Below are 83,903 nucleotides of genomic sequence, written 5' to 3' on the forward strand. Positions count from 1 at the left end.
TTTCCGAGTGCGTATTTTTTATTCTTTACGTTTATTTTAACGACGCTTTGTTGGTTAATTGGGCTATTTCTCGCGCAAAACTCGCAACCTGTTCCCAATCGGTATAGACCACTTCTTTATTCGTATCCGTTTCGCCACCGGACATCTTCATAATCAGTTGGATCATGACGCGGTCATACCAACGATAGCGAGGATAAAGCAGTGCGCCAGCGATCACCGCGCTACGATCGGGTCGCCACGGCGAGCTCATCAGAAACTTGCGCGCATAGCTGTTGGTTTGCGGGGTACGTTTTTCCGGCTTACGGGCGACTAGATTAACGGAGTAGAACGCACTCGGCATCGCGTTCAGCCGCGTAGCGTGCTTCTTCACAAACGTCTGAAAAGCAGAATGGTAGTGACCGTAGCGAATCGAGGCACCGATCACCACGCTGTCATAGTGCTGCCAGTCAGGCTCTTCGGTGCGGTGCAGATTCATAACATCCGCCCAGACGCCCAGCTCTTTGAGCTCGGAAGCTAGATACTCAGCGATTTCGCGCGTTTGCCCATCCCGGGAAGAAAAAAGAATCAGTGTTTTCACGCGTTACTCCATTATTCACGCCAGAAGGTAGGGGTAAAGAGTACCAGCAGAGTAAAGACCTCCAGACGACCAAACAGCATATTGGCAATCAGGATCCATTTCGCCACCGGATTCATACTGGCAAAGTTGTCGGCAACCACGCCCAGCCCAGGCCCCAGGTTATTCAGCGTCGCGACAACGGAAGCAAATGCAGAGAAGTCATCCACACCGGTCGCGATAATCGCCAGCATACTGATAATAAAGACCAACGCATAGGCCGAGAAAAATCCCCACACCGCTTCGAGGATACGTTCCGGCAATGCACGGTGACCCAGTTTAATACTGTAAACCGCATTCGGGTGGACCAGGCGCTTCAGTTCACGGTTACCTTGCTTGAACAGCAGCAGGATACGGATCACCTTCAAGCCACCGCCCGTTGACCCGGCACAACCACCAATAAAGGCAGAACACAGCAGCAGCACGGGCAGGAACAGCGGCCAGCGGGCAATGCTGTCCGTGGTGAACCCCGCTGTGGTCGCCATTGATACCACCTGGAAAAAGGCCTGATTGATTGTCGTTAGCGCCGAACCATAGGTGTTGTGGATCCACAACACCAGCGTACAGATAGCCACCAGCGTCAACTGTACCCCAATGAACATGCGAAATTCCGGGTCGCGCCAATAGACCTTCAGACTACGCCCACTTAATAAAGAGAAGTGCAGACCATAGTTACACCCGGAGATCAGCAGGAAGATAGCAATAATCGTGTTGATAGTCGGGCTGTCAAAATAGCCCACGCTGGCGTCATGCGTTGAAAAGCCGCCGATAGCAATGGTCGCAAAGCTGTGGCCGATAGCGTCAAACGCAGGCATGCCGGCAAACCACAGCGCCAGCGCACAGGCCACTGTCAGCAATACATAGATAAGCCACAGGGTTTTCGCCGTTTCGGCAATACGCGGACGCATTTTATTGTCTTTCAGCGGCCCTGGCATTTCTGCCCGGTAAAGCTGCATACCGCCAACGCCAAGAATGGGCAGAATAGCCACCGCCAGCACGATGATCCCCATCCCGCCAAACCATTGCAGCATTTGACGATAAAAGAGAATCGCGTGAGGTAATGAATCCAGCCCCACCAACGTGGTTGCGCCCGTCGTGGTTAAACCGGAGAAGGATTCGAAAAACGCATCGGTGATCGTGAGGTTCGGACTTTCAGAAAAGATAAACGGTAGTGCACCCACGCTGCCCAGCACGGTCCAGAACAAGACCACGATAAGAAACCCTTCGCGGGATTTCAGTTCGCCCTTTTCTTTACGGTTCGGCCACCACAACATGGAACCAATCGCCAGCGCGACAAAGAAAGTTTGCGTAAATGCACGACCCGCCCCATCACGGTAGATGAGCGCTACCAGTCCGGGGATAATCATTGTCCCCGAGAATAAGATAACCAGTAGTCCTACGATTCGGGTAATGGCGCGAAAATGCATCTCTGCCGCTTCCTTAGTTCTTTAAAATGAGGTGGGGATTATTCTTCAATCGCTAACAATTGCAATGAACCTCGACTAAAATCCGCCAGCCTTGCTGAAAATTCATTCACTTTCGTGTAAGGAAGCGCTACCCGTAGCTGAACGAATGCCTGGAAATCACTGGCTATGATTTTACCGTCGAACTGCCCCAACAGTGCTTCAATACCTGCCAGTTGGCCGTACTCACACTGCAAAGTATATTCGGTAAGCGGCGTCTTGCGCTGCGTTGTTAATTGCCGCAATGCCTGGCTCACCCCACCACCGTAGGCTTTTACCAACCCACCGGTACCGAGAAGAATACCGCCGTAGTAGCGCACCACCACCGCGGTAATCTCACCGACGCCACTGCCCATCAGCTGCGCAAGCATCGGTTTCCCTGCCGTCCCCGCCGGTTCGCCATCATCCGAAAAGCCTAGCTGTTGCGAGTCATCCGGCGCACCCGCTACCCACGCCACGCAATGGTGGCGGGCGTCCGGATGCTCTGCTCTGACTGACTCAACAAACGCTTTTGCCGCCTCTACGCCGTCCGTATGGGCGAGCAACGTAATGAAGCGGCTTTTTTTGATTTCTTCAACGGCGCTAACCGGCGCCGCAGGGATTAACCAACTGTCCATTACGCCAGTTTCAAATCCCGAGTCATATTTTCGATATGATTCTCATGGACGACCACGTTGTCTTCAATACGTATACCGCCGAACGGTTTCAGGGCATCAATTTTCTGCCAGTTGAAGTGTTTACTGAACTGCCCTTCACGCCACGGTGCCAGCAGCGATTCAATAAAGTAAATGCCCGGCTCGATGGTCAGGACCATGCCCGGCTGCAGCACGCGAGTGCAGCGCAGATACGGATACTTCGACGGTGCGGCCAGATGCGTACCGCTGTCATCCTGCATAAAACCAGCGACATCATGGACCTGCAGGCCCAGCGGGTGACCAATACCGTGCGGCATAAACGGCCCGGTAAGATCGTTTTCCACTATTGCCTCTTCACTCATGTCGGTGATGATTTGATGTTTACGCAGCAGCTTCGCAATACGCTGATGGAACTGAATGTGATAGTCCACATAGCTGACGCCCGCTTTCATGGTTGCAATCAGCGCCAATTCTTCTTCATTAACGTCTTTCACCAACTGTGCATAGTCGTTGTCGCTTTTAGCCGACCAGGTCCGCGTCAGGTCTGCCGCATAGCCGTTATATTCCGCCCCGGCGTCCAACAGGAAGCTGCGGATTTCTGACGGTGGCTGATGATCCAGCTTGGTGTAATGCAGCACGGAGGCATGTTCATTGAGCGCGACAATATTGCTGTAAGGCACGTCGGTATCGCGATGCCCCGTGGCAGTCAGGTACGCAAGGTTGATGTCGAACTCGCTCATCCCTGAACGGAATGCTTCTTCGGCTGCACGGTGTCCACTTACCGCCATTTTCTGCGCTTCGCGCATGCAGGCCAGCTCGTAATCGGTTTTATACGCACGGTAATAGTGAAGATAGTCGATCACCCCTTTCGGGTTGATGTTGCTGGCAGCAATGTCCAGCTGCAACGCACGTTCCGGTACCGGGCCGATGTACCCGATATTGCCGCGGGCAGCTGGCAACTGGCTACCAATACCGTCGGCTTTTGGCAACGCAATGATTTCAACTTCTTCGGTCCAGAAAGAGGTAGGTAGCGGCTCAACGTTGTGCCAGTAATCCACCGGCAGGTAAAACCACAACTTAGGCTTATTAACGCCATCCACCAGCAACCAGCAGTTGGGAACCTGCGTGACGGGTACCCAGGCTTTAAACTGCGGATTGACCTTGAACGGATACGGATGGTCGTCGAGAAAAACGTTAACCAGCTCACCGGAGTGAATAAGTAACGCATCCAGCTTAAAACGCGCCAGCGCATCGCGGGTCCGTTCCTGTAAGGTAACAATATGATTTTTATAGAGTGCGGCCAGTGATTCCATTATTTACCCTTCTGTTTTTTTGACCTCAAGTCTCCGCATCTTAGCACATCGTCCTGTGACTGCGTGATTTCTGCCGAGCGTGATCGGCCCGTCATTTCTTTAATCATTCATTTGCATTTTATTAACACAAAATACACACTTCGATTCATCTGGTATGACCAGATCACCTTGCGGATTCAGGAGACTGACATGCTTTACAAAGGCGACACCCTGTACCTCGACTGGCTGGAAGATGGCATCGCCGAACTGGTGTTCGATGCCCCTGGCTCGGTCAATAAACTCGACACGGCAACCGTAGCCAGCCTTGGCCATGCGCTGGATGTGCTGGAGAAACAACATGATTTAAAAGGGCTGCTGCTGCGTTCTAACAAAGCAGCCTTTATTGTCGGTGCCGATATCACCGAATTCCTTTCACTGTTCCTTGTTCCTGAAGAACAGCTAAGCCAGTGGCTGCACTTTGCCAACAGCGTCTTTAATCGCCTGGAAGATCTGCCTGTCCCAACGCTGTCTGCAGTCAACGGCTATGCGCTGGGTGGCGGCTGCGAGTGCGTCCTGGCGACCGACTACCGTCTGGCAACCCCGGACCTGCGCATCGGTCTACCGGAAACCAAGCTGGGCATCATGCCGGGCTTTGGCGGTTCCGTGCGTATGCCACGCATGCTGGGTGCAGACAGCGCGCTGGAAATCATTGCCGCAGGTAAAGACGTCGGTGCCGAGCAGGCACTGAAAATCGGTCTGGTTGATGGCATTGTGAAGCAGGAAAAACTGCTCGAGGGCGCAATGGCGGTACTGCGTCAGGCAATCAACGGCGACCTCGACTGGCGGACCAAACGCCAACCAAAACTGGAGCCGCTGAAACTCAGCAAAATTGAAGCGGCCATGAGCTTTACCATCGCCAAAGGCATGGTTGCGCAGACGGCAGGGAAACATTACCCAGCCCCGATCACCGCCGTGAAAACGATTGAAGCTGCCGCCCGCTTTGGTCGTGAAGAAGCGCTGAATCTGGAAAACAAAAGTTTTGTTCCGCTGGCGCACACCAACGAGGCACGTGCGCTGGTCGGTATCTTCCTCAACGATCAGTTTGTCAAAGCGAAAGCGAAAAAACTGACGAAGGATATTGAGACACCGAAGCAAGCCGCAGTTCTGGGCGCAGGCATTATGGGTGGCGGTATAGCCTACCAGGCTGCCTGGAAAGGCGTGCCGGTTATCATGAAAGATATCAACGACAAATCGCTGACGCTGGGCATGACCGAAGCCGCCAAGCTGCTGAATAAGCAACTCGAGCGCGGCAAGATCGACGGCCTGAAGATGGCAGGTGTGATTTCCACTATCCAGCCAACCCTCGACTACACCGGCTTTGATCGCGTGGACGTGGTGGTGGAAGCGGTTGTTGAAAATCCAAAAGTGAAAAAAGCGGTGCTGGCAGAGACCGAAGATAAAGTGCGCCCGGATACCGTGCTGGCGTCGAACACGTCGACCATTCCGATTAGCGAACTGGCCAGCGTCCTGAAGCGCCCGGAAAACTTCTGTGGCATGCACTTCTTTAACCCGGTGCACCGGATGCCGCTGGTTGAAATTATTCGCGGCGAGAAAAGCTCGGATGAAACCATCGCCAAAGTCGTCGCCTGGGCAAGCTTGATGGGCAAGACGCCGATTGTGGTCAACGACTGCCCTGGCTTCTTTGTAAACCGCGTGCTGTTCCCCTACTTCGCCGGTTTCAGCCAGTTACTGCGCGACGGCGCGGACTTCCGCAAAGTCGATAAGGTGATGGAGAAACAGTTCGGTTGGCCAATGGGCCCGGCATATTTACTGGACGTAGTCGGTATTGATACCGCACATCACGCGCAGGCAGTGATGTCCGCAGGCTTCCCGCAGCGGATGCAGAAAGATTATCGCGACGCGATCGATGCACTGTTCGATGCCAGCCGCTTTGGACAGAAAAATGGTCTCGGGTTCTGGCGTTATAAAGAAGACAGCAAAGGCAAGCCGAAGAAAGAAGAGGATGCTGCGGTCGATGGCCTGCTGGCAGACGTCAGCCAGCCGAAACGCGACTTCAGCGATGATGAGATTATCGCCCGCATGATGATCCCAATGGTCAACGAAGTGGTGCGCTGCCTGGAAGAAGGCATCATTGCCAGCCCGGCGGAAGCCGATATGGCACTGGTTTACGGTCTCGGCTTCCCTCCGTTCCACGGCGGTGCGTTCCGCTGGCTGGATACACTCGGCAGCGCCAAATACCTCGATATGGCGCAGCAATACCAGCACCTCAGCCCACTGTATGAGGTGCCGGAAGGATTGCGTAATAAAGCGCGTCATAACGAACCGTACTATCCCTCGGTTGAGCCTGCCCGCCCGGTTGGCGACCTGAAAACGGCTTAAGGAGTCACAATGGAACAGGTTGTAATTGTTGATGCGATCCGTACCCCGATGGGCCGTTCGAAAGGGGGCGCGTTCCGTCACGTGCGGGCAGAAGATCTCTCCGCACATTTAATGCGTAGCCTGCTGGCGCGGAATCCAGCGCTTGAGCCAGCGACTCTCGATGACATTTACTGGGGTTGCGTACAGCAGACGCTGGAGCAAGGGTTCAATATCGCCCGTAACGCCGCACTGCTAGCGGAAGTCCCACACTCCGTCCCGGCTGTCACCGTCAACCGCTTGTGCGGTTCATCCATGCAGGCCCTGCACGATGCGGCGCGCATGATTATGACCGGCGATGCTCAGGCTTGCCTGATTGGCGGCGTGGAGCATATGGGTCACGTGCCAATGAGCCACGGCGTAGATTTTCATCCGGGTATGAGCCGCAACGTGGCAAAAGCCGCGGGGATGATGGGCCTGACGGCAGAAATGCTCTCTCGTATGCACGGTATCAGCCGTGAAATGCAGGATGCCTTCGCCGCACGTTCACACGCTCGCGCCTGGGCTGCCACCCAGTCTGGCGCATTTAAAAATGAAATCATCCCGACTGGCGGTCACGATGCCGACGGCGTGTTGAAACAGTTTAACTACGACGAAGTGATCCGCCCGGAAACCACCATCGAGGCGCTGTCTACCCTGCGCCCGGCGTTTGATCCAGTTAGCGGTACGGTCACTGCCGGTACCTCTTCCGCACTTTCCGACGGCGCCGCTGCTATGTTGATAATGAGCGAGAGCCGTGCCCGCGAACTGGGCCTGACGCCACGCGCGCGCATTCGCTCAATGGCGGTGGTCGGCTGCGATCCATCAATCATGGGTTACGGCCCGGTTCCAGCCTCAAAGTTGGCGCTGAAAAAAGCCGGGCTTTCCGTCAGTGACATCGGTTTGTTTGAGATGAACGAAGCCTTTGCTGCGCAGATCCTGCCGTGCATTAAAGATCTGGGTTTGATGGAGCAGATTGACGAGAAGATCAACCTCAACGGCGGGGCGATCGCCCTGGGCCACCCGCTGGGATGTTCTGGTGCGCGTATCAGCACCACCCTGCTGAACCTGATGGAGCGCAAAGACGTGCAGTTTGGTCTGGCGACGATGTGTATTGGGTTGGGTCAAGGTATCGCCACGGTATTTGAAAGAGTGTAATCACAGAGTGCCACATCTTGTAGGCCAGGCAAGCGAAGCGCCCCGGGCAACAATGCCGGATGGCGACGTAAAAACGTCTTATCCGGCCTACAAAATGTTATCTCAAAGCCATTGGAGCCAGAACAAGACGGCAAGCGAATGACAAATTCGTCAGGAACGAATTTGAACAGCCGAAGGCTGCTTTCAGTGAGGGACACGGATGTCCCTCATTCATCCCGATGAGCTTACTTCAAGTAAGTGATTCGGGTGAATGATCGCAGCCAACGCAGTTATGGTGCCAATGGCGAAGAGAGAAGGTTTAGTTGCCGTTCTTCCCGCCTGTCAGGGGCGGGTTTTTTATTTTTAAATAAACGCGAACGCATCACCAAACAGGCGATCTTCACGTGCCTGACGCTCATTACAGAACAGGTCACGTGCGATTTTTGCCATCTCAAAACGCCCGGCAATGTAGATATCATGCTCAGCCAGCGTGCCGTGATCCTGCAATACTGCCGTTAATACGGTCCCCGTACGGCCACGCCAGCCAGCTTCAGGCTGTTCCACCACAGGCTCAACACGCAGATTAGGGTGAGTAACAGACAGAGCTTCCAGTTCGCCGAGATCGTAGAGATGCTTCTCTTCACGCCCGCCCCAGTAAATGGTCACGTCACGGTTTGGATTACGCGCCAGCGCTGTCAACAGAATCGAGCGCGCGTAAGAGAAGCCAGTGCCGCCTGCAATCAGGATCAGCGGACGGTCTTCATCGTCACGCAGCCAGGCTTCGCCGTGCGGGATATCCACGTTGATTTCTCGATCCTGGAGAATGCGATCCATGACGGCCATGGCATACAGGTTAAGCTCAGAGGCACCCACGTGCAGCTCAATGAACCCGTGCTCATCCGGCGTTGATGCCATAGAGAACGGACGCTTATCCCGTTCGTCCATCACGACCATTAAATACTGACCAGCACGAAAGGAAAACGCCGCGTCTGGCACTAAACGGACGCGATATACGGTGTCAGTAATAGCTTCTACCGAGGTCACTTTACAGCTTAAGGTTGTCATGCGCTCTCTCTGTCGGATCAATAGGCAAAACGATCGCGCCTCAGGCGCTTTTGCCGTCATTAAAGATGGCTAATTCATCCCAAATTGCGTCAATGCGCGCGGTCACTTCGGGATCTTTTTTAATCGGACGTCCCCATTCACGTTGGGTCTCACCCGGCCATTTATTGGTGGCATCCAGGCCCATTTTTGAACCAAGGCCGGAGACCGGCGAGGCAAAATCCAGGTAATCAATCGGTGTATTCTCTACCAACACCGTATCCCGGGCCGGGTCCATACGGGTGGTAATCGCCCAAATCACATCATTCCAGTCACGTGCGTTGACATCATCATCGCAGACAATAACAAATTTGGTGTACATAAACTGACGTAAAAACGACCAAACGCCCATCATGACGCGTTTGGCATGACCGGCGTACTGTTTTTTGATCGTGACAACCGCCAGTCGATACGAACAGCCTTCTGGCGGCAGGTAAAAATCGACGATTTCCGGGAACTGCTTTTGCAGAATCGGCACGAATACTTCGTTCAGCGCCACGCCCAGCACGGCAGGTTCATCAGGCGGACGCCCGGTGTAGGTGGAGTGATAAATAGCATCTTCTCGCTGGGTAACATGCGTGACAGTGAAGACTGGGAAGCTATCCACCTCATTGTAGTAACCTGTATGGTCGCCATACGGGCCTTCCGGTGCCAACTCCCCCGGTTCAATATACCCTTCCAGCACAATCTCCGCACTGGCAGGGACTTCGAGATCGTTGGAAATACATTTAACTACTTCGGTCTTGGTTCCGCGTAGCAGTCCGGCAAACGCATATTCCGATAACGTGTCAGGTACCGGCGTCACCGCCCCTAAAATCGTTGCCGGATCGGCCCCCAGCGCTACCGCAACCGAAAAACGCTCACCAGGATGCGCAGCACACCACTCCTGATAATCAAGCGCGCCACCACGATGGGAAAGCCAGCGCATAATGAGCTTGTTTTTACCGATCAGCTGCTGACGGTAGATGCCCAGATTCTGCCGCTCTTTATGCGGGCCACGCGTCACAGTGAGTCCCCAGGTGATCAGCGGGGCGGCATCTTCAGGCCAGCAGGTCATGATGGGAATACGGTTAAGATCAACGTCATCGCCTGATGCGATTTTTTGCTGACAAGGCGCACCGCGCAGCCGTTTAGTCGGCATATTCAAAACTTGCTTGAACTGCGGCAGCTTATCAAACAGATCGCGGAACCCTTTTGGCGGCTCCGGCTCTTTCAAAAACGCCAACAGCTTACCCACTTCCCGCAGCGCAGAGACATCTTCTTGCCCCATCCCCATCGCAACACGCTTTGGCGTGCCAAACAGGTTGCACAGCACCGGCATCGAATAGCCTTTAGGGTTCTCAAACAACAGCGCAGGCCCGCCCGCACGCAGCGTGCGATCGGCAATTTCAGTAATTTCCAGATGAGGGTCCACTGGAAGCGTAATGCGTTTGAGCTCACCCTGCTGTTCAAGCAGCGTCAGGAAGTCGCGTAAATCGTTATATTTCATGGCGTCCATTGTGGCCTCTTCGTAAGCGCCTCATTATACGGCGTTCATCATTGTGATGCTGTATTTTTGTTAAATTAGCGTGAACTCTGGTGGTATATGAAAGCACTGGGATTATATACCTAATAGGTTTAGGGAGGCGTTGAGGCGGGTATAATTAACTTAGCGCATGGCTTTTGTTATGCTTGCGCTCAGAACAAGCGGATAAGAGTTATTATGCAAGCCTGGTATTTACTGTACTGCAAACGCGGGCAACTTCAGCGTGCCCAGGAACACCTGGAAAGACAGGCGGTGAACTGCCTGACGCCCTTGATCACCCTGGAAAAAATGGTGCGTGGAAAACGTACTACAGTCAGTGAGCCACTTTTCCCTAACTACATGTTTGTCGAATTCGACCCGGAAGTGATCCACACCACCACCATCAATGCCACGCGTGGCGTCAGCCATTTCGTCCGCTTTGGCGCAACGCCGGCAACAGTTCCGTCTTCCGTTATTCACCAGCTTTCCATCTACAAGCCGGAGGGGATTGTTGACCCGGAAACCCCGTATCCAGGAGATAGCGTGATTATCACCGAAGGTGCATTTGAAGGGTTGAAAGCAATTTTCACCGAACCGGATGGCGAGGCACGTTCCATGCTGCTGCTCAACCTGCTGAATAAAGAGGTTAAGCAGAGCGTGAAAAACACCGGTTTTCGAAAAATCTAAATCCGCCTCAGAAGGTGACTTCGAAGAGTGTTCTGACGTTGGCGTCGATGGCGGCAGCCAGGCGCAGAGGGTCCTCCCCGCGCCAGTGTGCAATATGCTCAAGAATATGCGGCAGGTGCGCAGGTTCATTACGCCGTGAAGCCGGTTTCGGTGTTAAATCGCGGGGGAGTAAATAAGGAGCATCGGTTTCGATCAACAGCCTTTCCACCGGGATAAACGGCAACAGTTCCCGAAGTTCCATGCCCCGACGCTCATCGCAGACCCATCCGGTGATGCCAATATACAGCCCTCTGTCTACGCAGGCCTGCATCTCCTGACGTGAACCGGTAAAGCAGTGCAACACTGCGCCTGGAAGGCTGTCCAGCCAGGGTTCGAGCAGTGTTAGGAAACGGTCGTGCGCGTCGCGGCAATGCATGAACACCGGCATCTGCAGCTCGGCAGCGATGCGCAGTTGTGCCTCAAATGCACGCTCCTGCTCCTGCGGCGTGGAGAAATTGCGATTGAAATCCAGACCACATTCACCAATGGCGACCACTTCAGACTGGTTTGCCAGCGCCACAATCGCCTCTTCAGTTGAGGATTGCCATTGACTACTGTCATGCGGGTGAACACCAGCCGTGGACCAGCAATGTGGATAATGCTGTGCCAGTTTTAACGCCTGCTGGCTTTCGTGCAGGTTAGTCCCGGTCAAAAGCATGCCATTTACGCCGGCAGCAAAGGCGCGCGCGACAACCTCATCCCTGTCTTTTGCAAATTGCGTACTGGTTAGATTAACGCCAATATCAAACATGCTTCCTCCCATATGACAACCGCCCTTACGGGCGGTTGAATTTATTCTTCGGTTTTATCGGCGGCTTCAGCTTTTTCGTTCTCCGCCTCATTATCTTCGTCTCGTGTACGTCGCTTACCGACATAGAAACGGGAGAAGAAAACGCCGACTTCAAACAGGCAGTACATCGGTATTGCCAACAGCGTTTGTGAGAAGACATCTGGCGGGGTCAACAACATCCCCACGACAAATGCGCCGACAACGACATAAGGACGTTTTTTACGTAATTCGTCAGGCGTCGTAATGCCCATCCAGCACAGCAGCACAATGGCAACGGGAACCTCGAAAGAGACCCCAAAGGCCATAAATAGCGCCATTACAAAGCTGAGATAGCTGGCAATATCCGTCGAAACCTGTACGCCCTGCGGGGCCGTATTGGCAAGGAAACCAAACGCCAGCGGGAAGACGACAAAGTAGGCAAACGCCATGCCGATATAGAACAGCAGCGAACTTGAAACCAGTAGCGGCACCACAAGCCGGCGTTCATGCTTATATAAAGCTGGCGCAATAAATGCCCATACCTGGTATAGGATCACTGGTGCTGACAGGATCAGCGACACCATGAAAGTGAGCTTTATCGGGGTAAAGAACGGCGAGGCCACATCTGTGGCGATCATCGTCGCACCCTGCGGCATCTGTTTAATCAACGGCGCCGCGACCATATGGTAAATGTCGTTGGCAAAGTAAACCAACGCCAGAAAGATCACGATTACCGCAATGATGCAGTTCAGGAGTCGCTTACGCAGCTCAATCAGATGCGTAATGAGCGGTTGGGTATCTTCTACAGCCATGTTTACGGTTTATCACTCGACGAGGGGGAGGATTCGACAACAGGTGCGGCAGCTTTCTTTTCTGCAACCGTCAACGTAGCGGAAGCGGCTTCCGTCAGCTCCGGCGTGTTAACACCCGTGGATTGCGGTTTTTGCTCTGGCGAGCTGGCCTGCGCTTCAGCGGTAGCCGGGGTAACCCCCTCGTGCTGTGCTTCGCTGTCTTTCACCACCGGATTATGGATAGTGTGCGCTTCATCGCTCGCTTTTTCAGCGTCGTTAGCACTGTAAGAACGCTTCATTGACTCCGCAGCTTCACGCAGTTCATCCATCGATGCTTTCAGCTCCGGCGTCAGATTTGTCAGGCTCGCTTTCTCAACCTTCTTCAGGCTGTCCTGAAACTCCTGAAGCTTAAGCTCCTGGGTCAGTTCATTCTGAACCGTAGTTGCAAGGGAACGCAACGCGCGAACCCAACCCGCGACCGTTTTTACCGCTACCGGCAGTCGTTGTGGCCCCAGGACAATGAGGCCAATCACGAACACCAATAACAGTTCGCTAAAACCGATATCAAACACGGATTATACCTGCTCTTTATCGTGGCTTTTGGCGTCTTCTTTTTTCACTTCGCCCTGCTTATCGGTGATGGATTTAGCAGTAAAATCAGCGTCCTGGCTGGTTTTATCTTGCTTGGGTTCATCATCACCCATCGCTTTTTTGAAGCCTTTGATAGACGCGCCAAGGTCGGAACCGATGGAGCCGAGTTTCTTGGTGCCAAATAGCAGTACAACGATGACGGCAATGATCAACAACTGCCAGATACTGATACCACCCATACATGTTCCTCTGTCATAGATGATGAATTAATAAGGTCGTAGTATACGTTACACGACCTGTCTTGAGCGATGAAAAATTCAGCGCATTTTGCGCCAGCCTATCAGCCAGGCAACGACACCACCAGCCATTAGCCAGCCAGGCATCAAACCCCAATCAGGACGGCTTACTAGCAGGAATGTCCCACTTAGCAGCAGCGTTGCGCCAATACCCAATAAATAACGGGATTGTCCCTGACGAACATGATTCGCCTGAAGCTCGCGCGCAATCTTATCAACACTGTGTTGTAAATGTTTGCCCTGGCGCAAACTGTCATACACAAGTTCAGGTATTTCTGGCATTTTTTCGACCCAGAACGGTGCTTTTTCTTTAAAAGCCCTGACAAGCGCAGGAATACCAACCTGATCTTTAATCCACGACTCCAGAAATGGTTTGGCTGTTTTCCATAAATCTAACTGTGGATACAGCTGTCGTCCGACACCCTCGACATACAGCAATGTCTTCTGTAACAGCACCAGTTGCGGCTGGACTTCCATATTAAATCGACGTGCGGTGTTAAACAGGTTCAACAGCACGTGACCGAATGAAATCTCCGACAGCGGTTTTTCAAATATCGGCTCGCACACGGTACGAATAGCAAATTCAAACTCTTCGACGTTGGTGTCCGGCGGAACCCAGCCTGAATCCACGTGCAGCTCGGCAACCTTGCGGTAGTCACGATTAAAGAAAGCGATAAAGTTTTCCGCCAGGTAACGCTTATCTTCTTTATTTAGCGAACCAACAATCCCGCAATCAATGCCAATATATTTCGGGTTCTCAGGGTGTTCATAGCTAACAAAAATATTCCCGGGGTGCATGTCCGCATGGAAAAAGCTGTCGCGGAATACCTGAGTAAAGAAGACCTGAACGCCACGCTCTGCCAACAGCTGCATATTGGTGCCGTTCTTCTCAAGCGCTGCAACATCTGAAACCGGGATACCGTAAATACGCTCCATCACCATCATGCTCTGACTGCAATAGTCGGAATACACTTCCGGGATGTACAGCATCGGGCTGTCTTCGAAATTACGCCGCAGCTGAATCGCGTTCGCCGATTCGCGCAGCAGATTCAGCTCATCGATCAGCGTTTTTTCATATTCACGCACCACTTCCGTTGGCCGCAGGCGGCGACCATCCGGCAGCAAGCGAGGCACCCAGCGAGCAAGGCGATAGATCAGTTTTAAATCGGCTCTGATGACCGGCAGAATATCCGGGCGAATGACCTTGATCACCACCTCTTTACCGTTCGATTTCAGCCGCGCTGTGTGTACCTGTGCAATAGACGCAGATGCCAGCGGTGTGATGTCAAAATCATCAAACCATTCTTCAACAGGGAGTCCGCCCATTGCTTCTTCGATTTGTTGTTTTGCACGTTGTCCATCGAATGGGGCTACCCGGTCCTGCAGCAGTGCAAGCTGATCGGCGATTTGCGGAGGGAAAAGGTCACGACGTGTGGAAAGCATTTGACCAAATTTGATCCACACTGGTCCCAGCTCCTGCAAAGCCAGCCTCAGTCTCTCACCCAGCGGTTTTTCTTTATGTCGGTTGGGCATCCAGAACAACGTGTAGCGCCACAATCGAAGCGGCAGCGTAATACGCATTTTGGGGATGAGTTCATCAAGACCGTAGCTTAAGAAAGTGCGAATGATGAAATAAAGGCGCCGTACTTCTCCTGGCGTCATTTGGCCTCCAGTTTTTCCAGCCGTTTGGCCAGAGATTCGGCCGCACGCGCAACGGCTGCGGTTTCTTCCGCAAACCATGCAACCTCAAGCGGGCCCGGAGCCATACGCCACTCTTCGGTGATCGCTTCGGCAACGTAACGTTGCTGACGTTGAATGGTGTGGCATAAAAACGTAGCTCCACCACGCAGGGTCTTGCTGATCCCTTCTGCAACGATATCGCCGGTATAAGGGGCAAGCAGTTCTGCGGGATCGAACTCCGCCAGGTCAGCCAGCGCGACAACATTCTGCACCACCTGAATATCGCCCTGCACTTCCAGCTCACCGCTACGAATAAGCGCCGTGAGCTGCTGGCGGTCGCGCAATTTCGGTAACACGCTGGCATGCGTGATCACGGTGCAATCAGCTTCGCCTTCCCATGCCCCCAGTACATCAACCTGGCGCTCACTAAACACCAGGACTAGCGGGGTCGAAAATCCTTTGAGATCTACACGCAGCACCTTGCCTTGCAAACGCGTTCTGGCTGACTTCAGTGCCGGTGAACGATACAGAAAGGTGTTGAGCAGATTTTCAACGCCTGCGGTCACTAAGGGTTTAAAAGGCATCCCCGATCTCCTGTCAGAACTTGTAACCACGATGCAGCGCAACAACACCTGCCGTCAGGTTGTAGTAATCAACGCTTTCAAACCCGGCATCTTGCATCATAGCTTTTAACGTGTCCTGATCGGGATGCATGCGAATGGACTCTGCCAGATAGCGGTAACTATCTGCATCGCTTGCCACCATTGAACCAATACGCGGCAGAATATGGAAAGAGTATGCGTCATACGCTTTGCTCAGCGGCTCGATAATCGGCTTGGAAAATTCCAGCACCAATAAACGTCCACCAGGTTTCAACACGCGATACATGGAACGCAGTGCTTTGTCTTTATCCGTGACGTTACGCAGGCCGAACGAAATGGTAATACAGTCAAAGGTATTGTCAGGGAATGGTAATGCTTCCGCATTCGCCTGGACGTACTCAACATTGCCAATCACGCCAATGTTGCGCAGCTTTTCGCGACCCATTTTGAGCATTGAGTCATTGATGTCCGCCAGAACAACTTTCCCGGTTTCACCGACCATGCGAGAAAATTTTGCTGTCAGATCGCCCGTTCCACCGGCCAAATCCAGGACAGTCTGTCCGCGGCGCACGCCACTGCAATCAATGGTGAAGCGCTTCCACAAACGATGAATGCCAAATGACATTAAGTCATTCATAACGTCATATTTAGACGCCACAGAATGAAAAACGTGGGCCACCATGTCAGCTTTCTGCTCTTTAGCGACGGTCTGAAAGCCAAAGTGCGTCGTTTCTTGTGAATTATCCACCATCTCAGTGCCTGCTCATCCAAAAAATGTTCGAGAAGTGTAACAGATTGGGCCAATTTGCCCTACCCTTCTGCCAGGTTCCACTACCCCAAACGGGCTAGTTTGATTGCTGATTTACCGCCTTTTCATCGGGGTAAGTCTCGTCTTGCTGCGCCTCCGGGACCGAACGTAAGCGGTACTCTTCATCCTGGGTCGTGGCTTGTTCAGCCAGTTCAGGATTAATTTCGCGCTTAATCTCTACGCCTAACCCACGAAACGCTTCCGCCTGAGCCAGAACGTTTCCGCGCCCCGAAGACAGCTTTTTCATCGCCTGACGGTAGTTATCTTGCGCCTTGTCCAGGCTCTGGCCAATCGCCGACATATCATCGACAAACAGCCGCATTTTGTCATAAAGCTTGCTGGCCCTGTCCGCGATCTGCTGCGCATTACGGCTCTGATGCTCATACCGCCACAGGTTAGCGATGGTGCGTAATGCTACCAACAGCGTGGTGGGACTCACCAGCATAATGTTATTTCTGAGCGCTTCGGTAATCAGTTCGGGCTGTCTGTCCAGTGCCAGCAGAAAAGCAGGCTCAACGGGGATAAACATCAGAACATAGTCAAGCGTACGTAAACCCGGAAGCTGTTGGTAGTCTTTACGGCCCAGCAGGCGAATATGGTTGCGCACGGAGGCAATGTGCTCCTGTAACGCACTTTCACGGGTGTAGTCATCTTCTGCATTAAAGTAGCGTTCATAGGCAACCAGCGTCATTTTCGCATCGATCACCACGTCTTTGCCCTGCGGCAATCGGACAATAACATCCGGCTGCATCCGCGAACGCGCGTCATTTTCTATGCTGACCTGGGTTTCATACTCATAGCCTTCACGCAGACCGGACGCCTCCAGTACCCGCGTGAGGACGACTTCTCCCCAGTTGCCCTGGGTTTTGTTATCACCTTTCAGCGCCCGCGTCAGGTTAACCGCTTCCTGCGCCATCTGCGCGTTCAGCTGCTGGAGGTTACGAATTTCGTGCGCCAGGGTATGACGCTCTTGCGCCTCTTTGCCAAAGCTATCCTGCACCTGACGGCGAAAACCGTCCAGCTGTTCACGCAATGGTGTAAGCAGGTTGTTCAGGCTTTGGCGATTTTGCTCATCGACGCGACGATTGCTGTGTTCAAAAATACGATTCGCCAGATTTTCAAACTGTTCGCTCAGGCGTTGTTCGCTGTTGACCATCTGACGAATTTTATCTTCCGCATGTTGTTGCGTGGCTTCCAACCGGGTAGTGACTTCCCGGAGATCGGCTTCGAGGGAGGTATTAATACTGTGCAGGCTGCGGAGTTCGTTGTTGAGCAGCTCGCACTCGTCACGCCAGTGGGCTTCCTGTGCCAGCTGTTGACGCGCAACGCTTAGCGCAATATCCAGTTCACGCAGTTCTTCGATAAGATCTGCGCGGACTTGGTCGGCACGCGCTTTGGTCGCCAGCCAGCCCACAAGCAGCCCTGCAGCTAACGCCACGACGGCACTTATCATTATCGAAATATCCACTACGCCCCCTTACAGCAACGACTTACCCGCACAAAATAGAATTGTGCTGTATAAACGTCCAGTTTAAAAGGAATTTCCTGCGAGGTACTACGCAAAATAAAAAGGCCGAACGCGTCGGCCTTTTCAGAAAGGAGAGAAAATTACAGCAGGCGACGCGCAGCTTCTACCACGATTTTCACCGCGTGGCTTTCCGTCTGCTTCATGGTTTCAGCATTCGGGATCTCTTGCTGTGTACGGTTAACGATAACACCCGCAACCATACCGGCACGCAGACCCTGGCTTGCGCACATGGTCAGCAGCGTCGCAGATTCCATTTCGTAGTTCATGACGCCCATGGACTGCCACTCTTCCATCGAGCCTTTGAAACGGCTCACCACGCGACCAGAGAAGGTGTCATAACGCTCCTGGCCTGGGTAGAAGGTATCAGAAGACGCAGTAACGCCGACGTGGGTAGTCGCGCCAATAGATTTCGCGGCTTCCACCAGCGCAGTGGTGCATTCGAAATCGGCAACAGCCGGGAATTCCATCGGTGCGAAGTGCAGGCTCGCCCCATCCAGACGGACAGACGCGGTGGTAACCAGCACGTCACCCACGTTGATATGCGGCTGAATAGCGCCGGTCGTACCGATACGCAGGAAGGTACGAATGCCCAGCTGCGCCAGTTCTTCTACAGCGATAGAGGTCGACGGGCCGCCAATACCGGTAGAGCAGACGATCACTGCTTTCCCATCCAGCTCTGCACGCCAGGTAGTGAACTCGCGATGAGATGCCAGCTTAACCGGCTTGTCCATCAGCGCGGCGATCTTTTCCACACGCTCAGGGTCGCCAGGGACGATAGCAAGCGTAGCCCCTTGTAAATCGTTCTTGGTGAGGCCGAGATGAAAAACATCAGACTTAGACATAAAAACTCCTCTGTGAATCGGTTTTGTCAGAAGAAGCAAAAACACACTTTACCGAAGGCATAAACATATTTTCGTGACAGTCATCACTATGATGCAAAACAGTTGCATTTCATTACCATGAAATAGTGATGAACATCACATTAACCACTCGATACAGGCAAGCCTTGCACAAAAGATAGACCGTTTAAGGCAATGTGGTTCATTGCACGCGTCTATAGTTAATGATGCGCTATTTGGCTAAATACTTAAGGGTACGGAGAATACCATGGCAACAACACGACAATCTGGCTTTGCACCTGCAGTATCCCCACCCGCTGCAACGGCGGTTCACACCCCGGATAACGAAATCATCGCGGGAATAACGTCGATTCCGTCTCAAGGTGATGATATGCCTGCGTATCATGCACGCCCGAAGCACAGCGAAGGTCCGCTACCGGTCGTTATCGTCGTGCAGGAAATTTTTGGCGTTCATGAACACATCCGTGATATTTGTCGCCGCCTGGCGCTGGAAGGGTATCTGGCTGTCGCACCAGAGCTTTACTTTCGCGAGGGCGATCCGAATGATTTTGCCGATATTTCCACGCTGTTAAGCGGCCTGGTGGCCAAAGTCCCGGACTCTCAGGTGCTGGCCGATCTGGACCACGTCGCCAGTTGGGCCTCACGCAACGGCGGTGACGCACACCAACTGATGATCACTGGTTTTTGCTGGGGTGGACGCATCACCTGGCTGTATGCTGCACACAACCCACAGTTAAAAGCGGCAGTGGCATGGTATGGCAAACTGGTCGGCGACAAAACGCTGAACTCGCCCAGGCATCCCGTCGATATCGCTACCGATCTTAACGCCCCCGTGTTGGGACTTTATGGCGCGCAGGACACCAGCATTTCACAAGATAGCGTGGAAACCATGCGTCAGGCATTGCGCGCGGCGAATGCCAAAGCAGAAATCGTGGTGTATCCCGATGCCGGGCATGCTTTTAACGCGGATTATCGCCCGAGCTATCACGAAGAGTCCGCCAATGACGGCTGGCAAAGAATGCTGGCGTGGTTTGCGCAGTATGGTGGGAAGAAATAAATGTTAATCGCCCGGTGGCGGCTACGCCTTACCGGGCTTACAACGACTTGCACGTTCCTGTTGGCCGGGTCAGCGTTAACGCCCCCGGCGATCGGGCACCGAATTAAGCCTGACGCAGGTTCTGCGCCGCTTTCACCATATTCGCCAGCGCCGCGCGGGTTTCCGGCCAGCCGCGAGTCTTCAGACCGCAGTCCGGGTTCACCCACAGACGCTCAGCCGGGATACGCTGTTCCGCTTTCTTCAGCAGGGCTTCAATCCATTCCACGCTTGGGACGTTCGGCGAGTGAATATCGTACACGCCCGGCCCGATTTCGTTCGGGTAGTCGAACTCTTCGAACGACTCCAGTAGCTCCATGTCGGAACGCGAGGTTTCAATGGTGATCACATCGGCATCAAGCGCAGCGATGGAATCCATGATGTCGTTGAACTCGCAGTAACACATGTGGGTGTGGATCTGCGTTTCGTCCTTCGCCACCGCGGCGTTGATGCGGAAGGCCTCAACACCCCATTCCAGATACGCCGCCCAGTCGCTACGACGCAGAGGCAGACCTTCACGTAGTGCCGGTTCATCAATCTGGATGATGCCAATACCGGCGGCTTCCAGATCGGCGACTTCGTCACGCAGTGCCAGCGCAATCTGCTTAGCGATGGTTTCGCGAGTCACATCTTCGCGTGGGAATGACCAGCAGAGAATGGTCACCGGGCCTGTCAGCATGCCTTTGACCGGTTTGTCAGTCAGCGACTGGGCGTATTTTGCCCACTCAACGGTAATCGCTTCCGGACGACTCACGTCACCAATCACTACCGGCGGCTTCACGCAGCGGGAGCCGTAGCTCTGTACCCAACCATTCTGAGTAAAGACAAAGCCGTCCAGATGCTCGCCAAAGTATTCAACCATGTCGTTACGCTCGGCTTCGCCGTGTACCAGTACGTCCAGGCCTAAACGTTCCTGCTCAGCGATCGCCTGTTTGATATGCTCGGCGATACCGGTACGGTAGTTGCCCGCATCCAGGTTACCCTTTTTAAAATCCAGACGCAGGCCGCGGATTTCCGTGGTTTGCGGGAAAGATCCGATCGTCGTGGTCGGCCACGCTGGCAGGTTAAAGCGCGCACGCTGAGCTTCGGCACGTACCGGGTAAGCGTGAGAACGTTGACTGTCCTGCGCGGTGATTGCCGCCAGACGTTTTTCGACTGCCGCATTGTGGACGCGGGTTGACTGACGACGCGCCTGAATTGGCGCACTCCACTCAACCAACGCTGCGGTATCGCCGCTGTTCAGCGCATCACGCAGCAGCGCCAGTTCACCGCACTTTTGCAGGGCGAAGGCAAACCAGCTTTTCACTTCGGTATCAAGGCGGGTTTCGACGCTCAGATCAATTGGGCTATGCAGAAGAGAACAAGAAGAGGCCACCCAAAGCGGACGTTTGCCGACAATGTCTTTAATCTGTGCATATTTCTCGGTCAGATCGGCACGCCAGACGTTACGGCCGTTAATCAGGCCTGCAGAGAGCAGCCAGTTTGCGGGCAAATGCGAGTGCAACTCGGCTACGTCATCTTTACCATGAACCAGATCCACATGCAGACCCTGTACCGACAGCGAGGTGATGGTATCCAGATTCGGCGTCACACCCTCGAAATAGGTAGTCAGCAGCAGCTTCACCTGCCCGGTCAGCGCATCGTACGCCGGTTTAAAGGCGTTCAGCCATTCCTGGGACAACTCCAGCACCAGCGCTGGTTCATCAATCTGCACCCACTCAATACCGCGTTTTGCCAGCTCAGCTAGCACCTGCTGGTAAACCGGCAGGATGTCGTTCAACAGACTCAGGCGGTCAAACTGTTCACCCTTCACTTTGCCCAGCCACAGATAGGTTACCGGCCCCAGCAGGACGGGCTTCACTTTGTGGCCCAGCGCCAGCGCTTCGTCCACTTCATCCAGCAGCTGAGTCCAGGTCAGTTTGAACTGCTGGCCTTTGGTGAACTCAGGCACCATGTAGTGATAGTTGGTATTAAACCATTTGGTCATTTCTGCCGCCGCCGCCGGTTCACCAGTCGGTGCGCGACCACGGCCAATACGGAATAAGGTGTCGATATCAACAGATCCATCTTTGTTCTGATGGCGGGCCGGAACGTTACCCAGCAGCAGGCTGGTGGTCAGCACATGATCGTACCAGGCAAAATCGCCCACTGGCAGCAGGTCAACGCCAGCTTGCTTTTGTTGATCCCAGTGACGAGCACGCAGTTCGCGACCCGTTGCCAGCAATTCTTCACGAGAGGCGTTACCCGCCCAGTAGCTTTCTTGCGCTTTTTTCAACTCGCGACGCAGGCCAACGCGAGGGAAACCGAGGGTGTGATTAAGTATTGTCATTTTTTCTTCCTCTAATTATATGTAAATCCTATGGATTTTGAATTTAGGGAAGGCGGCAAGTTTGTTCATCCCCGGGAGCTTACTGAAGTAAGTGACCAGGGTGGAAAAACGCAGCCAACGCACCATAAATTTAAAAGACGAAGGATTTTAGCCGTCCAGATGTTTACACATCCATATTTGCCAGTTACTGTATATTCCTCAAGCGCAATTTATTCATGCCGAAGTGAAGGACTTTCATGATCGAGATTAAACATCTGAAAACGCTACAGGCGTTGCGGAACAGTGGTTCACTGGCAGGCGCAGCAGCGACATTGCATCAGACCCAATCCGCCCTGTCTCACCAGTTCAGCGATCTGGAACAACGCCTCGGCTTTCGGCTATTTGTGCGTAAAAGCCAGCCGCTACGTTTTACGCCACAGGGTGAGATTTTGTTGCAGCTGGCTAATCAGGTATTGCCACAAATCGGTCGCGCGCTTCAGGCATGCAATGAACCGCAGCAAACCCGGCTGCGCATCGCCATTGAATGCCACAGTTGTATTCAGTGGCTGACGCCCGCCCTGGAGAATTTCCGTGCTAACTGGCCACAGGTAGAGATGGATTTTAAATCCGGCGTGACGTTCGATCCGCAACCGGCTCTGCAGCAGGATGAGCTGGACCTGGTGATGACATCTGACATTCTGCCGCGCAGTGGCCTGCACTATTCACCGATGTTTGATTTTGAAGTCCGTCTGATTCTGGCACCCGATCACCCACTGGCCAGCAAAACGCAGATAACACCGGAAGATTTAGCCAGCGAAACCCTGTTGATATATCCGGTACAGCGCAGCCGACTGGATGTCTGGCGGCATTTCCTGCAGCCTGCGGGCGTTAGTCCGTCGCTGAAGAGCGTGGATAACACCCTGCTGTTGATCCAGATGGTAGCCGCCAGAATGGGCATTGCAGCTCTGCCGCACTGGGTAGTGGAGAGTTTTGAACGCCAGGGCCTGGTGGTGACCAAAACCCTGGGAGATGGATTGTGGAGCCGACTGTACGCCGCTGTGCGCGATGGCGAGCAGCGTCAGCCGGTCACCGAAGCATTTATTCGCTCAGCGCGGAATCACGCCTGCGATCACCTGCCGTTTGTACGGAGTGCGGAGCGACCCACTTTCGATGTACCCACAGTGAGGCCACTATCACCGCCGCACCAATGATGAAGCTTGGCCAGTGAGGCTGCTGGTGCCAGATGGCCAGGTTAACCAACAGCCCCGCAGGCACATGCATATTGTTCATGATACCCAGCGTACCTGCATCTACCTGCGTCGCGCCGTAGTTCCACATAAAGTAACCGATGCCCGATGCCGCCACGCCAAGGAACACCAGAATCCCCCACTGCAGCGAGGTTTCAGGCATTTTTTGCGCATTCCCCACTATCAACCAGGCAATGACCGCCACCAGCAATGCCCCCATATAAAACCAGGCAAACGCGTTGTGCTGCGGCATGGGACGGGTTTCCATCAGACGCTTATAGCCCACCATGCCGATGGCAAAGCTGATGTTGGAAAGCTGTACCAGCAGCAGGCCGGTCCAGAAATGACTGGTCACCTGATCGTAACGAATGATCCCCGCCCCAATCACCGCCAACAGCGCGCTAAACGCGTAGCTCCAGCGTAAACGGCGTCGGCTCATCAGATCATAAATCAGCGTGATATAGAGCGGCGTCAGGACGGTAAATAACAGTAACTCGGAAACCGTCAGGTACAAATAAGCGCGGAAACTCAGCATATACATGATGCCAAGCTGCATGGCACCCACCAGCATGTACAGACCAATTGTTTTTACGCTGTGTCCGCGGGTACGCAGAAATGGCAGGAACACCAACGCCGCCAGTCCGACCCGTACCAGCACTGCAAAATAGCTATCGACATGACCAGCAAGGTACTCGCCAAACAGGCTAAAGGAAAAGGCCCACAGAATAGTGGTAATGATGAGTAGCGCCACAATAGATGTCTCTGAACAAAAGATACACCCATTGTAGCGAAGTTCACGGTTGACAACTGACTAACTAATGAGCGGTTCCGTTACTGTAAAAACAGTTCTCGCAGATAATGCGGCACGGCATCGTCGGCATTAAGCCCGATCACGTCCAGCTCCGGGTGCAGATCCTTCAGGCGCTGATGCGCATTGCCCATAATGCAGCCTTTTCCTGCCATCGAGAGCATCTCCGCGTCGTTCATGCCGTCACCGAAAGCAATACAGTCTTTCAGGCTGAAGCCCATCGCTTTTGCCACCGCTTCCAGTGCATGGCCTTTTGATACGCCACCGGCCATCACTTCCAGGCAGGTCAGCGTAGAGAAACTGACGTTCACACGGTCACCCCAACGGGCGTTAATCGCCTGCTCCAGCGGCAGCAGGATTTCATGAGAGTCGGTGGTGAAAAACACTTTACTGACGCCTTCCGGCTCCAGCAACGCGGGTTCGAACAGCGAATAGTTAAATACTGCTTCTTTGAAGAAACGCATTTCATCCGGGCGATGGCGGTTCATAAACCACTCATCATCGCGATACACGTTGGTCACGATATCCGGGTTCGCATTCACCACACCAAACAGGTCGCTGGCAATGTCGCGATCCAGGTTATGCGAGAACACAAGATTCCCGTCAGTATCATGTACGCGCGCACCGTTGGAGGTGATCATGTAGGACTTAATGCCAAGGTTGTCGCGAATTTGCCCCACATCAATATGATGACGGCCGGTCGCGAACACAAAATTCACGCCACGAGCAGTCAGCAGTTTCAGCGTCTCTTTGGCATACGGGGACAGGGTATGGTCGGGGGAAAGCAGCGTACCGTCTAAATCAGATGCAACTACCTGATACATAAAAAATTAAACCTCTAAGCAAAGCGGTGTCCGCTGGATGAGTTATGCCTGTCGAAAAATTCAACAATGGCGTTGAGCGCGACTGAGCGCATTGCGTCCTTTTCAAAAAGGATCTCATGGTATGCGCCTTTTATGACCAGCGGTTGACCTCCTTCTACAGGATGGCCCGCTGCGGCGCGGAGTTCACAAAAACGATAGTGCATGCGGTTATCCACCACACGCTCTTCTTCAGCCTGAATAAGCAATGTTGGGGTCGCATCATCCCCGGCCCCGGCCAGTACCTGCTCGCCCGCCAGAATGCCTTCACGCACCCAGTGATAGGTCGGGCCACCCACCCGCAGCTGCGGATCATCAGCATAGAAGCGCAGGTTACGCCGATAGCGCTGCCGGCTGTGGGTGAGCGCATTCATCCCAAACGGCAACGCCCGCCAGCGACCGGTTCCCATCGCATAGCCTTCACGGATGCGCGGATGCCCTTCTGCCCAGTCAAGAATATGGCGCACCATCCAGTCGGGAAAGCGCATCACAATCCCAAACATCGGGGCGCTGAGGGCAATAGCATCACACTGATTAGGGTGGCGCTGCAGGAACAGCGTGGCAATTGCCCCACCCATGGAATGCGCCAGTATATAGCGTTTTCTCCATGGACCTGGCTGCACTTCCTGCTGCCAGAAGGCGGTCAAATCGTCGACGTAGTCATTAAAGTTATCCACATGACCACGGTGCGGATCCGAGAGCATCCGCCCGGAACGCCCCTGGCCACGATGGTCGATAATGAGGACGTCAAAACCAGCATAAAACAGGTCATACGCCAGTTCAGCGTATTTTACGTAGCTTTCTATGCGCCCGGGACAGACGACGATGACGCGATCGTTTTTGTCTGCACGAAAGCGAACAAAGCGTACGGGAACATTATCTACGCCGGTAAATTCCGCTTCCTCCCGCTGACGCCAGAAATCTGTCAGTGGCCCCATGGAAAAAGCGGCAAACGCGTTTTCTCTTGTTTCCCAGTCTTTTTGCTGCTGAAACATCGGGTATCCAGCCTCGTTGACCAAGTAAAATCGTTTTTTTTGCCGGGTCTGTTACAACGCATCGGCAGTAGCGTATTGTGGCATAAAAATAGACAAGTCGGGAGTTTCTCATGACCTTTGAATGGTGGTTCGCCTACCTGCTGACGTCCATTGTTTTGAGCTTGTCGCCAGGATCAGGGGCGATCAACACCATGACAACCGCCATCAGCCATGGTTATCGCGGAGCAACGGCGTCAATTGCCGGTTTGCAGACCGGACTGGGCATTCATATTGTGCTGGTCGGTATTGGGCTGGGAACGCTATTCTCACGGTCAGTGATCGCCTTTGAGGTGCTGAAGTGGGCGGGGGCAGCCTATCTGATCTGGCTGGGCATTCAGCAATGGCGCGCGGCGGGAGCCATTGACCTGAACACCATGGCCAATACGCAATCGCGCAGTCGCCTGTTCAAGCGCGCCGTCTTCGTCAACCTGACCAACCCAAAGAGCATTGTATTTCTCGCCGCCCTGTTCCCACAGTTCATCATGCCGCAGGTGCCTCAACTGATGCAGTATGTTGTACTGGGCGTGACCACCATTGTGGTCGATATTATTGTGATGATCGGTTACGCGACGCTGGCCACCCGCATTGCGGGCTGGATAAAAGGCCCCAAGCAGATGAAGGCGCTAAACAAAGTGTTTGGCTCGTTGTTTATGCTGATAGGCGCCCTGCTGGCGTCAGCACGGCATGCCTAGATAACTGGAATAGTGCTCGCAATGAAATGCGAACGATCTGAACATCGCTATATGACTTCGCGAAACTCGCTGCAAAGGGAGAAACATCTTTTATTCTGTGCTGTCAGGTGTTGAGTGCTAATGCCAGAATGCCACCATATTCACCACTCAGGGATGATGAACAATGGCGGAAGCAACCACACCTCATGACGCAGTATTTAAGACCTTCCTCTCCCGTGTAGAAACCGCCCGGGACTTTATCGAACTCCATCTTCCGCCCTCGTTACTCAAAATCTGCAAACTGGAAACGCTACATCTGGAATCAGGCAGCTTTGTGGAGGACGATTTACGTCCCTATTTAAGTGACGTACTTTATTCACTCGAAACGACCAGCGGCTGCGGCTATGTACATGTGCTCATTGAGCACCAAAGCTCACCAGACAAACATATGTCGTTCAGACTGATGCGCTATGCTATCGCTGCCATGCAACGTCACCTTGAAGCGGGACACGACCGTCTGCCGCTGGTCATTCCTGTGCTTTTTTACCATGGGAAGCAAAGCCCCTGGCAGGGTTCAATGAGCTGGCTGGATCACTTTGAGGATCCGGCTACCGCCGGTCAGCTTTACAGCACACCGTTTCCGTTGGTGGATGTGACGGTTATTCCAGATGATGAGATCATGCAACATCGCAGTATGGCGGCACTGACGTTAGTACAAAAACATATTCGCCAGCGCGACATGGCACAGTTGCTGGATAAACTTACCCGCCTGTTTACGCTGGAGAAGATGAGCGGACAACAAGTAACCGTACTGGTAAACTACATGGTGCAAGCAGGGAATACACAAGATGTTCAGACATTATTGTATAAGCTGGCACAACGTGTGCCGCAGCATGGAGATAAATTGATGACAATGGCGGATCAACTAAAGCAAATAGGCCGCGAAGAGGGCAAGCGCATTGCTCTGACAGATGTCGCAAAAGCGATGCTCAAGCGGGGTCTTGATACCAACACAATTATGGAAATGACCGGTCTTTCGAAGGACGAATTACAAAAGCTTGCGCAATAAACCGTATTCCGCCTGGGCCCCCCAGGCGGGTAACAAAGTTAGCGCGAAATTATCAGATGAATACCGAAGCCCGCGAATAACGCGCCGGCAAAGCCGTCAATCCACTTCGCCAGACGCTGATAGCCACGACGCATTTTCGGCAGCGCAAACAGGCTGGCGACCACGGTAAACCACGCCAGCGTCTCGACGATAATCAGCGCAAAAATACCCCAACGGGCAGCGGTACCGACGTTGTCGCCGACAAACAGCGAAAAGACGGAGCCAAAATAGATAATGGCTTTGGGATTCGCCAGGTTGGTCAGCAGACCTTTTAAAAAACTGCGTCCGCTCTGCGCCAGCTCAACCTGCGGCGCAGGTGCCGCAACGTCCTGTTTTTTAAACGCGCCGCGCAGCATCTGATACCCCATCCAGCACAGATACAGACCACCGCCGACCATAATAATCGTGTGCAGCCAGGCCATTTTTTCGATGATCAGATGCAGACCGAGCAGTGCCACGCCCGCCCAGACCATGACGCCGCAGGTAATACCCAGCACGCCCATCATCGCCTCTTTGCGCGAGCGGCTAACGGCCGTTTGCGAAACAAAGAAAAAATCGGGGCCAGGACTCATCAGCGCTACGATGTGTACCAACGCAACGGTAAAAAATAGCGTTAACATAAAAATGACTCGCGGGGGAATAGTTCAGAGAGTCACCATCCTGGCACTTTTTTGCCTGGCTGACTACTCTTCGTCGTCACCATCAACATGCGCACGGATAAGTGCCATAAACTCTTTGCCAAAACGCTCAAGTTTACGCATTCCCACGCCGTTGACGCTCAGCATTTCGCTCGGTGACACCGGCATTTGCTCGGCCATTTCAATCAGCGTGGCGTCGTTGAAGACCACATACGGCGGGATATTCTCTTCATCGGCAATAGCTTTACGCAGCTTACGCAGTTTGGCAAACAGCTTACGATCGTAGTTACCGCCAAAGGATTTCTGCATTGCGCGCGGTTTAAGCGCCACAATACGCGGCACGGCAAGCTGTAACGGCACAACGCCGCGCAGTACCGGACGCGCAGCTTCGGTTAACTGCAACGCGGAGTGGTGGGCAATATTCTGCGTCACTAGTCCGAGGTGAATCAGCTGGCGAATGACGCTCACCCAATGTTCGTGGCTCTGTTCACGACCAATGCCGTAGACCGGCAGCTTGTCATGCGCCATCTCACGAATGCGCTGGTTATTTGCCCCGCGCAGAACCTCGACGACATAGCCCATACCAAAACGTTGGTTAACGCGGTAGATCGTCGACAGCGCTTTACGCGCATCCATTAAGCCGTCGTACTGTTTAGGCGGATCGAGACAAATATCGCAGTTGCCGCACGGCTCCTGACGCCCTTCGCCAAAATAGTTCAGCAGCACCAGACGACGACAGGTTTGCGCCTCGGCAAAGGCCCCCATCGCATTGAGCTTGTGACGCTCGATATCCAGCAGTTGTCCGGCGGGTTTCTCTTCGAGACAACGGCGGAGCCACGCCATATCGGCCGGATCGTAAAACAGCATCGCTTCTGCGGGCAGGCCATCACGCCCGGCACGCCCGGTTTCCTGATAGTAGGACTCGATATTACGCGGGATATCGAAATGCACCACGAAGCGCACGTTGGGTTTGTTAATGCCCATGCCAAACGCCACGGTCGCGACAACGATTTGCAGGTCGTCGCGCTGGAATTTCTCCTGCACGTCGGCGCGTACGCTGTTTTCCAGCCCGGCATGATAGGCCCCGGCGCTGATCCCGCGGCTTTGCAGGCGCGCCGCGGTGTCTTCAACCTTCGCGCGGCTGTTACAGTAAATAATGCCGGACTTTCCGCGTTGCTCCTGCACGTAGCGCATTAGCTGATCGAGCGGCTTAAACTTCTCCATCAGCATGTAGCGGATATTTGGACGGTCGAAGCTGCTGATCTGAATGAGGGGATCGTTAAGCCCGAGCAGACGCACAATATCCAGCCGGGTGGTGTCATCGGCGGTGGCCGTGAGCGCTACAAAAGGAAGCGCAGGGAAACGCTGACGCAGCTGACCCAGCGCGGCATATTCCGGCCGGAAATCATGCCCCCACTGGGAAATACAGTGCGCTTCATCTACCGCCAGCAGTACCGGATTCCAGTGAGCCAGATTATCAAGGAAGTTATCCAGCATCAGGCGCTCGGGCGCAATGTACAGCAGGCGGATTTGCCCGCTGCGACAGCCTGCCATCACCTCTTGCTGCTGTTCACGGCTCTGGGTGGAGTTCAGGCATGCCGCCGCCACACCGTTTGCCAGCAGCTGATCGACCTGGTCTTTCATCAGGGAAATCAGCGGCGAAACCACAACGGTGAGGCCATTCAGCAATAATGCGGGAATTTGATAACAGAGGGATTTACCGCCACCGGTTGGCATAACGACCAGGCAATCGCGGCCAGAGAGCACGGTGTCGATGATTTCTTCCTGACCAGGGCGAAACTGTTGGTAGCCAAAGGTTTCCTGCAAAACCTGTTTAGCGCCCATTTCCAGATTCAACACTTCCGCCTGCGCCACATTAACCCCGTTAACCTTAAATAAAAACAGGCGCTATTTTCAGCGCCTGAGAGAGAAACTGCAATGATTAAAATACTCTCAATGCCGATCAGAAGATATCGTTGAGCATTACACCCACGCCAACGCGCGTCTGATTAAAGTTATAGTCAATCAGCGACTCGCCATAACCACTGTAGACCTGGGTATAAAGACGAACATGTTTGGTGATGGGGTAGCTGACGCCCAGCTCAGCCCCGCCGTAGCCGGTATTCCAGTTGTACTGACCTTTCGCACTTAAAACGGCGTCACCGAGGTGGTAACCCAGTTTGAGCTGATAGTAGCCCATATATTTAGTGATATCAGGGTTATCGTCAGTGCTGCCGATGACGTACCACGGCTTCACTTCCACCAGCCAGTTACCGTGTTCTGCCATCAGGCGGGTATACAGGCGGTTCCAGCTGCGCGAGGTTGGATCGGAACGACCGTTAGAGTCATGGTTGTATCCCATTTCTACATCGCGCAATGTCCAGCCGGCAACGCGATAATCGGTGGCAAAACCGAGGAACAGCTGTGGTTCGTAGTTAGTTTCGCGAAACGGTGCCGATTCTTCGCTATTGGAAAGCTGCCACCAGGATTTCTGGGTATAGGAGCCACCCAGCACAGAGTTCGGACCTAAAATCCCGCGCCACAACGGAAACGCCAGGCTCAGTTGAAACTTCACTTCATCTTTACGCGCATTTTCGGACCAACTGTAGCTGCTGATGGCCTCTTTATTCATATCGCTGGTATTGGTGTAGATGAGATAGTTAGTGTCATAAGGGTAAAGCGTGAAAGGATTGTCATGTTCTTGCAGCATATTGGCAATAATACTGCCGCGTACTGCAGGTGCATCATGAATCTCTTTCACTGTCGCTTCCTGCGCATACGCCGTCAACGGCAGCATGACTGCTGGTAATAACCAACCCAGAATCGCCCGCATCGGTAGTATTCTCCTGAATGTATTATTGATGAATTGTAAGATTTTATTGATAGCATTTTACATACTTAGTGCGTTCCTCGTTAGTTATCCCGTCCTAAAGTAGAAAACAACAACTAAGAAGCATAATATCAACACTTCATTAACCATTGAGAGTTAGGGATTGTATGTCTGCTGTACTGACTGCTGAGCAAGCGCTGAAATTAGTGGGCGAAATGTTTGTCTACCATATGCCATTTAACCGGGCGCTAGGGCTGGAGCTGGAACGCTACGAGAAAGAGTTTGCCCAACTGGCCTTTAACAACCAACCAATGATGGTCGGTAACTGGGCGCAAAGCATCCTGCACGGCGGCGTGATCGCCTCGGCACTGGACGTGGCAGCCGGGCTGGTGTGCGTGGGAAGTACGCTGACGCGCCACGAAACCATCAGCGAGGACGAACTGCGCCAGCGGATGTCGCGCATGGGAACCATCGATCTCCGCGTTGATTACCTACGCCCGGGGAGAGGGAATCGCTTCACGGCTACCAGCAGTCTACTGCGGGCGGGTAATAAAGTTGCCGTTGCGCGCGTGGAACTGCATAACGAAGAGCAGCTTTATATCGCCAGCGCCACCGCCACTTATATGGTGGGGTAAGCGCCTGAAACAAGGTAAACTGCTGTTACATTTCTGAAATGAGTTTTCCCGATGGATGCTAAGCAAACGCGGCAAGGCGTATTACTCGCTCTTGCTGCCTATTTTATTTGGGGCATTGCACCCGCGTACTTCAAGCTGATTTACTACGTCCCCGCAGACGAAATCCTGACGCACCGTGTGATCTGGTCGTTTTTCTTTATGGTGGTGTTGATGAGTATCAGCCGCCAATGGTCAGGGGTCAAAACTCTGCTGCAAACGCCAAAGAAGGTTTTCCTGCTGGCGCTTTCCGCGGTGCTCATCGGCGGCAACTGGTTGCTATTCATTTGGGCGGTCAACAATCACCATATGCTGGAAGCCAGCCTCGGCTACTTTATTAACCCGCTGGTGAATATTGTGCTGGGCATGATTTTCCTCGGCGAGCGCTTTCGCCGCATGCAGTGGCTGGCCGTGCTGCTCGCCGCCTGCGGCGTACTGGTACAGTTGTGGACGTTCGGCTCGCTGCCAATCATTGCGCTGGGACTGGCCTTCAGTTTTGCTTTTTATGGCCTGGTGCGTAAGAAGATCGCCGTCGAGGCGCAAACCGGCATGCTGATCGAAACCTTGTGGCTGTTACCGATTGCGGCAATCTATCTGTTTGGTATTGCCGATAGCCCAACCAGCCATATGGGACAGAACCCCATGTCGCTCAATCTGTTGCTGATTGCAGCAGGGGTCGTGACCACCATTCCACTGCTGTGCTTTACCGGTGCAGCGACCCGTCTGCGTCTGTCCACGCTGGGCTTTTTCCAGTATATCGGGCCGACGCTGATGTTCCTGCTGGCGGTGACATTCTACGGTGAAGTACCGGGCGCAGATAAGATGGTGACGTTCGCCTTTATCTGGGTCGCGCTGGCGATATTCGTGATGGATGCGATTTATACCCTACGCAGAACGCGAAGGGGGCTGTGATTGTGCCTGATGGCACTGATTTTGTAGGCCGGATAAGACGGTTACGTTGCCATCCGGCATCTTTCTGCCTGATGGCGCTGCGCTTATCAGGCCTACGGGAGCGTTAATAACTCTCTGCTACAGCCAGTTCTTGCGCTTAAAGTACAAATATGGCGCCAGGCCCGCGAGCATCATAAAGACAATCGCGCCTGGGTAACCGAAGCTCCAGTGCAGTTCTGGCATGAACTCAAAGTTCATGCCGTAGCTGGACGCCACCAGTGTCGGCGGCAGGAACACAACGGAGACCACCGAGAAGATCTTGATAATGCGGTTCTGTTCGATGTTGATAAAGCCCATCGCCGCCTGCATCAGGAAGTTAACCTTCTGGAACAGGGATTCATTGTGCGGCAGCAGGGATTCGATATCACGCAGGATCTCGCGCGCCTGCTCCAGCTGACCGCCCGGCAGTCGCGCCTTACGCACCAGGAAGTTTAATGCGCGCTGGGTATCCATCAGACACAGACGAACTTTCCAGCCAATATCTTCCAGTTCCGCCAGCGTGGAGAGCGCTTCGTCATATTCATCGCCCTGACGCCCTTCCATAATCACGCGGCTGAGTTTTTCCAGATCGCTGTAGATGTTTTCTATCTCATCCGCCAGCTGTTCGATTTTTGTTTCGAACAGATCGAGTAGCAGCTCGTAAGCGTTGCCGTCAACCATCGCCTGGCTACGCGCACGCATACGGTACAGACGAAACGCCGGCAGTTCGCGCTCGCGCAGAGTAAACAGGCGACCTTCTCGAATGGTGAATGCCACGGTTGAGTTGCCCGCGTGATCGTCGGCATCTTCATAGAAGAAGAAGGAGTGGATGTGCAGGCCGTCTTCGTCTTCAAAGAAACGCGCGGATGCTTCGATGTCTTCCAGTTCAGGGCGCGTAGCCAGGTTCTGGCCCAAGTCCTTTTGCACACGGTTTCGTTCATCGTCATCCGGCTCGACTAAATCGACCCAAACCGAACTGGCGAGATGATCAATTTCATCCGCCTCAAGACGTATTAAACGATTGTTTTCCAGTTGAAATGCGCTCAGCATGACCGGGACTCCCAATGCAAAAAATTATCGGACAGTTCGGTGGGCACACAGAAACAAATTGGGTTTCAGACCATTAAACAGCCTGACTCGGCGCGACGAGAATAAACAGAAGGTCGCTGACAACCGCGAAGGCTATCAGCAAAAAGGGATAGCCTTAGGAGTTGATCCTGGATGACAGGATAATGAGCCAGTATCTACTGGGTGTGTCCAAGGCGAATGTCCTCTTAGCGTAATCGTGCGCGCATGTTACGCCAGCAAAATTTTGACGTCAACACGCAACAGATGGCGAAAAAGTAATAATTTCCCCTCATGCTGCAAGGTTAGCAGAACGGGGGGATTTATCTATGATTTCAGAATATTAACCGAAAGATTGCCGGATGGTGGCTTCGCCTTATCCGGCCTACAAATCATAATATTAAGCAACATGCAGGCCTGATAAGCGTAGCGCCATCAGGCGATCAAACGGTTTCCAGTCTGGCGTAGGCGGCAACCAGCCATTTAATCCCCTGCCCCTGGAACGCGACCTGCAAACGACTGTGTTCACCGCTGCCTTCCAGGTTGACGATGGTGCCCTCGCCAAACTTGGCGTGACGCACACGCTGACCGAGCTTATAGCCGGTGTCGTTCTCCGCCATCGGCGTGCCCATCCGTTGGTGGCTCACCGGACGGCTGACCGTGGCGCGCAGGCGAACCTCTTCCACGCAGGTCTCTGGTAATTCACCAATAAACCGGGATGGCCGGTGGTAAACCTCTTTGCCGTACAGGCGACGCGTTTCGGCGTAGGTCAACGTCAGTTTCTGCATCGCACGGGTAACGCCCACATAGGCCAGGCGGCGTTCCTCTTCGAGGCGCCCGCCTTCATCGAGTGACATCTGGCTGGGGAACATGCCCTCTTCCATTCCGACGATAAACACCTGCGGGAACTCCAGACCTTTGGCCGAGTGCAAGGTCATTAGCTGGACCGCATCCTGCCAGGTATCCGCCTGCCCTTCGCCCGCTTCCAGCGCCGCGTGGGAGAGGAACGCCTGTAGCGGCATCAAGTCTTCGTCTTCTTCGTTGTAACTGAACTGGCGCGTTGCCGTCACCAGTTCCTCTAAGTTTTCGATACGCGTCTGGCCCTTCTCGCCCTTTTCCTGCTCGTACATCATGCGCAGACCGGAGTCTTTTATTACCCGGTCGGTCTGCACGTGCAGCGGCATATCGGCGGTTTCCTGCGCCAGTGCGTCGATAAGTTCCATAAAGCGCTGTAGTGCGCTGGCGGCACGCCCGGCTAGGGCTTTTTCCTGCAGCAGTTCACGACACGCCTGCCACATTGTCAGCTGGCGGTCGCGCGAAGTCTGACGCACCACGTCCAGCGTACGATCGCCGATACCGCGCGTGGGGGTATTCACCACACGCTCGAACGCGGCGTCGTCGTTACGATTAGCTATCAGGCGCAGGTAAGAGAGCGCGTCTTTAATTTCCTGACGCTCGAAGAAGCGCATTCCACCGTAAATACGGTACGGCATGCTGGCCTGTAACAGCGCCTCTTCCAGCACGCGCGACTGGGCGTTGCTGCGATAAAGAATGGCGCACTGCGTCAGCTGACCGCCGTTGTCCTGCCAGGCTTTAATGCGGTTAACCACAAAACGCGCTTCATCGAGTTCATTGAACGCGCAATAGAGTGAGATCGGCTCACCGTCGACGCCCTCGGTCCACAGTTTTTTGCCCAAACGCCCGTTATTGTTTTCAATCAGGGCGTTAGCCGCGCTAAGGATATTGTTGGTCGAGCGGTAGTTCTGCTCCAGACGAATAGTTTCGGCACCGGGGAAGTCGTTGAGGAAGCGCTGGATGTTTTCCACCTGCGCTCCGCGCCAGCCGTAGATTGACTGATCATCATCGCCGACGATCATCACCTTGCCGGTGTCACCCGCCAGCAGGCGGATCCAGGCATACTGGATATTGTTGGTATCCTGGAATTCGTCCACCAGGATGTTGGTAAAACGTTCGCGGTAGTGCTGCAGAATGTGCGGTTTGTTGAGCCACAGTTCGTGGGCTCGCAGCAGCAACTCGGCGAAATCCACCAGCCCGGCGCGATCGCACGCTTCCTGGTAGGCCTGGTAAACCTTCTGCCAGGTTTGCTCGACCGGATTACCGTAGCTTTGAAGATGATGCGGGCGCAGCCCTTCGTCTTTCTGACTGTTGATAAACCACATTGCCTGGCGCGCTGGCCACTGCTTCTCATCGAGGTTCATCGCTTTGATCAGACGCTTCAGCAGGCGCAACTGGTCTTCGCTGTCGAGGATCTGGAAATCCTGCGGCAGGTTGGCATCCATATGGTGCGCACGCAGCAGGCGGTGCGCCAGACCGTGGAAGGTACCGACCCACATACCGCCCTGGCTGGTTCCCATAATCTGACCAATACGGTGGCGCATTTCTGCCGCCGCTTTGTTGGTAAAGGTCACCGCCATAATCGAGTATGGTGAGTTGTTCTCAACCGTCAGTAACCAGGCGATGCGGTGTACCAGCACGCGCGTTTTACCACTCCCCGCACCTGCCAGAACCAGCATATTGCTGCGTGGCGCGGCCACAGCCTGGCGCTGTTCGTCATTGAGGCTATCGAGCAGGTAAGAAACGTCCATTGGCACCGCCGGAATCAACAGGGCTCAGTAATACACTAAGCAATTCAAGTTGCAGGAAGGCGGCAAGGGAGTTCATCCCCAGGAGCGTACATAAGTACGTGACTGGGGTGAACGAGTGCAGCCAACGCATCTGCAACTTGAAGTGCGACGTGTATGGGCCCCTGGAAATTTATACAGAGTTGTTGATGATTATATCAGCGAGGTCAGAGATGCCAACTGTGAAATTTCGATATGCGGCAGTAAACGACTGTCAGCGGTTTGCATCAGGTCGGCATTTTCCGGCTTGATCCAGCAGGCCTGCATGCCACAGCGGATGGCTCCGGCGACGTCTGTCGTCAGGTCATCACCGACGTGCAGGATCTCACCTATGGGCATATTCAGCTTTTCCGCCGCCAGCGAGTACATGTCACTGAACGGTTTTGAGCGCCCATCGGGGCCGGCACGCAGCACAAACTCAAAATAATCGCCCAGACCAAACAGCTCCGGCTGCGCGTTACCGTTGGTGATGGCCACCAGCGGCCACTTGCGGGCCAGTACCTTCAGCGTGTCATGCGTAGATTGCGGGACGTCGATGCGGCTGCGCCATTTGGCGAAGTTCATCATCGCCGCGTTCGCCCCCATTTTCGCCTCTGCCGCCGACAGGCCAGCCTCCAGCATGGCGCGCTCTACGGCACGATGCCGCCACTGGGTGACATCATGGTAAATATCCGGTTCGGCGTCGCGCACGGCCTGGCGCAGGCGCTGCAGGTCGGTATTTTGTAAGGTGCTCAGCGCCGGGTGATAGTTTTGCACAAACGCGAGCGCTTCCTGCTCGGTGCGCGTGATAACGGGACGGTTATCGTAAAGGGTGTCATCAAGGTCAAAGGTGAGCGCAGAAATACGCCCCAAAGGCCGGTAAAAACGCATTATTTCCCCCGTTTGGCGCGCGGATGCGCCGCATCGTACACTGAAGCCAGGTGTTGAAAATCAAGATGGGTATAGATTTGCGTGGTAGAGAGGTTAGCGTGTCCCAACAGCTCTTGTACCCCGCGCAGGTCGCCGCTCGACTCCAGCATATGCGTCGCAAACGAGTGGCGCAGTTTATGGGGATGCACATGGCTATTCAGCCCCTGCTTGATACCCCATTCGGCAAAACGTTTCTGCACGTTACGCGCGGAGATACGTTTGCCCAGTTTTGACAGAAACAGCGCGTCTTCGTCACTGCCGAAAAGCCCGCGCAGATCCAGCCAGTGTTCGATCCACGCCACCGCATTGCGGCCAATTGGCAGGCGGCGCTCTTTGCTGCCTTTACCCATCACCCACACTTCGCCGGTGTCGAGATCGAGATGTTTAATATCCAGGCCAACCAGTTCCGACAAACGCAGTCCCGCGCCGTACATCACCTCCAGCATAGCCCGGTCGCGCACGGCGAGGGGATCGTTGAGATCGATATCCAGCAGTCGGTTAACGTCATCCACATCAATATTTTTCGGCAGATGCCGCGGTGCCTTCGGCGCAGAAATACCTTTTGCCGGGTTGGCTTTCAGCTCACCCTGATTCACCAGCCAGTCGAAGAAACTGCGTAAGGCGGAGAGGCGCAACGCCAGGCTCGCCGGTCCCAGACCGTTGCGGCGACTGCGTACGGCAACACTGCGCACCCTTGCAGCATCACATTGTTGCCAGCTTTGCAGGCCGGTTTCTTCGGCTATCGCGATGATGGCATCCAGCTGACGCCGATAATTGAGCAACGTGATGGGACTAAGCTGACGCTCCACGCCCAGATAGCGTAAGAAGCGTGCAACGTCCTGAGAAAGCGGTGAGTCGGTCATACGCGTTCAATCCAGCGCTCCAGCAGTTCCGGCAACATCAGCGAGATTTCCTGCAATAGCTGCGTGCCCTGCCCTTGCTGGTAATGATTAACATCACGGCTGCTGAACAGCATGACGCCAAGGGAACCATCTTGCCCCAGCATCGACATGGCTACCGAACCAACCGCTTTCGCCTCCGGCATCATCACCAGCAGTTCCGGGCCATTGAGCGGACCCAGATAGTGCTGTGACTGCCCGAGACGCTGAATACGCAGCGGCTCGAAGGCCTGACGACTTAATGCCAGATGGGTAAACTTTGAAGGGGCGCCAAGCCGCCAGCGATCCGGGAACAGACGAACCGTCGCGCCTGCCAGCCCCAGCTCACGTGCCCAGCGATGAAATCGCATCAGCATATCGTCGAGGCTGCTGGCCGCCGCCAGCCGTCCTTGCAGATTTAACAGGCGATAAAACAGGCTTTCGTTAGCGTTAGCCTGTTCCATCAATAACGTCATGTTCTCTTCAAGCACGTTGATATGATTACGCGCCCGAGCCATATGCCATTCAACTAAAGAGATCGTACCCCGCACCGGGTGCGGGACGCGCATCGCTTCAACCGCTTGCGCATTACGGATAAAAAACTCAGGGTGACGTTGCAGATATTCGACGACCGCCCGATCGTCAAGTTCCATGAGCGTTTCCTGTAGTTCTTCCCCTGGTTGCTTCATAGATGAATAAATCCGTCGTAGACATGTGCCGCCGGGCCAGTCATATACAACGGATGACCCGGGCCTTTCCAGGCGATATCAAGGCGACCGCCCGGTAGTTCCACGCGCACTTCTTCTGCCAGCAGGCCCTGCTGAATACCGACAGCGACAGCAGCGCACGCTCCGCTGCCACAGGCCTGCGTTTCACCCGCCCCACGTTCATAGACGCGCAGCCGGATGTGCTCGCGTTTCACCACTTGCATAAATCCAATATTGGCGCGCTCAGGAAAGCGTTCGTGGCTTTCCAGAACCGGTCCCAGCGTTTCCACCGTGGCCGTATCCACATCATCAACCTGAATGACACAGTGTGGATTCCCCATTGATACCACGCCGCACAATACTGTCTGCTCAGCCGCCCGCATAATATAGGTCTTCTCTGCTTTATTGGCGCGAAAAGGCACCTGCGAGGGTTCAAAATTGGGCTCGCCCATATTGACCCGCACCAGCTCATCGTCCGTCACAGTTAATACCATGCGGCCATTCGCCGTACTGACGCGGATATCACGTTTATTGGTCAGCCCTTTCAGGCGTACAAAACGCGCAAAACAACGGGCACCGTTACCGCACTGCGACACTTCGCTACCGTCAGCATTAAAGATACGGTAATGGAAATCCAGCTCCGGATCATACGGAGGCTCAACCACCAGCAGCTGATCAAATCCCACACCAAGATGCCTGTCGGCCAGGCGGCGGATAAGCTCCGGTGAAAAAAAGACATTCTGCGTTACCGCGTCGACGACCATAAAATCGTTGCCAAGGCCATGCATTTTAGAGAATTGCATCGTTCACTCCGTTCACGCGGGTACAGAGACTTCGCTTTAGTAGTTTACCTGGGAAGGCCCATCTCCCGTTGCTCGATCGTTTCGATCGGGCACTGTGGACTGCGATTGCGTTTCAACTGGCTTCGTCGGTGGCGGCGCGGTTTTATCTGCTGGCGGGAAATAGAGTGGACCTTTCAGACCACAGCCCGTCAGGCTGAACAGAGTAAGAAGTACAGCGAGTGCCTGAAACACGTTTTTCATTATGGATTGCCCGTAAAGTTCATACTTTCTGTTTTCTATCATCGCAGGAGAAGACGTAAAAGCAAGAGTTTGGCTAAAACTGCAACGTGAATTCTTTCAGGTTATACTCTCGCCATCATGAAAAAACGGAAAAACACCAATGAACGACAGTGAATTTCACCGCCTTGCCGACACCCTGTGGATGACCATTGAAGAGCGTCTGGACGACTGGGACGGCGACAGCGATATCGACTGCGAGATCAACGGCGGCGTGCTGACCATCAGCTTTGAAAACGGCAGCAAGATTATTATTAACCGTCAGGAGCCGCTGCATCAGGTGTGGCTGGCGACCAAACAGGGTGGCTACCATTTTAACTTGAAAGGTGACGAATGGATTTGCGACCGTAGCGGTGAACGCTTCTGGGATCTGCTGGAGCAGGCTGCAACGCAACAGGCGGGAGAAGCCGTGAGCTTCCGTTGAGGTTTTGTGCCGGATGCGCTTTGCTTATCCGGCCTACCCGTTGCGCGTCAATTGTAGGCCGGATAAGGTGTTTACACCGCCATCCGGCACCATAATCACGAAAAATACTGCTGCAACATCGGCGTGTCATTATCCTGATTAGCCGGCGGGACCGGGTTAATCGGCTGGGTACGGAACGGGATAACCTGCGCACGGCCATCGGTTTTCACAATCTGATAGAACTGCGGCAGATTAAAGTTAATGAAGCTGGAGCCGTAGGTAAAGCGATCGTGCGACGAGGAGTAGAAGCGGCTGACATCGCGAACCAGCTCTTCTTTGCTGCCTTCGCAATGGTGATACACCTCGACCCGATTACTCTCGTCCAGAATGTAGATATTAAAGCCCTGCTCATCACCCGTTTCTTCAAAAAAGAACTGAATGATCCCTTCACTGGCAAAACCATCCACCACCGACGGCAATTTCACGTGGTTAGTCTCAACCTGAACGGAAAGACCGTGCAGCTTGTTGTGTGAAATCGCGCCGTAAAATTCAATGGCGTTTTCCAGTTTCTGTACCGACACGTTCAAACGCTCAAAGAACAGTCCCCACGTCTGCCCGGAAACACGCAGCGCTTTGAAACGACCGGTTTCATGGCGCGTACTGGAAAGGCGCAGCTCAATACACTCGGACACCAGTTGCTGAACGCGGGTACGGATCAGACCACGTAAATGCTGGCTATAACAGAAGACCTCGACGCTGTCCGGCGGTGCCGCATCTTGATGCATTTTGCCGAGAATCGTTTTTAACGCTTCAATCATCGCCTGCTCGCCGTTGAAGTGCAGCGTACGCACTTCGTTCCACGAGTTGCGGTACAGCAGATCTACGCTACCGACCAGGCAATTTTGTTCTTCGCCAAAGCTGAAGACATCCAGCTTGCGGAAATCAAAATGTACCACCTGATTGCGGAATGCCGCCGTCGGGTCGTATTCAAGGTTGACGATAATCGCCAGATGGCGAATCTCACACGGGCTGTAGAGTGCTTTTGGCGTCGGTGCCGGTAAACGCAGCGGGAAGTGGTGCGATACGTCGGCGACCATTTCCTGCAGCTTTGGCAGATCGACAATACCATTGCCCTTAATAAACAAATGCGTACGTGACGTCAGCAGACCGTTAAACCACGCCCACGCCACCAGCTTGTTCAGGTAACGGTTATATTCCAGCGGCTGATGGCTGATGATCGAATCCATGTTGGGCGCACGGTTGTAGAGATACCAACCGGAACGGTTAGCACGGCCCGGCGGCACATGGATAAAGGTCAGATACGGTTCCGAGAGGTCCGGTGAGATCTGCGGGTTCACCAGCGTCACTTTACCCGGCAGGGCTTCAAACGCAGCGTACAGCTTACGGGTCAAAACACCGATGTCCTGCGGGCTGGCACTGACGCTGAGGTTATTACGGCGCGCAAAGCGGATCAGATTACGGTAGCTCTGCATCATCGCATCGAGCAGTTCGTTGTGCGCTTCACGTACCTGGTCAATCTTCCAGTTAGCGCGGTTATCCAGCATGGTCAGACGGGCGTCGTCCCAACCCCACTCTTTTACTAACTGACTTAGCACTTCACGACGCCAGCCCACGCAGGCGCGTTCGCGGCTCAGTTTCTCACACACTTTTAGGTAGAAACATCGACGCACTAAATCGAGGCGCGTCGGATCTTCAATTGCCGTGAGGTACTCGGTCACGCGCTCCAGCATCATGCAGTACGGATCGAGACCAAAAGAGACGATCTCGCCGTCGTGCAGGCGCTGTTTAATATCTTTCGCCAACAGGCGTGGATTGGGGTATTCCCAGGAATATGCTTCAAGCAGCAGTGTTTTCAGCACCGCTTTGTACGGGGAGTCGATACTCTTGTACAACTGCCAGAGGCTGGCACCAAAGTACTCTTCGGCGGAGAGCGAGCTAAGCCCACCCAGATCCAGCCATTCGTTTGGCGTTAACACCCCTTGCGCGTAGAGCGTCATGACGTAATCGTCGTAATGCTCTTCTTCTTCGCCCGGCACCATATTCCACAGTATACGTTTGCCCGCGAGGCGCACAGCAGTGCGATAGAACTCATCAAGCAACAGGATATGCTGCGTCGAACCACAGTCTTCACCACCCAGACTGCCGCTTTCATTGTGACGGAAACGGTTTTCATCAATCAGGAAGAAGCTGACTTCCACGCCCAGCGAGGCTGCCCAGCTTTCCAACAGGCTGCATTTACGCTGCAGCAACTGACGCTCTTCACTATCCAGCCAGGATTGATGGCAAACCCAGATGTCCAGGTCAGAGGAACAGCTTTGCCCGACTGAAGAAGTGCTGCCCATCGAGTAAACGCCGGTAATTGGCAGTTCGCCCTTCGGGGGGTCCTGCGGAGACATGCCGCGGTACAGTTCCAGCTCATTCAGATAGTGACGTTGGGTTTCATCAGGCGTGTAAAAGCATATGCCCTTGGGAACGTTACCATCGAGGTAACCCGGCATCAGCGGATGGTGATAGTGCAATAATGTCGGCAGCAGACTGTATACCTGCTGGAAAGCAGGGCCCATGGCAGCAAGCGCGCGATCGACACGCAGTTGATTTATGGCATCCAGTCTCTGTTTCAGAGTCTCAATATAGAGGTACAAGACGTATCGCCTGATTTTGCTATCTGGCATGTTGTCGACTGCTGCAGCGCATGCGCTTACCAACACTCTTCAGCAATTCAGATAAACCGTATGTCAAAAATAACCGTTACCTTTTTTTCGCCGTACTTTTTTTAGGGAGTACCGACGAAAAAATGGTCTAAAACGTGATCAATTTAACACCTTGCTCATTGACCGTAAAGAAAGATGCGCTACATACAAGTGTAGCACCGTTCGTTGCGTGTAAATTCCTTCATACGGTCGGGAGGTCTCTCGTCATTAATCACTGCCAGTGATGATGCAGCGCCTTTTCGTCTCACTACGTTTGAGCGTAACGCTGACATCCCTTTGATAAGGATGTTAGGATGGTTAATGATTGATAATGACGGTAACAAGCATGTTAGACAATGTTTTGAGAATTGCCACACGCCAAAGCCCCCTTGCGCTCTGGCAGGCACATTATGTCAAAGACGCTTTGATGGCAAATCACCCCGGCCTGGTCGTTGAACTGGTCCCTATGGTGACCCGTGGCGACGTGATCCTGGATACCCCGCTGGCGAAAGTTGGTGGGAAAGGTTTATTTGTCAAAGAGCTGGAAGTCGCGCTGTTGGAAAAACGCGCCGATATCGCCGTGCACTCTATGAAGGATGTGCCGGTCGAGTTCCCTGAAGGGCTTGGCCTGGTCACTATCTGTGAACGCGAAGACCCACGCGATGCGTTTGTCTCAAATAAATTTAACTCACTGGATGAACTCCCGGAAGGTAGCATCGTTGGGACCTCGAGTCTGCGTCGCCAGTGTCAGTTGGCGAAGCAGCGCCCGGATCTTATTATCCGATCGCTGCGTGGCAACGTGGGTACTCGCTTGAGCAAACTGGATAACGGCGACTATGACGCCATTATTCTCGCCGTCGCCGGGTTAAAACGTTTGGGACTTGAGTCACGCGTCCGGACCGCACTACCACCGGAAGTCTCTCTGCCGGCTGTCGGGCAAGGCGCAGTAGGCATAGAATGTCGACTTGACGATCTGCGCACCCAGGCGCTGCTGGCCCCGCTCAACCATGAAGAAACCGCCCTGCGCGTCAAAGCGGAACGCGCCATGAACACGCGCCTGGAAGGGGGCTGTCAGGTGCCTATTGGCAGCTATGCTGAACTCATCAACGGTGAAATTTGGCTACGTGCGCTGGTCGGTGCACCTGATGGGTCGCAGATGGTGTGCGGCGAGCGTCGCGGCGCACCACAGGATGCCGAACAAATGGGTATTTCTCTGGCGGAAGAACTGTTAGAGAACGGTGCGCGTACCATTCTGGCTGAAGTTTATAACGGAGAAGCACCGGCATGAGTATTCTGGTCACCCGCCCGTCTCCCGCAGGGGAAGAGTTAGTGAGCCGTCTGCGCACACTGGGGCAGGTGGCCTGGAGTTTTCCGCTCATTGAGTTTTCGCCGGGTCGGGAACTGGCTACGCTAGCCTCCCGACTGTCGGCGCTCACGGAAAACGATCTGGTCTTCGCCCTCTCACAGCACGCCGTTACCTTTGCCGATGCCGAGCTACAGCAGCAGAGGGCTAGCTGGCCCTCACTTCCGCGCTATTTTGCCATCGGCCGTACAACGGCGCTGGCGCTACATACCGTGAGCGGATGTAATATTCACTATCCACTGGATCGGGAAATCAGCGAAGTCTTGCTACAATTACCTGAATTACAAAATATTGCGGGAAAACGCGCGCTTATTTTACGCGGCAACGGCGGTCGGGAGCTGATAGGCGAAACCTTAACTGCTCGTGGTGCCGATGTTTATTTTTGTGAATGTTATCAACGCAGTGCAAAACATTACGATGGTGCAGAAGAGGCGATGCGCTGGCATTCGCGCGGCGTGACGACGGTGGTTGTCACCAGCGGAGAGATGCTGCAACAGCTCTGGTCGCTTATTCCGCAGTGGTATCGTGAGCACTGGTTACTACGCTGTCGGCTGCTGGTCGTCAGTGAGCGTCTGGCGCACCTCGCCCGGGAACTGGGCTGGCAAGATATTAAGGTCGCTGATAACGCCGACAACGATGCGCTACTGCGCGCATTACAATAACTCTCATAATGGGATGCCATAATGACGGAACAAGAAAAATCCTCCGCCGTGGTTGAAGAGACCAGGGAGGCCGTGGAAACGACGCCACAGCCAGTCAAAGCAGAAAAAAAGAACCACAACAGCACCGCACTGATCCTGAGCGCAGTGGCGATTGCGATTGCGCTGGCAGCGGGCGTGGGTCTGTATGGCTGGGGGAAACAGCAGGCAATAACGCAGACCGCAACTAGCGATGCGCTGGCTAATCAGCTCATCGCGCTGCAAAAAGCGCAGGAAAATCAGAAGAGCGAACTGGAAGGCATAATTAAACAGCAAGCAACGCAGTTGGATGAAGCCAACCGCCAACAGGCCGCGCTGGTCAAACAGCTTGATGAAGTCCAGCAAAAAGTTGCCACCATTTCCGGCAGTGATGCCAAAGCCTGGCTGCTGGCGCAGGCTGATTTCCTGGTGAAAATGGCCGGACGTAAATTATGGAGCGATCAGGACGTCACGTCTGCGGCAGCACTGCTGAAAAGCGCCGATGCCAGCCTGGCAGACATGAACGACCCCAGTTTGATTACCGCTCGTCGCGCCATCACCGATGATATTGCCAGCCTGTCTGCGGTTTCACAGGTCGACTACGACGGCATTATCCTCAAGGTGAATCAACTCTCCAACCAGATTGATAACCTACGCCTGGCTGACAATGACACCGATGATTCACCGATGGATTCCGACAGCAGCGAGCTTTCCAGCTCCATTAGCGAATGGCGCGTCAATCTACAAAAAAGCTGGCAGAACTTTATGGACAGCTTTATTACCATTCGCCGTCGCGATGAAACCGCCGTCCCGCTGCTGGCACCGAATCAGGACGTTTACCTGCGTGAAAATATCCGTTCTCGCCTGCTAGTCGCCGCACAGGCCGTGCCGCGTCATCAGGAAGAAACCTGGCGCCAGGCGCTGGAAAATGTCTCCACCTGGGTACGTGCCTACTACGACACCGACGATGCCACCACCAAAGCGTTTCTTGACGAAGTGGATCAGTTGAGCCAGCAAAGCATCAGTATGAACGTGCCAGACACGCTGCAGAGCCAGGCTATTATCGAGAAGCTCATGCAGACCCGCGTACGTAATTTACTGGCCCAGCCGACAACCTCTCCAGCCGAGGCTGAAACTGCACCTGCACCTGCACCTCAGGCTGACACGCCGGCAACCGCGACGCAGGGAGAATAATGATGCTAAAAGTATTATTGCTCTTTGTGCTACTGATCGCTGGGATCGTCATTGGCCCGATGATCGCCGGTCATCAGGGATACGTGCTGATCCAGACAGACAACTACAACATCGAAACCAGCGTGACCGGCCTGGTGATCATCCTGATCGTCGCCATGGTCATTCTGTTTGCGATTGAATGGCTGCTGCGCCGTATTTTCCGTACCGGTGCGCATACCCGCGGCTGGTTTGTTGGTCGCAAGCGCCGCCGTGCACGTAAGCAGACCGAACAGGCATTACTCAAGCTGGCAGAAGGCGACTATCAGCAGGTTGAAAAACTGATGTCGAAAAATGCCGATCACGCAGAACAGCCGGTAGTGAATTACCTTCTGGCGGCAGAAGCGGCTCAACAGCGTGGTGATGAAGCTCGGGCCAACCAGCACCTCGAACGCGCAGCGGAACTGGCCGGGAACGATACGATCCCGGTGGAGATCGCTCGAGTTCGTCTGCAGCTGGCGCGCAATGAAAATCATGCCGCACGCCACAGCATCGACAAGCTGCTGGAAGTGACTCCGCGTCACCCGGAAGTGCTGCGTCTGGCTGAGCAGGCTTACATTCGCACCGGCGCATGGAGTTCCTTACTGGATATCATTCCTTCTATGGCCAAAGCGCGAGTGGGTGATGAAGAGCATCGCGCCATGCTGGAGCAACAAGCCTGGGTGGGCCTGATGGATCAAGTTCGTGCCGATCAAGGCAGCGAAGGGTTACGCGCATGGTGGAAAAACCAGAACCGTAAAACCCGTCATCAGGTTGCTCTGCAGGTGGCCATGGCTGAGCATCTGATTGAGTGTGACGATCACGACACAGCACAGCAAATCATTATCGAGGGTCTGAAACGTCAGTATGACGATCGCCTGGTGCTGCCAATACCGCGTCTGAAAACCAACAACCCTGAGCAAATAGAAAAAGTGCTGCGTCAGCAGATTAAAGCCGTGGGCGATCGCCCGCTTCTGTGGAGTACGCTCGGTCAGTCATTGATGAAGCACGGTGAATGGCAGGAGGCAACGCTCGCCTTCCGTGCAGCCCTTAAACAGCGTCCGGATGCCTACGACTACGCCTGGCTCGCCGACGCGCTGGACAGACTGCATCAGCCGGAAGAAGCCGCCACCATGCGTCGTGATGGCCTGATGTTGACGTTGCAGAACAACAACTCCCCGCAGTAATTCCCTCTTGCCCGGTGGCGCTTCGCTTACCGGGCAATCGTATACACAAAATCATTCAAGATGCATCAAGGCGGCAAGTCCGGGAATCCCCAAGAGCTTACATAAGTAAGTGACTGGGGTGACAAATCTGTCAGGAACAGATTTGAACGCTGCTTGCGGCGGCCCCGTAGGGATGAGGCCCAGGGATGGGCCAAATAACCCAGGCGTAGCCAACAAAGAGGCAGCTTGAAGGATGACGTGTATATGCATAAAAAAACGCCCGCTTCTTTCGGAGCAGGCGTTAAACAGGTCTGTATGACAACATAAATGGGTGCTTCACTCAACGTTATGTCCATGGTGTTTGATGAGGCTAACGCGACATCTGTCAGTGGACGATAAGCACCGTAAACGGCTCTGCGTCATTCCTGAGTTTATGAGGCCAGATGGCGAACATAAGAGATGGAATGAGCATCTACGTGCATATTATTGCACAAGACATGCCATTATTGCACTGCAAAAACCCGGTATTCGGACTTTTTAAGACATCAGGTATTTCAGGGGGTTTTGGCGCTATCACACGGCGTTTGCTATGTGTAAGTGCTTGAAAGAAAGGAAAATCAGAAAACAAAAAACCCCGCCGAAGCGGGGTTCAAAATTGGTCGGCGAGAGAGGATTCGAACCTCCGACCCACTGGTCCCAAACCAGTTGCGCTACCAAGCTGCGCTACTCGCCGTTTTACTGCTTTTTGAATTTTTAGTTCAATTCTTTAAGTCGTGGTGCGAGGGGGGGGACTCGAACCCCCACATCCTAAGGACACTAACACCTGAAGCTAGCGCGTCTACCAATTCCGCCACCTTCGCATTTCACAACTTTAAATTAATGGGGTGGCTAATGGGATTCGAACCCACGACAACTGGAATCACAATCCAGGGCTCTACCAACTGAGCTATAGCCACCACTGCAAATCTTTTACGCGGTATTAAAACCACCGCAGCTCTGGCACCCTACTAAATGGTGCGCCCGACAGGATTCGAACCTGAGACCTCTGCCTCCGGAGGGCAGCGCTCTATCCAGCTGAGCTACGGGCGCTTAGCGCCGTTGCGGGGCTGGATATTACGGAGGTCTCGGTCTGCTGTCTAGTGCTTTTTTAAAATAAATTATCGTTTGGTCATGGTTTGTGCGTTTTGTCGCTTATTCCTCCAGTTTTTGGCTCTCCCCATGCCGATTCAGACCAAAAACCTTATAAATGAGCGTCACCGCCAGTAAGAAGCCCATACCCACAAACAGCGACATTCGGGTATCTTCATTAAAATACATACCGATTAAGACGCAAATCAGGAACGCCATCGTCAAATAATTCGCCCATGGGAACAGAATAGAGCGGAAAGGATGGCTGACAATCGCCTCCTTGTGCGCCTGGCGAAAACGCAGCTGGCTTATCAGGATAACAAACCACGGTACCATCCCCGGCAACACGCTGGCGCTATAGACATACACAAAGACACGCTGCGGATTCGGAATGATGTAGTTCAGGCATGAGCCAATCAACAAGATGGCGATAGAAATCGCCACACCAGCAACCGGTACGCCATGACGAGAGACTTTTCCGACAACCGCGGGCAACTGACGATTCTTCGCCAGCGCGTACAGCATACGACCGCAACTATACATCCCGCTATTGCAGCCAGAGAGCGCCGCCGTCAGTACCACGAAGTTGATGATTCCGGCCGCAGCAGTAATACCAATTTTGGCAAACGTGAGAACAAACGGGCTACCGTTGCTACCAATCTCATTCCACGGGAAGATAGTGACGATCACAAAAATCGCGCCAACGTAGAAAATCAGGATACGCCACAGCACTTTCCCTGCTGCGCTACGTAACGTGACCTGCGGATTTTTGGCTTCACCCGCCGTGATGCCAATCAGCTCTACCCCCTGATAAGAGGCCACCACGATACACAATGCGGTCAGGAAGCCTTTCCAGCCACCGGCAAAGAAGCCGCCGTGCTCGGTCAGGTTGCCAAAGCCAATCGCCTGACCGCCATTACCAAAGCCGAAGAAGATAACGCCAACCCCAATGACGATCATCACAATGATGGTGGTCACTTTGATCATCGCAAACCAAAACTCAATTTCACCGTACAGACGAACCGCTGCCAGGTTTGCCAGCGCCACTAACCCTACCGCAATCAACGCGGGTATCCACTGCGCCATATCCGGGAACCAGAACTGCACGTAGACGCCAATGGCGGTAATTTCCGAGATCCCCACCGCCATCCACATAAACCAGTACGACCAGGCAGTGAGATAACCAAAGAAGGGGCTCATGTAACGGTGGGCATAAACCGCAAATGAACCCGCAACCGGCTCCAGAAACAGCATCTCGCCCATAGAACGCATAATGAAAAAGACAAACAGCCCGGCGACAATATAGGCCAACAGGACCGACGGTCCCGCCCATTTGAGGGTGCTGGCAGCGCCCATAAACAGTCCGACGCCAATGGTGCCCCCAAGGGCAATTAATTCGATATGACGAGCCTCCAGCCCACGCTGTAGCTCTGGTTTACTTTCTGCCATAAGTCCTCTTGTTGTGTTTGCATGTTTTCCGGGATGACCGGTTATCGTTATGGGTACATCGTTTTTTTGCCATAGCAGACCATACGGCGCCGACCGCTGTACGGCTGGCACCCAAAACACCACGGCGCTGTCATGATTGTTGCGAATGGTTTCCTAAAATCGCTTAAATGGCAATTAAAGCATTCAAAAAATGAATGGATTGTGTGAGAAAGCAGCGATTATGTTGTGAATAAGTAGCGCACTCAGCAGAATGCGCTACATAACAAAGAAGAGAGGAGATCAGAGATTGCCGGTATAGTGCCAACGCAGATATCGTAATAAGCGAAGTTGACGAGTGATACGGCTTGGTTGCGACAGCAGGCGGTACAGCCACTCCAGCCCGAGGTTTTGCCAGACTTTAGGCGCACGTTTTACGTGGCCAGTAAAGACGTCGTAGGTGCCACCCACGCCCATATACAGCGCATCGGGATGAACCAGGCGGCAATCACGCATAAAGATTTCTTGTTTCGGTGACCCCATCGCCACGGTAACAATCTGTGCACCGCTGGCGTGAATGCGCTCGAACAGCGCCTGACGCTGCTGTGGCGTAAAATAGCCGTCCTGACTGCCCACAATGTTAACGTTCCATTGTGTACGCAGTTTTGCTTCAGTCTGCGCCAGAACTTCCGGCTTGCCGCCAATCAGGAAGACCGGCGTTCCTTCCCGGCCTGCTCGTGCCATTAAGGCCTCCCACAGATCGGCACCGGCCACACGTGAAATCTGGGCCTGTGGAAATTTTTTTCGCACGGAACGCACGACGCTGATCCCATCGGCATATTTGAACTCAGCGGCATCGATCAGCGCGCGTACCTCAGGGTTATCTTCCGCTGTCAGCATCTTCTCAGCATTGATCGCCACCAGCGTCCCCTGCCTGAGATGCCCTTCTGCAAACAGGTAATTCAGCGCATGCTGCATATCGCGCCAGCCAATCAGTTGTAATCCGCGCAGTGGATACAACGGCGCAGTGGTGTTATCAGTCATTACTATCCTTCAACCTGTGTCCGGGGCAGCGATTTTATGCGTTTATGAATCAGTCCGGCACTATCAAACAGCCAGAACAACAGTTTTGCCACCAGCAAGCAGACACCAAAAATCACGAGGAAAAAGACCACTCGCGAGACAAACGAATCCAGTCCTTCACGTGCTAACACGATCATATTGAAAATGGCACCGAAACAGAAACTGTGCAAAATCGCCGACTTGTAGCGGTTTGTCTCCCGGTTGCCTAATTCATATAGCCAGTCAAACCATTTAATGATAAGCCCAACCACGATCGCGCCTAACGGGATAAACAACGCCCCGCCCATCACCACCAGCGAGCCAATTAATGTTGGCGAGATAGCCAGCCCCGAGTGGTTGTTCAACACTTCCCAGGTAAAGTAGTTCGCCGAATTGAGTACGATGCTCGGTCGCCCTGGCCACAGCCAACTGGGGATAAACACATAGAAGTCACGCACGATCGGCGCCAACCCCTGGAACTCAATATTGTGGTAATTCTGCAGCAACAGTGCCAGGTTTTCCCATGGCGAGAAGGTATCTCGCGTCAGGTACAGGAAAGTATAGAACGCTTCGTCTCCGCTGACGTTCATGCCGTAGCGCTTCAGCGCCAGCCAGAACATCCCGACAATGCCCAACACGCCAGCGACCGCCAGCATCCACAGCGAAATCCAGCCGCGAATAATGCCGATAAACAAGAAGATGGCAAAGGCGATGATGATATTGGCGCGCGTACCGCCCACAATCATATAGGTCAGCAAGCCAAACGCAACGGTGCTCACCAGGAAGAACAACCACGCTTTGCTGTCCTGACGCAGGAAGTACACCACCAGCATCGCCGGGATGAAGAAGTAGAAGAAGCGCTTCAACGCCACACCGGAAACTTCACTGGAGAAGATCTGGCTGTAGGACTGCAGTCTGAACAGCAGGAAGCCGTTGTGCATAAAGAATATGCCCACGCTCACTAACGCAATCGCCATCAACATTATCCACGTCAGATGAGCCTCAACGCGGTTGATGGTAAACAGTGGTTTACGCGGTCTTTCCGCCGTTCGCCTGCGTAAACGAGTTTTATAGGTCACGTAATAGACAGCATAGAAACAAGCGGCTGAAAGCAGCGCCTGCAGCAGAATTTCCGGTGGAGCCACCGCCACGTCGAAGCGGAATACCAGCACGCTGGTCAGCGGGAAGCCAAAGAAAAACGTCAATAAAAACAGCAACGAGAAGAACACATTGAAGTTAAAGCGTACACGTCGGAACTCAAACCAGGTCAACGTGGCGATAAACAGCGTGGAGAGTAGCCACACCACCAGCAGACCGCTGAATTGCATCAGGCTCATACCGTTTCTCCGGAAGCAATTTTCAGCGCGTTATGCCACGGCTGCAGGTAATTCGGGTTAAAGAAGGTGATGGCGTTCTTATCGACCGAGGCCAACTGACGCTGCGCTTCACGCACGATACCCTCATTGAGTTCATCGGTGGTAAACAACACCGGCAGATTTTGCTCTGCCATATCCTGCCAGAAGGGGTTTTCGCGGTTAAGCACACACGGAATACCGGCCTGGATCAACAGACATAAGGTCCCAATCCCCTGCTGACGGGCAAAAATAAAGTAACCCAGATCGCACTGACGCAGTAACGCCAGATAAGCCTCAAATTCCAGTTTTTCGCTGAGAATATGTAAATTTTCCGCGCTAAACAATGCCAGCCCAGCCTGACGAACGTCATCAATATACGCCGCGTTATTAGCGGGGTAACCCATGGGCACAATCACGTTCACCGTATCGCCAAACTGCTGATGCACGGCGCGCAGCGCGGCAATATGTTCATTGCTGCGGTCGCCGGAGTTTCCCACCAGAATGGTCATTTTCCCGCTGCGTTCACGCCCGTCGCTCATCGTATTGAGCGATGGATCCATGCGCGTCGGGAAATAAAGCAGCTCACCGCGCACGCGCGGATGCAGCCCAGCGAAATAGCGCAAATCACCCCGCGTGGCAAACACGCAGCCCACGCGGTTTTGCGCCATCCGACGCAGCGGATAAAACAGGCGGAATTTCAGTCCACTGGAGACTTCATACAGATCGGCGCCCCAGATGTGCCAGTAAAACTGTTCGGGTTTAATTCCCCCACTCAGCAACGCCAGCCATAAGCTGGTATTGAACTGACCGTGAAAGAAGAAACGCTGTTGGCGATCCGCTTTCGCTTTCTTAATAACCGCCTCTGCCAGCGCCTTTTTCCCGCTATAGAAACTCAGCGATAACGCCGGGCAGCTTTCGCTGAATCCCGCATCCTGACCGGCAACCATAAACACGCGCGCGTGCTCGCTCGTCGCAGCCAGCGACTCGTTGAAAAACCGCAATACGGTTTGGTTATGGTGAGGGATATCCGATCCCAGAACGTGAATCAGTACTGTCATGCCCGCCTACGCCAGAGTATAAATACGCCGCAACAGAGAGAAAAATAGACCACATAGGTTGCCATATATGCCTGGGCTGCTCCCAGAGCGCCATGCGCAGGGATTAGCCAGTGGGCAAATGCCGTCAATAACGTGAACTGGCTAATTTCAGCCAAAATATAAAACCGCAGCGACGCTTTCGCGATCACCAGATAACCAAAAACGTAGGCCCCCACTTTCAGGACATCGCCCACCAGCTGCCAGGCAAACAGATCGCGCATCGCGGCAAATTTAGCCGAAAACAGCAGCCAGATAGCAAAGTCACGCAGCAGCCAGACGGTGAAACTCGCGGCGGCAACCGCCGGTAGCACAAACTTCAGCGACTTTACGACCTCGCGCGAAATGTCGTGCTTTTCAGTTAAACGCGACAGCGTCGGCAGCAAGTAAACGCTGAATGAAGCAGTGATAAATTGCAGATACGCATCGGAAATACTGCTCACTCCCTGCCAGATCCCCACGTCATCCCAGCTGTAATGTGCAGCCAGCAAGTTTCGCATCATTACGTACGCCACCGGCAGCGTCACGGAGGTGATCAACGCCATCAGCGTGAACTTGCTTAACTGCCCGGCCAGACCGTTATCCCAGCAGGGTTTCAGGTAGCGCAGCGGGATAGTCCCACGCTTAATCAACATCGTAGCAGCGGGGATCACTACCAGCGCAGGCACCAGCGCCAGCCCTAACAACGCACCTTCATAACCCCCGAGACGATAGCAGCCATAATAGGCCACCACGCCTACCAGGCTACCGACAATCAGCGACAGTGCATTACCGGCGGCATCGCGGAAGCCCTTCATCAGCGCCAGCAGTAGGTTCGCCCAGGCTATACCCATCTGAACCAGCGCAACCAGCCGTACTAACCCTTGATAATGCGTATGACCAAACAGCCCCTGACTTATCGGCGCTGCCGCCAGTAGAAAAAGGGCGGCCATCAGCGTGGAGAATCCCAGCACCATCGCCGAAGAGGTACCCACCACGCGGCGTAGCTGCGTCGGTTCGTCATGATGCTGGGCAACGTACTTCGTGACGCCGTTGAAAATCCCGGCCCCCGCCAGCACACCAAGCACGGTAACCATCTGGCGGAAGTTACCCGCCTGCCCTACCCCCGCCGGACCAAATGAAACCGCCAGCAGCTTCACCACCAGCAAGCCCGCACCAATTTTTACCAGCGTACTGGCTGCCGTCCACAGGGACGCTTTAGCAAGCGACATATCAGGCGAAGTAGTTCAGTAAAGTCGTAATCACTGTGCGCTGGTTGACCGGCGACAGATTGTAAAACAGCGGCAGGCGCAGCAGACGTTCACTCTCCTGGGTGGTGTAACGATCAGTGCCAGCAAACTCACCAAATTTATCGCCAGCGGGGCAATCGTGCAGCGGGATATAATGGAATACCGCCATGATTTCGGCTTCTTTCAGGAAGTTGATCAGCGCACTGCGATCGTCGATATCGCGCAGCTTGATATAAAACATATGGGCGTTCTGCACGCAACCCTGCGGTATGGAAGGCAGTTCAATACGCCCGGCGCGTGCCAGCGGTTCCAGCGCATCATAATAATTCTGCCACAGCGCCAGACGCTGCTGGTTGATTCGATCCGCCGCTTCCAGTTGCGCCCACAGATAGGCGGCCTGCAGATCGGACATCAAATAGCTGGAACCAATATCCCGCCAGGTGTATTTATCCACCTGGCCACGGAAGAACTGGCTACGGTTGGTCCCTTTTTCGCGGATGATTTCAGCACGTTCGATTAATTTTTTATCATTAATCAGCGTCGCACCACCTTCGCCGCCCGCAGTGTAGTTTTTGGTTTCGTGGAAGCTAAAGCAGCCGATATGACCAATCGTTCCCAGCGCGCGGCCTTTGTAGGTCGACATCACGCCCTGGGCGGCATCTTCCACTACGAACAGGTTGTATTTCGCCGCCAGTGCCATAATGGTGTCCATTTCGCAGGCAACGCCCGCGTAATGCACCGGTACGATAGCGCGGGTTTTGTCGGTAATCGCCGCTTCAATTAGTGTTTCGTCAATGTTCATGGTATCAGGGCGGATATCGACAAAGACGACTTTGGCCCCACGCAGCACGAAGGCGTTGGCGGTGGAGACAAAGGTGTAGCTCGGCATGATCACTTCATCGCCAGCCTGGATATCCAGCAGCAATGCCGCCATCTCAAGCGAGGCGGTACAGGAGGGTGTCAGCAGCACTTTCGCGCTGCCAAAATGTTGCTCCAGCCACTGCTGGCAACGACGGGTAAAGCCGCCGTCACCGCACAGTTTTCCGCTGCTCATCGCAGACTGCATGTATTCAAGCTCGGTGCCCACCACCGGCGGTGCGTTAAATGGGATCATGTTGTCACCTGTATAACCAGTACGCGGTGCTTTCTACATTGGCACCGCTCTGTATGTAACGTTTAAGCGCGGCGATATTGCCCATTTGGGTCGCCACACGCAATGTTGTTTTACCGCGGGCCTGCGCCCAGCCAAGCGCAGCCTGCATCAGTTCTGCACCCGCACCGCGACCGGCCAGCAAGCCAATACGCGCGTCGGTTTCATTCAGTTCACGCAGCGAGACATAACCCCGAATATCGCCAGCCGGTGTGCGAAAAACGAGACACTGATGGTCAAATGTGCCCAGTACGGCATTTTCAATCCACTGCGCGTAGAAACGCGCGCTGGCATCTGGCGAATACCACGGTGCACGAAAACGGCTTTGCGCGAATGCTTGCCCCGCCAGCTGGCGTAACGCCGGGATATCTGCAGTGTGTGCGACCTGCGCGCTGGGATTGTCATAAGCGCCCGTGACCGACAGCGCTAAATCCACTTCCCCTTCGACCAGTGAGAAACCCAGCTGCTGCAATGCATCTAACGCCTGGGCGTTCGCCGCAGGAATTTTCGCCTGTACCCGCTCCCAGGGCTGCAACGAATCCGCAGTCAGAACCGGCGCATGCGGGTCAACACGCACAATAGCGCTCTTCACGTCAAAGAACGTATTCTCCCAATTCAGCGGCTCAATACTGGCGCGGACGAGCACGGAGTAGCTCCAGCAAATATTGACCATAACCGGTTTTGGCCAGAGAACTGGCGGCACGCTTCACGCCTTCATCATCCAGCCAGCCGTTACGCCAGGCGATTTCTTCCAGGCAGGCAATTTTAAAGCCCTGACGTTTCTCAACCGTCTGTACGAACATACTCGCTTCAATCAGGCTGTCATGCGTACCGGTATCCAGCCAGGCAAAGCCACGGCCGAGCAGTTCTACCGTCAGGTTACCCGCGTCAAGATACATCTGGTTGATGGAGGTAATCTCTAATTCTCCACGCTCGGAAGGCTTCACGCGTTTTGCGTACTCCACCACCTTACTGTCGTAGAAATAGAGTCCCGTCACCGCCCAGTTAGATTTCGGTTCTTTCGGCTTCTCTTCCAGCGAGACGGCGCGGAAATTGTCGTCAAATTCCACCACGCCGAAACGCTCAGGATCCATAACCTGATAGCCAAATACCGTCGCCCCTTCCGTTCGGGCAGCAACGTGGCGCAGTTTTGGACTAAATCCCTGCCCAAAGAAGATGTTGTCACCTAAAACCAAACAGGAAGGCTCACCGTTAAGGAACGTTTCCCCGATGATAAACGCCTGCGCCAGTCCGTCCGGGCTGGGCTGCTCGGCATAGTGCAACTCAATGCCAAACTCAGAGCCATCGCCCAGCAAACGCTGGAAATAGCCTTTATCTTCCGGCGTGGTGATAATCAGGATTTCACGGATCCCCGCCAACATCAGCACCGATAGCGGGTAGTAAATCATCGGCTTGTCGTAAATCGGTAATAGCTGTTTCGATACGCCGCGCGTAATGGGGTGCAGGCGAGAACCCGATCCTCCCGCCAAAATGATACCTTTCATGCGTACCTCCTCCGGAAATTAACCCTTCAGACCTAAACGTTCACCCTGGTAGCTGCCGTCCTGCACGGGCTTCCACCACGCCTCATTCGCCAGATACCATTGCACGGTTTTGCGCATGCCACTTTCAAACGTTTCCTGCGGCATCCAGCCAAGTTCACGTGCAATCTTCGACGCATCAATGGCGTAACGTTGATCGTGACCTGGACGATCGTCAACAAAGGTGATCAGTGAGCGGTACTGCGCAAGGCCCTGTGGCTTGTTGGGGGCCAGTTCTTCCAGCAGACAGCAAATCGTCTCGACTACGTCCAGATTCTTACGCTCGTTGTGCCCGCCGATGTTATAGGTTTCACCCACAGATCCGGTGGTCGCTACGCAATACAACGCGCGGGCATGATCCTCCACGTACAGCCAGTCGCGGATCTGTTGCCCGTTGCCGTATACCGGCAGCGGTTTGCCCGCCAGCGCGTTAAGAATCGTCAGTGGGATCAGCTTTTCCGGGAAGTGGTACGGGCCGTAGTTGTTGGAACAGTTGGTAATCAGCGTAGGTAAACCGTACGTACGTAGCCAGGCACGGACCAGGTGATCGCTACTGGCTTTCGATGCGGAATAAGGGCTGCTTGGTGCATACGGCGTGGTTTCAGTGAAAAAATCATCCGTAGAATGGAGATCGCCATACACTTCATCGGTCGAAATATGATGGAAACGAAACGCCGATTTTTTCTCATCGGTTAATACGTTCCAGTAAGCGCGCGCCGCTTCCAGCAGGGTGTAGGTCCCCACAATATTGGTTTCGATAAATGCAGCCGGACCATCAATGGAACGATCAACGTGGCTTTCCGCCGCCAGGTGCATGACGCAGTCTGGCTGATACTGTTGAAAGACAACGTCAAGCGCAGCCCGATCGCAGATATCAACTTTCTCAAAGGCAAAACGGTCATTCTGTGCGACCGGCGTCAGCGACATCAGGTTTCCGGCATAGGTCAGTTTATCGACCACCACCACAGCATCCTGCGTCTCATTAATAATATGACGTACAACCGCGGAGCCGATAAACCCGGCGCCACCGGTGACCAGAATTCGTTTCATTATCGCCAGACTCCTTTGGTATCAACCACGTACTGCTGGTGTACCGCATCGCCTTTAATCGCTTTAAATTCATTATGGTCAACCAGCATCACCAGCACATCGGCGCCTGCCAGTGCATCATCCAGGTTCGACAGCGTACAAAGACCATCCAGTTTTTTCGGCAGTTGATGGATGTTCGGTTCCACTACCAGCGTTTCACCACCGTGCCACTGGGCAATACTCAGCGCGATACCCATCGCCGGGCTTTCACGTAAATCGTCGATATTCGGTTTAAATGCCAGCCCAAAACAGGCAATTTTCACCTCGCTGGCACGTTTGTTCGTCTTCGCCAGACAATCCGCTACGGCGGCTTTTACCCGATCAACAACCCAGTGGGGTTTGCCATCATTTACTTCACGGGCGGTGCGGATTAATTTTGCCTGCTGCGGGTTCTGCGCCACAATAAACCACGGATCGACCGCAATACAGTGCCCGCCAACGCCGGGGCCAGGCTGTAGAATATTGACGCGCGGGTGTCGGTTTGCCAGGCGAATCAGTTCCCAGACGTTAATCTCTTGTTCGGCACAAATCAGTGACAGTTCATTGGCAAAGGCGATATTCACGTCACGGAAGCTATTTTCAGTAAGTTTGCACATTTCCGCCGTACGGGCATTGGTCACCACGCATTCACCTTCAAGGAAGATGTTGTACAGTTCACTGGCACGCGCGGAACAGACAGGCGTCATCCCACCAATCACACGATCGTTTTTTATCAGCTCGACCATCACCTGGCCCGGCAACACACGCTCAGGACAATAGGCAATATTGACGTCCGCCTGTTCCCCGGCTTGTTGCGGGAACGTCAGGTCAGGCCGCATTTCAGCAAGCCATACGGCCATCTGTTCGGTTGCCCCGACGGGTGACGTTGACTCAAGGATCACCAATGCGCCTTTTTTCAGCACCGGTGCCAGAGACTTCGCCGCCGCTTCGACGTACACCATATCGGGTTCATGCTCCCCTTTGAACGGGGTAGGCACTGCGATGAGATACGCATCTGCTTCCACCGGTTTGGTGGTCGCCCGAAGATATCCCCCTTCGACAGCGGTTTTCACCACGGCGCCAAGGTCGGGTTCAACGATATGGATCTCACCACGGTTAATGGTGTCCACCGCATGCTGATTAACATCTACGCCAATCACGTGTTTTTGACGGGAAGCAAAAGCAGCTGCGGTTGGCAGCCCGATATAACCCAGCCCAATGACAGAAATGGTCGTAAAACTCATAGCGATATCCGATTGTTTTTTAACGCGTGTAAAATACGACCACACGCTTGCCCATCGCCATACGGATTATGGGCTCGGCTCATGGTCTGATATTCATCTTCGTCATGCAGCAAACGCGTGACTTCTTCCACAATACGCTGCGGATCTGTCCCCACCAACCGCACCGTTCCTGCAGTAATGGCCTCCGGACGCTCCGTCGTTTCTCTCATCACCAGCACAGGCTTGCCCAGAGAAGGGGCTTCTTCCTGAATACCGCCAGAATCGGTCAGGATCAACCAGGCATGATTCATCAGCCAGACAAACGGTAAGTATTCCTGCGGCTCAATCAGCACGACGTTGTCAACATGACCCAGAATGCGATTAACCGGCTCACTGACGTTCGGATTCAGGTGCACCGGGTAGACAATCTGCACATCCTGATTTGCCGCCGCAATTTCTGCCAGCGCATGGCAGATTTGCTCAAAACCGCGACCAAAGCTTTCCCGGCGATGACCGGTCACCAGGATCATCTTTTTATCTAAGCTCAGGAAAGGATAATGCTCAGCCAGTTCAGCCCGCAGTTCATCACTCGCCAGTACGCGATCGCGAACCCAGATCAGCGCATCAATGACCGTATTGCCGGTGACAAAAATGCGGTTATCGGCAATATTTTCGCGTAACAGGTTCTGCCGAGAGTTTTCAGTAGGTGCAAAATGATACATCGCCAGACGCCCGGTCAGCGTGCGGTTCGCCTCTTCCGGCCACGGAGAATAGAGATCGCCGGTTCGCAACCCAGCTTCAACATGCCCTACGGGAATACGCTGATAAAACGCGGCCAGACTGGTGGCAATAGTCGTCGTGGTATCACCGTGTACCAGTACCACATCCGGTTTAAACTCAGCCAGAATAGGCTTTAATCCTTCAAGGATTCGACAGGTAATTTCGGTGAGGCCCTGACCTGGCTGCATAATATTGAGATCGTAGTCAGGTACAATAGAAAAGAGGTTCAACACCTGATCAAGCATCTCCCGATGCTGCGCAGTAACGCAAACTTTCGCCTCAAGATGAGGATCTTTTGCCAGCGCATGGACCAGAGGTGCCATCTTGATGGCCTCCGGTCGCGTGCCAAATACAGTCAGTACTTTCACATCGATTCTCTTCGGATTGGCAGTGAGAGCCCAGCCCCTCACTGCAACGGTGTAGCTAAATCGGGCGGCGACGGGTTAACGCGACACCGGCACCGATCAAGGCCCCGACAATGCCCCACATAATCATCAGGAAAGCACGGCGTGGGCTATCACGTTTTACCGGCTCTTCCGGCGTCCGCAAATAACGATAGGTCTGAAAACGTGGGTCCAGTGTTGGTCCGACGTTCAGAGTATTCAGCATGGCTCTGTTTTGGAAATAATCCAGATCGAATTCCGGACCGACTGCCTGCAGGTTTTCGAGTCGCGCCTGCAGCATAGGACGTCCGAGTAAAAACAGCTCAGAGTCCGGTAATTCATCCGCAGGCACATCTGTTGAAGTGCGAGAAATATTATGCAGTTCTGCAATTTTGAGCGCCTGTTCAATGTTATGAACACGACGAGAGAAAAGCGATTTCGCCACCTCTTCCTGGCGTTTGACCTGCGCTTTCATCTGTACAGTACGCGCAGCCCACGCGCCCTTTAACTCATCGTTCAGATGACGTGCAGCACGCTGGCTGGCAAACGCCACATACTGGCGCAACAGGTTGTTGGCATCAGGGGCCGTCTCAGCAATCAGCCTCACGCTGTCATTAGTATTACGAACCGCATCGCCAGGCATAAACTGGATGTTATTGATTAACTCGTCCAACAATGCTGCATCAGCTTTACTGTTGCCAACCATCCGTTGCTTAAAGTAATCGGTCTGCTGCCAGAACTCACGGCGCGTATCCCACGAGGCAACCTGCATGACGAACTCTTTATAAGCCTCGTCCATCACCGACGGTTGATCCGCTGACGCAAGGTTGGCCTTAATATCCAGATTACGTAAAAACTGCTGTTGAGAGTAATAGCCACCCAACATATTCACCGTAGGCCGGTCAGAAATGGCGGTCGCACTCCACTCCTGACGCGCAAAAAATGTATAGGCGAGGGCAACAAGCGCAAAGACGAGGGCCATACCGACAATCCACACCTTCCCTGCCCATAAGGTCCGAAACAACCCACGGATGTCCAGTTCATTTTCAGTGTTCACGGCATGTTCTCCCGGTAATGGCTGTGTCATCGCTTCCTCATTTACTTAGTTAAGTTTGGCTTGTTTTCGCGGTTTCTTCGTAGCCTGCGCTTCATACGCTTGATAAATCTAGCCACCTTCCAGGCACGCTTGATGCAATAACCGTAGAAGAAGAATGCTAGCAAAAACAGCACCAGCATGAACCATTCCGGCACTAAATGAGAATATTCTGCCAGCACACCAATGGCGGCCAGAATCGCAGCAGCCAGCGTAATCAGGACAAACGCCTGTCGGGATGTAAACCCTGCACGCATGATCAAATGATGAATATGCTGGCGATCCGGAGAGAACGGACTCATCCCCTTACGCAAACGACGATACATGATGGCCACCATATCCATCAGGGGAATGGCGATAATCCACAGCGCAGTGACCGGGCTAATAGGATGGGTTTTACCCTGCGTAGTTTCCAGCAGGATCCAGATAACGGTAAAACCAATTAGTGTACTGCCCGCATCGCCCATAAAGACTTTGTAGCGACGACCCAGCACGCCGAGGTTGAGCATAATATAAGGCAGAATGGCGGCAATCATCGCGAAGCACCAGATTGCCAGGCTGGTTTGTCCATCAAACCAGAGGATCAAGCCCATTGCGGCAAAGGATACGCTGGACAGTCCACCTAACAGGCCATCAATACCATCTACCATATTAAAGGCGTTAATCGCGGCCCAAACGGCGAAAAGAGTCAGGAAATAGCCGAACGGACCGAGAACCATCTCCCAGGGGCCAAAGATGTAGCCCAGACTACTGAGATAGAGTTTGCCAACCACCATCATAATGACGCCGATGGCCGCCTGAATTGTAGCGCGAATTTTTACGCTAATATCATAACGATCGTCCAGCGCGCCGATAAACACCAGCACGCCAGCGCAGGCGAGATAGAGAGAAGCATGTGGAATGTAATAATTTGCAATTAAAAACGTGAAGCAAATCCCCGCATAAACCGAGATTCCCCCAACCAATGGTATCAGCCCCTGGTGACGTTTACGGAAGTTGGGTTTATCCACTAAGCCTATTTTTTTTGCGACCTTACGTGCAAAAAAAAGGAACAATGTCGTGAATAGAAAAATACTGATGAGATCAGTACTTGCTGTCAGTAAATTCACAATGCGTGCTCTCAGAGAAAATTATTAGCAGAAGTATAACCACGAAGACCTTTATTCAGAAGGGAAACTCCGTTCCGAAATACCTGTTTTGTATAATTATTAATCACACGACGCGAATGATGTATCGGACACAAAATAAAGACGGATAACATCACTGTTGTTTATGTGTCGCTTAGGTTACAGACATAAAAGCAAAACGCCACGTAAAACGTGGCGTTTTCAGAGGATGCTCGACTTAAGAGCGCTTCATCATATCGAAGAAGTCGTCATTGGTCTTGGTCATCGCCAGCTTGTTAATGAGGAATTCCATCGCATCAATTTCCCCCATCGGATGGATAATTTTGCGCAGGATCCACATTTTCTGCAGCTCTTCCTGAGTGGTGAGCAGCTCTTCTTTACGGGTACCGGAACGGTTGTAGTCGATAGCCGGGAAGACGCGTTTTTCAGCAATCTTACGCGAGAGGTGCAGTTCCATGTTGCCGGTACCTTTAAACTCTTCATAGATAACTTCATCCATTTTAGAGCCGGTATCGACCAGAGCCGTGGCGATAATGGTCAGGCTTCCACCCTCTTCCACGTTACGTGCCGCACCGAAGAAACGCTTCGGACGATGCAGGGCGTTAGCGTCCACACCACCGGTCAACACTTTACCGGAAGCCGGTACGACGGTGTTGTAGGCACGTGCCAGACGGGTGATGGAGTCGAGCAGGATGATAACGTCTTTCTTGTGTTCAACCAGACGTTTCGCTTTCTCGATAACCATTTCCGCAACCTGAACGTGACGGGATGCTGGTTCGTCAAAGGTGGAAGCAATCACTTCACCTTTCACCAGACGCTGCATCTCGGTTACTTCTTCCGGACGTTCGTCAATCAGCAGAACCATCAGAACGCAGTCTGGGTGGTTGTAGGCAATGCTCTGCGCGATGTTCTGCAGCAGCATAGTTTTACCGGCTTTCGGCGGAGCCACAATCAGACCACGCTGACCACGACCGATCGGCGATGCCAGATCCAGGACGCGAGCCGTTAAATCTTCCGTTGAGCCGTTACCACGTTCCATACGCAGACGTGAGTTTGCGTGCAGCGGGGTTAAGTTCTCGAACAGAATCTTATTACGCGCGTTTTCCGGCTTGTCGTAGTTAACTTCGTTAACTTTCAACAATGCAAAGTAACGCTCACCCTCTTTAGGAGGACGAATCTTACCGGAAATGGTGTCACCAGTGCGGAGGTTGAAACGGCGGATTTGGCTAGGGGATACGTAGATGTCGTCTGGGCCTGCGAGGTAGGAACTGTCTCCTGAACGGAGGAAACCAAATCCATCCTGCAATATCTCCAGCACACCGTCACCAAAGATATCTTCGCCACTCTTTGCGTGCTGCTTCAGGATGGCAAAAATAATGTCCTGCTTGCGCATACGAGCCAGGTTTTCCAGACCCATATTTTCGCCGAGAGTGATCAGCTCAGAAACCGGCGTATTCTTTAATTCGGTAAGATTCATAATGGTGTGAGTTCTTAAACTTGGGGTAAATCTCGAACTTAATGTTGTGAATGGTATGGCAGGGTCATCCATGCCTGTTTACGGCCATCGACTCATGTCTGTTCGCTGTCTGGTCACAGGAAAGTACGCAGAACTGAAACGACAAGACGGATTGAGCGACAAGCCAAGAATCTGTCCACTTCTCGCGTGAGAGACAACGGGAAGCATTGGATATACAAGATTCAAACTTAATAAGGTATGTTTAATACGAAGTCAACACTAACTTAGCACGACTCAAGTCGGGCGTCCAGTCATCCGAAGAATTTAGGAATCGGGTCGCCCGAACTTGATAATTCCGTCTTACGCCAGGTTAGCGTCGAGGAACTCTTTCAGCTGACCTTTGGACAGTGCGCCGACTTTTGTCGCCGCAACTTCACCGTTTTTGAACAGCAGCAGGGTCGGGATACCACGAATGCCATACTTCGGTGCGGTGCCTGGGTTTTGGTCAATGTTCAGTTTCGCAACCGTCAATTTGCCCTGATACTCGTCAGCGATTTCATCCAGAATTGGAGCGATCATTTTACACGGTCCGCACCACTCTGCCCAAAAATCAACGAGGATAGCTCCGTCCGCTTTGAGTACATCCGTGTCAAAACTGTCGTCTGTCAGGTGAATAATTTTATCGCTCATAATAACTCCACAGGAATAAGCCTGGTGTGTTGGTGTATACACATCCTCTTTCAGCCGCCTCTTTGTTGGCTGCGCTCTTCACCTCCAGTCACGTATTATGTACGCTTCTGTAGACGCATTCGCTTGCCGCTTCGACGCATCAAGAATGATTTGTGTACAGCATTAACCAACTAAAGGTTGACTTTATTTCACCGGATACGCTTTCGTAAAGCAATAGTAAGCTGATATTCTACCACACTATGAGCAAAACACATTTAACAGAACAGAAGTTTTCCGACTTCGCCCTGCACCCACAGGTGATAGAAGCCCTTGAAAATAAAGGGTTTCATAATTGCACGCCCATTCAGGCACTCGCCCTCCCGCTAACGCTGGCAGGTCGTGATGTTGCAGGGCAGGCGCAAACCGGTACCGGGAAAACGATGGCGTTCCTGACGTCAACGTTTCATTATCTCCTCTCTCATCCCGCGATTGCCGATCGCAAGGTGAACCAACCGCGTGCCTTAATTATGGCGCCAACGCGTGAGTTAGCCGTGCAGATCCACGCCGATGCGGAACCACTGGCGCAGACTACCGGCCTGAAATTAGGCCTGGCCTATGGCGGCGACGGTTACGACAAACAATTGAAAGTGCTGGAAAGCGGCGTCGATATCCTTATCGGCACCACGGGCCGTCTCATTGACTACGCAAAACAGAACCACATCAACCTGGGCGCGATTCAGGTCGTGGTACTGGATGAAGCCGATCGCATGTACGATCTGGGCTTTATTAAAGATATCCGCTGGCTGTTCCGTCGTATGCCGCCAACCAACCAGCGTCTGAATATGCTGTTTTCTGCGACTCTCTCCTACCGCGTTCGCGAACTGGCGTTCGAACAAATGAACAATGCCGAGTACGTTGAAGTCGAACCGGAACAGAAGACGGGCCACCGCATTAAAGAAGAGCTCTTCTATCCTTCAAACGAAGAGAAAATGCGTTTACTGCAAACGCTGATCGAAGAAGAGTGGCCGGATCGCGCTATTGTTTTTGCGAACACTAAACACCGTTGCGAAGATATCTGGGGCAGCCTTGCTGCTGACGGCCATCGCGTCGGTCTGCTGACCGGTGATGTGGCACAGAAAAAACGTCTGCGCATTCTGGAAGAATTCACCCGTGGCGATCTCGACATTCTGGTCGCGACCGACGTTGCCGCACGTGGTCTGCATATTCCAGCCGTCACACATGTGTTTAACTATGACCTGCCGGATGACTGTGAAGACTACGTACACCGTATCGGTCGTACCGGTCGTGCAGGCGCAAGCGGACACTCCATCAGCCTGGCCTGTGAAGAGTACGCGTTGAATTTACCTGCCATCGAGGCCTATATCGGCCATTCGATTCCGGTCAGCAAATATAACCCGGATGCACTGATGACCGATTTGCCAAAACCGCTGCGCCTGACGCGAACGCGTCCTGGCAATGGCCCACGCCGCACCGGTGGTGCTCCGCGTAATCGTCGTCGTTCAGGTTAAGAAACGTTATGCCATACACAAAATCATTCAGCCTGTATCAAGGCGGTGAGAAAACGCAGCCAACACAGATACAGGTCGAAGGATGAAGTGTATGAATTCTACCTCGTTGTATGCAGCGATTGATCTCGGTTCCAATAGTTTTCATATGCTGGTTGTACGCGAGGTAGCGGGAAGCATCCAGACGCTCACGCGAATTAAACGCAAGGTACGCCTGGCCGCTGGCCTGAATAGTGATAATGCGCTCTCTGCTGAAGCCATGGAGCGCGGTTGGCAATGTCTACGCCTGTTTGCTGAACGTCTGCAGGATATTCCTCAGCCACAAATTCGCGTGGTTGCCACGGCAACACTGCGCATCGCCACCAATGCCGACATTTTTATTGCTAAAGCGCAAGAGATCCTCGGCTGTGCCGTTCAGGTTATTAGCGGTGAAGAAGAAGCTCGGCTGATTTATCAGGGCGTTGCCCACACCACCGGCGGTGCCGATCAGCGTCTGGTCGTCGATATCGGCGGAGCCAGTACCGAACTGGTCACTGGCTCAGGTGCACAAACCACCTCTTTGTTTAGCCTGTCAATGGGCTGCGTCACGTGGCTCGAACGGTACTTTACCGATCGTAATCTGGCGCAGGAAAACTTTGACGAGGCAGAGAAGGCGGCGCGTGAAGTCTTGCGTCCTGTCGCTGACAATCTACGTTTTCACGGCTGGAAAGTGTGTGTCGGGGCTTCTGGCACCGTACAGGCACTGCAGGAAATCATGATGGCGCAGGGCATGGACGAGCGCATTACGCTGGCAAAACTTCAGCAGTTAAAGCAGCGCGCCATTCATTGTGGACGTCTTGAAGAGCTGGAAATCGAAGGGTTAACGCTGGAACGTGCGCTGGTGTTCCCCAGCGGGCTGGCAATCCTGATCGCCATTTTCACTGAGCTCAATATCCAGTGTATGACCCTTGCTGGCGGCGCATTACGTGAAGGTCTGGTCTATGGCATGCTGCATCTGGCCGTGGACCAGGACATTCGCAGTCGCACGTTGAGAAATATTCAGCGTCGATTTATGGTCGATACCGATCAGGCGCATCGTGTCGCTAACCTGGCAAGTAAATTCCTCGATCAGGTTGAGAAGAAGTGGCATCTGGAATCTATCAGCCGCGAACTACTGATTAGTGCCTGTCAGTTGCATGAGATTGGACTCAGCGTCGATTTTAAGCAGGCGCCGCAGCATGCGGCCTATCTGGTGCGTAATCTCGATCTTCCGGGATTCACCCCCGCACAGAAAAAACTGTTAGCCACGCTGTTACTCAACCAAACCAACCCGGTCGACCTCTCTTCGCTCCATCAGCAAAACGCCGTGCCACCGCGTATCGCGGAACATCTTTGCCGTTTGCTGCGTCTGGCGATCATTTTTGCCAGCCGTCGCCGGGACGATTTAGTACCGGAAATTCATCTCGAAGCGAAGAACGAGCATCTCACGGTAACGCTGCCTGAAGACTGGCTGGCACATCATCCGCTGGGTAAAGAGCTTATCGATCAGGAAAGCCAATGGCAGAGCTATGTCCACTGGCCTTTAGAAGTGCACTAACCCTCAAGTATTGCCGGATGGCCTACGCTTATCCGGCCGACAAAAAACTACTTCTCTTTTGCTTTCGCCATCATTGCCCGAATATTCGCGATGCTGGCTTGCCCTTTCTGCATCCGCTCCTCAGCGCTGACCACTTTTCGCTCCTGCTCCCAGATAATATCGTCCTGAGGTAATTCCAGCAGAAAACGACTCGGCTCCGGGCGCACCAGTTCACCGTACTGACGACGCTCTTTACACAGTGTAAAAATCAGTTCTTTCTGTGCGCGAGTGATACCGACATAGGCCAGACGACGCTCTTCATCGATGTTATCTTCATCAATGCTGCTCTGGTGAGGCAAAAAGCCCTCTTCCATTCCCACCATAAATACGTACGGGAATTCCAGTCCTTTTGAGGCATGTAACGTCATCAACTGCACCTGGTCCAGGTCTTCTTCACTCTCCCCACGCTCCATCATATCGCGCAGGGTAAAGCGGGTAACAACCTGGGTCAGCGTCATCGGTTCATCAATATCACTACCTTCCAGCATTTCCGTCATCCAGCTAAACAGCGTGTTGACGTTTTTCATACGCATTTCGGCGGCTTTCGGGCTGGGTGAGGTTTCATAGAGCCACGATTCGTAATCAATACCGTGGATCAGGTCGCGCACAGCCGCAACCGGTTCTCGCTCGGCCAGGCGCTGAATGTCACCCAGCCAGTGCGTAAAGCGGGTCAGCGACTCATAGCCACGCCCGGTTAGCGTCTGGCTAAGCCCCATATCAAAGCTAGCGGTGAACAAGCTTTTATTACGCGTCATCGCCCACTCGCCCAACTTTTGCAGCGTCGCCGGACCAATTTCACGTTTTGGCGTATTCACGATACGTAGAAATGCGCTGTCATCATCCGGGTTACTCAGTACCCGCAGATAGGCCAGCAGATCTTTGATCTCCGGACGGGAGAAAAACGACGTGCCGCCAGAAATTTTGTAGGGGATGCGGTTCTGCATCAGGAATTTTTCGAACACCCGCGACTGATGATTACCACGGTACAGAATCGCGTAATCTTTATACTGCGTCTTGTTGACGAAGTGATGAGCAATCAGTTCGCCGGTGACGCGCTCCGCTTCATGCTCTTCGTTATTGGCGCTTAATACCTTAAGCTCGACACCGTAACCCAGCTCGGAAAAGAGTCGTTTTTCAAAAACATGTGGGTTGTTGGCAATGAGGATGTTTGCCGCTTTCAGGATACGTCCGGAAGAACGGTAGTTCTGTTCCAGTTTGACCACCTGCAGCGCCGGAAAATCTTTGCTCAGCAGCACCAGGTTTTGCGGACGTGCACCGCGCCAGGAATAGATAGACTGGTCGTCATCGCCCACCACGGTAAAGCGCGCCCGGCTACCCACCAGCAGTTTTACCAGTTCGTACTGGCTGGTGTTGGTATCCTGATATTCATCCACCAGCAGATAACGAATCTTGTTCTGCCAGCGTTCACGGACCTCTTCATTGCGCTGGAGCAGCAGCGTAGGCAGCAAAATCAGATCGTCAAAATCGAGGACGTTACACGCCTTCATGTGCGCGTCGTACAAACCGTAGCAGTGGGCAAAAATACGATCGCGCTCGCCTTTGGCGCTGGCTGCCGCCTGCGCCGGAGTCATCAGATCATTTTTCCAGTTGGAGATCGTCGAGATCAGCTGTTGGAGAATCAGCTTATCGTCTTCGATGAGCCCTTCGGTCAACTCCTTCAGCAACGCCACCTGATCGGTGTCATCGAACAATGAAAAGTTCGACTTCATGCCCAGCGCCGCGTATTCACGCTTGATAATGTCCAGCCCCAGGGTGTGGAAGGTGGAGATCATCAGCCCGCGCGCCTCTTTACGGCCCAGCGTCTGCGCCACACGCTCTTTCATCTCGCGCGCGGCTTTGTTGGTAAAGGTCACCGCCGCAATATGCCGTGCCTGATAGCCGCAAACGCGGATCAGGTGCGCTATTTTATTGGTGATCACACGGGTTTTGCCGGAGCCAGCACCCGCCAGCACCAGGCAGGGTCCGGTGACGAATTCGACGGCTTGTTGTTGTCCGGGGTTTAAACGCATAAAGATCACTCAATGAAAGTCGGGAGGGGAGATTTAGAGCATGGTAGTATAGCCAGCCTCAACCACCCCACTCAAGGCACGATCATGGCAAAAACAGCAGCAGCACTGCATATCCTTGTTAAAGAAGAGAAACTGGCACTGGATCTTCTGGAGCAAATTAAAAATGGTGCCGACTTCGAGAAGCTGGCGAAGAAACACTCCACCTGCCCGTCAGGTAAGAAAGGCGGCCACCTGGGTGAGTTCCGTCAGGGCCAGATGGTTCCGGCGTTTGATAAAGTGGTCTTCTCCTGCCCGGTGCTGGAGCCAACAGGCCCGCTGCACACCCAGTTCGGTTACCACATCATTAAAGTACTTTACAGGAATTAATAAAAAGCCCAGTGAGCGTAAGCTCACTGGGCTTTTTTGATAGTGGAAAGCGATTCCGTTCCGCTAAGCATTTCGATTTGCAGCCAACGCATCTGCAAGTCGAAAGGCGACGAGGAATCAGCCTGCGACAGCAATACGCTTCATGTCAGTCATATAACCGCGCAGTTTCTGGCCCACTTTCTCGATTTCGTGGCCACGAATCGCATCGTTAACATCACGCAGCTGAGCGTTATCTACCGCACCTTCAGCAATAGCTTTACCCAGGTCGCCGGTTTGCAGTGTAGTCATGAACTCTTTCAGCAGCGGTACGCAAGCGTAAGAGAACAGGTAGTTACCGTACTCTGCGGTATCGGAGATCACCACGTTCATTTCATACAGACGCTTACGGGCGATAGTGTTGGCAATCAGCGGCAGCTCATGCAGTGATTCGTAGTAAGCCGACTCTTCGATGATGCCGGAATCCACCATGGTTTCGAATGCCAGCTCAACGCCTGCTTTCACCATCGCGATCATCAGAACGCCTTTATCGAAGTACTCCTGCTCGCCAATCTTACCGTCAAACTGTGAAGCGGTTTCGAACGCGGTTTTACCGGTCTCTTCACGCCAGGTCAGCAGTTTCTTATCATCGTTAGCCCAGTCAGCCATCATACCGGAGGAGAATTCACCGGAGATGATGTCATCCATGTGTTTCTGGAACAGCGGTGCCATGATCTCTTTGAGCTGTTCGGACAGCGCGTAAGCACGCAGTTTCGCCGGGTTAGACAGACGGTCCATCATCAGAGTGATGCCGCCCTGCTTCAGCGCTTCGGTGATGGTTTCCCAGCCGAACTGAATCAGTTTTTCCGCGTATGCCGGGTCGGTACCCTCTTCCACCAGCTTGTCGAAGCACAGCAGAGAACCAGCCTGCAGCATACCGCACAGGATAGTCTGTTCACCCATCAGGTCAGATTTCACTTCCGCCACGAAAGAGGATTCCAGAACACCCGCACGGTGACCGCCCGTTGCCGCTGCCCAGGCTTTGGCAATCGCCATGCCTTCGCCTTTCGGGTCGTTTTCCGGGTGAACCGCGATCAGCGTTGGCACGCCGAAACCACGTTTGTACTCTTCACGCACTTCGGTACCCGGGCACTTTGGCGCCACCATCACCACAGTAATGTCTTTACGGATCTGCTCGCCCACTTCCACGATATTAAAGCCGTGAGAGTAGCCCAGCGCCGCGCCGTCTTTCATCAGCGGCTGTACGGAACGCACCACGTCAGAGTGCTGTTTGTCAGGCGTCAGGTTCACCACCAGATCGGCCTGCGGGATAAGCTCTTCGTAGGTACCGACTTTGAAGCCGTTTTCGGTCGCTTTACGCCAGGAAGCACGCTTCTCGGCAATCGCTTCTTTACGCAGGGCGTAGGAGATATCCAAACCGGAGTCACGCATGTTCAGGCCCTGGTTCAGACCCTGAGCGCCACAGCCGACGATGACCACTTTTTTACCCTGAAGGTAGCTCGCGCCATCGGCGAATTCGTCGCGGCCCATAAAGCGACATTTACCCAGCTGTGCCAGCTGCTGGCGCAGGTTCAGTGTATTAAAGTAGTTAGCCATGGTGGTGTACTCCGTGATGTTGTGTGTCGTTACTCTATGGATTTCGAGTTGTAGGAAGGCGGCAAGGCAGCGAATCCCCAGGAGCTTACTCAAGTAAGTGACTGGGGTGAGCTGACGCAGCCAACGCATCTGCAACTTGAAAGACGACGAGTATATTGTTCGGTTCGCGTTTCAGCGAGAATGAACCCACATTACAACAGGAAATTTATTGCGGAAATTGATATATTCACAACGTCACGTTGCAATTTATGCAATGTAAAATCGTGGAGTGCGAGCCGTGGATTTACGCGATCTAAAAACCTTCCTGCACCTGGCGGAAAGTCGCCACTTTGGCCGCAGCGCGCGGGCGATGCACGTCAGCCCCTCCACGCTTTCCCGGCAGATTCAGCGACTCGAAGAGGATCTTGGCCAGCCGCTGTTCGTGCGGGATAACCGCACGGTCACGCTGACCGAAGCGGGCGAAGAGCTGCGCATTTTTGCCCAGCAGACGTTATTGCAGTACCAGCAATTGCGCCACACCCTTGATCAGCAGGGGCCGTCGCTGTCGGGCGAGCTGCATATCTTTTGTTCGGTAACCGCCGCTTACAGCCATCTGCCGCCAATTCTCGATCGCTTTCGCGCCGAACACCCGTCAGTTGAAATTAAGCTGTCTACGGGTGATGCCGCTGATGCTATGGAAAAAGTGGTCACCGGAGAAGCGGATCTGGCAATAGCCGGGAAACCAGAAACCCTGCCTGGCGCGGTGGCATTCTCAATGCTGGAAAATCTGGCGGTGGTGTTAATTGCTCCGGCATTGCCGTGCCCGGTGCGCAATCAGGTGTCCATCGATGATCCCGACTGGTCCACTGTGCCGTTTATCATGGCCGACCAGGGCCCGGTACGCCGCCGGATTGAGCTGTGGTTCCGCCGTCATAAAATCAGCAATCCATCAATCTATGCCACGGTCGGCGGTCATGAGGCGATGGTCTCAATGGTGGCGCTGGGCTGCGGCGTGGCGCTGCTGCCGGAAGTCGTGCTGGAAAACAGTCCGGAGCCGGTACGTAACCGCGTGATGATTTTAGAACGTAGCGACGAGAAAACACCGTTTGAGCTGGGCGTTTGCGCACAAAAAAAGCGGCTGCATGAGCCGCTAATTGAAGCATTCTGGAGTTTGCTGCCTGGCCACTAATGCCGGATGGCGGCACCAGCGCCTTATCTGGCCTACCCTGCCAGAAAGAACCTGAATGCCGGGTTATGACTCTCATCATGGCAGTCGTAGCCCAGTTCGTTGATCCGCGTTTCAAAATCCGGCTCATGATCGCCCAATTCAAACGCCGCCAGCACGCGGCCATAGTCAGTGCCGTGACTGCGGTAATGGAACAACGAGATATTCCAGTGGGTCCCTAAAGTATGCAGGAATTTCAGCAACGCTCCGGGCGACTCGGGGAACTCAAAGCTGTACAGACGTTCCTGTAGCGGCTTCGAGGGGCGTCCGCCGACCATATAGCGCACGTGTAGCTTGGCCATTTCATCATCGGACAGATCCACCACGCTGTAACCGCCGTCGCTGAGCAACTGGAGGATCTCTTTGCGCTCTTCCAGACCGCGACTCAGGCGCACGCCGACAAAAATACAGGCGTCTTTCGCATCGGCAAACCGGTAGTTAAACTCGGTCACCGAACGTCCACCCAACAGCTGGCAGAATTTCAGGAAACTCCCCTTTTCTTCCGGGATGGTCACCGCCAACAGCGCTTCACGTTGTTCACCCAGCTCGCAGCGTTCAGACACATAGCGCAACCCGTGGAAGTTGACGTTGGCACCGGACAGCACGTGCGCCAGACGTTCACCACGAATATTGTGCTGGGCGATGTATTTTTTCATCCCCGCCAGCGCCAGTGCACCAGATGGCTCCGCCACCGCACGAACATCCTCAAAAAGATCTTTCATTGCCGCACAGATTGCATCGCTATCAACGGTGATAATGTCGTCGAGGTATTCCTGACACAGGCGGAAGGTTTCATCACCGATGCGTTTCACCGCCACACCTTCAGCAAACAGCCCTACGCGCGGCAGATCGACCGGGTGACCCGCATCCAGTGCCGCCTTCAGGCAGGCTGAATCTTCGGCTTCCACGGCAATAACTTTGATTTGTGGCATCAGCTGTTTAATCAGCACCGCCACACCCGCCGCCAGACCGCCGCCGCCAACCGGAACAAATATCCGATCGAGATGCGCATCCTGCTGCAGCAGCTCAAGCGCCAGTGTGCCCTGCCCGGCGATCACCATCGGGTGATCGAACGGCGGCACCCAGGTGAACCCTTGCTGCTGCGACAGTTCAATCGCTTTGGCTTTGGCTTCATCAAAATTGGCCCCGTGCAGCAGCACTTCGCCGCCAAAGCCGCGAACGGCATCGACTTTGATATCCGCGGTGGCCGTGGGCATGACGATCAGCGCCTTCACCCCAAGACGCGCGGAGGAAAATGCTACACCCTGGGCATGATTCCCTGCCGACGCGGTGATCACACCCTGTGCTTTTTGCGCTTCGGTCAGACCCGCCATCATGGCGTAGGCCCCGCGCAGCTTGAAACTGTGCACTGGCTGGCGATCTTCGCGCTTAACCAGAATTACGTTATCGAGACGCGAGGAGAGTTTTTCCATTTTTTGCAGCGGTGTCACCTGTACCGCTTCATAGACCGGTGCACGCAGCACCGCCCTGAGGTACTCAGCGCCCTCAGGGGAGCCGGACAGGGGTTGCGAATCAGCCATGGTATTAGCCCCCCAGTTTCGATTTATCGCGCACCGCGCCTTTGTCAGCGCTGGTTGCCAGGCTGGCATAGGCACGCAGCGCGAAGGAGACCTGACGCTGGCGATCTTTTGGCGTCCAGGCTTTATCACCGCGAGCATCCTGCGCTTCACGACGGGCCGCAATCTCCGCATCGCTCAACAACAGCTGGATGCCACGATTCGGGATATCAATTGCAATCATATCGCCATCTTCAATAATCGCGATGTTACCGCCGCTCGCCGCTTCCGGAGAGACGTGACCGATAGACAGACCTGACGTCCCGCCGGAGAAACGACCATCGGTAATCAGCGCACAAGCCTTGCCGAGGCCCATCGATTTCAGGAAAGTGGTTGGGTAGAGCATTTCCTGCATGCCCGGTCCGCCTTTCGGTCCTTCGTAGCGAATCACCACCACATCACCAGCCACCACTTTGCCACCGAGAATGGCTTCAACAGCATCGTCCTGGCTCTCAAAGACTTTCGCCGGACCGGTGAATTTCAGGATGCTGTCATCCACGCCTGCGGTCTTCACGATACAGCCGTTTTCCGCAAAGTTTCCGTATAGCACCGCCAGACCGCCATCTTTGCTGTAGGCGTGTTCCAGAGAGCGAATACAGCCTTCGGCGCGATCGTCATCCAGCGTGTCCCAGCGGCAATCCTGCGAGAACGCCTGGGTGGTACGAACGCCCGCCGGGCCGGCGCGGAACATGTTTTTCACCGCCTCATCCTGGGTCAGCATGACATCATAGCGATCCAGGGTTTGTGGCAGGGTCAGCCCCAGCACGTTTTTCACGTCGCGGTTCAGCAACTCAGCACGGTCCAGCTCGCCTAAAATTCCCAGTACACCACCCGCACGGTGGACATCTTCCATATGGTATTTCTGGGTGCTCGGCGCAACTTTACACAGCTGCGGCACTTTGCGGGACAGCTTGTCGATATCACTCATGGTAAAGTCGATTTCGGCTTCCTGTGCGGCCGCCAGCAGGTGCAGAACGGTGTTCGTGGAACCGCCCATAGCGATATCCAGGGTCATGGCATTTTCAAACGCCGCCTTGTTGGCAATATTGCGCGGCAGCGCAGAATCATCATTCTGCTCGTAATAGCGTTTGGTCAGCTCAACGATACGTGAGCCCGCATTGAGGAACAGCTGTTTACGATCGGCGTGGGTGGCCAGCAGCGAACCGTTACCCGGCTGCGACAGGCCCAGCGCTTCGGTCAGGCAGTTCATCGAGTTAGCGGTAAACATCCCCGAACAGGAACCGCAGGTCGGACAGGCGGAGCGCTCAATCTGATCGCTTTGCGAATCAGAGACTTTCGGGTCCGCGCCCTGAATCATCGCATCCACCAGATCGAGTTTGATGATCTGATCTGAGAGTTTGGTTTTACCGGCTTCCATCGGGCCGCCGGACACAAAGATCACCGGGATGTTCAGACGCAGGGAGGCCATTAACATCCCCGGGGTAATTTTGTCGCAGTTGGAGATACAGACCATCGCATCGGCGCAGTGGGCGTTCACCATGTACTCCACCGAATCGGCGATCAGCTCACGTGACGGCAGGGAATACAGCATACCCCCGTGGCCCATAGCGATACCATCATCCACGGCGATAGTATTAAACTCTTTGGCTACGCCGCCGGAGGCTTCAATCTGTTCGGCAACCAACTTACCGAGATCGCGCAGATGCACGTGCCCCGGCACGAACTGGGTAAAGGAGTTCACCACAGCGATAATCGGTTTACCGAAGTCGTCATCGGTCATCCCGGTGGCGCGCCACAGTGCGCGAGCACCCGCCATATTACGGCCATGGGTGGTGGTAGCAGAACGATACTTAGGCATGCTGTATTGACTCCCGTCTATCTAATAATTGGGACGGTGCGTGCCGTCCCAAATTTATGTTTATTGGTTAACCTGATCTAACCAACCGTATTTATCTTCCGTTTCTCCGGTGAACAGGCCAAAGAAGGCTTGCTGGATTCGTTTGGTTACCGGGCCACAACGGCCTTCACCCACCTGAATGCCGTCAACGCTGCGCACTGGGGTAATTTCTGCCGCCGTACCGGACATGAACACTTCATCAGCCAGGTACAAAGACTCACGAGACAGCACCTGTTCACGTACTTCGATATCAAGGTCTTTCGCCAGTTTGATAATCGCATCACGTGTGATGCCCGGCAGCGCGGAAGAGGTAAACGGAGGGGTAAACAGAATGCCATCTTTAACTTCAAACAGGTTTTCACCCGCGCCTTCGGAGATGTAGCCGTTCACATCCAATGCAATACCTTCCTGATAACCATGACGACGCGCTTCGCTACCCACCAGCAGTGAAGACAGGTAGTTACCGCCCGCCTTAGCGGCGGTAGGAATGGTGTTAGGTGCGACACGGTTCCAGGAAGAGACCATCGCGTCGATCCCTTGATCCAGGGCATCAGCACCCAGGTAAGCCCCCCACGGGAACGCAGCAATGATCACATCCGTGGTATATCCCGCCGGTGGGTTAACGCCCATCCCGACATCACCAACAAACACCAGCGGGCGGATATACGCACTGGTCAGGTTATTTTTACGGATCACCGCACGGCAAGCTTCCATCAACTCATCAACGCTCTGAGAAACCGGAAAACGATAAATTTTGGCTGAATCACGCAGACGCTGCATGTGCTCGCGATGACGGAACACCACCGGTCCTTTGTGAGAATCGTAGCAACGGATACCTTCAAATACGGATGTACCGTAGTGCAGCGCATGGGACATCACGTGAACCTTCGCATCTTCCCAACGAATCATCTCGCCATTAGACCAAATGAAATCAGCTTTTTTCGTCGTCATTTATTTCTCTTCCTTTTGCGCTCAGGCGCGAATTTGTTGTGATGTGGTTGTGCTCTGGCAGATAGCAACATGTGCAACATCTACCAGTTTACTTAACTGACTAAACAGTAAGTCGACCGACCGTGGGCTGGCAACGGTCAATTCAATATTTATATTCTGCGCATCGCTGGCAGCGTTCATATTCATGGAGCACACCTGAAAACCACGATGGCGTACCACACGCAAAACACGTTCTAACGTTTCCGGATTGAAACGAGCCTCAACGGCGACCTGATGTTGCATCATGATGATTTCTCCAGCATTTCTGAGTTACTGGCACCAGGAGGCACCAGAGGCCAGACATTCTCAAGTTCGTCGATTGAGACATGAAGCAGGTATGGCCCATTACTGTTCAGCATGGTGTCGAGAGCCGCTTCAACCTGGTCTTTACGGGTGATGTGTTGGCCAGGGATGCCGAAGGCGCCGGCCAACATAAGAAAATCGGGATTATCGGTCAGGGTAGTTTCGCTATAGCGTTCCTGGAAAAACAGCTGCTGCCATTGTCGCACCATGCCTAACCGTTGGTTGTCGAGTAAGACGATTTTCAGCGGCAACTGCTTGCGTTTTACGGTGCCCAACTCCTGCACGTTCATCATGAAGGAGCCGTCACCGGAGATACAGATTACCGTATCATCCGGGCGGGCTACCTGTGCCCCCACAGCTGCAGGTAAGCCAAAGCCCATCGTCCCCAGGCCGCTGGAAGTGATGAAGTTCTCCGGGCGAGTATAGGTCATGTGTTGTGCGGACCACATCTGATGCTGGCCAACATCCGTCGTCACCACGCTATCCTTATGCTTCCTCTCGGACAGCTGTTTTAACAACAGCGGGGCGTAAATAGCCTCCCCCGGATGATCATAGCGCCAGGCATGTTCTGCACGCATGTCGGCGGCATGCTGGCACCATTCGTTGATGGCCAGCGGTTGTTGTAATTCGGGTAACAGCGTATTTAGATCGCCTTGCAGCGCAACGTGTGCCAGACGCAGTTTGTTCATCTCGGCCGGATCGATATCCATATGGATCACACTGGCATTGGGGGCAAAGGTGTTCAGCTTGCCGGTCACCCGGTCATCAAAACGCGCACCAACGGCGATCAGCAAGTCGCACTCCTGCACCGCAAAGTTTGCCGCTTTGGTACCGTGCATACCCAGCATGCCCAGATAGTACGGGTAATCTACATCCACAGCGCCAAGGCCTTTCAACGTACAAACCACCGGCACATGCGTTGCGGCAATAAACTCACGCAGCGCTGGAACCGCCTGAGCCATCCCTACGCCACCACCTACGTACAGTACGGGTTTCTGTGCCTTCGCCAACATCTTGCGGGCTTGTTCAATCTCAGCATATGGGAAAGCTACTGCGTTTTCGACGGTGGTGAAATAGGGTTCCAGCGTACCGCTGGCTAACTGAATGTCTTTCGGGATATCAACCAGAACCGGACCCGGACGACCAGAGTTCGCCACGTCGAAGGCCTCGGCCATGATACGCGGCAGCTCTTCCAGCGACTGCACCAGGAAGCTATGTTTGGTACATGACAGCGACATGCCGAGTACGTCCACTTCCTGAAACGCATCGGTGCCGATAAACGGAGAAGAGACCTGACCGGTGATCGCCACAACGGGAACGGAATCTAACAGCGCATCAGCCAGGCCGGTGATCAGGTTAGTTGCGCCAGGACCGGAAGTCGCGATACAGACACCAGTTTTACCGGTTGAGCGGGCATAGCCAATCGCCGCCATCGCCGCCCCCTGCTCGTGTCGACACAACAGGTGTTCTACGCCGCCGTCGTACAACGCATCGTAAACCGGCATAATCGCGCCACCGGGATAACCAAAGACGGTTTTCACCCCTTGTGCACGCAACGCATGTACCACCCACTGTGCCCCATTCATAGTTACATCCCCGCCGTAAATCTTGAGAAACAGAATTTTATGCTAGTGTTCACTTTCTGCTCCTCGTTTAAGTTTTTAAGGTCAAAAAAAACCCCCGAACCTTTCGGTGCGGGGGTCTTAGTTCGTTAAGGCTTGTTTTTTAAGCCTTTCCTCGTCCAAGTGCAGCCCCGCACGGTGGGATAATAATCACCACCACGCTAATCACGACCAGGCTAATCACTCGTAGAAGGGCTGTCATTTTTGTATTTTCTTGCATCTTGTTCGAAGGAATACCTAAAGAGTTACCATAGAGTTTAACTATGGCACAAGATATTTCTGCATTCATTTTTCTGACACGGTTAACGGTTTCTATAAATCGCGTTGTTTTTTATACAAAAAATAGAAAATGAAAATATTTCACGTTATTCAGCAAACACGATCATGTTTTCCATCTGCAGGAGGCACGTTCAGTGGCACTTGCGAGCGTTGTTCCAGAGGTTACGAAAAATATCACCCCTTGCATAAAAATACGTGAATCAGCATCTAAAAGTATCAATTAAGCAAGATATCATCGCCATCTATTACGACATAATACCTATATCAGGAGGGGGTTATGTCACTATCGATAGTCCACACGCGCGCCGCACTAGGCGTCAATGCACCACCCATTACTATTGAAGTCCATATCAGTAATGGCTTGCCCGGTTTAACCATGGTTGGACTACCCGAAACCACCGTGAAAGAGGCTCGAGATCGAGTTCGCAGTGCAATTATTAATAGCGGGTATAAATTTCCGGCCAAGAAGATAACCATCAACCTTGCCCCGGCAGATCTGCCTAAAGAAGGAGGGAGATATGATTTACCTATAGCCATTGCGCTTCTGGCTGCGTCAGAGCAGCTTACGACACATAATCTCGATACTTATGAGTTAGTCGGTGAACTAGCGCTTACAGGCGCTCTACGTGGCGTTCCCGGAGCAATATCCAGCGCAACTGAAGCAATTCGCGCAGGCAGGCGAATTATTGTTGCAAAAGAGAACGCTGCAGAAGTGGGGCTAATACACGGCGAGGGCTGCCTGATTGCCGATCACCTGCAAGCTGTGTGTGCTTTTCTCGAAGGTAAGCATGAATTAGAAAGGCCTGTTTGCGTAGAGATTCCACCTTCAGGCTCATCTGATGACCTCAGCGACGTCATCGGCCAGGAACAGGGCAAGCGAGGGCTGGAGATCACCGCTGCAGGCGGTCACAATCTCCTGCTTATAGGTCCGCCGGGTACGGGGAAAACGATGCTTGCCAGTCGCCTTCGCGGATTGTTACCACCATTAAGCAATGATGAGGCACTGGAAAGCGCAGCAATCCTCAGTCTTATTAATGCCGACACAATACAAAAGCAGTGGAAGCAACGCCCTTTTCGTTCGCCGCATCACAGCGCATCTTTAGCCGCAATGGTTGGAGGGGGATCGATACCGGCACCGGGTGAGATTTCGCTGGCACATAACGGCATATTATTTCTGGATGAATTGCCCGAGTTTGAACGTCGTACGCTGGATGCCCTACGTGAACCCATTGAATCCGGGCAGATTCATTTATCACGCACCCGGGCAAAAATAACCTACCCGGCACGCTTTCAATTGATAGCAGCAATGAATCCAAGCCCAACGGGACACTATCAGGGAAACCACAATCGTTGTACCCCAGAGCAAACGCTACGCTACCTCAATCGCTTATCCGGCCCTTTTCTTGACCGCTTCGATTTGTCCCTCGAAATTCCCCTTCCACCGCCTGGTATACTCAGTCAACGAGCAGTAAAGGGAGAAGACAGTGAGACGGTGAAGATACGCGTTATGGCCGCGCGTGAGCGCCAGTATCAGCGGCAAAATAAGTTAAATGCGCATCTGGGCAGCCAGGATATACATCAATTCTGCGTCTTACACAGGGATGACGCGCGCTGGCTGGAGGAAACGTTAGCGCACCTGGGATTATCTATCCGCGCCTGGCAGCGACTGATAAAGGTCGCTCGCACGATTGCGGATATTGAGCAATGTGACCAAATCACCCGTCAACATTTACAGGAAGCCGTTGGCTATCGAGCAATAGACCGGCTGTTAATCCATTTGCAGAAACTACTGGCATAAAAAAAGGGCTTTCGCCCTTTTTTATTAATCCTCTGACTCGGTGTAATCTTCTGCACCTTCTACCTGAGGTTTGCCGCCAGACAGCGTGTGAAAACGTTTTGGACGCTTAATACGCGTCATGTATTTTGACCACACACGTTCAGCTTCGGTAACCGGCTCACGTTCACCACGGCATACCGCAACAAACAACTTCTCTTCTTCAGTTACCGGCTCACGCTTGCCCAGATCCAGCTCATTAAAGGCATAACCGTGACGCTCAAGCAGCTGTGCCTCTTTAATGGTGAAATCACCATGACGGGAGAATCCGCGGGGATAATATTTATTGTCGAAATATCGATTAGTCGTCGTAAAGCTTTCCGCCATCCTGCACGCTCCTAATTCTTTGGCCGAGCTATTTATGGCGCGGAGTATTAGTTACGCTTGACAGAGCGTCAAACAAAAGATTTAAATCATAACGACAAATAATTTTATGGAGTGAGTTGTGGATACGGAATTGTTAAAGACTTTCCTGGAAGTTAGCCGAACGCGCCACTTTGGCCGGGCAGCTGAAGCGCTCTATCTGACCCAATCGGCAGTCAGTTTTCGCATCAGACAACTGGAAAATCAACTGGGTGTGAACCTCTTCACCCGACACAGAAACAATATCCGTTTAACCGCTGCGGGTGAAAAATTATTGCCGTATGCCGAAACGCTGATGAATACATGGCAAGCAGCACGTAAGGAGGTTGCAAATACCTCACGCCATAATGAGTTCTCTATCGGTGCCAGCGCTTCCCTTTGGGAATGCATGCTCAATGGCTGGCTGGGACGTTTGTATCAGTCACAAGAACCACAAGCCAGCCTGCAATTTGAAGCCAGGATTGCACAGCGCCAGTCGTTAGTGAAGCAACTTCATGAACGGCAGCTTGATCTGCTGATTACCACCGAAACACCTAAAATGGACGAATTTAGCAGTCAACTGTTGGGATATTTCATGCTGGCGCTCTATTGCAGCACCCCATCACAAACTAAAGATGAGTTGAATTACCTGCGTCTGGAATGGGGAGCAGATTTTCAACAACACGAAGTGGGATTAATTGCCAGTGATGAAGTGCCGGTACTTACCACCAGTTCTGCTGAGCTGGCAAGGCAACAACTTTCTGTACTTAAGGGTTTTAGTTGGCTTCCCGTTAGTTGGGCGAAAACAAAAAGCGATCTCCATACGGTTGCAGATAGTACAACGCTTTCACGTCCGTTATATGCAGTTTGGCTACAAAATAGCGATAAACATGTGCTTATCCGCGATCTGCTGAAAACGAATATTCTGGATGATTAAAATGGACGCCGGCAAGGATGCCAGGAAACGGGAAATAAACAGTAAGAAGGTGGGTAGGATTTTCAGATAAAAAAAATCCTTAGCAAAAATGCTAAGGATTGTTTCTGGCAGGGGCGGAGAGACTCGAACTCGCGACACCCGGTTTTGGAGACCGGTGCTCTACCAACTGAGCTACGCCCCTAAATTTCTTATCATTAAGCCTGCTATCTTAGCAGGCTTAATTTTC

76 protein-coding genes and 5 tRNA genes are annotated in these 83,903 nt (G+C 53.4%); 20 read left to right on the forward strand and 61 right to left on the reverse strand.

The genetic code is table 11. The features are described 5' to 3' along the window. Positions 1-31 precede the first annotated feature (31 nt). The 4 genes from hemG to pepQ are packed head-to-tail and all read right to left on the reverse strand — an operon-like array spanning position 32 to position 4,024. Complete coding sequence (gene hemG, locus IMQ48_RS22030; RefSeq protein ID WP_196210669.1) at positions 32-577, reverse strand: menaquinone-dependent protoporphyrinogen IX dehydrogenase; 546 nt, start codon at positions 575-577, stop codon at positions 32-34. An 11-nt stretch (positions 578-588) separates the two neighbouring features. Continuing rightward, entirely contained in the window at positions 589-2,040 is a 1,452-nt protein-coding gene (gene trkH / locus IMQ48_RS22035; protein WP_196210670.1) for a Trk system potassium transporter TrkH, read from the reverse strand. 38 nt (positions 2,041-2,078) lie between these two features. Then, on the reverse strand, positions 2,079-2,693 hold the full coding sequence (locus IMQ48_RS22040) for an IMPACT family protein (RefSeq protein ID WP_196210671.1): 615 nt from the start codon (positions 2,691-2,693) through the stop codon (positions 2,079-2,081). Beyond that, complete coding sequence (pepQ, locus tag IMQ48_RS22045) at positions 2,693-4,024, reverse strand: Xaa-Pro dipeptidase (RefSeq protein WP_196210672.1); 1,332 nt, start codon at positions 4,022-4,024, stop codon at positions 2,693-2,695. The genes IMQ48_RS22040 and pepQ overlap by 1 nt, the downstream gene beginning before the upstream one ends. A gap of 189 nt (positions 4,025-4,213) precedes the next feature. Between pepQ and fadB the strand changes: the two genes are divergently transcribed. Then, complete coding sequence (fadB, locus tag IMQ48_RS22050; RefSeq protein ID WP_196210673.1) at positions 4,214-6,403, forward strand: fatty acid oxidation complex subunit alpha FadB; 2,190 nt, start codon at positions 4,214-4,216, stop codon at positions 6,401-6,403. Positions 6,404-6,412: 9 nt separating this feature from the next. Then, a complete protein-coding gene (gene fadA / locus IMQ48_RS22055; RefSeq protein WP_196210674.1) occupies positions 6,413-7,576 on the forward strand; it encodes an acetyl-CoA C-acyltransferase FadA in 1,164 nt (387 codons plus the stop codon). A gap of 342 nt (positions 7,577-7,918) precedes the next feature. Here the strand turns inward: fadA and fre are convergent, their stop codons facing one another. Further along, positions 7,919-8,620: an NAD(P)H-flavin reductase gene (gene fre / locus IMQ48_RS22060; RefSeq protein ID WP_196210675.1), complete on the reverse strand. Its 702-nt coding sequence runs from the start codon at positions 8,618-8,620 to the stop codon at positions 7,919-7,921. Between the two features lie 40 nt (positions 8,621-8,660). Then, positions 8,661-10,154 (reverse strand): 4-hydroxy-3-polyprenylbenzoate decarboxylase, encoded by a 1,494-nt coding sequence (ubiD, locus tag IMQ48_RS22065; protein ID WP_196210676.1) that lies wholly within the window; start codon positions 10,152-10,154, stop codon positions 8,661-8,663. Between the two features lie 204 nt (positions 10,155-10,358). Here ubiD and rfaH point away from each other — a divergent pair, with 204 nt between their 5' ends. Next, positions 10,359-10,847, forward strand: coding sequence for a transcription/translation regulatory transformer protein RfaH (gene rfaH / locus IMQ48_RS22070; protein WP_196210677.1), 489 nt, complete (start codon positions 10,359-10,361; stop codon positions 10,845-10,847). Between the two features lie 7 nt (positions 10,848-10,854). On the opposite strand, the gene tatD is transcribed toward rfaH, so the two are convergent. The 9 genes from tatD to udp all read right to left on the reverse strand — a co-directional run bounded on the left by tatD (position 10,855) and on the right by udp (position 18,793). After that, positions 10,855-11,637: a 3'-5' ssDNA/RNA exonuclease TatD gene (gene tatD / locus IMQ48_RS22075; protein ID WP_196210678.1), complete on the reverse strand. Its 783-nt coding sequence runs from the start codon at positions 11,635-11,637 to the stop codon at positions 10,855-10,857. 41 nt (positions 11,638-11,678) lie between these two features. Beyond that, entirely contained in the window at positions 11,679-12,467 is a 789-nt protein-coding gene (tatC, locus tag IMQ48_RS22080; RefSeq protein WP_135323707.1) for a Sec-independent protein translocase subunit TatC, read from the reverse strand. Between the two features lie 2 nt (positions 12,468-12,469). Then, a complete protein-coding gene (tatB, locus tag IMQ48_RS22085) occupies positions 12,470-13,018 on the reverse strand; it encodes a Sec-independent protein translocase protein TatB (protein ID WP_196210679.1) in 549 nt (182 codons plus the stop codon). A gap of 3 nt (positions 13,019-13,021) precedes the next feature. Next, positions 13,022-13,276, reverse strand: coding sequence for a Sec-independent protein translocase subunit TatA (gene tatA / locus IMQ48_RS22090; protein ID WP_096758907.1), 255 nt, complete (start codon positions 13,274-13,276; stop codon positions 13,022-13,024). A gap of 78 nt (positions 13,277-13,354) precedes the next feature. Further along, a complete protein-coding gene (ubiB, locus tag IMQ48_RS22095; protein WP_196210680.1) occupies positions 13,355-14,995 on the reverse strand; it encodes a ubiquinone biosynthesis regulatory protein kinase UbiB in 1,641 nt (546 codons plus the stop codon). Then, entirely contained in the window at positions 14,992-15,597 is a 606-nt protein-coding gene (gene ubiJ, locus IMQ48_RS22100) for a ubiquinone biosynthesis protein UbiJ (RefSeq protein WP_196210681.1), read from the reverse strand. Before ubiJ ends, ubiB begins: the two co-directional genes overlap by 4 nt. 13 nt (positions 15,598-15,610) lie before the next feature. Beyond that, complete coding sequence (gene ubiE, locus IMQ48_RS22105; RefSeq protein ID WP_096758910.1) at positions 15,611-16,366, reverse strand: bifunctional demethylmenaquinone methyltransferase/2-methoxy-6-polyprenyl-1,4-benzoquinol methylase UbiE; 756 nt, start codon at positions 16,364-16,366, stop codon at positions 15,611-15,613. Positions 16,367-16,460: 94 nt separating this feature from the next. Continuing rightward, a complete protein-coding gene (gene rmuC, locus IMQ48_RS22110; protein WP_196210682.1) occupies positions 16,461-17,891 on the reverse strand; it encodes a DNA recombination protein RmuC in 1,431 nt (476 codons plus the stop codon). Positions 17,892-18,031: 140 nt separating this feature from the next. Further along, positions 18,032-18,793, reverse strand: a complete 762-nt coding sequence (gene udp, locus IMQ48_RS22115; protein WP_003828923.1) for a uridine phosphorylase — start codon at positions 18,791-18,793, stop codon at positions 18,032-18,034. A 265-nt stretch (positions 18,794-19,058) separates the two neighbouring features. Between udp and IMQ48_RS22120 the strand changes: the two genes are divergently transcribed. Beyond that, positions 19,059-19,868 (forward strand): dienelactone hydrolase family protein, encoded by an 810-nt coding sequence (locus tag IMQ48_RS22120; RefSeq protein WP_196210683.1) that lies wholly within the window; start codon positions 19,059-19,061, stop codon positions 19,866-19,868. 103 nt (positions 19,869-19,971) lie between these two features. On the opposite strand, the gene metE is transcribed toward IMQ48_RS22120, so the two are convergent. Continuing rightward, a complete protein-coding gene (metE, locus tag IMQ48_RS22125; RefSeq protein WP_196210684.1) occupies positions 19,972-22,233 on the reverse strand; it encodes a 5-methyltetrahydropteroyltriglutamate--homocysteine S-methyltransferase in 2,262 nt (753 codons plus the stop codon). A 236-nt stretch (positions 22,234-22,469) separates the two neighbouring features. Here metE and metR point away from each other — a divergent pair, with 236 nt between their 5' ends. Then, complete coding sequence (gene metR / locus IMQ48_RS22130; protein WP_196210685.1) at positions 22,470-23,423, forward strand: HTH-type transcriptional regulator MetR; 954 nt, start codon at positions 22,470-22,472, stop codon at positions 23,421-23,423. Here the strand turns inward: metR and IMQ48_RS22135 are convergent. The 3 genes from IMQ48_RS22135 to pldB all read right to left on the reverse strand — a co-directional run bounded on the left by IMQ48_RS22135 (position 23,311) and on the right by pldB (position 26,122). Continuing rightward, complete coding sequence (locus IMQ48_RS22135; protein WP_196210686.1) at positions 23,311-24,210, reverse strand: carboxylate/amino acid/amine transporter; 900 nt, start codon at positions 24,208-24,210, stop codon at positions 23,311-23,313. The two genes, metR and IMQ48_RS22135, sit on opposite strands and share 113 nt — an antisense overlap. An 80-nt stretch (positions 24,211-24,290) precedes the next feature. Further along, positions 24,291-25,091 carry a sugar/pyridoxal phosphate phosphatase YigL gene (yigL, locus tag IMQ48_RS22140; protein WP_096758916.1) on the reverse strand — a complete coding sequence of 267 codons (801 nt, stop codon included), beginning with the start codon at positions 25,089-25,091 and terminating at the stop codon, positions 24,291-24,293. Between the two features lie 14 nt (positions 25,092-25,105). Then, positions 25,106-26,122 (reverse strand): lysophospholipase L2, encoded by a 1,017-nt coding sequence (pldB, locus tag IMQ48_RS22145; protein WP_196210687.1) that lies wholly within the window; start codon positions 26,120-26,122, stop codon positions 25,106-25,108. A 110-nt stretch (positions 26,123-26,232) separates the two neighbouring features. Between pldB and rhtB the strand changes: the two genes are divergently transcribed. Then, positions 26,233-26,853 (forward strand): homoserine/homoserine lactone efflux protein, encoded by a 621-nt coding sequence (rhtB, locus tag IMQ48_RS22150; RefSeq protein ID WP_196210688.1) that lies wholly within the window; start codon positions 26,233-26,235, stop codon positions 26,851-26,853. Positions 26,854-27,016: 163 nt separating this feature from the next. Beyond that, positions 27,017-27,901, forward strand: coding sequence for an Rpn family recombination-promoting nuclease/putative transposase (locus IMQ48_RS22155; protein ID WP_196210689.1), 885 nt, complete (start codon positions 27,017-27,019; stop codon positions 27,899-27,901). 38 nt (positions 27,902-27,939) lie between these two features. On the opposite strand, the gene rhtC is transcribed toward IMQ48_RS22155, so the two are convergent. From rhtC to pldA, 3 genes are all read right to left on the reverse strand, one after another. Further along, complete coding sequence (gene rhtC, locus IMQ48_RS22160) at positions 27,940-28,560, reverse strand: threonine export protein RhtC (RefSeq protein WP_096758919.1); 621 nt, start codon at positions 28,558-28,560, stop codon at positions 27,940-27,942. Between the two features lie 63 nt (positions 28,561-28,623). Continuing rightward, positions 28,624-30,453: an ATP-dependent DNA helicase RecQ gene (recQ, locus tag IMQ48_RS22165; protein WP_196210690.1), complete on the reverse strand. Its 1,830-nt coding sequence runs from the start codon at positions 30,451-30,453 to the stop codon at positions 28,624-28,626. An 88-nt stretch (positions 30,454-30,541) separates the two neighbouring features. Next, positions 30,542-31,411 (reverse strand): phospholipase A, encoded by an 870-nt coding sequence (pldA, locus tag IMQ48_RS22170; protein ID WP_196210691.1) that lies wholly within the window; start codon positions 31,409-31,411, stop codon positions 30,542-30,544. A gap of 164 nt (positions 31,412-31,575) precedes the next feature. Between pldA and yigI the strand changes: the two genes are divergently transcribed. Further along, complete coding sequence (yigI, locus tag IMQ48_RS22175; RefSeq protein WP_005133301.1) at positions 31,576-32,043, forward strand: acyl-CoA thioesterase YigI; 468 nt, start codon at positions 31,576-31,578, stop codon at positions 32,041-32,043. Positions 32,044-32,094: 51 nt separating this feature from the next. Then, the gene (rarD, locus tag IMQ48_RS22180; protein ID WP_096758922.1) at positions 32,095-32,991 is read left to right on the forward strand and encodes an EamA family transporter RarD; all 897 of its coding nucleotides are present in this window, start codon (positions 32,095-32,097) and stop codon (positions 32,989-32,991) included. A gap of 117 nt (positions 32,992-33,108) precedes the next feature. Here rarD and corA read toward each other — a convergent pair whose 3' ends face one another. From corA to IMQ48_RS22215, 8 genes are all read right to left on the reverse strand, one after another. Next, the gene (corA, locus tag IMQ48_RS22185; protein WP_181618185.1) at positions 33,109-34,059 is read right to left on the reverse strand and encodes a magnesium/cobalt transporter CorA; all 951 of its coding nucleotides are present in this window, start codon (positions 34,057-34,059) and stop codon (positions 33,109-33,111) included. Positions 34,060-34,213: 154 nt separating this feature from the next. Beyond that, complete coding sequence (gene ysgD, locus IMQ48_RS23150; RefSeq protein ID WP_212723238.1) at positions 34,214-34,270, reverse strand: YsgD/CorL family protein; 57 nt, start codon at positions 34,268-34,270, stop codon at positions 34,214-34,216. 247 nt (positions 34,271-34,517) lie between these two features. Continuing rightward, positions 34,518-36,680 carry a DNA helicase II gene (gene uvrD / locus IMQ48_RS22190; protein WP_096758924.1) on the reverse strand — a complete coding sequence of 721 codons (2,163 nt, stop codon included), beginning with the start codon at positions 36,678-36,680 and terminating at the stop codon, positions 34,518-34,520. 189 nt (positions 36,681-36,869) lie between these two features. Next, a complete protein-coding gene (gene yigB / locus IMQ48_RS22195) occupies positions 36,870-37,586 on the reverse strand; it encodes a 5-amino-6-(5-phospho-D-ribitylamino)uracil phosphatase YigB (RefSeq protein WP_196210692.1) in 717 nt (238 codons plus the stop codon). Further along, complete coding sequence (xerC, locus tag IMQ48_RS22200; protein WP_115259842.1) at positions 37,586-38,488, reverse strand: tyrosine recombinase XerC; 903 nt, start codon at positions 38,486-38,488, stop codon at positions 37,586-37,588. The genes yigB and xerC overlap by 1 nt, the downstream gene beginning before the upstream one ends. Further along, positions 38,485-39,192 (reverse strand): DUF484 domain-containing protein, encoded by a 708-nt coding sequence (locus tag IMQ48_RS22205; protein WP_196210693.1) that lies wholly within the window; start codon positions 39,190-39,192, stop codon positions 38,485-38,487. The genes xerC and IMQ48_RS22205 overlap by 4 nt, the downstream gene beginning before the upstream one ends. Beyond that, complete coding sequence (gene dapF / locus IMQ48_RS22210) at positions 39,189-40,013, reverse strand: diaminopimelate epimerase (protein WP_003017933.1); 825 nt, start codon at positions 40,011-40,013, stop codon at positions 39,189-39,191. Before dapF ends, IMQ48_RS22205 begins: the two co-directional genes overlap by 4 nt. Before the next feature lie 36 nt (positions 40,014-40,049). Next, on the reverse strand, positions 40,050-40,253 hold the full coding sequence (locus IMQ48_RS22215; RefSeq protein WP_115259844.1) for a lipoprotein: 204 nt from the start codon (positions 40,251-40,253) through the stop codon (positions 40,050-40,052). A 139-nt stretch (positions 40,254-40,392) separates the two neighbouring features. On the opposite strand from IMQ48_RS22215, the gene cyaY reads away from it, so the two are divergent. After that, positions 40,393-40,713, forward strand: a complete 321-nt coding sequence (gene cyaY / locus IMQ48_RS22220; RefSeq protein ID WP_096758930.1) for an iron donor protein CyaY — start codon at positions 40,393-40,395, stop codon at positions 40,711-40,713. Between the two features lie 95 nt (positions 40,714-40,808). Here the strand turns inward: cyaY and cyaA are convergent, their stop codons facing one another. Beyond that, a complete protein-coding gene (gene cyaA / locus IMQ48_RS22225; RefSeq protein ID WP_196210694.1) occupies positions 40,809-43,355 on the reverse strand; it encodes a class I adenylate cyclase in 2,547 nt (848 codons plus the stop codon). Between the two features lie 394 nt (positions 43,356-43,749). Between cyaA and hemC the strand changes: the two genes are divergently transcribed. From hemC to hemY, 4 genes are read left to right on the forward strand one after another with little or no spacing between them, the layout of a single operon-like run. Beyond that, complete coding sequence (gene hemC, locus IMQ48_RS22230) at positions 43,750-44,691, forward strand: hydroxymethylbilane synthase (RefSeq protein WP_196210695.1); 942 nt, start codon at positions 43,750-43,752, stop codon at positions 44,689-44,691. Then, positions 44,688-45,428: a uroporphyrinogen-III synthase gene (gene hemD / locus IMQ48_RS22235; RefSeq protein WP_196210696.1), complete on the forward strand. Its 741-nt coding sequence runs from the start codon at positions 44,688-44,690 to the stop codon at positions 45,426-45,428. The genes hemC and hemD overlap by 4 nt, the downstream gene beginning before the upstream one ends. A gap of 21 nt (positions 45,429-45,449) precedes the next feature. After that, on the forward strand, positions 45,450-46,637 hold the full coding sequence (hemX, locus tag IMQ48_RS22240; RefSeq protein ID WP_196210697.1) for a uroporphyrinogen-III C-methyltransferase: 1,188 nt from the start codon (positions 45,450-45,452) through the stop codon (positions 46,635-46,637). Positions 46,638-46,639: 2 nt separating this feature from the next. Beyond that, positions 46,640-47,839, forward strand: coding sequence for a protoheme IX biogenesis protein HemY (gene hemY, locus IMQ48_RS22245; RefSeq protein ID WP_196210721.1), 1,200 nt, complete (start codon positions 46,640-46,642; stop codon positions 47,837-47,839). A gap of 635 nt (positions 47,840-48,474) precedes the next feature. Here the strand turns inward: hemY and IMQ48_RS22250 are convergent. From IMQ48_RS22250 to trxA, 20 genes are all read right to left on the reverse strand, one after another. Beyond that, positions 48,475-48,551, reverse strand: a tRNA-Pro gene (locus tag IMQ48_RS22250). 41 nt (positions 48,552-48,592) lie between these two features. Beyond that, a tRNA-Leu gene (locus tag IMQ48_RS22255) sits at positions 48,593-48,678 on the reverse strand. A gap of 20 nt (positions 48,679-48,698) precedes the next feature. Beyond that, positions 48,699-48,774: transfer RNA gene (locus tag IMQ48_RS22260), tRNA-His, on the reverse strand. Positions 48,775-48,830: 56 nt separating this feature from the next. Continuing rightward, positions 48,831-48,907, reverse strand: a tRNA-Arg gene (locus tag IMQ48_RS22265). Between the two features lie 102 nt (positions 48,908-49,009). After that, positions 49,010-50,395: an amino acid permease gene (locus IMQ48_RS22270; protein WP_196210698.1), complete on the reverse strand. Its 1,386-nt coding sequence runs from the start codon at positions 50,393-50,395 to the stop codon at positions 49,010-49,012. 279 nt (positions 50,396-50,674) lie between these two features. Further along, positions 50,675-51,415 (reverse strand): lipopolysaccharide N-acetylmannosaminouronosyltransferase, encoded by a 741-nt coding sequence (gene wecG, locus IMQ48_RS22275; RefSeq protein WP_196210699.1) that lies wholly within the window; start codon positions 51,413-51,415, stop codon positions 50,675-50,677. Positions 51,416-51,417: 2 nt separating this feature from the next. After that, entirely contained in the window at positions 51,418-52,770 is a 1,353-nt protein-coding gene (gene wzyE, locus IMQ48_RS22280; RefSeq protein WP_196210700.1) for an ECA oligosaccharide polymerase, read from the reverse strand. Further along, entirely contained in the window at positions 52,767-53,846 is a 1,080-nt protein-coding gene (locus tag IMQ48_RS22285) for a TDP-N-acetylfucosamine:lipid II N-acetylfucosaminyltransferase (protein WP_196210701.1), read from the reverse strand. Before IMQ48_RS22285 ends, wzyE begins: the two co-directional genes overlap by 4 nt. After that, positions 53,843-55,093: a lipid III flippase WzxE gene (gene wzxE / locus IMQ48_RS22290; protein ID WP_196210702.1), complete on the reverse strand. Its 1,251-nt coding sequence runs from the start codon at positions 55,091-55,093 to the stop codon at positions 53,843-53,845. The genes IMQ48_RS22285 and wzxE overlap by 4 nt, the downstream gene beginning before the upstream one ends. A 1-nt stretch (position 55,094) precedes the next feature. Then, a complete protein-coding gene (gene rffA, locus IMQ48_RS22295; RefSeq protein WP_196210703.1) occupies positions 55,095-56,225 on the reverse strand; it encodes a dTDP-4-amino-4,6-dideoxygalactose transaminase in 1,131 nt (376 codons plus the stop codon). Positions 56,226-56,229: 4 nt separating this feature from the next. Next, complete coding sequence (gene rffC / locus IMQ48_RS22300; protein WP_196210704.1) at positions 56,230-56,907, reverse strand: dTDP-4-amino-4,6-dideoxy-D-galactose acyltransferase; 678 nt, start codon at positions 56,905-56,907, stop codon at positions 56,230-56,232. Next, the gene (rfbA, locus tag IMQ48_RS22305) at positions 56,885-57,766 is read right to left on the reverse strand and encodes a glucose-1-phosphate thymidylyltransferase RfbA (protein ID WP_137363068.1); all 882 of its coding nucleotides are present in this window, start codon (positions 57,764-57,766) and stop codon (positions 56,885-56,887) included. Before rfbA ends, rffC begins: the two co-directional genes overlap by 23 nt. An 18-nt stretch (positions 57,767-57,784) precedes the next feature. Further along, positions 57,785-58,852 carry a dTDP-glucose 4,6-dehydratase gene (gene rffG / locus IMQ48_RS22310; protein WP_196210705.1) on the reverse strand — a complete coding sequence of 356 codons (1,068 nt, stop codon included), beginning with the start codon at positions 58,850-58,852 and terminating at the stop codon, positions 57,785-57,787. Beyond that, complete coding sequence (wecC, locus tag IMQ48_RS22315) at positions 58,852-60,114, reverse strand: UDP-N-acetyl-D-mannosamine dehydrogenase (RefSeq protein ID WP_196210706.1); 1,263 nt, start codon at positions 60,112-60,114, stop codon at positions 58,852-58,854. The genes rffG and wecC overlap by 1 nt, the downstream gene beginning before the upstream one ends. Beyond that, positions 60,111-61,241, reverse strand: a complete 1,131-nt coding sequence (gene wecB, locus IMQ48_RS22320) for a non-hydrolyzing UDP-N-acetylglucosamine 2-epimerase (RefSeq protein WP_196210707.1) — start codon at positions 61,239-61,241, stop codon at positions 60,111-60,113. Before wecB ends, wecC begins: the two co-directional genes overlap by 4 nt. Positions 61,242-61,296: 55 nt before the next feature. Then, a complete protein-coding gene (wzzE, locus tag IMQ48_RS22325; protein WP_196210708.1) occupies positions 61,297-62,343 on the reverse strand; it encodes an ECA polysaccharide chain length modulation protein in 1,047 nt (348 codons plus the stop codon). Positions 62,344-62,354: 11 nt separating this feature from the next. After that, the gene (wecA, locus tag IMQ48_RS22330; protein ID WP_196210709.1) at positions 62,355-63,458 is read right to left on the reverse strand and encodes a UDP-N-acetylglucosamine--undecaprenyl-phosphate N-acetylglucosaminephosphotransferase; all 1,104 of its coding nucleotides are present in this window, start codon (positions 63,456-63,458) and stop codon (positions 62,355-62,357) included. 235 nt (positions 63,459-63,693) lie between these two features. Then, positions 63,694-64,953, reverse strand: coding sequence for a transcription termination factor Rho (gene rho, locus IMQ48_RS22335; protein ID WP_096758948.1), 1,260 nt, complete (start codon positions 64,951-64,953; stop codon positions 63,694-63,696). 78 nt (positions 64,954-65,031) lie between these two features. After that, positions 65,032-65,160 (reverse strand): rho operon leader peptide, encoded by a 129-nt coding sequence (locus IMQ48_RS22340; RefSeq protein WP_181498759.1) that lies wholly within the window; start codon positions 65,158-65,160, stop codon positions 65,032-65,034. A gap of 132 nt (positions 65,161-65,292) precedes the next feature. Further along, the gene (gene trxA / locus IMQ48_RS22345) at positions 65,293-65,622 is read right to left on the reverse strand and encodes a thioredoxin TrxA (RefSeq protein WP_001280776.1); all 330 of its coding nucleotides are present in this window, start codon (positions 65,620-65,622) and stop codon (positions 65,293-65,295) included. 239 nt (positions 65,623-65,861) lie between these two features. On the opposite strand from trxA, the gene rhlB reads away from it, so the two are divergent. Beyond that, on the forward strand, positions 65,862-67,130 hold the full coding sequence (rhlB, locus tag IMQ48_RS22350) for an ATP-dependent RNA helicase RhlB (RefSeq protein ID WP_196210710.1): 1,269 nt from the start codon (positions 65,862-65,864) through the stop codon (positions 67,128-67,130). Positions 67,131-67,221: 91 nt separating this feature from the next. Beyond that, on the forward strand, positions 67,222-68,703 hold the full coding sequence (gene gppA / locus IMQ48_RS22355) for a guanosine-5'-triphosphate,3'-diphosphate diphosphatase (RefSeq protein ID WP_196210711.1): 1,482 nt from the start codon (positions 67,222-67,224) through the stop codon (positions 68,701-68,703). 47 nt (positions 68,704-68,750) lie between these two features. Here gppA and rep read toward each other — a convergent pair whose 3' ends face one another. Beyond that, positions 68,751-70,772 (reverse strand): DNA helicase Rep, encoded by a 2,022-nt coding sequence (rep, locus tag IMQ48_RS22360; RefSeq protein WP_196210712.1) that lies wholly within the window; start codon positions 70,770-70,772, stop codon positions 68,751-68,753. An 84-nt stretch (positions 70,773-70,856) separates the two neighbouring features. On the opposite strand from rep, the gene ppiC reads away from it, so the two are divergent. Continuing rightward, positions 70,857-71,138: a peptidylprolyl isomerase PpiC gene (gene ppiC, locus IMQ48_RS22365; RefSeq protein WP_015960967.1), complete on the forward strand. Its 282-nt coding sequence runs from the start codon at positions 70,857-70,859 to the stop codon at positions 71,136-71,138. A gap of 117 nt (positions 71,139-71,255) precedes the next feature. Here ppiC and ilvC read toward each other — a convergent pair whose 3' ends face one another. Then, complete coding sequence (gene ilvC / locus IMQ48_RS22370) at positions 71,256-72,731, reverse strand: ketol-acid reductoisomerase (protein WP_196210713.1); 1,476 nt, start codon at positions 72,729-72,731, stop codon at positions 71,256-71,258. Positions 72,732-73,008: 277 nt separating this feature from the next. Between ilvC and ilvY the strand changes: the two genes are divergently transcribed. Further along, entirely contained in the window at positions 73,009-73,899 is an 891-nt protein-coding gene (ilvY, locus tag IMQ48_RS22375; RefSeq protein ID WP_196210714.1) for an HTH-type transcriptional activator IlvY, read from the forward strand. Between the two features lie 32 nt (positions 73,900-73,931). On the opposite strand, the gene ilvA is transcribed toward ilvY, so the two are convergent. The 6 genes from ilvA to ilvL all read right to left on the reverse strand — a co-directional run bounded on the left by ilvA (position 73,932) and on the right by ilvL (position 80,487). Next, on the reverse strand, positions 73,932-75,476 hold the full coding sequence (ilvA, locus tag IMQ48_RS22380; RefSeq protein WP_196210715.1) for a threonine ammonia-lyase, biosynthetic: 1,545 nt from the start codon (positions 75,474-75,476) through the stop codon (positions 73,932-73,934). Positions 75,477-75,480: 4 nt separating this feature from the next. Then, positions 75,481-77,331 carry a dihydroxy-acid dehydratase gene (ilvD, locus tag IMQ48_RS22385; protein ID WP_196210716.1) on the reverse strand — a complete coding sequence of 617 codons (1,851 nt, stop codon included), beginning with the start codon at positions 77,329-77,331 and terminating at the stop codon, positions 75,481-75,483. 60 nt (positions 77,332-77,391) lie between these two features. Beyond that, complete coding sequence (locus IMQ48_RS22390; protein ID WP_196210717.1) at positions 77,392-78,321, reverse strand: branched-chain amino acid transaminase; 930 nt, start codon at positions 78,319-78,321, stop codon at positions 77,392-77,394. 21 nt (positions 78,322-78,342) lie between these two features. After that, positions 78,343-78,606: an acetolactate synthase 2 small subunit gene (gene ilvM, locus IMQ48_RS22395; RefSeq protein WP_096758958.1), complete on the reverse strand. Its 264-nt coding sequence runs from the start codon at positions 78,604-78,606 to the stop codon at positions 78,343-78,345. Next, positions 78,603-80,249 carry an acetolactate synthase 2 catalytic subunit gene (gene ilvG, locus IMQ48_RS22400; RefSeq protein ID WP_196210718.1) on the reverse strand — a complete coding sequence of 549 codons (1,647 nt, stop codon included), beginning with the start codon at positions 80,247-80,249 and terminating at the stop codon, positions 78,603-78,605. Before ilvG ends, ilvM begins: the two co-directional genes overlap by 4 nt. A gap of 139 nt (positions 80,250-80,388) precedes the next feature. After that, the gene (gene ilvL / locus IMQ48_RS22405) at positions 80,389-80,487 is read right to left on the reverse strand and encodes an ilv operon leader peptide (protein WP_001311244.1); all 99 of its coding nucleotides are present in this window, start codon (positions 80,485-80,487) and stop codon (positions 80,389-80,391) included. 354 nt (positions 80,488-80,841) lie between these two features. On the opposite strand from ilvL, the gene IMQ48_RS22410 reads away from it, so the two are divergent. Beyond that, positions 80,842-82,362, forward strand: coding sequence for a YifB family Mg chelatase-like AAA ATPase (locus tag IMQ48_RS22410; protein WP_196210719.1), 1,521 nt, complete (start codon positions 80,842-80,844; stop codon positions 82,360-82,362). A gap of 24 nt (positions 82,363-82,386) precedes the next feature. On the opposite strand, the gene maoP is transcribed toward IMQ48_RS22410, so the two are convergent. Continuing rightward, complete coding sequence (gene maoP, locus IMQ48_RS22415; protein ID WP_096758961.1) at positions 82,387-82,725, reverse strand: macrodomain Ori organization protein MaoP; 339 nt, start codon at positions 82,723-82,725, stop codon at positions 82,387-82,389. 118 nt (positions 82,726-82,843) lie between these two features. On the opposite strand from maoP, the gene hdfR reads away from it, so the two are divergent. Continuing rightward, a complete protein-coding gene (gene hdfR / locus IMQ48_RS22420; protein ID WP_196210720.1) occupies positions 82,844-83,677 on the forward strand; it encodes an HTH-type transcriptional regulator HdfR in 834 nt (277 codons plus the stop codon). Positions 83,678-83,782: 105 nt separating this feature from the next. On the opposite strand, the gene IMQ48_RS22425 is transcribed toward hdfR, so the two are convergent. Then, positions 83,783-83,858, reverse strand: a tRNA-Trp gene (locus IMQ48_RS22425). Between the last annotated feature and the right edge of the window lie 45 nt (positions 83,859-83,903).

This window comes from Citrobacter sp. Res13-Sevr-PEB04-36, assembly GCF_015672735.1.
In the GTDB taxonomy this organism is placed as follows: domain Bacteria; phylum Pseudomonadota; class Gammaproteobacteria; order Enterobacterales; family Enterobacteriaceae; genus Citrobacter.

Coding starts and splice junctions, on each gene's coding strand:
- hemY (WP_196210721.1), top strand. CDS start 46,640: ATGCTAAAAGTATTATTGCTCTTTGTGCTACTGATCGCTGGGATCGTC.
- ilvC (WP_196210713.1), bottom strand. CDS start 72,731: ATGGCTAACTACTTTAATACACTGAACCTGCGCCAGCAGCTGGCACAG.
- wzxE (WP_196210702.1), bottom strand. CDS start 55,093: ATGTCGCTTGCTAAAGCGTCCCTGTGGACGGCAGCCAGTACGCTGGTA.
- fre (WP_196210675.1), bottom strand. CDS start 8,620: ATGACAACCTTAAGCTGTAAAGTGACCTCGGTAGAAGCTATTACTGAC.
- ilvL (WP_001311244.1), bottom strand. CDS start 80,487: ATGACAGCCCTTCTACGAGTGATTAGCCTGGTCGTGATTAGCGTGGTG.
- IMQ48_RS22390 (WP_196210717.1), bottom strand. CDS start 78,321: ATGACGACGAAAAAAGCTGATTTCATTTGGTCTAATGGCGAGATGATT.
- ubiD (WP_196210676.1), bottom strand. CDS start 10,154: ATGGACGCCATGAAATATAACGATTTACGCGACTTCCTGACGCTGCTT.
- ubiJ (WP_196210681.1), bottom strand. CDS start 15,597: ATGCCTTTTAAACCCTTAGTGACCGCAGGCGTTGAAAATCTGCTCAAC.
- IMQ48_RS22120 (WP_196210683.1), top strand. CDS start 19,059: ATGGCAACAACACGACAATCTGGCTTTGCACCTGCAGTATCCCCACCC.
- ubiE (WP_096758910.1), bottom strand. CDS start 16,366: ATGGTGGATAATTCACAAGAAACGACGCACTTTGGCTTTCAGACCGTC.
- rhtC (WP_096758919.1), bottom strand. CDS start 28,560: ATGTTAACGCTATTTTTTACCGTTGCGTTGGTACACATCGTAGCGCTG.
- IMQ48_RS22410 (WP_196210719.1), top strand. CDS start 80,842: ATGTCACTATCGATAGTCCACACGCGCGCCGCACTAGGCGTCAATGCA.
- IMQ48_RS22270 (WP_196210698.1), bottom strand. CDS start 50,395: ATGGCAGAAAGTAAACCAGAGCTACAGCGTGGGCTGGAGGCTCGTCAT.
- fadB (WP_196210673.1), top strand. CDS start 4,214: ATGCTTTACAAAGGCGACACCCTGTACCTCGACTGGCTGGAAGATGGC.
- ilvG (WP_196210718.1), bottom strand. CDS start 80,249: ATGAATGGGGCACAGTGGGTGGTACATGCGTTGCGTGCACAAGGGGTG.
- rep (WP_196210712.1), bottom strand. CDS start 70,772: ATGCGTTTAAACCCCGGACAACAACAAGCCGTCGAATTCGTCACCGGA.
- yigI (WP_005133301.1), top strand. CDS start 31,576: ATGTCTGCTGTACTGACTGCTGAGCAAGCGCTGAAATTAGTGGGCGAA.
- rhlB (WP_196210710.1), top strand. CDS start 65,862: ATGAGCAAAACACATTTAACAGAACAGAAGTTTTCCGACTTCGCCCTG.
- xerC (WP_115259842.1), bottom strand. CDS start 38,488: ATGACCGACTCACCGCTTTCTCAGGACGTTGCACGCTTCTTACGCTAT.
- IMQ48_RS22340 (WP_181498759.1), bottom strand. CDS start 65,160: ATGCTTCCCGTTGTCTCTCACGCGAGAAGTGGACAGATTCTTGGCTTG.
- trkH (WP_196210670.1), bottom strand. CDS start 2,040: ATGCATTTTCGCGCCATTACCCGAATCGTAGGACTACTGGTTATCTTA.
- ppiC (WP_015960967.1), top strand. CDS start 70,857: ATGGCAAAAACAGCAGCAGCACTGCATATCCTTGTTAAAGAAGAGAAA.
- rarD (WP_096758922.1), top strand. CDS start 32,095: ATGGATGCTAAGCAAACGCGGCAAGGCGTATTACTCGCTCTTGCTGCC.
- rfaH (WP_196210677.1), top strand. CDS start 10,359: ATGCAAGCCTGGTATTTACTGTACTGCAAACGCGGGCAACTTCAGCGT.
- metE (WP_196210684.1), bottom strand. CDS start 22,233: ATGACAATACTTAATCACACCCTCGGTTTCCCTCGCGTTGGCCTGCGT.
- tatD (WP_196210678.1), bottom strand. CDS start 11,637: ATGTTTGATATTGGCGTTAATCTAACCAGTACGCAATTTGCAAAAGAC.
- hemX (WP_196210697.1), top strand. CDS start 45,450: ATGACGGAACAAGAAAAATCCTCCGCCGTGGTTGAAGAGACCAGGGAG.
- ilvA (WP_196210715.1), bottom strand. CDS start 75,476: ATGGCTGATTCGCAACCCCTGTCCGGCTCCCCTGAGGGCGCTGAGTAC.
- IMQ48_RS22205 (WP_196210693.1), bottom strand. CDS start 39,192: ATGAAGCAACCAGGGGAAGAACTACAGGAAACGCTCATGGAACTTGAC.
- tatA (WP_096758907.1), bottom strand. CDS start 13,276: ATGGGTGGTATCAGTATCTGGCAGTTGTTGATCATTGCCGTCATCGTT.
- IMQ48_RS22155 (WP_196210689.1), top strand. CDS start 27,017: ATGGCGGAAGCAACCACACCTCATGACGCAGTATTTAAGACCTTCCTC.
- cyaY (WP_096758930.1), top strand. CDS start 40,393: ATGAACGACAGTGAATTTCACCGCCTTGCCGACACCCTGTGGATGACC.
- pldA (WP_196210691.1), bottom strand. CDS start 31,411: ATGCGGGCGATTCTGGGTTGGTTATTACCAGCAGTCATGCTGCCGTTG.
- trxA (WP_001280776.1), bottom strand. CDS start 65,622: ATGAGCGATAAAATTATTCACCTGACAGACGACAGTTTTGACACGGAT.
- pldB (WP_196210687.1), bottom strand. CDS start 26,122: ATGTTTCAGCAGCAAAAAGACTGGGAAACAAGAGAAAACGCGTTTGCC.
- gppA (WP_196210711.1), top strand. CDS start 67,222: ATGAATTCTACCTCGTTGTATGCAGCGATTGATCTCGGTTCCAATAGT.
- yigB (WP_196210692.1), bottom strand. CDS start 37,586: ATGCGTTTTTACCGGCCTTTGGGGCGTATTTCTGCGCTCACCTTTGAC.
- corA (WP_181618185.1), bottom strand. CDS start 34,059: ATGCTGAGCGCATTTCAACTGGAAAACAATCGTTTAATACGTCTTGAG.
- dapF (WP_003017933.1), bottom strand. CDS start 40,013: ATGCAATTCTCTAAAATGCATGGCCTTGGCAACGATTTTATGGTCGTC.
- metR (WP_196210685.1), top strand. CDS start 22,470: ATGATCGAGATTAAACATCTGAAAACGCTACAGGCGTTGCGGAACAGT.
- ubiB (WP_196210680.1), bottom strand. CDS start 14,995: ATGACGCCAGGAGAAGTACGGCGCCTTTATTTCATCATTCGCACTTTC.
- IMQ48_RS22040 (WP_196210671.1), bottom strand. CDS start 2,693: ATGGACAGTTGGTTAATCCCTGCGGCGCCGGTTAGCGCCGTTGAAGAA.
- wzyE (WP_196210700.1), bottom strand. CDS start 52,770: ATGAGCCTGATGCAATTCAGCGGTCTGCTGGTGGTGTGGCTACTCTCC.
- wecG (WP_196210699.1), bottom strand. CDS start 51,415: ATGACTGATAACACCACTGCGCCGTTGTATCCACTGCGCGGATTACAA.
- rfbA (WP_137363068.1), bottom strand. CDS start 57,766: ATGAAAGGTATCATTTTGGCGGGAGGATCGGGTTCTCGCCTGCACCCC.
- udp (WP_003828923.1), bottom strand. CDS start 18,793: ATGTCTAAGTCTGATGTTTTTCATCTCGGCCTCACCAAGAACGATTTA.
- ilvM (WP_096758958.1), bottom strand. CDS start 78,606: ATGATGCAACATCAGGTCGCCGTTGAGGCTCGTTTCAATCCGGAAACG.
- pepQ (WP_196210672.1), bottom strand. CDS start 4,024: ATGGAATCACTGGCCGCACTCTATAAAAATCATATTGTTACCTTACAG.
- hemD (WP_196210696.1), top strand. CDS start 44,688: ATGAGTATTCTGGTCACCCGCCCGTCTCCCGCAGGGGAAGAGTTAGTG.
- rffG (WP_196210705.1), bottom strand. CDS start 58,852: ATGAAACGAATTCTGGTCACCGGTGGCGCCGGGTTTATCGGCTCCGCG.
- rho (WP_096758948.1), bottom strand. CDS start 64,953: ATGAATCTTACCGAATTAAAGAATACGCCGGTTTCTGAGCTGATCACT.
- yigL (WP_096758916.1), bottom strand. CDS start 25,091: ATGTATCAGGTAGTTGCATCTGATTTAGACGGTACGCTGCTTTCCCCC.
- fadA (WP_196210674.1), top strand. CDS start 6,413: ATGGAACAGGTTGTAATTGTTGATGCGATCCGTACCCCGATGGGCCGT.
- rffA (WP_196210703.1), bottom strand. CDS start 56,225: ATGATCCCATTTAACGCACCGCCGGTGGTGGGCACCGAGCTTGAATAC.
- hemC (WP_196210695.1), top strand. CDS start 43,750: ATGTTAGACAATGTTTTGAGAATTGCCACACGCCAAAGCCCCCTTGCG.
- uvrD (WP_096758924.1), bottom strand. CDS start 36,680: ATGGACGTTTCTTACCTGCTCGATAGCCTCAATGACGAACAGCGCCAG.
- wecC (WP_196210706.1), bottom strand. CDS start 60,114: ATGAGTTTTACGACCATTTCTGTCATTGGGCTGGGTTATATCGGGCTG.
- tatC (WP_135323707.1), bottom strand. CDS start 12,467: ATGGCTGTAGAAGATACCCAACCGCTCATTACGCATCTGATTGAGCTG.
- rhtB (WP_196210688.1), top strand. CDS start 26,233: ATGACCTTTGAATGGTGGTTCGCCTACCTGCTGACGTCCATTGTTTTG.
- maoP (WP_096758961.1), bottom strand. CDS start 82,725: ATGGCGGAAAGCTTTACGACGACTAATCGATATTTCGACAATAAATAT.
- ilvD (WP_196210716.1), bottom strand. CDS start 77,331: ATGCCTAAGTATCGTTCTGCTACCACCACCCATGGCCGTAATATGGCG.
- IMQ48_RS22215 (WP_115259844.1), bottom strand. CDS start 40,253: ATGAAAAACGTGTTTCAGGCACTCGCTGTACTTCTTACTCTGTTCAGC.
- IMQ48_RS22285 (WP_196210701.1), bottom strand. CDS start 53,846: ATGACAGTACTGATTCACGTTCTGGGATCGGATATCCCTCACCATAAC.
- wzzE (WP_196210708.1), bottom strand. CDS start 62,343: ATGACACAGCCATTACCGGGAGAACATGCCGTGAACACTGAAAATGAA.